80 protein-coding genes and 1 pseudogene are annotated in these 88,690 nt (G+C 45.3%); 50 read left to right on the top strand and 31 right to left on the bottom strand.

The features are described 5' to 3' along the window. Positions 1 to 95: 95 nt before the first annotated feature. Positions 96 to 617, bottom strand: a complete 522-nt coding sequence (locus tag JGK20_RS06915) for a hypothetical protein (RefSeq protein WP_293183760.1) — start codon at positions 615 to 617, stop codon at positions 96 to 98. Positions 618 to 702: 85 nt separating this feature from the next. Here JGK20_RS06915 and tnpA point away from each other — a divergent pair, with 85 nt between their 5' ends. Next, positions 703 to 1,116 carry an IS200/IS605 family transposase gene (gene tnpA, locus JGK20_RS06910; RefSeq protein WP_293183758.1) on the top strand — a complete coding sequence of 138 codons (414 nt, stop codon included), beginning with the start codon at positions 703 to 705 and terminating at the stop codon, positions 1,114 to 1,116. A gap of 194 nt (positions 1,117 to 1,310) precedes the next feature. On the opposite strand, the gene nagA is transcribed toward tnpA, so the two are convergent. Continuing rightward, on the bottom strand, positions 1,311 to 2,540 hold the full coding sequence (gene nagA / locus JGK20_RS06905; protein ID WP_293196306.1) for an N-acetylglucosamine-6-phosphate deacetylase: 1,230 nt from the start codon (positions 2,538 to 2,540) through the stop codon (positions 1,311 to 1,313). Between the two features lie 357 nt (positions 2,541 to 2,897). On the opposite strand from nagA, the gene purE reads away from it, so the two are divergent. The 9 genes from purE to JGK20_RS06860 all read left to right on the top strand — a co-directional run bounded on the left by purE (position 2,898) and on the right by JGK20_RS06860 (position 18,223). Next, entirely contained in the window at positions 2,898 to 3,419 is a 522-nt protein-coding gene (gene purE, locus JGK20_RS06900) for a 5-(carboxyamino)imidazole ribonucleotide mutase (protein ID WP_293144866.1), read from the top strand. A 74-nt stretch (positions 3,420 to 3,493) separates the two neighbouring features. Continuing rightward, positions 3,494 to 5,107: an ammonium transporter gene (locus tag JGK20_RS06895; RefSeq protein ID WP_293183754.1), complete on the top strand. Its 1,614-nt coding sequence runs from the start codon at positions 3,494 to 3,496 to the stop codon at positions 5,105 to 5,107. A gap of 533 nt (positions 5,108 to 5,640) precedes the next feature. Continuing rightward, positions 5,641 to 6,561 carry an SGNH/GDSL hydrolase family protein gene (locus tag JGK20_RS06890; protein WP_293183752.1) on the top strand — a complete coding sequence of 307 codons (921 nt, stop codon included), beginning with the start codon at positions 5,641 to 5,643 and terminating at the stop codon, positions 6,559 to 6,561. A gap of 427 nt (positions 6,562 to 6,988) precedes the next feature. Beyond that, complete coding sequence (locus tag JGK20_RS06885; RefSeq protein ID WP_293206959.1) at positions 6,989 to 8,434, top strand: ammonium transporter; 1,446 nt, start codon at positions 6,989 to 6,991, stop codon at positions 8,432 to 8,434. 415 nt (positions 8,435 to 8,849) lie between these two features. Further along, positions 8,850 to 10,055, top strand: coding sequence for a 4-hydroxy-3-methylbut-2-enyl diphosphate reductase (locus JGK20_RS06880; RefSeq protein ID WP_293229880.1), 1,206 nt, complete (start codon positions 8,850 to 8,852; stop codon positions 10,053 to 10,055). A 791-nt stretch (positions 10,056 to 10,846) separates the two neighbouring features. Beyond that, positions 10,847 to 11,923: an RNA-guided endonuclease TnpB family protein gene (locus JGK20_RS06875; protein WP_293183744.1), complete on the top strand. Its 1,077-nt coding sequence runs from the start codon at positions 10,847 to 10,849 to the stop codon at positions 11,921 to 11,923. A 225-nt stretch (positions 11,924 to 12,148) separates the two neighbouring features. Beyond that, complete coding sequence (locus JGK20_RS06870; RefSeq protein WP_293183742.1) at positions 12,149 to 14,095, top strand: CHASE3 domain-containing protein; 1,947 nt, start codon at positions 12,149 to 12,151, stop codon at positions 14,093 to 14,095. After that, positions 14,092 to 14,553 carry a response regulator gene (locus tag JGK20_RS06865; RefSeq protein ID WP_293183740.1) on the top strand — a complete coding sequence of 154 codons (462 nt, stop codon included), beginning with the start codon at positions 14,092 to 14,094 and terminating at the stop codon, positions 14,551 to 14,553. Before JGK20_RS06870 ends, JGK20_RS06865 begins: the two co-directional genes overlap by 4 nt. 742 nt (positions 14,554 to 15,295) lie before the next feature. After that, complete coding sequence (locus JGK20_RS06860) at positions 15,296 to 18,223, top strand: PAS domain-containing protein (RefSeq protein ID WP_293229878.1); 2,928 nt, start codon at positions 15,296 to 15,298, stop codon at positions 18,221 to 18,223. Between the two features lies 1 nt (position 18,224). On the opposite strand, the gene JGK20_RS34445 is transcribed toward JGK20_RS06860, so the two are convergent. After that, the gene (locus tag JGK20_RS34445; protein WP_366038600.1) at positions 18,225 to 18,347 is read right to left on the bottom strand and encodes a hypothetical protein; all 123 of its coding nucleotides are present in this window, start codon (positions 18,345 to 18,347) and stop codon (positions 18,225 to 18,227) included. 230 nt (positions 18,348 to 18,577) lie between these two features. Between JGK20_RS34445 and JGK20_RS06850 the strand changes: the two genes are divergently transcribed. Continuing rightward, positions 18,578 to 19,075, top strand: a complete 498-nt coding sequence (locus tag JGK20_RS06850; RefSeq protein ID WP_293183733.1) for a hypothetical protein — start codon at positions 18,578 to 18,580, stop codon at positions 19,073 to 19,075. 63 nt (positions 19,076 to 19,138) lie between these two features. Here JGK20_RS06850 and JGK20_RS06845 read toward each other — a convergent pair whose 3' ends face one another. From JGK20_RS06845 to JGK20_RS06835, 3 genes are all read right to left on the bottom strand, one after another. Next, complete coding sequence (locus JGK20_RS06845; RefSeq protein ID WP_039886668.1) at positions 19,139 to 19,504, bottom strand: response regulator; 366 nt, start codon at positions 19,502 to 19,504, stop codon at positions 19,139 to 19,141. Between the two features lie 320 nt (positions 19,505 to 19,824). Then, positions 19,825 to 22,170, bottom strand: coding sequence for a tyrosine-protein kinase family protein (locus JGK20_RS06840; protein ID WP_293183731.1), 2,346 nt, complete (start codon positions 22,168 to 22,170; stop codon positions 19,825 to 19,827). Positions 22,171 to 22,306: 136 nt separating this feature from the next. Next, positions 22,307 to 23,785, bottom strand: a complete 1,479-nt coding sequence (locus tag JGK20_RS06835; protein WP_293191975.1) for a polysaccharide biosynthesis/export family protein — start codon at positions 23,783 to 23,785, stop codon at positions 22,307 to 22,309. 312 nt (positions 23,786 to 24,097) lie between these two features. On the opposite strand from JGK20_RS06835, the gene JGK20_RS06830 reads away from it, so the two are divergent. The 11 genes from JGK20_RS06830 to JGK20_RS06780 all read left to right on the top strand — a co-directional run bounded on the left by JGK20_RS06830 (position 24,098) and on the right by JGK20_RS06780 (position 37,526). After that, positions 24,098 to 25,516, top strand: a complete 1,419-nt coding sequence (locus tag JGK20_RS06830) for an O-antigen ligase family protein (protein WP_293229872.1) — start codon at positions 24,098 to 24,100, stop codon at positions 25,514 to 25,516. A 119-nt stretch (positions 25,517 to 25,635) separates the two neighbouring features. Then, complete coding sequence (locus JGK20_RS06825; protein ID WP_293183723.1) at positions 25,636 to 26,970, top strand: flippase; 1,335 nt, start codon at positions 25,636 to 25,638, stop codon at positions 26,968 to 26,970. Continuing rightward, on the top strand, positions 26,967 to 28,184 hold the full coding sequence (locus JGK20_RS06820) for a hypothetical protein (RefSeq protein WP_293183722.1): 1,218 nt from the start codon (positions 26,967 to 26,969) through the stop codon (positions 28,182 to 28,184). Before JGK20_RS06825 ends, JGK20_RS06820 begins: the two co-directional genes overlap by 4 nt. Before the next feature lie 38 nt (positions 28,185 to 28,222). Continuing rightward, positions 28,223 to 29,284, top strand: coding sequence for a hypothetical protein (locus JGK20_RS06815; protein WP_293183721.1), 1,062 nt, complete (start codon positions 28,223 to 28,225; stop codon positions 29,282 to 29,284). An 18-nt stretch (positions 29,285 to 29,302) separates the two neighbouring features. Then, on the top strand, positions 29,303 to 30,229 hold the full coding sequence (locus JGK20_RS06810; RefSeq protein WP_293229869.1) for a glycosyltransferase family 2 protein: 927 nt from the start codon (positions 29,303 to 29,305) through the stop codon (positions 30,227 to 30,229). Between the two features lie 153 nt (positions 30,230 to 30,382). Further along, on the top strand, positions 30,383 to 31,633 hold the full coding sequence (locus JGK20_RS06805; protein WP_293217080.1) for a glycosyltransferase family 4 protein: 1,251 nt from the start codon (positions 30,383 to 30,385) through the stop codon (positions 31,631 to 31,633). 315 nt (positions 31,634 to 31,948) lie between these two features. Further along, positions 31,949 to 32,830: a glycosyltransferase family 2 protein gene (locus tag JGK20_RS06800; protein WP_325315236.1), complete on the top strand. Its 882-nt coding sequence runs from the start codon at positions 31,949 to 31,951 to the stop codon at positions 32,828 to 32,830. 1 nt (position 32,831) lies between these two features. After that, positions 32,832 to 33,998: a glycosyltransferase family 4 protein gene (locus tag JGK20_RS06795; RefSeq protein ID WP_293183717.1), complete on the top strand. Its 1,167-nt coding sequence runs from the start codon at positions 32,832 to 32,834 to the stop codon at positions 33,996 to 33,998. 228 nt (positions 33,999 to 34,226) lie between these two features. Then, positions 34,227 to 35,468 carry a glycosyltransferase gene (locus JGK20_RS06790; RefSeq protein WP_293211949.1) on the top strand — a complete coding sequence of 414 codons (1,242 nt, stop codon included), beginning with the start codon at positions 34,227 to 34,229 and terminating at the stop codon, positions 35,466 to 35,468. 58 nt (positions 35,469 to 35,526) lie between these two features. Continuing rightward, positions 35,527 to 36,609 carry an NAD-dependent epimerase/dehydratase family protein gene (locus tag JGK20_RS06785; protein WP_293183713.1) on the top strand — a complete coding sequence of 361 codons (1,083 nt, stop codon included), beginning with the start codon at positions 35,527 to 35,529 and terminating at the stop codon, positions 36,607 to 36,609. Between the two features lie 110 nt (positions 36,610 to 36,719). Further along, positions 36,720 to 37,526, top strand: a complete 807-nt coding sequence (locus JGK20_RS06780) for a WecB/TagA/CpsF family glycosyltransferase (RefSeq protein ID WP_293183711.1) — start codon at positions 36,720 to 36,722, stop codon at positions 37,524 to 37,526. A 200-nt stretch (positions 37,527 to 37,726) separates the two neighbouring features. On the opposite strand, the gene JGK20_RS06775 is transcribed toward JGK20_RS06780, so the two are convergent. Further along, a complete protein-coding gene (locus tag JGK20_RS06775) occupies positions 37,727 to 38,002 on the bottom strand; it encodes a hypothetical protein (protein WP_293183709.1) in 276 nt (91 codons plus the stop codon). Between the two features lie 142 nt (positions 38,003 to 38,144). On the opposite strand from JGK20_RS06775, the gene JGK20_RS06770 reads away from it, so the two are divergent. Further along, on the top strand, positions 38,145 to 39,611 hold the full coding sequence (locus JGK20_RS06770; RefSeq protein ID WP_293229866.1) for an Ig-like domain-containing protein: 1,467 nt from the start codon (positions 38,145 to 38,147) through the stop codon (positions 39,609 to 39,611). Positions 39,612 to 40,214: 603 nt separating this feature from the next. Here JGK20_RS06770 and JGK20_RS06765 read toward each other — a convergent pair. Both JGK20_RS06765 and JGK20_RS06760 read right to left on the bottom strand, forming a co-directional pair. Then, positions 40,215 to 41,153 (bottom strand): class I SAM-dependent methyltransferase, encoded by a 939-nt coding sequence (locus JGK20_RS06765; RefSeq protein WP_293191965.1) that lies wholly within the window; start codon positions 41,151 to 41,153, stop codon positions 40,215 to 40,217. Positions 41,154 to 41,547: 394 nt separating this feature from the next. Then, positions 41,548 to 42,516, bottom strand: coding sequence for a DUF362 domain-containing protein (locus JGK20_RS06760; RefSeq protein ID WP_293183705.1), 969 nt, complete (start codon positions 42,514 to 42,516; stop codon positions 41,548 to 41,550). 138 nt (positions 42,517 to 42,654) lie between these two features. Here JGK20_RS06760 and JGK20_RS06755 point away from each other — a divergent pair, with 138 nt between their 5' ends. Beyond that, positions 42,655 to 42,825 (top strand): hypothetical protein, encoded by a 171-nt coding sequence (locus JGK20_RS06755; RefSeq protein ID WP_293206942.1) that lies wholly within the window; start codon positions 42,655 to 42,657, stop codon positions 42,823 to 42,825. Here JGK20_RS06755 and JGK20_RS06750 read toward each other — a convergent pair. After that, positions 42,818 to 43,144, bottom strand: coding sequence for a hypothetical protein (locus JGK20_RS06750; RefSeq protein ID WP_293206940.1), 327 nt, complete (start codon positions 43,142 to 43,144; stop codon positions 42,818 to 42,820). The two genes, JGK20_RS06755 and JGK20_RS06750, sit on opposite strands and share 8 nt — an antisense overlap. Before the next feature lie 176 nt (positions 43,145 to 43,320). After that, the gene (locus JGK20_RS06745; RefSeq protein ID WP_293229863.1) at positions 43,321 to 44,772 is read right to left on the bottom strand and encodes an aspartate ammonia-lyase; all 1,452 of its coding nucleotides are present in this window, start codon (positions 44,770 to 44,772) and stop codon (positions 43,321 to 43,323) included. Positions 44,773 to 44,959: 187 nt separating this feature from the next. Between JGK20_RS06745 and JGK20_RS06740 the strand changes: the two genes are divergently transcribed. The 8 genes from JGK20_RS06740 (at position 44,960) to JGK20_RS06705 (ending at position 51,862) form a co-directional block, all read left to right on the top strand. Beyond that, positions 44,960 to 45,157 carry a hypothetical protein gene (locus JGK20_RS06740; RefSeq protein ID WP_293183700.1) on the top strand — a complete coding sequence of 66 codons (198 nt, stop codon included), beginning with the start codon at positions 44,960 to 44,962 and terminating at the stop codon, positions 45,155 to 45,157. Between the two features lie 6 nt (positions 45,158 to 45,163). Beyond that, the gene (locus JGK20_RS06735) at positions 45,164 to 45,613 is read left to right on the top strand and encodes a hypothetical protein (RefSeq protein WP_293191961.1); all 450 of its coding nucleotides are present in this window, start codon (positions 45,164 to 45,166) and stop codon (positions 45,611 to 45,613) included. 691 nt (positions 45,614 to 46,304) lie between these two features. Next, positions 46,305 to 48,185: a hypothetical protein gene (locus JGK20_RS06730; RefSeq protein WP_293229860.1), complete on the top strand. Its 1,881-nt coding sequence runs from the start codon at positions 46,305 to 46,307 to the stop codon at positions 48,183 to 48,185. A gap of 443 nt (positions 48,186 to 48,628) precedes the next feature. After that, positions 48,629 to 50,317 carry a DNA repair helicase XPB gene (locus JGK20_RS06725; protein ID WP_293217064.1) on the top strand — a complete coding sequence of 563 codons (1,689 nt, stop codon included), beginning with the start codon at positions 48,629 to 48,631 and terminating at the stop codon, positions 50,315 to 50,317. A gap of 133 nt (positions 50,318 to 50,450) precedes the next feature. Continuing rightward, positions 50,451 to 50,675 carry a hypothetical protein gene (locus tag JGK20_RS06720; protein ID WP_293183692.1) on the top strand — a complete coding sequence of 75 codons (225 nt, stop codon included), beginning with the start codon at positions 50,451 to 50,453 and terminating at the stop codon, positions 50,673 to 50,675. After that, entirely contained in the window at positions 50,672 to 50,956 is a 285-nt protein-coding gene (locus JGK20_RS06715; protein ID WP_293183690.1) for a type II toxin-antitoxin system mRNA interferase toxin, RelE/StbE family, read from the top strand. The genes JGK20_RS06720 and JGK20_RS06715 overlap by 4 nt, the downstream gene beginning before the upstream one ends. Before the next feature lie 182 nt (positions 50,957 to 51,138). Further along, positions 51,139 to 51,546 carry a DUF2281 domain-containing protein gene (locus tag JGK20_RS06710; protein ID WP_293183688.1) on the top strand — a complete coding sequence of 136 codons (408 nt, stop codon included), beginning with the start codon at positions 51,139 to 51,141 and terminating at the stop codon, positions 51,544 to 51,546. Next, positions 51,533 to 51,862, top strand: a complete 330-nt coding sequence (locus JGK20_RS06705) for a type II toxin-antitoxin system PemK/MazF family toxin (RefSeq protein WP_293183686.1) — start codon at positions 51,533 to 51,535, stop codon at positions 51,860 to 51,862. Before JGK20_RS06710 ends, JGK20_RS06705 begins: the two co-directional genes overlap by 14 nt. Positions 51,863 to 52,143: 281 nt before the next feature. Here the strand turns inward: JGK20_RS06705 and JGK20_RS06700 are convergent, their stop codons facing one another. The 4 genes from JGK20_RS06700 to JGK20_RS06685 all read right to left on the bottom strand — a co-directional run bounded on the left by JGK20_RS06700 (position 52,144) and on the right by JGK20_RS06685 (position 54,878). Continuing rightward, positions 52,144 to 52,860: a hypothetical protein gene (locus tag JGK20_RS06700; protein ID WP_293183684.1), complete on the bottom strand. Its 717-nt coding sequence runs from the start codon at positions 52,858 to 52,860 to the stop codon at positions 52,144 to 52,146. A gap of 142 nt (positions 52,861 to 53,002) precedes the next feature. Continuing rightward, positions 53,003 to 53,611, bottom strand: coding sequence for a hypothetical protein (locus tag JGK20_RS06695; protein WP_293229857.1), 609 nt, complete (start codon positions 53,609 to 53,611; stop codon positions 53,003 to 53,005). 64 nt (positions 53,612 to 53,675) lie between these two features. Then, on the bottom strand, positions 53,676 to 54,443 hold the full coding sequence (locus JGK20_RS06690) for an SGNH/GDSL hydrolase family protein (protein ID WP_293229854.1): 768 nt from the start codon (positions 54,441 to 54,443) through the stop codon (positions 53,676 to 53,678). Between the two features lie 99 nt (positions 54,444 to 54,542). Continuing rightward, positions 54,543 to 54,878: a DUF4437 domain-containing protein gene (locus JGK20_RS06685; protein WP_293183678.1), complete on the bottom strand. Its 336-nt coding sequence runs from the start codon at positions 54,876 to 54,878 to the stop codon at positions 54,543 to 54,545. A 194-nt stretch (positions 54,879 to 55,072) separates the two neighbouring features. Between JGK20_RS06685 and JGK20_RS06680 the strand changes: the two genes are divergently transcribed. Then, positions 55,073 to 56,218 (top strand): iron-containing alcohol dehydrogenase family protein, encoded by a 1,146-nt coding sequence (locus JGK20_RS06680; protein ID WP_293196278.1) that lies wholly within the window; start codon positions 55,073 to 55,075, stop codon positions 56,216 to 56,218. A 233-nt stretch (positions 56,219 to 56,451) separates the two neighbouring features. Continuing rightward, entirely contained in the window at positions 56,452 to 57,633 is a 1,182-nt protein-coding gene (locus JGK20_RS06675) for an aspartate aminotransferase (protein WP_293183762.1), read from the top strand. 258 nt (positions 57,634 to 57,891) lie between these two features. Here JGK20_RS06675 and JGK20_RS06670 read toward each other — a convergent pair whose 3' ends face one another. Next, entirely contained in the window at positions 57,892 to 59,034 is a 1,143-nt protein-coding gene (locus tag JGK20_RS06670) for a hypothetical protein (protein WP_293196276.1), read from the bottom strand. A 483-nt stretch (positions 59,035 to 59,517) separates the two neighbouring features. Continuing rightward, positions 59,518 to 60,354, bottom strand: coding sequence for a diaminopimelate epimerase (gene dapF / locus JGK20_RS06665; protein ID WP_293183672.1), 837 nt, complete (start codon positions 60,352 to 60,354; stop codon positions 59,518 to 59,520). 57 nt (positions 60,355 to 60,411) lie between these two features. Between dapF and JGK20_RS06660 the strand changes: the two genes are divergently transcribed. Together JGK20_RS06660 and JGK20_RS06655 are read left to right on the top strand one after the other, a co-directional pair. Continuing rightward, the gene (locus tag JGK20_RS06660; protein WP_293183669.1) at positions 60,412 to 60,558 is read left to right on the top strand and encodes a hypothetical protein; all 147 of its coding nucleotides are present in this window, start codon (positions 60,412 to 60,414) and stop codon (positions 60,556 to 60,558) included. Positions 60,559 to 60,617: 59 nt separating this feature from the next. Further along, the gene (locus JGK20_RS06655) at positions 60,618 to 60,830 is read left to right on the top strand and encodes an RNA-binding protein hfq (RefSeq protein ID WP_293183666.1); all 213 of its coding nucleotides are present in this window, start codon (positions 60,618 to 60,620) and stop codon (positions 60,828 to 60,830) included. Between the two features lie 149 nt (positions 60,831 to 60,979). On the opposite strand, the gene JGK20_RS06650 is transcribed toward JGK20_RS06655, so the two are convergent. Both JGK20_RS06650 and JGK20_RS06645 read right to left on the bottom strand, forming a co-directional pair. Then, on the bottom strand, positions 60,980 to 61,138 hold the full coding sequence (locus JGK20_RS06650; protein WP_293183663.1) for a hypothetical protein: 159 nt from the start codon (positions 61,136 to 61,138) through the stop codon (positions 60,980 to 60,982). Between the two features lie 16 nt (positions 61,139 to 61,154). Then, complete coding sequence (locus JGK20_RS06645; RefSeq protein ID WP_293229851.1) at positions 61,155 to 63,470, bottom strand: cation:proton antiporter; 2,316 nt, start codon at positions 63,468 to 63,470, stop codon at positions 61,155 to 61,157. Between the two features lie 119 nt (positions 63,471 to 63,589). Between JGK20_RS06645 and JGK20_RS06640 the strand changes: the two genes are divergently transcribed. After that, positions 63,590 to 64,681: an acyltransferase gene (locus tag JGK20_RS06640; RefSeq protein ID WP_293229848.1), complete on the top strand. Its 1,092-nt coding sequence runs from the start codon at positions 63,590 to 63,592 to the stop codon at positions 64,679 to 64,681. A gap of 256 nt (positions 64,682 to 64,937) precedes the next feature. Here the strand turns inward: JGK20_RS06640 and JGK20_RS06635 are convergent, their stop codons facing one another. Beyond that, positions 64,938 to 66,038, bottom strand: coding sequence for a formylglycine-generating enzyme family protein (locus tag JGK20_RS06635; RefSeq protein WP_366038591.1), 1,101 nt, complete (start codon positions 66,036 to 66,038; stop codon positions 64,938 to 64,940). Positions 66,039 to 66,254: 216 nt separating this feature from the next. On the opposite strand from JGK20_RS06635, the gene JGK20_RS06630 reads away from it, so the two are divergent. Beyond that, the gene (locus JGK20_RS06630) at positions 66,255 to 67,196 is read left to right on the top strand and encodes a M23 family metallopeptidase (protein WP_293229845.1); all 942 of its coding nucleotides are present in this window, start codon (positions 66,255 to 66,257) and stop codon (positions 67,194 to 67,196) included. Between the two features lie 212 nt (positions 67,197 to 67,408). After that, positions 67,409 to 67,951 (top strand): late competence development ComFB family protein, encoded by a 543-nt coding sequence (locus JGK20_RS06625; RefSeq protein WP_293185350.1) that lies wholly within the window; start codon positions 67,409 to 67,411, stop codon positions 67,949 to 67,951. Positions 67,952 to 68,279: 328 nt separating this feature from the next. Here the strand turns inward: JGK20_RS06625 and psb29 are convergent, their stop codons facing one another. Then, a complete protein-coding gene (gene psb29, locus JGK20_RS06620) occupies positions 68,280 to 68,993 on the bottom strand; it encodes a photosystem II biogenesis protein Psp29 (RefSeq protein WP_293185349.1) in 714 nt (237 codons plus the stop codon). A 23-nt stretch (positions 68,994 to 69,016) separates the two neighbouring features. Here psb29 and JGK20_RS06615 point away from each other — a divergent pair, with 23 nt between their 5' ends. Next, on the top strand, positions 69,017 to 69,220 hold the full coding sequence (locus JGK20_RS06615; RefSeq protein ID WP_293211927.1) for a hypothetical protein: 204 nt from the start codon (positions 69,017 to 69,019) through the stop codon (positions 69,218 to 69,220). Positions 69,221 to 69,333: 113 nt separating this feature from the next. Next, entirely contained in the window at positions 69,334 to 69,984 is a 651-nt protein-coding gene (locus JGK20_RS06610) for a chromophore lyase CpcT/CpeT (protein ID WP_293185345.1), read from the top strand. 192 nt (positions 69,985 to 70,176) lie between these two features. Here JGK20_RS06610 and JGK20_RS06605 read toward each other — a convergent pair whose 3' ends face one another. The 3 genes and pseudogenes from JGK20_RS06605 to hemF all read right to left on the bottom strand — a co-directional run bounded on the left by JGK20_RS06605 (position 70,177) and on the right by hemF (position 72,172). Next, positions 70,177 to 70,539 (bottom strand): STAS domain-containing protein, encoded by a 363-nt coding sequence (locus JGK20_RS06605; RefSeq protein WP_106149243.1) that lies wholly within the window; start codon positions 70,537 to 70,539, stop codon positions 70,177 to 70,179. A gap of 111 nt (positions 70,540 to 70,650) precedes the next feature. Continuing rightward, positions 70,651 to 70,782, bottom strand: a pseudogene (locus tag JGK20_RS34440) (zinc ribbon domain-containing protein); the annotation flags it as partial. Positions 70,783 to 71,128: 346 nt separating this feature from the next. Then, the gene (gene hemF / locus JGK20_RS06600; RefSeq protein WP_293185344.1) at positions 71,129 to 72,172 is read right to left on the bottom strand and encodes an oxygen-dependent coproporphyrinogen oxidase; all 1,044 of its coding nucleotides are present in this window, start codon (positions 72,170 to 72,172) and stop codon (positions 71,129 to 71,131) included. A gap of 189 nt (positions 72,173 to 72,361) precedes the next feature. Between hemF and JGK20_RS06595 the strand changes: the two genes are divergently transcribed. The 4 genes from JGK20_RS06595 (at position 72,362) to JGK20_RS06580 (ending at position 76,237) form a co-directional block, all read left to right on the top strand. After that, entirely contained in the window at positions 72,362 to 73,432 is a 1,071-nt protein-coding gene (locus tag JGK20_RS06595) for an Mrp/NBP35 family ATP-binding protein (protein ID WP_293145049.1), read from the top strand. A gap of 198 nt (positions 73,433 to 73,630) precedes the next feature. Next, the gene (locus tag JGK20_RS06590; protein ID WP_293185343.1) at positions 73,631 to 73,822 is read left to right on the top strand and encodes an NAD(P)H dehydrogenase subunit NdhS; all 192 of its coding nucleotides are present in this window, start codon (positions 73,631 to 73,633) and stop codon (positions 73,820 to 73,822) included. Between the two features lie 170 nt (positions 73,823 to 73,992). Continuing rightward, positions 73,993 to 74,661, top strand: a complete 669-nt coding sequence (locus JGK20_RS06585) for an HAS-barrel domain-containing protein (protein ID WP_293185341.1) — start codon at positions 73,993 to 73,995, stop codon at positions 74,659 to 74,661. A gap of 115 nt (positions 74,662 to 74,776) precedes the next feature. Further along, positions 74,777 to 76,237: a serine/threonine-protein kinase gene (locus JGK20_RS06580; RefSeq protein WP_293185339.1), complete on the top strand. Its 1,461-nt coding sequence runs from the start codon at positions 74,777 to 74,779 to the stop codon at positions 76,235 to 76,237. Between the two features lie 319 nt (positions 76,238 to 76,556). Here the strand turns inward: JGK20_RS06580 and JGK20_RS06575 are convergent, their stop codons facing one another. From JGK20_RS06575 to JGK20_RS06555, 5 genes are all read right to left on the bottom strand, one after another. Then, complete coding sequence (locus tag JGK20_RS06575; RefSeq protein ID WP_293185337.1) at positions 76,557 to 76,760, bottom strand: hypothetical protein; 204 nt, start codon at positions 76,758 to 76,760, stop codon at positions 76,557 to 76,559. Next, positions 76,757 to 77,101, bottom strand: a complete 345-nt coding sequence (locus tag JGK20_RS06570) for a hypothetical protein (protein WP_293185335.1) — start codon at positions 77,099 to 77,101, stop codon at positions 76,757 to 76,759. The genes JGK20_RS06575 and JGK20_RS06570 overlap by 4 nt, the downstream gene beginning before the upstream one ends. A gap of 249 nt (positions 77,102 to 77,350) precedes the next feature. Then, a complete protein-coding gene (locus JGK20_RS06565) occupies positions 77,351 to 77,476 on the bottom strand; it encodes a hypothetical protein (RefSeq protein WP_293185334.1) in 126 nt (41 codons plus the stop codon). Between the two features lie 5 nt (positions 77,477 to 77,481). Next, positions 77,482 to 79,221 carry a serine protease gene (locus JGK20_RS06560; RefSeq protein WP_293229842.1) on the bottom strand — a complete coding sequence of 580 codons (1,740 nt, stop codon included), beginning with the start codon at positions 79,219 to 79,221 and terminating at the stop codon, positions 77,482 to 77,484. Between the two features lie 364 nt (positions 79,222 to 79,585). After that, entirely contained in the window at positions 79,586 to 80,119 is a 534-nt protein-coding gene (locus JGK20_RS06555; protein WP_293203347.1) for a COP23 domain-containing protein, read from the bottom strand. 116 nt (positions 80,120 to 80,235) lie between these two features. Between JGK20_RS06555 and JGK20_RS06550 the strand changes: the two genes are divergently transcribed. Together JGK20_RS06550 and JGK20_RS06545 are read left to right on the top strand one after the other, a co-directional pair. Further along, positions 80,236 to 80,544 (top strand): Rieske (2Fe-2S) protein, encoded by a 309-nt coding sequence (locus JGK20_RS06550; protein ID WP_293185331.1) that lies wholly within the window; start codon positions 80,236 to 80,238, stop codon positions 80,542 to 80,544. Positions 80,545 to 81,169: 625 nt separating this feature from the next. Then, positions 81,170 to 81,640 (top strand): cupin domain-containing protein, encoded by a 471-nt coding sequence (locus tag JGK20_RS06545; protein ID WP_293185330.1) that lies wholly within the window; start codon positions 81,170 to 81,172, stop codon positions 81,638 to 81,640. Positions 81,641 to 81,888: 248 nt separating this feature from the next. Here JGK20_RS06545 and JGK20_RS06540 read toward each other — a convergent pair whose 3' ends face one another. Both JGK20_RS06540 and xrtO read right to left on the bottom strand, forming a co-directional pair. Continuing rightward, entirely contained in the window at positions 81,889 to 84,753 is a 2,865-nt protein-coding gene (locus tag JGK20_RS06540; RefSeq protein ID WP_293229839.1) for a TIGR02921 family PEP-CTERM protein, read from the bottom strand. Then, positions 84,731 to 86,281 (bottom strand): exosortase O, encoded by a 1,551-nt coding sequence (xrtO, locus tag JGK20_RS06535; RefSeq protein ID WP_293185328.1) that lies wholly within the window; start codon positions 86,279 to 86,281, stop codon positions 84,731 to 84,733. The genes JGK20_RS06540 and xrtO overlap by 23 nt, the downstream gene beginning before the upstream one ends. 138 nt (positions 86,282 to 86,419) lie before the next feature. Here xrtO and smpB point away from each other — a divergent pair, with 138 nt between their 5' ends. The 3 genes from smpB (at position 86,420) to JGK20_RS06520 (ending at position 88,551) form a co-directional block, all read left to right on the top strand. Continuing rightward, positions 86,420 to 86,887 (top strand): SsrA-binding protein SmpB, encoded by a 468-nt coding sequence (smpB, locus tag JGK20_RS06530; RefSeq protein WP_293185326.1) that lies wholly within the window; start codon positions 86,420 to 86,422, stop codon positions 86,885 to 86,887. 711 nt (positions 86,888 to 87,598) lie between these two features. Then, positions 87,599 to 88,324: a tetratricopeptide repeat protein gene (locus JGK20_RS06525; protein WP_293185324.1), complete on the top strand. Its 726-nt coding sequence runs from the start codon at positions 87,599 to 87,601 to the stop codon at positions 88,322 to 88,324. Then, a complete protein-coding gene (locus JGK20_RS06520; protein ID WP_293185323.1) occupies positions 88,321 to 88,551 on the top strand; it encodes an Osc7112_2153 family protein in 231 nt (76 codons plus the stop codon). Before JGK20_RS06525 ends, JGK20_RS06520 begins: the two co-directional genes overlap by 4 nt. The last annotated feature ends 139 nt before the right edge of the window (positions 88,552 to 88,690 follow it).

The following is an 88,690-nucleotide window of genomic DNA, read 5'->3' as shown; positions in this document are numbered from 1 at the left end:
TCTTGAAGGAGTCAGTAGAGGCGCTTTGATTTCGCCTTTGAAAGTTCGCATTTGGACTCTTCAAGAATCCCCGTCCCGGAGCGGGCTGGGGAGTATCAATTGTAGACGAATTCGGCATAAAAACAACCATTTCTAGGAAGGATTCTCACTTCTCGGATCTCGGCATAATCCAGATTAGAAGGCATTTGAATTTGAAAGTTCTTCAATCCGAACCAAGCCTTAACTTTTTGTCCGAGAGGGATAGAAATTCGACCATCAATCAACTTTTTACCAAGCGCCTGTTTCGGATAGGCAATTAAGTGAAGCCCGCCAGGAGTACGGTAATTTGGAAATTTCGGTCTAGATTCAAGCTTTCCTTCACGAAACAATTTAATCAATCCTTTGAAAGATTTTACCGACTCACCGACAGCACCACAAGTCTGTTGAGCTGCTTGAGCGCATAAAGCTCCGTAATGAGGATTGCGTTTTAACTCGTTGATTACGTCAAACGGGCGGACAAAAATATGACCCTTAAAGTATGCTTGACGAACGTAGTAAACCGCACAGTTATGTAGTTTGTTTGACTCTTGACAAATATATTCTAGAACTGCTTTCAACTTTTGATCGGGCTTAATCAATACCTGCTGACATCCAAACACGCCAGTCACCTTGTTGATGTAATGTGTTGATTATACACTACCTGTCGATGGAGTCAATAGTCTTATGGCGAGTTTGTCAAAAAAAGATTTAGAGTATCGGCACGAGAGCAAGGCCGTCTCGCTGATCAATATGCACTTTGTTTTTATTCCCAAACGCCGTAAAGCCGTTCTGGTCGGCAAAATTGCAGAACGGCTGCAAGAAATTATTTTTGAGGTAGTCACGGAAAACAGGTGGAAAATTATTGCTTTGGAGATTATGCCGGATCACGTCCATTTATTGCTTAATATTAAGCCGACAGACTCCGCCAGTTTCGTCATGCAAAGAGTTAAGGGTAGGGCATCCAGTTACTTGAGGAAAGAGTTTCCCGAATTACTGAAATTACCTACATTGTGGACTCCTAGTTATTTTGTTGGCAGTGTTGGAAACGTTTCTACTGAAACTGTCAGGAAATATATCGAAGAACAAAGAAACAAATAATATAGAATGCTGGCAGCCTTAAGGCTGCAACTGCGTTTCATCCCCGGCTTAAAAGACCGGGGTTCTCACGCGACGCGCTATAGCAGGGGGAGAGTAGGAGAGGGAGAGGGGGAGAGCGGGAGAGTGGGAGAGTGGGAGAATTACCAAATAACGAATAACGAATAACGAATAACCAATAACTAATAACTAATGACTTAAAACAATCGATGCCAAGTCAATTCTTTTGTCGCTGCATTGAAATTCCAGCGCAACAATTGAGTTGCCGGTTTGCCGATAATTCCCGAAAGTCCGATCGCCTTTCTGGGAGATTCAGTTGCCAGGGCGATCGCACTTTCTACCTCGCAAATCCCCCACCTTACCAAATTCTGCACTCCCGCCAACAGCGGCAGAGTTGTACCTGCCAAAGTAGCAGATTCCAGCGGCGAATGGTAATCCAATCTTACCCATGCTGTACCTTTTCTGACTTCCATTTGTCGGGAATCCCAAGGATAAACACCGTCAGGCAAACCCAAAGGAGCCAAAGCATCGCTTACCAAAAAAACGCCTGTGTCGTATCTGCCAGCACGCAGCAAAAAATCAATCATTGTCGGAGAAACGTGCTTGCCGTCAGCAATTAAACCGCATTTTACGCCCGGATAAACGATCGCCGCTCCTAACAAACCCGGTTCTCTGTGATGCAAACTCGGCATCGCATTAAAAGCGTGAGTTACCATTGAAGCTCCTTGGGCAAATGCTTGCTGTGCTTGCTCTGCCGTCGCTTGGGAGTGTCCCAGACTGACGGCAATTCCCAAACTTTGCAAATAGGGAATGACTTCACCAGTGCTGTCTAACTCCGGCGCTAAAGTAATTATTTTGACAATATCCGCACAATCTCCTAAAACTAACTTGACATTTTCTATTGTTAGCGGTAGTAAAAACTCAACTGGGTGAGCTCCTCGCTTCTGAGGGTTGAGAAAAGGGCCTTCGAGGTGAACGCCGATTATTTCGGCACTTTGGGATTTATTGGTGGCAGGAGCAGCGGTTTTTGCAGTCCGCATATAATCAGCTATCGTCGAGAGCGATCGCCTAAACTTATCCAGGGAAGTTGTCACCAAAGTCGGCAAAAAAGCATCAACTCCCTGATACCATAAAAATTGACAAATTTTAGGTAAAACTTTAACATCCTTGCTTTCTAAATCTGGGAAAGCTAAACCGAGTGCTCCGTTAATCTGCAAGTCAACACCGCCCAGAGAAACCCAATCACCCGCAGCGTCGATCACTTGCAAATTGGGAGGAGCAATTCGTTTAAATACTTTGTCCATCGAACAAACTTCTTGAATGATGCCCGTGTTGTCAACAGCAAGCATCTGCAAATCCTTGCAACCGGGCAGGCGAGCATTGAGAATATCTGTAGGGGCGGCAGTTGGGGTTGTGGCTTCAGTCATCCGATTTTAGATTTTAGATTTTAGATTTTAGATTTTAGATTTGCTCGCCTCGATAAATCTGCGGGCTCTTGATGAGGATGTGGAGATTTTTGCTTTCTGCACTCTTGGCTTGTCACCAAATTGCTTTCGAGCATCAGTTTGGCTACAAAATATCTAAATTTTAGAACTCTTGCTCTCGTCAAATTTACCCCCCGCAAGTCCCCCCTTATTAAGGGGGGAAACAAGAATAATCTTACCCCCTCCCCGAACTCGCGGGGAGGGTTGGGGTGGGGTGCGTTGTATTTTTGCAAGAGATCTTTTAGTTAACGCCATAACTTAAAATTACCATTAATCTGAAATCTCACATCTGAAAATTGCATGAGTCAACCGACAGTTGGAATTATCATGGGCAGCGATTCGGATTTGCCTACCATGTCTGAAGCGATCGCAGTTTGCGAAGAATTCCACGTACCTTGCTCCGTAGCAATTGTCTCCGCCCACCGTACCCCGGATCGGATGGTGGAATATGCTCAAACCGCGCACCAACGAGGTTTGAAAGTAATTATCGCAGGTGCTGGGGGAGCGGCGCACCTTCCGGGTATGGTAGCATCTTTAACACCATTGCCGGTAATTGGTGTACCAGTAGCGAGCCGCCACCTCCAAGGCCTAGATTCGCTGTACTCGATCGTCCAAATGCCAGCCGGTATACCCGTAGCAACAGTGGCGATCGGCAATGCTAAAAATGCTGGCTTGCTGGCAATTCAAATATTAGCAGTTTCCCAGCCTCAATTGCTGGAGCGAATCCTGGATTACCGGAAAACTTTGTCCGAATCTGTAATGAAAAAACAAACTCAGCTAGAAGAGCTAGGCTATCAAAAATATCTCACTATGAACAAATAATCTCTAAGTGTTGTAGTACAATTGTGGGAAATTTTCGGGGTCTAGCTGAGCTGATAAGTTGTAAAAGCGTAAAAATGATGAAAATGAGTGTCGGAAAGAAAAAATCGAAACAAGTCAGGCGGGAGTCTTTGAATTTGCCAGCCCCTAACTTTTTGACAAAAGTCAGCAGGTTCAAGAAATTACAAAGGACGATCGCCCGCCTCAGTCCGAGTTGGCAAGCCTGTATACCAATAGCAGCAGTCATCTTCTTGATTTGGGGATATGCCGCAGTAGCCCAAACCCCTCCTGCTGCGCCAACCACCGAAGAGCAATTGGCCAGCCTCAAGGTAGGCATGGATACCATGTGGGTGATGGTGGCTGGGATGCTAGTGTTCTTTATGAACGCGGGTTTTGGGATGTTGGAAACAGGTTTCTGCCGCCAGAAAAATGCAGTTAACGTACTGTCAAAAAACCTGATTGTGTTTGCGCTTGCGACGATCGCATATTGGGCGATCGGCTTTGCGTTAATGTTCAGCAACGGTAACGGTTTTATCGGCAGCAGCGGCGGATATTTCCTGTTGAACGTGGCTGACAACAGCCCCGCTATGGGAGATGCTTATCAAGGCATTTTCAAATCCTTAAACTGGACGGGAGTCCCCCTGAATGCTAAATTCTTTTTCCAATTAGTTTTTGCGGGAACTGCTGCTACGATCGTTTCTGGGGCAGTTGCAGAGCGCATTAAATTCCTTGAATTTTTAATTTTCTGCTTGCTGTTAGTCGGAATTGCTTACCCGATTACCGGACACTGGATTTGGGGCGGCGGCTGGCTGCAAACAGCAGGTTTCTACGATTTTGCAGGTTCGGCAGTGGTTCACTCGGTAGGCGGTTGGGCTGCTTTGATGGGAGCGGCATTTCTCGGGCCGCGGATCGGCAAGTACCGCGACGGCGACACTGTGGCGATGCCGGGACACAATATGAGCATTGCCACCCTCGGCTGTTTGATTCTGTGGTTCGGTTGGTTCGGGTTCAATCCCGGTTCGACAATGGCTGTCGATCCAAATGCGATCGCCCACATTGCGCTCACCACCAACACCGCCGGTGCTTTCGGGGGAGTTGCTGCCACAATTACAGCTTGGCTTTACCTCGGAAAACCAGACTTGTCGATGATTATCAACGGCATCCTCGCCGGCTTAGTCGGGGTGACAGCGAGCTGCGCTTGGGTTAACATACCCAACTCTGCCATTATCGGCACGATCGCCGGCATCATGGTAGTTTTTGCAGTAACATTCTTCGACAACTTAAAAATTGACGACCCTGTAGGAGCAACTTCCGTTCACTTAGTCTGTGGCATCTGGGGAACTCTGGCAGTTGGCTTATTTGCTGACGGGCCCACAACGGGAATTTATACCGCTGGGCCGAAAGCGGGATTGTTTGTAGGCGGAGGTTTCGATCAACTAATACCGCAGTTGATCGGTATTATCTCTGTAGGCGGAATGACCGTGCTGCTGAGTACGATTTTTTGGTTGGCACTCAAAGCTTTGTTGGGTATCCGCGTTTCTGCTGTTGAGGAAGCTGAAGGTTTGGATATCGGCGAACATGGGATGGAAGCTTACACCGGGTTTGTGAAGGAAACTAGCTCTGGCAACAGAACAGAAAGCAGCTACGGCGGTTATTCTGGGGGGGGTGCGGACAGAACTACCAAACTTTAGAGCAAAACTCTCAAGCGTGGGACGATCGACTTTCTTCAGCTTTCTGGCCCTAGATGAGCGATTTGTACGTCCATCTAGGGCTTAATTGTGAAAAACCACAATCTGAAATCCCCCGCCCGCAGATACAGTCGCAGACGCACTCTTGAGTCTTTTAAACCAGGTCGATCGTTCTGGCATTCCTTGCTAAAATCTCGCAATTACGTTAACAAACTGGGTTTTTGCGTGCGGCTCAGCTTTAAAAAAAGCTACTTTAGAAAAGCTCTAAATCCTGATACAGTAAGTCATTCGGAATTCCTAAATCTAAAATCTAAAATCTAAAATCTAAAATCGCCTGATTTCTGCGCCAGAAAGTTTGGCAGGCAGATTTTTTATGGTAGAGTAGTGCCAAAAAGCAAAGTTCTGCATCGCCGTCACGCCCAACACAGCACAGTGCTTGATTCTTACAAGAATTGAGGCGAAAATTGAACGGTAAAATTTGATGCAGCAATCAGTGCCAATTATTTCAGTATGGTGCCTGCAAATCGCTTGAGTTTATGGAGAAGTTTGGAGTAGTTAGCAGAAGTAGAACTCATAAATCCCTCTTGGGGATGGAAGTTAGCCGATCGAAAACTGTTCCGGTTTGGGCTTTGCTATCTCTGCTTACCAACGCGGTACTAATTGTCACAGTCGCTCAACTAATCGGTAGGGGAAACAACTTAACAGAAAGTTCCCCTGCTAGTGCTGCACTAACGCCGGAAAGCACTGAAGAACTAATTCGCTCTTCGACGACGGCGACAAACTCTACAAAAGTAGTGGCAGACTTGCCCCTTGCAGGGCCTCGACACAAATGGTCTTACCAGCAGTGGGTGACGCAGTTGGGCCGGGAAGCTGAGGCTGCCGCGGCAAATCGTCCCCCAAAACTGAGTGTTTTGGCTGGAGATTCTTTGAGTATGTGGTTTCCGACGAAGCTGTTACCGCCCGATCGCATTTGGCTGAATCAAGGGATTTCCGGCGAGACTTCCGTAGGTTTGCTGAAGCGATTGCAGTTGTTTGATCGCACTCTGCCCGATACGGTGTTTGTGATGATCGGGATTAACGATTTATTGCGGGGGGCCAGCGACGAAGGGATTTTGAACAACCAGCGACAGATTATCCGCGATTTGCGGTGGGCGCACCCGAAAGCACAAGTGGTGGTGCAGTCGATTTTGCCCCACAGCGGGGAACAGTCTACCTGGGAAAATCGCGATCGACTATTAGCGATTCCCAACAGTCGGATTCGCGCAATCAATCGGCGACTGAAAGAAATTGCTAGTTCCGAAAATGTTTCCTATCTGGATTTGCAGCCGTTGTTTGCGGATGCTGACGGCAATTTACCAACCCAACTCAGTACAGACGGCTTACACCTTAACGAGCGAGGTTATCTGGTTTGGCGATCGGCCTTGCAAATGTTCAGTCAAATGCAGTTGAAAAATTAATCAGTTGACTGTTGTCAGTTGGCAGTTGTCAGTTGGCAGTTGTCAGTAGTTAGAAGGATGAAGTCATATTCTCCCCCATTCTCCCCCTTCCAACACGGCTTACTCCGAAGTCAGGGGTAATGTCAAGTACCTGCGGATAGATTAAGAAAATATAATAGTTGAACTTTTAGTATACAATGATACAGAATAACAGTTTGTACAAATGGTGCAATCCAAAAGGCAGAGAGTATGGGATTGAGAGTTGACAAATTTAGATGAGTCCGACTATACGAAGTCGGGGCTTGAGGATTGGGGAATTATCTATTAAAGATTCGTTCCGCTAAAACAGGGACTTAAAACCAAATTAACTATTGCATCTAAAATCCTCACATCTAAAATCGGCTCGGTCTTCCCTGCGAATTGCTGAGTATTAAAAGGTAAAAATAACGTGCTCAAAAAAAGTTTCACGATCGGCATCCTCGCACTGTGGCTGTTAAGTTGGCCGCTGATGAACAATGCCTTAGCTCAAGATGCTGCTCCCCCTGCGGCGGCGGCTGCTGCGGTGGCGGCAAATCCGATCGACACCGGCGATACAGCCTGGATGTTAATCTCCTCAGCACTGGTGTTGCTAATGACACCCGGACTAGCGTTTTTCTACGGAGGGCTGGTGCGATCGCGCAACGTCCTCAACACCATGATGATGAGCTTAGTCATGATGGGACTGATCGGCGTCACATGGACGCTGTGGGGTTACAGTTTGGCCTTTGACGTTTCCACTCCAGTTTCCGAAGGCTTTGGGAAAGGATTTGAAACCTTCATCGGCGGCTTCGACTGGATGTTCTTGAACAACGTCGCAGCCGACAAACCAGATCCGATCGGCTACGCACCGACAATACCGCACCAAGTATTCATGGTTTACCAGATGATGTTCGCCATCATCACTCCAGCATTGATTTCCGGGGCGATCGTCGAACGGGTAACATTCAAAACCTACTTCTGGTTCGTGCTGCTGTGGTCAACCTTCATCTACTCTCCTCTAGCCCACTGGGTTTGGGGTAGAGGCTGGCTGGGGGCGATGGGAGCATTAGACTTTGCAGGCGGCACAGTCGTACACATCAGTTCCGGCGTATCTGCGGTTGTCGCAGCTTGGGTAATCGGGCCCCGCAAAGACCACTTAAACAAGCCCCACACCCCCCACAACGTACCCTACGTCTTGCTGGGAATTGGGCTCCTGTGGTTCGGCTGGTTTGGCTTCAACGGCGGTAGCGCTTTAGGATCGGGTTCCTTAGCAACAGTGGCTTTTGTCACCACAATGATTTCAACCGCAGCCGGCGGTTTAACTTGGACAATCATCGAATGGGTGCTCAGAGGCAAACCGACAGCAGTCGGAATTGCCAGTGGTTTCCTAGCAGGATTGGTGGGAATCACACCAGCGGCGGGATACGTACTGCCAGTGGGGGCCCTGTTAATCGGATCGATAACTTCCGTTTGCTGCTTCTTCGCCGTTAGCTTGCGAGCTAAGCTGGGATTTGACGACTCTTTGGACACCTTCCCGGTTCACGGCGTCGGCGGAACTGTAGGCGCGCTTCTGACAGGCGTGTTTGCGACTAAAGCCGTTAACGCAGCCGGAAATGACGGGCTGTTTGCCGGAAATCCGGGGCTAATTGTGACACAGTTTGTAGGCGTTGTAGCTACTTACGTGTTTGCGGCTGCCGGTACTTTTGTCATCCTAAAAATTCTCGCGCAGTTTATGGAACTGCGAGTCGCCTCATCTGCTGAAGACCAAGGTTTGGATATCGGCCAACACGGGGAAGAAGCTTACGGTGAGGATTTTGCCGGCGGTTTCAGTTCCTTTGAATCTGGTTCTCCTTTCGCGCCGAAAAAGGTGGGCTGATTTTCAGGGTAAGTTCGATCATCGCGTAGAGATGCAGTTATGTGCGTCTCTACGCTTTTTTTTGTTTTATTTTGAACGAACCCATGAAAGTCGCGCCTCTGTTCGTTACTGAATTAAATAATACCAGTTTCAAAAGAGAATGTAACTTTATACAAGCCACTAAGGAATGAGAATTAAATAACTTATAATTTGATGGTTTTTGTGGGATGGGCGGGGGAGCCCGTCTCTAAAGGACGGGCTCCCCCGCCCATCCCACTTTCGTTGTGTAAATTATTTAATTTGCGATCCTAACCCTTATGCAGTAGTTCATTCCAATCTAAAATCTAAAATCTAAAATCTAAAATCGTATAATCCCGATCGCACCCAGGCCTTCTAAAATCAAAGGTAATTAACCTAGATTTGAACTCAGTACCGCATGGATACTAAAGCTTTTAAACGATCGCTCCAACAGTCTGAAAACTACCACCGCAAGGGTTTCGGACACGAAGCTGAGGTAGCTGGCGTAATGGAGACAGCTTATCAAAGCAGCCTGATCCAGCAAATTCGCGACAACAATTACAGGCTGCAACGCGGCGCCGTCACCATCCGGCTGGCTGAGGCTTTTGGCTTTTGCTGGGGAGTGGAACGCGCTGTGGCTATTGCTTACGAGACTCGCCAGCACTTCCCCTCGGAACGGATTTGGATTACTAATGAGATTATTCACAATCCTTCTGTGAACCAGCATTTGCGCGATATGGAAGTTGGTTTTATTGCTGTGGAAAAGGGGCAGAAAGATTTTTCTGTGGTGGATAGTGGCGATGTGGTAATCTTACCTGCTTTTGGGGCGAGCGTGCAAGAAATGCAGTTGCTGAACGATAGGGGCTGCAAGATTGTTGATACTACCTGTCCTTGGGTTTCTAAGGTTTGGAATACTGTTGAAAAGCACAAAAAAAGGGATTACACTTCGATTATTCACGGTCAGTACAAGCACGAAGAAACTGTGGCAACGAGTTCTTTTGCTGATAAGTATTTGATTGTGCTGAATTTGCAGGAAGCTGAATATGTCAGCAATTATATCTTGCACGGGGGCGATCGTGCTGAGTTTCTTGCTAAGTTTAGCAAGGCTTATTCTGCTGGTTTTGACCCAGATGTGGATTTGGTAAGTGTCGGGATTGCTAACCAAACTACTATGCTCAAAACTGAGACTGAGAATATTGGCAAGTTGTTTGAAAAGACGATGATGCGGAAGTTTGGGCCGTCCAATCTTAATGAGCATTTTCTGAGTTTTAATACTATCTGCGATGCGACTCAGGAACGGCAAGATGCTATGTTGAGTTTGGTTGAGGAAAAGTTGGATTTGATGTTGGTGATTGGGGGTTTTAATTCTTCTAATACTACTCACTTGCAGGAAATTGCGATCGACAAAACTCTTCCTTCTTATCACATTGATTCTGCGGAGCGCATTTTACCGGGAAATCGCATCGAACACAAGCCTTTGGGCGGGGATTTGGTCGTAACTGAAAATTGGCTGCCTGAAGGTAATATTGTCGTCGGCGTGACTTCGGGTGCTTCGACTCCTGATAAGGTTGTTGAGGATGCGATCGATCGCATTTTGGCGATGAAAGCCGCTGTTATTCCCTAATTCTCTGCTTCGCCACTGCACTCGGAATCATCTTTTCCGGCGTGCAGTGCGATCGTCTCGCTTCCAAACAGACTGTAGACTCCAATTGCTATTGATTCCATCTGGATGCTGAAAATTATCTGTGTTAATCTGCGTTTATCTGCGGTTAGTTTCCCTAGCAATTTCTCCCCTGCGTCCCAAAGTTATTTTTTTCACAAATCATGAAAAAATCGCCTTTTTTTTCGGGTAAAAAGCTTGACGCGGGCTGCTTGACAAGGTATTATTTAATAATGGGAATAGTGAAAATTTTTAAATTGAAGTCACCACTTCCATTATCTAAAATATACCCCATAAATCAACCGAAATCAATAGGTAAAAACTCCTTTTTTTGCGCCGCGATTTGAAATAGTCAAAGCAGCAAAAGTGATGCCACAGAAAATGACTAATTAAGCTTAGCGAGAGAGCGAGAGATTGTATATTTGGCCTCTCTTACTTAAGGAGGATGCGAAGAGGAGCTAGTACCTAGGTAGCAAATAAATAGACAGAGTGGTACACTTGTGGACAAATCTACGGTATACCATTTTGTTTAAACCACATGAATTCGCAAAAAAGCTTGGATTGTCAGTAAAAAGACTCGCCGTCTCCTCAACATGAATTGCTAGAATACTTGAAATAATTCACTGTTTTTCCTGTCGATTATACGGTCTGCAAAATTACTCCAAGGAAATCAAATAAAACTAAAAAATGCTGTTGACAAACCCCTACAAGATGTGGCAAAATTAAACAAATAAATCGAGTGTTGAGGCCAAACAATGCTTCTGTCCATCAAGACAAAGTTAAAGCTAAACAAGAACCAGGCAACGGTTATGAGCAAACACGCTGGCATAGCGAGGTTTACTTATAATTGGGGACTAGCTACTTGGAATAGCCTTTATCAAGATGGATTAAAGCCCAATAAATACCTACTCAAGAAATTCTTCAACAATCATGTAAAACCTGAATTTACATGGATCAAAGAGACGGGAATCTGCCAGAAAATAACTCAATACGCCTTTGACAATCTTGGGGATTCGTTCTCTAAATTTTTCTCAAAAAAAGGTGGATTTCCCAGATTCAAAAAGAAGGGGCATCACGACTCTTTCACTATTGACGCGGGCGGTAAGCCTATCCCTGTGGGTGGTACGTCTATAAAGTTGCCGACAATCGGCTGGGTAAAAACCCACGAAGGACTACCTCACACAACTTGCAAGTCAATCACCATTTCACGCACTGCCGACAGTTGGTTTATCGCATTTGCTTACGAACAGAATCATGAACCCACAGTCAAAACTCATGAAATTGTAGGAGTTGATTTGGGAGTAAAAGAGTTGGCTACACTTTCAACTGGCGTAGTATTCCCGAACCCAAAGCACTACAAAGCGCATTTTATAAAGCTGAAGAGATTATCAAGAGTTCTTGCTAGAAAGGTGAAAGGTTCCAGCAATAGATACAAAGCCAAAATCCAACTGGCAAAACACCATGCAAAAATAGCAAACCTCAGAAAGAATACTCTACATCAAGTCACTACTTACTTATGCAAAAACCACGCAACGATAGTAGTAGAAGACTTGAATATTGGAGGGATGCTAAAGAATCACAAGCTAGCACAGGTAATAGCTGATTGCGGATTTCATGAATTTAAACGCCAGCTAGAATACAAAGCGAAAAAGTTTGGCTGTGAAATTGTCGTTGCTGACCGCTGGTTCCCGTCGAGCAAAACCTGTTCGAGTTGCGGGCATATTCAAGATATGCCACTCAAAGAAAGGGTTTATAACTGTGGAAGTTGCGGTCATTCGATGGACAGGGATTTAAACGCAGCCATCAATTTATCACGGTTGGCTAAACCGTGAAAGCTTACGGAGGGATAACCGCTCCCATGCTCCCGACGAAGTAAGAAGCAAATGTCTAGACTTGTCTAGTATTTGTGTAGCAGCGACACTAAACTAAAAACAAGATCGATCGCAAATTTGAGCCTTAAATTTATCTGCTTTGGCCGCCGTGTCTGCCCGAGCAAAAAATTCATCGCCCGGAGCGAGGTATAACAAAAAAAGCAGCACTCGCGCGCCGACTATTTCATGAACAAATCGCTGACTCGCCAAATCACCGCAGGCATCGGCATCGCCTTGGGACTGCTAATTTTTAATGCGGTAACTTCCTACCGCAATACTCTCAAGTTAGTGGAAAACGAGCGCTCGGTGAGCCACACTCACGGAGTTTTAAGTGAACTCGAAGCCACGCTTTCTACCTTAAAAGATGCTGAAACGGGGCAGCGCGGTTATTTGCTGACGGGAGAAGAACGGTATTTAGAACCTTATTACACTGCGATCGCCAACGTTAACACACAATTAGTCGGATTGCAGGAACTAACAGCCGACAACAATCGGCAGCAAGAGCGCCTTCGCGACTTGAAAAGTGCGATCGACTCTAAATTAGCCGAACTTCAAGAAACCATCAATCTGCGGCGCAAACAAAACTTAGCAGCAGCCCTGCGGGTGGTAAAAACCGATCGCGGACAGCAAATCATGGAGGGGATTCGGCAGCAGGTAGCCACCATGACTGCCGAGGAAAATGTGATATTGCAGCAGCGCGCCCAAGAATCTCAAGCCAGTGCTAATTTGACAATCATCACTTTTACCGTTGCTACTGTGGTAGATTGGCTGTTGCTGGTGTTAATTTTATATTTGGTAAAGCGCGATCGCATTTTGCGCGACAATGCCCAAATCAAACAAAATCAACTGCTAGAAGAGCTAGAACGCGATCGCAATTCCCTGCAATTAACCGAAGAACGTTTCCGCCGCGCCATTGTTAACGCCCCGCTGCCAATTATGCTGCACGCTGAAAACGGAGAAGTTTTGCAAATTAACTCCGCTTGGACAGAATTCTCAGGCTACAAATCCTCAGAAATTCCTACAATTGAAGATTGGACAGAAAAAGCTTACGGCAGCCGCAAATCGGTAGTGCCAGCAAATATCAATTGGCTGCACAAATTAAACTCGCGCCTTTCTGAAGGTGAATATATAATTACCACAGCCAGCGGTGAAAAACGAATTTGGGACTTTTATTCGGCACCTTTAGGCAAGCTTTCCGACGGCAGAAGTTTAGTAATTAGTACCGCCATTGACATCACTGCACGCAAACAAGCAGAAGCGGAAATTCGGATGCTCAACGCTACGTTAGAACAGCGAGTCGAACTCCGCACCAATGAACTGCAAGGAGCTAACGAAGAATTAGAAGCTTTCACCTATACCGTCGCCCACGATTTGCGCGCGCCCTTGCGGGGAATGCAGGGATTGGCTGAAGCTTTGTTAGAAGATTACGGCGAAATCCTTGACGAACTCGGTCAAGAATATGCCCAGCAAATTGTAAATTCTGGGCAACAATTAGAAGATTTGATCCAAGATTTGCTAGCATACAGCCACCTGAGCCGCACTGATTTATCGCTGCAAGTTGTAGAGTTAGAATCTGCTGTCGCTGAGGCAATTGCTATGGTACAAGCCGATGCTAAGTCCAACGGTGCTCGCATCAGCGTGCGATCGCCCTTATTGCCGGTAATTGCCCATCGCGTTACCTTAGTTCAAGTCATCACAAATTTGCTCGCCAATGCTCTAAAATTTGTGGCAGGCGCATCGCCGCAAGTGCAAATATGGGCTGAGGAAATTCAACTGCCTCCAGAGGGAGAGACAGACAGACAGACTGCGGGAGAATGGAAAAGGGGGAAAGTGGGAAAGTGGGAGCATTCGCAGTTATTGATTAGCACTGGCCAATTGCCTGTTAGCGAAGCCAACGAAGGCGATCGCATCATCCGTCTTTGGGTAGCAGACAACGGCATCGGTATTGCTCCAGAACATCAAAAACGGATTTTTCGCGTTTTTGAACGGCTTCACGGTATCGAGTCATACCCCGGAACTGGTATAGGATTAGCTATTGTACAAAAAGCAGTCGATCGCATGGGCGGTCAAGTTGGGGTGGAATCGCAATTAGGACACGGCAGTCGATTTTGGATAGAGCTGAGGAAAGGATGAGGCAAAGGCAGACGATTTTGCTGGTGGAAGATAGCCCCGTTGATATTCTGTTGATGCAGCGGGCGTTTCGCAATCAGATTTTTACTAATACTTCGCTGCAAATTGTCCGAGATGGAGATGCAGCGGTTTTTTATTTAAATGGTGATGGAGAATACAGCGATCGCGAGCGCTATCCTTTACCTGCGATAATTTTACTAGATTTGAAGTTGCCCAGGCGATCGGGTCACGAGGTTCTGAGTTGGCTCAAACAGCAGCCGCAACTCAAACGTTTACCTGTGATTGTTCTTACATCTTCGAGGCAAACATTAGATGTCAATCAAGCTTACGATCTAGGCGTTAATTCTTATTTGGTTAAACCTGTCGGGTTTGCTTCTTTATCGGACATGATGCAGAGTTTTGGCGAGTATTGGCTCAACCAGACCGAACTGCCGGAACCTATAGAATTTTCTGGTTTATAGTAGCGTTATCCCAATTTTTAGGGTTTATTTCCTCGTTGTCAGACTTTTCCTCGTAATGAGAGATTTGAGATACTTCGACTTGGCTGTACAAGTTTGAGATTTACTTGTAGCGCCGTGAATCTGGGAGTTTGAACTTTGGTCTAAGATTTTGTAATCTCCACTTCTGCTGTCGTGGGCTTGTATCCATTTTTGGGTGGTCATCAGTCATTCCCAATTCTTTAATCTCAAATATAATCAAATCAAAACTGGTAGAAGTTGGTCTTGAGGTGGCGAGTCCTGTATCATCTGTTCCTGTGCGATGAATCCAAGATTGACGGGAGGCTAATCAACCTCGAAAATCGTAAGGCTGGGATTTTTACCAGAAAGAATTGGTTGAAAGCCCGCCCGCCTTTGACGGAGAAATTAAAATTAGACTATTCATTACTCCAATCCTCGGACTTAAGGGTAGAGGTTGCCCTCAAAAGTCAACTGTCAAGTGTCAAGTGTCAACTGTTGAAGCAAGGCATTGACTAATATAATACCCACAAGGTTCGAGAGAAGAAATTAGGTTATGTATCTGTTAGCAAATACTGGGAAAAAACTACCGACAGCATAATCTGTGAGATATAATAAAATACAAGCAAATACAATTAAAAAAATCCGAGGATAGTTAATTAGCACTAAATATTGAAACAACGGAACTCCTCAATAACATATTTTTAGATTCAAGAATGTTTGTGCCAATACAAAAAGCCCAAAAACCATGCTGTCTATTCTGTTGATCGACGACAACCCGAACGATCGCCTGATGATCGAGCGAGAACTGAGAAAAACTTTGCCCGATTTAGAAGTTAAGTCGGCGATAGATGCCCCAAGTCTCGAACAAATCCTGGTCGTCGGGGGTTTTGACATGGTGATTACCGATTACCAAGTGCGCTGGAGCGACGGATTAACTATTCTCAAACAAGTTCAAAGCCAGTACCCAAATTGTCCGGTAATTATGTGTACCGACAGCGGCAGCGAACAAGTGGCAGTCGAAGCGATGAAAGCGGGTTTGAGCGATTATGTGTTCAAAGGGCGACACTTCAATCGGCTGGCGTCTGCCGTGCGCGAAAGTTTGGAAAAACAGCAGTTGCGCGAGAATTACGCAAAAACTTCGGCGCAGTTGGCAATTTCTGAGGAAAGGCTGAGGGTAGCTATCTGCGCCTCGCAAATGGGAACTTGGGATTGGAATATATTAACTGGCGAGGTGGTTTGGTCGGAGGGACACGAACTGTTATTCGGGTTGGAAAAAGGCAGTTTTTTGGGAACTTATGAAGCATTTTTTGCCTTTATTCACCCGGACGATCGCGATTCTATTGCTCGCGCGATCGCCTTTTCTTTAGATAACAAGATAGAATACCAGCACGAATTTAGAGTGATTTGGCCCGATGGCAGCTTGCACTGGATCGCGGCTAGGGGCAAGTTTTTTGATGATGGTACTGGTAAATCGGTGCGATCGATCGGCGTGGTTTGGGATATTACCGATCGCAAGTTATCCGAAGCCAGAATACAGGAAAACGAGGAAAATTTGCGCTTTGCCCTAGAAGCAGCTAACACGGTTGCTTTTTCTTGGGATGTTGTTTCCGCTGAAATCCGCCGTTTTTCCAATGCCCAAACAGAGATAGGTTTGCACCCGGACAGCGCAGTTGGTACTTTTGAGGAAAAAAAGAATGCGGTGCATCGAGATGACCGCGACAGCTTTTTGGCAGATTTGGATGCGGCACTCAGCGGCTCGGGATTTTACGACTCGGAACACCGCCAAGAGCGCCCCGACGGTTCGGTGATTTGGCTTCACGACAAAGGGCGGGTGGTTTTTGACGCATCCGGTAAACCAGTGCGACTGTTCGGCGTAGCGATCGACATTACCGCTCGCAAACAGTTAGAATACGATCGCTCCCAGGCTTTGGCGCGCGAGCGATCGTATCTGCACCGCCTGCAAAAGTTAACCTCCGCCTCAGTTGCGCTCCACTCCATGCTTTCGGTAGCAGACATCGTTCAGTTAGCAGCAGATAGCGCCCGCCAAATTCTGGAAGTCCACCAAGCAGCCGTCAACCTCAGCCCTTCCGCCCACTGGGATGCCGGAATTAGCAAGTTTTCCCTATCCGAAAAATACGCCCAGTGGCAAGATTACTGCGAAGAGCCAGACGGTACGGGCATTTATCAGGAAGTTTGCCGGCACCAACAGGCGATGCGGATGACTCAAAGCGAGTTAGAGGCTCACCAGGCGTGGCGGAAGTTCGGCAAGGCTGCCGACAAGCACCCGCCGATGCGGGGCTGGCTGGCGGTACCGCTGACGGCTCGCGATGGCAGAAATATGGGATTGATTCAGTTGTCGGACAAGTATGAGGGGGAGTTTGGGGAAGATGACGAAAGTATTTTAATGCAGTTGGCTCAGGCAGTTTCGGCGAGCATCGAAAACGCGCGGCTTTATGAGGAATCTCAGCAGGCAAATCGCATGAAAGATGAGTTTTTAGCAACTCTTTCTCACGAGTTGCGATCGCCCTTAAACGCGATTTTGGGCTGGGCGCAATTGCTACGAAATCGCAGTTTCAGTCCGGCAGCTACCGCACGGGCGTTGGAAACGATCGAGCGCAATGCTAAATTGCAAACTCAATTGATTGAGGATTTGCTGGATATTTCGAGAATTATTCGCGGCAAATTGACTTTAAATCCTTGTCCAGTAAATTTGATTTCGATGGTGGAAGGAGCCGTAAATACGGTGCGGTTGGCGGCCGATGCTAAGTCGATCGACGTGGAGTTGGCAATTCTAGATTTGGGCTTGGATACTGCTGAATTTTGCCCGCTCAAAGAGGTTTATGGCGATCGCGAATCTCCGTTAAATCCGAGATTTTTGGTATCGGGAGACCCCGGCCGCTTGCAGCAGATAATTTGGAATTTGTTGACGAATGCGATTAAGTTTACGCCGCGTGGCGGGCGAGTGGAAATCCGGTTGCAGCGATTTGATTCGGAGGTTGAGCTAACTGTTACCGACACCGGAATTGGGATTGCTGCGAATTTTTTGCCTTACGTGTTTGAGTCTTTCCGGCAAGCGGATGCTACGATTACTCGCAATTATAGCGGTTTGGGGCTGGGTCTGGCGATCGTCCGGCAGTTGGTGGAACTCCACGGCGGCAGGGTTTGGGCCCAGAGTCCGGGACTGGATATGGGTTCGACTTTTACTTTCCGCCTCCCTTCGATTCCGGTAAATTCGATCGCCCCTGAGGAAGCGTCGGTGTTGGCTGGCGGTGGTAATTTACAGGGAGTCAAGGTTTTGGTGGTTGATGACGAGGTGGATTCGCGGGAATTTATGATGTTTGTCTTGAGCGATTCCGGGGCGGCTGTCAGGGCTGCATCCTGTGCTGCTGAGGCGTTTGAGGTGGCTTCGGAGTTTGTGCCGGATGTTTTGGTCAGCGATATCGGAATGCCTGAGGAAGACGGCTATTCGCTGCTGTTAAGGCTGCGTTCTCTGGCAACCCAAAGCGGCAGGAAGTTTCGGGCGATCGCCCTGACGGCCTATGCTAGAGATGAAGACCGCGATCGGGCTTTGAAAGCTAGTTACGATCGGCATCTGACTAAACCCGTACAGCCCGATGTCTTGGTGGAGGCTGTAGTCAGTTTGAGGCGTGCCGGCGATCGCAATTTAAAATAACTTAATTGGTAATTGGTAATTGGTAATGGTAATTGGTAATTGGTAATTGGTAATTGGTAATTGGTAATTGGTAATTGGTAATTGGTAATTGGTAATTGGTAATTGGTAATTGGTAATTGGTAATTGCGAATTATGCGCCACTTTGAAACAGGTTTCTCCATTATGTGTAATATCAAATCCGCTCTTCATCGGAATTATTCATCTCTCTTATAGCGGTTCTTAAAAAAGTGAGGTATGCCTGCGTGCCCTATGCCCTATGCCCGATACCACCGCACTGTTGCTGAGACTCGGCTATATAAGACCTTTATTAGCTTGTGTTAATATGCTAAGATATCCAAAAACTACGGTAATTTGGTGGACAAACTTCAGACAGACATAGAGGCAATTTGCTCTCAGATTGAGGCTTTGCGCCGCGAACGCCAACAGCTTAGCACTGGCGCGATCGCCCCAGCGGGGGATTCGCCCCAAGCCATCGCTGATGCTTACCGCCGTCACGCGAGGGAAACAGCACAAGTGTCGGCAGAAGTCAAGGGAATAGATGATGCGATCGCAGCTCTGTCTGCTCAACTGAATCAGAAACAGCAGCTATCGGTAAACTTGCAAAGAATCAGTCCGATGGAGCAGCAAGTTGAAGAGGGAAGAGAGCTCGCTCGCGGACACGCGGAACGGATTAACGAACTGGCGGCCCAATTGTCGGGAGAAGTGAAGGAACTTAAAGCCATTGCCGACCAAATTAGTCCCAGCTACTGGCAGGTTTATTACAAGCCTTTTATTACGGGTTTTAAGAGTATTTCTGTACCCTACGTGCGATCGGACGGGGATGTTTGGACTATTGTCAATCGAGTAGTTTAGAGAGGCTGCGGGATCAGAAATTGGAACCACTCAAGACATTTTTTCTGTCCCTCTTCCTCTACTTCAACCGCGCAGCAGTTGCTTAATCGTGCCCACCAATTCCTGAGGGTGAAACGGCTTGGCGATGTAAGCGTCGGCTCCTTGTTTCATTCCCCAATAGCGATCGAACTCTTCGCTTTTGCTCGAACACATTACCACGGGCAAATTCTGAGTTTTGGGGTCGCTCTTGAGCCGGCGACAGACTTCATAGCCATTCATCCGGGGCATCACGATATCCAGAACGACTAAATCCGGGCGGTTGGCTTTGATTTGCTCTAGAGCTTCTACGCCATCACTAGCTACCGTGACATTGAGTCCTCTACCTTTGAGCAAGTCGGCGATCATCTCCCGCAGAGTGACGCTATCATCAACAACCATAACTGTACTCATAGAATAATCCCTACCAAGTTTCTGGGTTGAAACGTTCACATTAACGTTTGCATTAACGTTCACCTTCAAAGGTGTCTTTTCCTGATTGAGATTGCGCTCTGCTAGATGTAGTTTACCCACTTTTGCTGATTTCCCAATCATTTTTTAAAGAATTACTGCGAACCAAATATCCGCGTAATCTCGGTTGACACACGAGGCTATGTCCGTTAGTCTATCATTTTCTTTCTCAAATGGTACGTTTGTCAAAAAATGATTGTGCAGGTTGGTTGTGCATTTCGGGTAGAGGAGGGCGGCACGGCGCCGCTTGGAGCGAAATTTGTCTAATTTTGATTTTTTGTACCTAAAGCCGATAGTTTTTGGTCGTAGAGGGTGTCTAAACCGACCGAGCGCTGCCGGTAGCTGTTAGGATCGTTTTTGCAGCCGTTAGCCACGATTCCCAAAACCGAAGCTCCAGAAATTTTTAATTCTTCTAAAACTTTGCGAACTTGCGCTCGGTCTGTTTTGGCAATTTGCACGACCATAATCGTAGCGTCGGTGTGAGCTGCTATCAAGTGGGCGTCTGCCAAGCCGGCTAGCGGTGGGGTGTCATAAATCACTAAGTCAAAAAATGCTTGAAACTGCTCCATCAAATACTGCATTTTTTTGGAAGAAAGCAGCTTGATCGGATCGGGCGGAATTTGTCCTGCGGTAAGTACGAACAAATTGTCTTGATTCAAAGCTCGCTGAATCGCGTCGTTGAGGCTGAGATCTGTAGAAATGGCATCGGCGAGCCCGCGCACGTTTGGCAGTCCTAGCTTAGTATGCAGTTGCGGGCAGCGCAAATCTGCATCTACTAACAATACTCGCTGTCCGACTGCTGCTGCGATCGCGGCCAGGTGCAAAGCTACTGTAGATTTGCCGTCTCCAGCCACGGCCGAGCTCACTAAAAGCGATCGAATTGCCGTACCTGCACTGAGCAAGTGAATATTGGTGTAGAGCGATCGAAATGCTTCTAAAAATTGATAGTCCAACTCCCTAAAAATACTTTGACCCCCGATGAGCGTCGGAGGAGTAGGTTCAGTGTCGAGGGATTCGAGAACTTGCACTTGCGACTTCGACGACGAGCGAGCCGAAGTTAGTTTCCTCGGCCTCGCTGGCTGTCTGCGCCTGACTTTTTTGCTAAACGGAATCACCCCGATCACCGGCAATTTTGTGGCGATTCTCAGTGCTTCTGGAGTGTGGAAAACAGTATTTAGCACCTCTACGAGCAAGCCGACTGCTATGCCCAGCAGACTGCTTAAAATTAGTGCCAACGCTAACTGTCTTTTGGTTTGTTTGATTGTAGCTGGGATCGGCCTATTGAATTTGTCTAGCGGAATTTCCGGAGGATTGATCAGCACCCAAGGTATTTGCTGTTGAGCTGCATCAATCCGCAAGGCTTCCCGTTTTGCCAAAAAGTCCGACAAACTCTTAGTAACAACTTGTTGTTCCCGCACTAAATTGTCGTATTGTCTCGTTGTTACTGAAAAATTTCTAATTTTTTGGTAGAGAGCCTTTTGCAAAGCAGTCATTTCGCGATCGCGCGCCTCAACTTCTTTGATTTGGCTTGACAAATTTCCCATCACCACTTCTTTTGCTTGTTGAGTCGCCGTTAAAATCAGTTCTTCCCGACTTTTTCGCAGTGCTAAAACAGGCAAACTGTCATCTCTATACTGAGCTAATTTCAGGGACAAGTCTGAGTCTATTTTCTGGATTTGAGATAACAGTCCGCCGTAAGCTTGTCCTTGGGTCATCAATACGCCAATGGGGTTATTTTTATCCAGTAAATTTTGATAGCTTTGGTAGAGATTCCGCATCCCTTTTAACTGTACCTGGAGTCCTACTTGCTGTCCCCGAATGCTTTGAACTTGTTCTGACAGAGATTTTCCCTCTAGCTGCGGCTCAAACAAGTTGCTATTCTGGCGCAGTCTTTGGACTTGCAGTTGCAAAACTTCGACTCTTTCTCGGAGCTTGGGCATCTCCATGTCTATAAATTTAATACCTTGATTGATGCCCGTCAACCGCTGCTGCAAGCTATATTCTAGATAAGCTTTAGAAACCTTATCCAATACGCCGTAAATTTTATTTGGTTCTGAATCTTTGTAGCGAACTTCTAAGATTTTTGTACCTTGCTGTTTGCCATCTCTTCCGTAGCTGACGCGGCTGATCGACAGTTTTGTCATCAGTTCGCTGTAGGTTAGGTTGGGATTCCAAGCTCGCAAATCTTGAAGCACTGGCTGCATCATTTTGGGGCTGCGTAAAATCCTAATTTGGGTTTCGTAATCTACTAAACTAATTCCTTCTATATTAATTTTTGCTAAGTCGGCAGCGACGGTATTGTCTAATTGTTTGGATAGCAAACCTTCAGCGGTTGCTGGTTCTACTAACAGAGAAAATGAGCCTTCATACTCCAGCGTTATCCGTTTAGAAGCGGTGACGATCCCTGTTCCTGCGAGGGCGCTCAAAGCAATTGTGGCTGCTGCCATCACCAGGATACGGCGGCGCAGGACTCCTAACAGCCACGACAAGTCTAGCTTTTCTTCCTCTGTCTCCTCGACGAACCTATCTCTGTAGTTCTGAGCCGAGAAGTCGGGCAGTTTGCCATTAGATTTGGGTGTGAAGGGTTGGTAATCTTGTCTGCTATCCATATTCAGCCTGGGTATTCTTGAGGTTTATATTTTTGATGTTGATATTTTTGAAGCTGCCACGCCGCGACGCCAGAAATTCTATTGTTTAATTTATTCTAGCCTTTCGCAGGAATTATCCACCTCACCAGCAACGTTCTTACCTGAATAAACTTCGGAGAACGTTTATAAAATTTAACACTCCGGTAGCTGGCCCGACAGGCCCGACTACAGCGTTCATGCGGTCTATGAAGTTGACGATACCGCTGCGGGATACGATAATCATGTCGTTGTTCCGAAGTTGAGGATTGACTTCTTCGTTAATGCCTTGAGTTAAATCGACTTCGATCGTCCGTTTAGTAGCAGTACCGTCCTGATTGAGGCGGACTAGCTCAATTTTATTCCTTCTAGCTCTCGTATTCTCGTAGCCAAAAAATCCTCTGGAAACTAAAGCTTGATTGAGGGTGGCATTAGGTGGCAGCCTCAACGGATCGAGAGATGTTCTGACTTCTCCTACTACATAAACGTTAATGCCGGAAGGAGCAAAGTTAGTGCTAGCCAGCACGCCAGCTTCTGCGGGGTTGACGATAGTTGCTTTGGGAACGATGATGGTGTCTCCCTGCTGGAGGATGGTATCTTGGGCGCCGTCGCCGGACTCTAGGAATTGCCACAGGTTGACTGGAATGATTTGTTCGCCTCTTCTGGTGACGCGGCGCACTTGAATTTGGCGGATGTCGGCTTCGGAGGTAATTCCGCCTGCAAGCTGAATGGCGCGGATGACGGTGGGGAATCCTTCTCGGCTGAGGTCGCTATTGGTGTTGCCGCCGATGACTACGTAAGCCCCCGGGCGGGTTACTTGGCCGACGATGGAGATCGATCGAGGTTTTTCCGGCGGCGGCGAGAAGTTGGCGATCGCAAATTGGCGCGCCTCTGCTTGGTTGAAGTTCGCGACGGTAGGGATCACAATCGTGTCTCTGTCTTGCAAAATGATATCTTGAGAGATGTCTCCTTCTTGCAAGAATTTCCATAGGTTAACGTTGAGCACTTGGTCGGGGCCGTCGGGTTGGGGACGGCGGACGCGGATGTTGCGGATGTCAGCGACGCCAGTGACGCCTTCTGCGAGTCTGAGGGCTTGGGTGACGGTTGGGTACTGCACGCTGGGCGCGACCCCCGGGCCTGGAGTGAGGGCGATCGTGAAGTTTCCGGGCCTAGTTACTTCTCCGATGACGCCGACGTTGAGGGGGCGGGCGGCGACGAGGCTGACTGTAACTATCGGATCTTTGAGGATGCGGCGGTAGGCGTTGCGGATGATGGTGGTGGCTTCCGCTAAGGTACGGCCGCGGATCGAGATCAGACCGATCAGCGGGAGGTTGACGGAACCGTCTGAGAGGACTTCGTAGCCACGGGTGAGCTCTGGTACTTCGAGTATTTCTACTTGGATGCGATCGCCACCGCCGAGTTTGTAGCTTTGGGGCGATCTTCTAACGCCGACAGGTGTTGTGACTGCGCCAGGACGCAATGGTAGTTGCGCTGTTGCACCAAGCGGGAACCCGAGGGAAATACTCGCGCAGGCGATCGTCCACAACATCAAACTCAAGACTGGCGGGTTTACTTGTTTGGAAAAATCAGTGTTAGCCACAGACTACTTATTTTATTTGAGGATCATTCACCAGTTTAATCGCCGATCGTTGAAAAGCAATGTCGATCGCAGATACAAAGAAAAAAATCATCAAATTTTCTTCCCCTCCCCCTCCCGGCAATTATCTAGAAGGCAGAATAAAAAAACCTCGGCATTCCCCAACCCCTCTCCTCATACCCAACCAACCAACACTTTAGACCAGCAGCAGCTTATATAGAAAGATCGCCGGCGACAAATACCTCGGTTTATTGTTATTTTGGTGGAATTAGCCCGCTGCTAAATTGGTATTTTTCTCAGAGAGGGTAGATATTTATGGCGAGAATGATTAAAGAACTAATTCTCAGCAATAATTTGTTGCTGATGATATTGGGTGTCAGTGGCTTGGCGATCACTCTGTTGATATTTCAGATTGCCAGCAAAAAACAAATTGGTATTACTTTAGAAAAGTGGTTTGCAGTTCTGTACATTTTCATGTCTCCTCATGTTAATGTACCTCCTTTTAATTATATGCACTTTATCAATATCACTGACCCTGAGGGTGGAGTAATTAAGCAGCTTCCTTATGTATTTTATCCCTGGATAGTTTTTATTTTATGTGGGAAATTTATTAATTTTTGTAAACACAAACTTGTCGAAGGATTGTTATTTGTGGTGCTGAGAAATCCGGCTTTTTCGCTATATTGTTGGCTACCAATAACATCGACACTGTGGTCGCTAGTTCCTGATATTACGCTGAAAGCGGGGATAGCATTTACAGGTTTTACGGTTGTGGGTTTTTATATAGGTGCGCGATATGAGTGGCACGAACTATCAGCCTTAGTGCGATGGGGCTATACCTCGGTGGGTATAGTTAGTTTTTTGCGCTACCCGAATGTGACACGGGAATTGTCAGGAATTACCAGTCACAAAAATTCTCTGGGCAGCATCATGGTAGTAAGTACAGCACTTTGGTACCTGCACTATTCCCAAGGTGCTAAAACTCAGAAAGAACGCTGGATAGCTCTGGCATTCATGTTTTTTTCCTTTTATTTGGTTAGAACTACTAGCTCTGGGGGTTCTCTAGTTAATAGTTTGATGCTCATAGTTGTAGTATCATCCTTAAGCTTTTTGAGCAAGTTAAAGTTTCAATGGGCCTTTACTTGTATTGTCGGCTTTACGATCTTCGGTATCATAGGTAGCATTTATATAATCGACAATTTGGAATCCATTGTTGTCGGAGGTTTAGGAAAAGATTTGACTTTGACAGGACGCACGGAGTTCTGGCCGCAATTAATCGCGGCAGCCAACCAGCGTCCTTGGTTTGGCTATGGATTTGAGGGATTTTTTCAACAAGCATTAATAGGCAAGGAGACCCCAGCTTATTATATATATACTACGAGTGGATTTCAACCTAAAACTGCTCATAATGGTTCCATAGCAGTCTTACTCTCTTTCGGCTATCCAGGACTGGTTCTAATCATAATTTCTGTGTTTACAAATCTGATTTTTGCCGTCCGCCAACTGAGCCGCAGCCCGCTATCTCAAGCGGGAATACCGATTATTTACTTAGTTTTTATTGTTTTGAACAACCTAACTGAAGGTTCTCTATGTGATATTGGGGATGTCTGGCTTGCCTACGTGTTAATAACAGTTAGACTCAGTATCGATAGTGGCAAATCTCCATCCAGCAACCGGCGTATTTCCGGAGGCGATTTGGTGGCGCCATCTTCATCCAGATTGAATCATGATTAACTTGCAGAAGTTAAAAATTGCTCGAACTATGATATACTATATTAATGAGCCTGGTTTTTGATTAATCCCCCAAGGCTCGAAAAGTATATTTATTTCTGACAAGGACTGAAAACTTTCTGATGTTAGATAAGCTAAATGCGGTCAGTCAAAAGCTCGGCCCCGGCCTCCGCCAGGTACTCGGCAACCTGGCTTGGCTGTTGACTGACCAAATTTTGCAGATGAGTCTGGGTCTGCTGGTGGGAGTGTGGGTAGCACGATATCTGGGCCCGGAACAATTTGGCTTAATCAATTATGCGATCGCCTTTGTTTCGCTGTTTTCCTCGGTGGCAACAATGGGATTGGGTACTCTGGTAGTGCGAGACATTGCTCGCAATCCCGACTGCAAAGAAGAGACTCTAGGGACTGCTTTTGCCATACAATTAGCAGGCGGAATCATCACTTTACTGCTCACTGTCACAGTGATTTCAATACAGAATCCCAATGACAGCTTAACTCGTTGGCTGGTAGGGATTATCGCCGCCGGCACGATTTTTCAGTCCTTTGAAACAATAAATTTTTGGTTTCAATCTCAAGTTCAATCTAAGTATACAGTTGTCGCTAAAAATTGCGTATCATTACTGGTTGCAGGACTCAGAATCGGATTAATTCAACTCAAAGCACCACTGATTGCTTTTGCTTGGATCAGGTTGGGAGAGGTAGCATTAGCCGGATTGGCGATCGCAATTGTCTATCAAAACAAGGGAAATGATTTAAAGCTGTGGCGAGTCAGTTGGCAGCGAGGTAAAGAACTGCTTCACGAAAGTTGGCCGCTGGTGCTTTCAGGCTTGGCGGTTTTTATTTATTCCAAAATCGATCAAATCATGCTCGGCTCTATAAATAAAACTGAGTTAGGATATTATGCAGTTGCAGTCAAACTATCAGAAATATGTGATTTTTTGCCTGTGATCATCGCTTCTTCTATTTTCCCGAAACTCGCACAGTTAAGAGAAAAAAATTATGGCGAATACTTAAAAAACTTTCAGATTTACTCAGATGCCATGTTATTTTTGTGGTTGGGAGTGGCATTACCAATCTCTCTGCTAGCTCCTTTCATAGTCCAAACTCTCTACGGCGCTCAATATACAGAGTCAGCCAGGGTATTGTCAATCTACGTTTGGGCTCAATTTGGCAGTAACTTCGGCATCGCTAGAAATACCTATTTTGCCTTAGAAGGTCAACTGCGATACGGTCTTTACTTGACATTTATTGGCTCATTTTTTAATATAGTATTGAACTCTCTACTAATTCCTAAATATGGAGCTTTTGGAGCAACTGCGGCAACTTTAATTACTTATTTCTATGTAATTATTTTAGTCAACTTTTTGATTAAAGAACTGAGACCTTTTGGTAATTTAATTCTGAATTCGCTGAATTTATACAAGGCTGCATCCAGGCTGATAGGATTGATCAAATGATTGAAATTAAACCCAAGCTCGAACACCGATCGCACTGTCCCTCTTCTGGGCAAATACTCAAACCTGTCAAAGTATTGTGGCAAGGTTCCCGCATCTGTGTTGTGTCTGAGTCTCCAGGAGGTGGCGAAATCATTGACGAGTTGAGAATTGGCCACGCGGCTAAAACTGCTTACAGCATTAACTTAGCTGAAGGAACAACTTTTAGTGATGACAAATATGCGGAAGAATTTTTAGCAAAACCCTTGCTCAAATCTCTGCAAAATCCTCAAAACGAACACCTAGAAATTACTCAAGAAATCTTTAAATCTTGCGATCGGGTAATCATATTAAACTGCATTGATTATCTTTACGGACACAGCCTTTTAAAGTTGCTCAACGCACAGAGGCATTTAGAATCTCACCCAGAATTTGGTTTGATTGTCATTGTCCAAAAATTTATGAGGTGGATGGTTCCCGAAGGAGTTGCTGAAGTCTGGACAGTACCTATATCGCTGAAAAATGGTCAGTCTCACTATCCCAGTTTTGACGCTTTTGTCAGCAAACAGTTAGAACGTTTCCAGGAAGTTTACATCAGTGAAGCCTATTCTCACCCCAGTCAATTTGATATTAGTAAATTTACGGGGGTTGCCAAACACGATTTTGATAAGGAAGAATACAAAATTACTTTTGTTTGGCGGGAAGATCGGCTGTGGTGCCGGCATTTGCTTGTCAAAATTTTCCGAAAAATTAACTTGCTACAAATTCCTTTAAGTATTCAAAATTGGAAAGTGCAGAGGTTGTTTGCGAAAATGCGAAAGTTGCTGCCACAAGCTAAGTTTGCAGTTGTAGGTTTAGGCAAAAACACTAGCTTTCCAGAGTGGGTAGAAGATTTCAGAGTGGATAAGTTCGATGAAAAAACTGAGAGGCAAATGTGTCAGGTTTATTCAGAGAGTCGCTTGGTAATTGGGATTCACGGTTCCAATATGTTGCTGCCTTCGGGACACGCTGGTATGACGATCGATATGATCGATGAAAGGTGGGGCAACTTTGCTCAAGATATTTTATATCAAGAAACAGATCCCAGACTGTCTTCGTTTCGCTATCGATATCTGCCGCTGGCGACTAGCTTAAAAAACTTAGCGCATATTGGTTCTGAAATGATTATCAAGCGCTTGGATTTCTATTTTCACATGACGGGCGATTCCCTTAGGGATAGCTTCGCTTCACGGCTTTAATTTACTCCACACTTTAAATATAACAGGAGATAGACACGATGAATGACAGCGGTTCTGTTTACATAGTTACTGGAATGTGCTGCGATGAAGAAGGCCAGGAAAGTAAATATCCCCAAGGATCGGATGCTAAATCTTCTTCGGAAAAATTTCAATCAGTTTACTGGCGATGTGCGGTGGTATATTTTGCTTCCAGCGTTAGAAATAACCCGGAAGCTCAGCATATCTTATTTACGAATGCCGATCGCATTCCAAATATTGAAAGCTTTAACACCGTTGAGTTTTTCGACAAAATTGGAGTTAAAGTTGTCCAGATTCCATTTACCTATCAGCCACCAATGGAATACTACCCCGCCTTCAGAAGTACCTTTTTTAAGTTTGACATTATTCAATATTTGAAAAATCATTCAGCGTTAAACGATCGCTGTATAGCTTTAGACTCTGACTGCGTGTGGGTAAACTCCGCCGATCGCATAATTGCCGATATTGAAAAACAAGGTTTGGCTACCTACGATTTGTACGAGCCTGAAGACAAAAAAATCAGCGGTTTAACCAGGCGAGAAATGCAGAAAATTTATGAGGAATTAGGCTATAAAGTAGATGAGCCTCCCAAGTATTTTGGTGCAGAATTTATCGTAGGAAGTGGCAAACACATTAAAATATTGTCCGACGAAGTAGACTCGATCTGGGAGACTTGCTTGCAAAGATTTGCCGAAGGAAAGACAAAATTAAATACAGAAGAGCAGATGCTCACCTACATTTACAACAAGCTGGGATATGCTCGCAGCAGCGGCAATGCTTATTTTAATCGAGTGTGGACATCGCCGATCATTCATACGGCAACTGAGGCTGATTTAAAAATGGATATATGGCATTTGCCAGCCGAAAAAGGATACGGAATTAAGCGAATTTTTGCACAAGTTTCTAATCCCCAATCAGATTTTTGGAATTTGCCTTTAGGAGAGCAGTTTACTAAATATGTTGCGGGTTATGTTGGCATACCACAACGGAATATTTCTAAGACTGTCTTGGATGTTTTTGACAATAGAATTTCTGGTATCAAAAGGAGATTGTCGAAAGTCAAAAGTGTTGTCAGCAATTAGCATAGTGGAGTTGTGTAAATGTTCGATCGACCGTTAAAAACCCCCGTCGCTTTTATTATTTTCAAACGTCCCGAAGAAACTCAGAGAGTATTCGCAGAAATTCGCAAAGTCAAGCCGTCAAAATTGTTAGTAGTTGCTGACGGGCCGCGGCCGGACAAGCCGGGAGAAGACGCGCAATGCGCTGCGGCTCGCGCGATTATTGAACAGGTGGATTGGGAATGCGAAGTTTTGCGGAACTATGCTGAGACTAATTTGGGCTGTCGCCAGCGAGTTTCTAGCGGGTTAGATTGGGTGTTTGATACGGTGGAAGAGGCGATAATTATTGAGGATGATTGTTTGCCTGATAGTAGCTTTTTCTACTTTGCTGAAGAGTTGCTGGAACGCTACCGATACGACGAACGAATTATGTCAATATCTGGTCAAAACGTGCAGTTTGGCAAGCAGCGAACTGATTGTAGCTACTACTTTTCTCGCTACACTCATTGCTGGAGTTGGGCGAGTTGGAGGCGAGCTTGGCGACACTACGATCTAGATATGAAGCTGTGGCCGTCGGTTCGAGATGGCAATTTTTTGATGGATGTATTGGGAGATGCTCATGCTGCCAAAATCTGGACTAAAACTTGTCAGTTGTGTTACGACAAAGCTATTGATACATGGGATTTTCAGTGGACATTTGCGAGTTTTATTCAAAATGGTTTGAATATTTTGTCTAATGTCAATTTAGCTGCAAATATCGGACACGGAACGGGGGGGACTCACACGGATGATATCAATAGTCCCTACAACAATATGTCTGTTGAACCGATCGCCTTTCCTCTAAAACATCCTCCGTTTGTGATTCGGGACGCCCAAGCGGATCGCTTTACTCAAGAGAGTTTATATGATTACGATCCGAAATTGGTCAAGAAAGTCCAGCGCAAAATTAAAGGATTATTGAAAATGTAAGTAAAAATGCTGTTTTTTAGATATCCTACTTTTTGAATGAGTCTGGGATTTGGGTATTTGGTTTGGGATTTTTATGAAGGATTTAACCACAGAGGGCGCAGAGGGCGCAGAGAAAGAGAAGAGGAGAAGGGATTTGATAATGAGGATGTTTGGATGAAAGTTTTGCTGGTGAGTAATTACGATACTAAAGGTGGTGCTGCGAGGGCGACTTATCGGCTGCACAAGGGCTTGCAAAGTATCGGGGTGAATTCCGAAATTTTGGCTGGTTATAAGTTTAGTGATGATGAAACTGTGCGGTTGATGCCGACAAGGTTAGGAGAAAAGTTTAAGAGTCTCCGAGGAAAATTAAATAGATTGCCGTTAAAAGTTTATCCCAAACTAGGTCAGGTAATTTTTTCGCCGCAATGGGTTCCTGATTCTCTGGCATCGGAAGTTGCCAAAATTAACCCTGATGCGATCAATTTGCACTGGGTTTGTGAAGGTTATATGCAGATTGAAACTCTGGCTAAGTTTAATAAACCGGTGGTTTGGACGCTGCACGATATGTGGGCGTTTACGGGTGGATGTCACTACAGTGAAAATTGCGATCGCTATCTTGATGCTTGCGGTGCTTGTCCGCAACTGCACAGCACTAAGGATGCTGATATTTCTCGTTGGATTTGGCAGCGGAAAGCTGAGGCTTGGCAAAATTTGAATCTGACTTTGGTAACTCCGAGTCATTGGTTGGCTGAATGCGCGAAATCTAGTTCTTTGTTGAAAAATTATCCAGTTAAAGTCATTGCGAATGGCCTTGATGCTGAACTCTACAAGCCGCTGAACCGCCCGCAGGTGAGGGATAGTTTGAATTTGCCTCAAGATAAACAGTTGGTCTTGTTTGGGGCGATGCAGGGTACGGGCGATCGCTGGAAGGGGTTTCCGTTGCTGGTTCCGGCTTTGCAAAGCCTCAGTCAGTCGGGTTGGCAAGATAAGATTGAACTGTTGGTTTTTGGGTGTTCTGAGCCTGAAAGCCCGATCGATGTTGGTTTCAAAACTCATTATTTAGGCAGGTTGGATGATACTACTTTGTCACAGGTTTATGCAGCGGCGGATGTGATGGTTGTACCTTCGCGGTACGAAGCTTTTGGGCAGACGGCATCGGAAGCCATGGCTTGCGGTACGCCTGTGGTGGCTTTTGATGTGACGGGACTAAAAGATATTGTCGATCGCCAGTACAATGGCTATTTAGCCCAACCCTATGATACCGAGGATTTAGCGCGAGGGATTGCTTGGGTGCTAGAAGATGGTGAGCGGCATCAAAAGCTTTGTCGCCTAGCACGAGAGAAAGTTGAAGCCAAGTTTACCTTAGAAGTGCAAGCTCGCGAGTATCAAAATCTTTATCAAGAAGTTTGCCAAACTCCTAAGTAAGTAAAACTGATTAAATGTAAAACTTGTAGGGTATTTATAATGCCGATTTTTGGGTGTTTATTAGTATATTTTCGGACAGCCGACGTGTTGATTGTTACAATTACACCGTCAGGCAATTAGAGGCTGGGCAAAGCTGGCCAATCAAAAAATAAACGATCGACTAAATATCTTGATACTTGTGACAGATTAAGTTATTAATTGAATAGGACTCGCCTGCGATCGGCATTGTCGATCGCCCGAGGACAGTTTTATACCAATTTTGCACAAACAGCCCAATATTTGATATAGATGGAGCAGATAAGTATAGCAGTCCTGATGACTTGCCATAACCGCAAGTTAAAGACTTTGGCCACTCTAGAGTCGCTGTTTAAGCAAAAATTAACAAAGGAAATTGCACTCAATGCTTATCTGGTAGATGATGGTAGCACTGATGGCACAGCAGAAGTAATACAGCAAACATACCCTCACGTCAAGATTTTTTCGGGAGATGGTAACTTATTTTGGAATGGAGGAATGCGGGTTGCTTTCAGCGAAGCTATGAAAGACGATCCAGACTACTATGTCTGGCTCAACGACGACACCGTACTCGAACCAGAAGCTTTCAACGACTTGCTCGCCACCAGTAGCGAGCTAATCAAAAAAGGAGAAAAAAAGGCGATCGTTGCCGGCTCTACTCGCGATCCAGAAACCGGTGATTTTACATACGGCGGTATAGTCAAGATTACCCCATTACTTCCCTTTAAATTTCGCTTCCTTCAGCCAACAAAAGCACCTCAGCCTTGTGACAGCATGAATGGTAACTGCGTGTTAATTCCCCGCAGCGTGGTTGAACTGGTTGGCAATCTCGATCCAGCCTTTATTCATTATCTATCAGATTGGGAATACGGTCTGCGTGCCCGACAAAAAGGCTGTACAGTTTGGATAGCTCCAGGCTATCAAGGAACCTGTTCTCCCAATCCGCAATCAACAACAATAGCGGCTGCCAATATGAGTGAAGGCTTGGAAAAAATGAACCAACCCAAGGGTTTAGCTTTTAAAGATGCTACCCTTCAACCCTGGGAAGAGTGGAAAGTTTTTGCTCGCCGTCACGGTGGTTTATTCTGGCCAGTATATTGGTTGCTACCTTACAGAAGGTTAGTTTGGTTTTCAGTTTTAAGCAAGCTGGGATTCAATAAAAACAAAACTGAAGGTGAATAGCATGGTCGATAGAGATGATTTGCGCGTCGCTTGGCTGGTTCCAGAAGTAGAATTGGGCGCATATTGGCAGCCTGTATTAAGAGAATTTACAAAAGTATATAAAAATACTGTGTTTTATACTGGTCGCGTTTGGTCTGGGTTCGATCCGACGCTACCGGGAGCATCAGCAATTAAATTGGTAGGGGAAACTAAATTTGTCGAGACAGAAAAGATCGAAACAGGATACGATCGCGGTTTCATCGCAGTCTCGCCTAGCATCATCGGTCATTTGCTTAAATTTAGGCCACAAGTAGTTTTTCCTCAAGCTTTTTCTTTGTGGACTGTCTTGGTAATTCTCCTCAAACCGCTTTGTCAATGGCGAGTTGCAATTATTTATGACGGGAGTTCGCCAAACACAGATTTTCGAGATTCGAGTTTTCGGACATTCGCCAGACGCATTTTAGCTAAGTTTGCCGATGCTTTTGTTTCTAACAGCCAAGCTGGAAAAAGATATTTGGTGGAAGTTCTCCATGCACCCCAAGAGCAAGTTTTTACGAGAACTTATTTAGTTCCAGATGCGGAAACGCTGCTGAAACCTTTGGTCACAACCAAGCCACTAAATTTAGATCTCAAACACCCAGTTTTTTTATATGTGGGACGGATCACAGCTAGAAAAGGAATTAAGACGCTGTTAGAAGCTTGTGCCCTTCTCAAAAAGCAAGGATATTCTGATTATACTTTACTAATTGTTGGCAAGGGCGACCAGCGAGAGGAGTTGGAAGCTTTTATTAAAGAGCAAGATTTCCCCGAGCAAGTAAACTGGGTGGGATGGGTTGACTACGGAAGTTTGGGAGCTTATTTTCAGCTTGCTGATATTTTTGTTTTTCCTACTTTTGAGGATGTCTGGGGTATGGTTGTACCGGAAGCAATGGTGTTTGGGAAACCGGTATTGTGTTCTAACGGTGCAGCTTCCTGTGAGTTAATTGCGTCTGGGGAAAACGGTTATATTTTTGACCCTAACAATGCCAAGGAGTTGGCAGAAAAAATGCAGATTCTCATAGACAATCCTAATTTGATTGAATCGATGGGAGAGTGTTCGCGACAGCTAATTTCTCAAAAATCTCCTGAAACAGCAGCTAAAGCTTATGTCGAAGTTACATCTTTTTTGATGAAGTCAGTTGACGGTTGACGGTTGACAGTTGACAGTTGACAGTTGACAGTTGTTAGTTGTTAGTTGTTAGTTGTTAGTTATTGGTTATTGGTTATTTATTACCAATAACTTCCTGATTCTATCTACAATGCCCGATGCCCAATTCCCAATTCCCAATTCCCAATTCCCAATTCCCAATTCCCAATTCCCAATTCCCAATTCCCAATTCCCAATTCCCAATTCCCAATTCCCAATTCCCAATTACCTATGAAAGTTTTATTATCTGCCTTTGCTTGCGAACCAAATCTAGGATCTGAAGAGGGAGTGGGATGGAATACTGTTATCCAATCTGCTAAACATCACGAAAGTTGGGTATTTACTCGGACGTTTTGTCGATCGTACATTGAAGCAGAACTAGAACGCAATCCAGTGCCCAACCTGCACTTTGTTTATTTCGATCCGTTTGGGTGGAGCGAAGATTGGAAAGGAAAACAAGGATTGCTGCAACTTCACTACTATCTGTGGCAAATCTGGGCTTATTTTATCGCTCGAAAGCTCGATCGCGAAATCGGTTTTGACATAGTACACCACGTAACTTATGTCAAACATTGGTCACCAAGTTTCCTGGCGCTGTTGCCGCATCCTTTTATTTGGGGGCCTGTCGGGGGTGCAGAAGCAGCACCAAAGCCTTTTTGGCAAGATTTTAGCCGCCGGGGCAGAATTTATGAAACACTGCGAGCATTGGCTCAAAGCGTAGGAGAACGCGATCCGTTTGTGGGGCTGACGGCGCGTCGCAGTGCGATCGCGCTAGCAACTACCGAAGAAACAGCAGCCCGACTGCGATTTCTCAAAGCAAAAAATGTGAAAATTTTCTCGCAAGTCGGTTTGTCCCAGCAGGAAATTGAGGAACTAGAAAAATTTCCAACCCCGCCCGATCGACCAATTAGATTTATTAGTGTGGGTCGTCTATTACACTGGAAAGGAGTGCACTTGGGACTCCGTGCATTTGCGGAGGCAAACGTGGAAGAATCGGAATACTGGATTGTGGGAGACGGCCCGGAAAGGAAGCGTTTAGAAGCTTTGGTAACAGAATTGGGACTGGCAAATAAAGTATATTTTTGGGGAGCTTTATCGCGTACTGAAACTCTTTCAAAAATGGGCGAGTCTCATGTTCTCCTCCATCCGAGTTTGCACGACTCGGGAGGTTTTGTATGTACTGAAATCATGGGGATTGGGCGTCCTACGATTTGTTTGGATTTAGGTGGGCCTGCGACTCAAGTAACGGCCCAAACTGGCATTAAAGTCAAGGCTACCGAGCCCGAAAATTCGACGAAAGGTCTAGCAGAAGCTATAGTGTGTTTAGCGCACGATCGTGAATTGCGAGATCGCTTGGGTCGAGCCGGTCAAAAGCGCGTCCGGGAAATATATGACTGGAACATAAAAGGTAAATTTTTTGCCGAATTGTGCGCCGAATTGTGCGAAGATGTATTCCAAGGCAAATCAGGATAACTTCTGATTTGTGCGATCGCACAAAACAAAGAAAACTATATTTTTTAGGCGGTGAAACGTGAGCGTTGCAATTATTACTGGAGCGGCGGGTTTAATTGGATCCGAGGCTTGTAAATTCTTTGCCAAACAAGGTTTCGACATCGTTGGCATCGACAACAATATGCGTCAGTTCTTTTTTGGTGCTGATGGTTCTACTAATTGGAACCGCCAACAACTCGAAAAATCACTGGGAACAAAGTATTACCATTTAGATGTGGACATTCGCGACTATGAAGCGATTACCAATATCTTTCAGCGGTATGGCGAGTCGATCGAGTTAGTAATTCACACAGCAGCCCAACCCAGCCACGATTGGGCTGCCCGCGCTCCTAAAATAGATTTTACCGTCAACGCTAACGGTACTCTCAATCTTTTAGAAGTAACTCGCTTGTACTGTCCCAAAGCCGTTTTCATTTTTACTTCTACCAACAAAGTATACGGCGATACGCCCAACAAATTACCTTTAATTGAATTAGAACACAGGTGGGAAATTGAACCAGGTCACACTTACGAAGGTGGGATTCGGGAAGATATGTCAATCGATCAGTGCCTGCACAGTTTGTTTGGTGCGTCTAAGGTGTCCGCTGATATTTTAGTTCAAGAATACGGTCGTTATTTTAATATGAATACGGCTTGTTTTAGGGGTGGCTGTCTGACTGGGCCCAATCATTCGGGAGCTCAATTACACGGATTTCTCGCCTACTTGATGAAGTGCGCCGTGACAGGAACTCCCTACACCGTGTTTGGGTACAAAGGCAAGCAAGTCCGCGACAACATTCACAGTGCTGATTTAATTTCTGCTTTTTATGAATTTTATAAAGCTCCCAGAAGCGCCCAGGTTTATAATACAGGAGGAGGCAGATATAGCAATTGTTCGATGTTAGAAGCCATCCAGATGTGTGAGGCAATTGCTGAACGCAAATTTAATTGGACATATGCAGAAGGGAATCGCATTGGCGATCACATTTGGTGGATTAGCGACAACTCAAAATTTTCCAGCCACTATCCTGACTGGAAAATGAAATATAACGTCAAACAAATCCTACAGGAGATTTATGACTGTAACCGCGAGCGCTGGCTGAAAGAAGGGGCGCAGAATTGAGCGGGACAAAAATAATGGGCTGGCATTTTTGGTAAAGATTGAATACAACGTTAAACAAATCCTACAGGAGATTTATGACTGTAACGGCTGTTGGCTTACAGAGGTGTTCTATGATCGATCTCGGGAAAAAGAATGTACTAGGCATATTAGTAAATGCCCTGAATTATGAAGCGGCTGTCAGCAAAATTATTGCGGCAGCCAAGGCCGGAAAACCACTTTCAGTTTCGGCTCTAGCGGTGCACGGGGTAATGACAGGGGTTCTTGACAGCACTCACCGCTATCGGCTCAATCACATTGACTTAGTATTGCCGGATGGACAACCGGTAAGGTGGGCGTTAAATTTGCTCTACAATACGGGATTGCCCGATCGAGTTTGCGGGCCGAATGCGATGTTAGAAATCTGCGAACGTGCGGCCGAAGAAGGATTATCTATCTATTTGTACGGCTCTAAAGCTTCTGTACTGGAGGCTTTGTCTCGCAATCTCTGCCAACTTTATCCCAAGTTAATTATTGCTGGAACTCAGCCTTCTAAATTTAGGCACGTTTCGCCGGAAGAGAAAAAGGAAATTGCGCTGCAAATTCGCAACAGCGGTGCAGCCATTACTTTTGTAGGTTTGGGCTGTCCGCGACAAGAAGTCTGGGCTTACGAATACCGGGATGACATATCAATGCCACTGATTGCTGTAGGTGCAGCCTACGATTTTCATGCGGGAAATTTGGCTAAATCTCCTGAGATTTTAGGTAAGATGGGTTTGGAATGGCTGTTTAGGTTCATGAAGGAACCCCGACGCCTCTGGAAGCGGTATGTTTTGTTAAATCCGCTTTATATCTGGCTGTTTTTGCTGCAAGCTTTCAAATTAAAAGAGTTCGACCCCAAAGACGCCACGCCGCCTGTGGAAGAAGTATTGTATGGTTGAATTTTATCTATTGTGTTGTAAATAGTCAGTTTTGACTAATAAAAAGCCACAAGCCGAAAGTAGAAATAATAAATAATTATTTTAACTGGCAACTTTAAACTTGTGACTATTTAAATCGAGAATTAATGGGTTGTTTTCTGTGATTTTTGTTTTGCTTGCTTTGTAACTTGCTATTTAGATTGCTGAGGAACTAGCAGCCGTCATTGTTCGATCGTTTGGGGGACTTGAACTCGACAGCCAGCACAGTTGCAGCCTGAAGTTATGAGGGCGAGGTCTCCTATTTTGTCAGAGTTGATTTCTGGCAGCGAGGATTGGGTTTCGTCTTGATTTATGTCTGGATTGGCTGATATTTCGCCATTGCGCTCAATGCTGGGATTTGGGGAAATTCGGGTGCTAGCATTAGCGGGATTTACCGCTAAGATCGTTAAGGCTACAGAACCGGAGCAGCCGAGCAAAGTTAGTAGGTTTTTGTTCACGATAACTTTCCTGTAGAGGGGAAAGACATTAGTTTAACAGACTGATTTGAGCCATCGCATAAAATTTAACTTTTTATTTGAGATTGCTTGTTTGTATTGAAACAAGTTTGGCAATTAGTCTAGTCTAAATTCAGGCTATTGTATGTTTGTGGGAAAATTAAAAAAATTAGAGCCGATCGACCGCACGGCTGTATCATTGATGGTATTGCTGAGTTTCGCGATCGGGTTTTTGCTTGCTCAAGGCGATCGATCTTTACCGAAAGTGCGCGATTTTAGCTGGGAAAACAAACAAGTAGGGGCGAGAGATACGGCTTTTGTCCTGACTTTCAGCCGCCAGATGGATCGTGCAAGCGTTGAAGCAAACCTGCACGTCGAGCCACCTTTGCCGGGAAAAATTAGTTGGTCGGGGCGACGGTTGGTATATACTTTAATCGCGCCTCCCCAGTACGATCGCACTTATACAATTTCATTGCAACAAGCGCGGGAAAAACTAGGTTCTGACAAACAAGGAAATGCGATCGCACCGTTTGTCAGTCAATTTAGCACGCCCGATCGCGCTTTTGTTTACACTGGCACAGAAGCCTCAGAAAAAGGGCGGTTAATTCTTTACAATCTCACCCGCAAACAAAAAATCATCCTCACCCCTGAAAATTTAGTAATTAAAGATTATAAAATTTACCCAGTGGGCGATCGCATTTTATTTTCTGCTAGCGAATGGTCAAAATATCAGCCTGGTTTGTACGAACAATCTTTGTATGCCGTCACTACAGGCAGAAGTTCCGATCCGGCTCAAAAACCTGGTAGCATTCAGCAGATTTTAGGCAATCAAGACTATGAAAATCTCAAATTCGATCTGTCTGCTGACGGCAAGACGATCGCGATTCAGCGGGCAAAGAGGGGCAATGCAGAGGACATTGGTTTGTGGGTAGTGCGATCGTCCACTTCGGCGGTGCCGCAGCGGTTGTTAAGTCATCCCGCTGGAGAATTTGCGATCGCCCCAGACAGCGCAACTTTAGCCAATCCCCAAGCAGACGGGATCGCCATTTTATCCCTCACACCAAACGTCAAACCTTTAGAGTTCATACCATCTTTTCGGAGAGTGTTCAGCTTCACTCCCGACGGCAGAGAATCGGCAATGCTCAAGTACAATAGCGATTTTACGCAGTCAATCTTTTTAGTAACCAACCAGGGATTGCAAAAAGAATTGATCCGCACCGCCGGAGAATTCCTCAACTGTCAGTTTGATCCCAGAAATCCTCAGCTTTACTGCTTGTTAACCAGGCGCCAGCCCGGAAAAGATTTTTCCGAGCAACTCACCCTAGAAGCAATTAATTTGCAGACATTTGCAGTAAAACCGCTGTTAGTTTTGCCCGACCAAGTGGAGACAAAAATGAGCTTGTCGCCCGATGGGTTAGAATTGCTGTTAGATCGGCTAGTTGTCAAGAAATCGGAACCAGTCGCAGGAGATTTGAGAACAGATGGCGGAAATGCGATCGCCTCTTCAACTCTCATACTTTTAAACTTAAAAAACGCACCGGCATCTACTAATAATTCTCCATCACCCGAAGACTTGCCTTTAAAAGGATTCCGCCCCCGCTGGCTGCCCTAAACAAAATCTTTTACCAAAAAGAATGGGTTTAAAGCCGGAAGCGCGATCGGGATAAATTAAAAGAAAACAATTCATTAATCGAATCCTCTTCCTTCTAGGTAGAGGTAGCTGTCAACTATCAACCAATACTGTTTACTTAAGACCGATCCCCCCTAACCCCCCTTAAAAAGGGGGGAAAGAAAGCTCTTAAAGTCCCCCTTCTTAAGGGGGGATTTAGGGGGATCTCCGAGTATAAGAATTCTTAAGTGAACCGTATTGAACTATCAACTATCAACTGTCAACTGTCAAAGGACTTACGCAAGAGGCCTAGAGATAGGGGCGATTCCTGCTCGGGATTGTTCCTACTTTCACACCGTATGCAGAGCTGGTGAGTCAGGGTAGCATCTCAGTTTGCTTGAATAGTGCCACATCGCTTGCGATAGCTTTATAGAAGCTTTGCTATGTGGGGAAAGTAGCACTAAGGCAAAAAAGACGTAATTGCCCAAGTTAGATGCACCCGTCCGTCATGCGTAAGTTCTGTCTTAGGTAATGGGAAGCCTCGCTTCTGAAATTCTCAAGGTAATAAGAAATTCTCAAAGCCTTATTTCCCTTCCTTCGCTCTTACTATGACTTTTGTACAACAATTCTGACTGAATCGTATTTTTTCTCGTCGGGAGCCAGAAATGTTTTCAGTAGTAACTTCCAAGCTTGGAGTTTACTGTTTGCTTTGGGCTTTACCATCCCAGGAGATTGCCTTGAATCGAGCGCATTCAAAATTTTTCTTTCATCATCGATCCAACCGTTAGTAAATAGGCGATAGTAGCCATTAAACTCGGTAGAAATCACCTCAAATCCCACCTGTTGGCAGATAGCGCGCAAACTGTCCGGTGTGAAGAAATAAAAATGCCTTGGCACATCTAGATGGAGCCATGCAATCCCTGATTCTTTTAGCGCCCTACACGAGTTATTTGGTACTTCCATCACCAATTTGCCGCCGTCCACGAGCAACTCCATGGTATTGCGGAGTGCCAGTACAGGATTTATGGTATGTTCCAGTACGTGGTTCATAATAATCATGTCGTATTTTCTCGACGTGATTTCCGGGGGCAAAGATTCAGCAGTGCCATAATATACATCAAGATTTCGTTCCTCGGCGAAACGCAAAGCTTGTCTATCTGGTTCTACTCCCCAGACTTTGTGACCATCCAATTTGAAGTCTTCCAGCAGTTTGCCATTGGCGCAACCGATTTCTAGTATCGAGTAAGAAGAAGTCCCGAACTGCTGTTTCCACCATTGAGTGGTGACATCTACTCCCTTATCGAAACGCCAAGCTAGATGGGTTCGCAATTTATCGAAGAAGGAAATAGAAGAGGGTGCTTCTGAGTCGGTAAATTCTGCATGGTGAGTATAGTAATCGTCGATGTCGTAGAAGCTCTCAATTTGGTCTAGTTCTGGTAGAGGATGGAGGCATCCAAGTTGTGATTTTTGACACCAGTACAATTGAAATGACTCTTTATTTGCAGGTCTTCGCCAATCACCCGGGATGAATAACCAGGGTTTCATACTCTGTCCCGATATAAGGGAAACTACAGTAGGACTTAAGGGCTTCTGAGTTTGCATTGGAGTTCTCCTTATTTTACAGACTTGATGTACTGATAACCACCGGAGTCGCAGTTTACATCATGAAATCAGTTATCGCAGTTGAAAATTGTGTGTTCTGATACACAGTAGATGATTACCCTAAAATTATGAGGATTCAGAAACAGATTTCTCCGGCATGGTTGTTAGCTTAGCATCTTATTGAAGATAACTCATTGAATTTCAATACTCAGGACAGGTTTTAGTCAGAAATCAGGCTGGGATAGGGTTTGGGCTTTCTCGACAGCTCAAATTTAAACGGTAGAATGAGGGTTTGGGCCACTGCCCAAAAATGTCGAAATTATTGTAACTTGCTTTGTCACTTGTTCGATAAAAACACACTTGTTCCCTTATTTTCTTTGATAAAGCGGATATAAAGGTGCTTGAACACTGACTTAATCACCCGAGGCATCCCAAAGTCGATCGGCATCATATTTTCCGGCAATTTCCAATCGAAAACCTTGAGAGTTTCCGGGCGCAACAGTGGAAAATCGAGTTCCTCCAAATTCGAGCACAGTCCCAATCTCATCGCCGCAGCTACAGTCGGAACCATTGCTGGATCGACATTAATAATTTCCACTAAAGTTCGATCCAAAGCAAACACATCACTGGAGGCGCCCAAAATTCCTAAAAACTTAGGTTCGCCGCCGCTGGGCCCGTTACCTTCGTGACCGATAATGCCATCCAAAATCGTCAAATTTGGGTTAATTGTCCGGGCAGTTTCTACCAGCATTTGACCGAATCTGGCGCTATCTTTGCCGGCTTCCATGTGCCACCAAGCCTTCATTTTCCCGGGCACGCAGCCGAACAAGTTTTTGACGCCCATTGTGACGGTTAATTGAACGTGAGATTTGAGTTTGGGCAGATTAATCACCACATCCGCTTCCATTGCTTCTTTGCAAAGTCGGAGATGATTGAAATCTTGGCTGACTGTTTTGTAACGTTTTCCTTGAAACTCTACTACGGGCAAATTTAGTTCTGCCAACAGTGGCAAATAACCGTTGGCTTTGGCGACACCCATGGCGCTACCAAAAGCCGGACTGTCTCCTAAAAACGGTTTACCACCTGCTTCGATGACCATTTTCGCCACGCAGTAAACTAATTCTGGGCGGGTGACGCATTCTTTGGTAGGGCGAGCACCTGTGAGGAGGTTGGGTTTGAGTAAAACACGATCGCCCGATTTGACAAAAGCTGAGATTCCGCCCAAGGGTGCGAGCAGGTTTTCTAAAGATTTTTGTAGCTTTTGGCGATCGTATGAATTGGCCCGAATTAAACTAACAGAAGACATAATCATTCAGTTGACAGTTGACAGTTGACAGTTGACAGTTGATAAAAGAAGGAAGAGGATTGGAGTAATGAATCGTGTTATTTTAATTTCTCCCGATCGGGGAGAGGCTTTAAACTAATTGTTTCTGGGAATCGGGAATTGGGAATTGGGATTTGGGATTTGGCGATCGGGAATTGGCAGGAGAAATGGATTATTAGTATTTTTACACTTCGTGATTACCAATTACCAATTACCAATTACCAATTACCAATTACCAATTACCAATTACCCATTACCAATTACCCATTACCATCAACCAAGTTTAAGTAGACATCGGTAATCTGCCAGAAGCAGCCCGCTGCATGGTACTAACTCGCAGGGAGTTAGGGAAAATTCCTTGACCTTGAAGTTCCGGGATAGCAGGTTTAACTTCCACTTTCACCAATCGGGCCGTGCAGATAAAAACCGTTTGATCGACTAGATGAAAAGTCAACCAAGGTTGATTTAACAAATTCAGCACTTCCTCTTGAAATTCTAGTGCGGGCATCGGAATAGTAAAGGTTTCCGTGTGACCTTCCACATAATGAAATGTCACTTGAGTGGTGTTCTCTTTATCTTGAGTTACTTTGCCAAAGGAACCTGCGCGCATAAATATTGCTCCCAAACTTTAGAGTTGAAAAGATTAAGATGGCGGTTGAAACCGCGTCTAAAGAAACCTAGGCGTTAGATAGGACGTACGGTTGAAACCGCGTCTACACAAACGAAGTCCACCTGCGTGGTGTAAAGAAAATAATTTAATTTTAACCGCCCGGCCTTCAACCCGCACTAGAAGGGTTTTGTTTTTATAGACGCGGTTTCAACCGCCCGGTTTTCTGGCATCGCACTCATTTTCTCCAAATCGAGAACTGTTGCCAAGTCTTCTGCATTCATTAAACCGCGTTCCAGCACAATTTGCCGCAAAGATTTGCCGGTTTCGAGAGATTCTTTGGCGACGGCGGCGGCGTTGAGATAGCCGATGTGAGTATTGAGGGCGGTAACGAGGGCGAGACTGCCTTCTGCGTAGGCGAGACATCGATCGCCATTGGCTTCAATTTTGTCGAGGCATTTGGTTGTTAGGGCGCTGATGGTGTTGCCCAAAATTTCGATGCTGTGAATTAGATTGTAGGCGATTAGGGGCATCATTACGTTCAATTCTAATTGTCCTGCTTGGGCTGCTAGGGCGATCGCGCTATCGTAACCCATGACTTGAAAACACACCATCGATGTCATTTCTGCCATCACCGGATTGTATTTCCCAGGCATAATTGAGGAACCAGGTTGCACGGGAGGCAGTTGAATTTCCTTGAAACCTGTTTTTGGCCCGGAATCCATCAAACGCAAGTCGTGGGACATTTTAACGCAATCCTGAGCGAGATTTCGGATGGCGCCGGAGACATTGACAAACGGCGCCATACTCTGCATTGCTGCCATTAAATGTGGTGCTGGTTTCAGAGGTTTTTGGATTAACTCCGAAAGAATTTGAGCGACTTTTTCGCAGTATTCTGGGTGAGTATTTAAGCCAGTTCCCGCGGCGCTTCCGCCCAATCCCAAGGATGTTAAATCTCCGGAAGCAGTGGCAATTCTGGCGCTGTGCTCTCTAAGAATCTGTGCCCAAGCGCGGAAGGTTTCGCCGAGTCGCACCGGGACGGCATCTTGCAGGTGAGTGCGGCCGGATTTGACGATATTGTGGAATTCTACGGCTTTTTTGTCCAGGGATGCGATCGCCTGCGACAAAGCCGGGAACAAAGTTTTTTCCAAAGCCAACAATCCGCCAATCCGAATTGCAGTTGGAATCACATCATTGGTTGATTGACCGTAGTTTACGTGATCGTTGGGACTAACGCGCTTGTAGTTACCTTTTTCATCGCCCATAATTTCCAAAGCGCGATTGGAAAGAACTTCATTGACGTTCATGTGGTGAGAAGTTCCGGCACCTGCTTGGTAGACATCAACGACAAATTGATCGCGCAAATTTCCTGCTAAAACTTCATCAGCAGCTTTAATCAGTGCTGTGCTGATATCTTCAGGAATGCAGCCGAGTTTACCGTTAGCTATGGCGGCAGCTTTTTTAATTAAAACGCAAGCATCGACGTAAGTTGATAAAGGCTTGATACCGCTAATTGGAAAATTTTCAACGGCGCGCAGAGTTTGGATGCCGTAGTAAACAGTAGATGGGATTTGTTTGTCTCCCATCGAGTCGCTTTCGGTGCGGTAGGTGATGGTTGGCTGTTGAGTCATATCGTCTGGTTTGTGATAATTAGGAAGTGTACAATTTTTTGGGTAACACCACGCTGCGGGTGTTTTTACTGTACCGCACCCGCTGGCGACTGTGCAGTAATGCTTCAACAGTTGACAGTTGACAGTTGACAGTTGACAGTTGACAGTTTGAGAGCGACCTCTACCTAGAAGGAAGAGGATTGGAGTAATGAATAGTCTGATTTTTATTTCTCCCGATCGGGGTTACGACTTTCAACCAATTCTTTCTGGTAAGTTGCGATCGCCTAGAATTATCTCACATCTCGGGGTTCCCTCTCCAATCAAGTTGGCGGTAAGGGCGATCGCGCGCACACAGCCCCAGTCAGCTATAATCCTACAAGTAAACAAATTTCACTCTTACTGTTAAACTCCCATGAGAACACCAGCAAAAAGTTTCAAATTCCCGCTCAATATTTTGACGATCGGCTTAAGTGCATCCCTGATTTTTCCAGCTTCAGTAAAAGCCATATCCAGCATGGTTTCCTCCCCAGCAACTTCCGAAAAACCTGCCGTTTTAATGGCTAAGGTTCAGCAGCGAATCCAGTTCAAAAAAGGTACTAATTCAGCGGAAATCAAAGGAGGAGTAGCGCGCGGCACTGTTAATACTTATTTGATTAAAGCTAAAAAAGGGCAAAAGATGAAGATCGAGATCCAATCCCTTGAAAAAAATGCTGTTTTTAACATCATAGACCCAAATACAAAGACGATAGTTAAAGAATCAAAAAACTGGTCTGGAGAATTGAGCCAAACAGGAGACTATGAAATAGCTGTCGGTACAGAAAGAGGAGGTGCAAGTTACAATATGTCAGTGTCGATCGAGTAAGTAACCACACAAAATTAATTACATAAAAACTCCTTTGTCGGCAATGGTTTCAGTTAGTCGTAGGGTGTGTCGCACGAGAACAATCCCTAAATTTCACGCCATATCTCATGGCGACGCACGTTACACATTGGGTGGACCAAACAAACCATACAATATAATTGTTCGTTTTGCTGATAAGAGGCTCAGTTTATAAGGTGCGTCCCTTTGAGATTGTCCATTTTTTTGAGGGATTGTTAATGGCGACGCACCCTACAGCTAATGTTGAATCAATCCCAAATCGAAAATCTAAAATCCTCTCTTCCCCCAAATTTATCCGTGGGGTCAATCTAAAATCTAAAATCTAAAATCTAAAATCGATTGACTTGTGGGATGGTGCCCAGAGTCCGTCCGAAAATTTGATTAAAAGGACTTTTGCAAGAAGTCTAAGGTGCGTCGCTTTGAGATTGTCCATTTTTTTTGAGGGATTGTTAATGGCGACGCACCCGACTACTGTTGAACCGGGTAATTTTAGGGTGGTAAATATTCCATTAAAATTTAAAACAAATAATCTATACACCGTTCCGATTCATCGTACCGTAACTGTTTAACCAAATTTCTGGATTTTGTAACAAAAGTTCAAGCTTTGCATCCCGTAAAGTTGTTATATTTGGGTTGCAAAAACAATTTTGAAGCGGGCGCATTGTCAAATATTATGTCGCGTTACCAAACCATAAATAACCTTGTTAGCCTCCAACAGGCACTCGAAGGAATAATTGTTGACGATTTAAAAAAGCTCAAAGCATTATTACCAGATCCTCGTAAATTAACCCGTAAAGCAGATCTGGTTGATGGCATTAGATCGCAATTGCTGGGAGAGAACCTTCGGAAGGTGTGGGCGAAATTAGACAACCTTCAAAAAGCGGCTGTATCTGAAGTTATACATGGGGAGGATGGTATTTATTTTCCTGAGATATTTAGCGCAAAATACGGAGAACCAGCAAATTTTGGAACAAGCGATCGCTATGGAACTAACAGAGAACCATCTCTGCTATGCTTGTTTATTTATGGCAGGCAGATACCCTACGATTTAGAAGAAGAATTGCTCAAATTCGTTCCAGAACCAAAAGAAGCCACGTTAGATGATGCTGGTGAAACAGTAGGAAATCATGTGAAACTCCGCGTTCAAAGATATAACTATAGTACAGAAAAAAAGGAGACAGAAGAATACGATATTCCCTTGGCTTCTTGTGAAACACAGTTGGCAGCTACAAAGGATTTTGCAGCCGTTTTGCGTCTGATTCAGTCGGGTAAAGTTGCGGTTAGCGATAAAACTGCTTTACCTACTGCTGGAAGTGTAAAGGCGATCGCCTCTATATTGCAAGGCGGTGATTTTTATAATGAGGAACAGCGTCAAATTAGCCTAGCCAAGGATAGCGACTACGATGATGAAGTATTCGCTGAAATCGGTAGCATCAAGCCCTTTGCTTGGATAATGATAGCGCAAGGGAGCAAGTTCGCGGAACGATCGGGCAAAAAGCTAGTTTTGACGAAAGCGGGACTGAAAGCTTTACAAGAATCACCCGCCAAAGGTTTACAGACAGCATGGAAGCGCTGGTTAAAGACAAAAGTCTTTGATGAATTTCGCCGCATTGATGCGATCAAAGGACAAACTGGGAGGGGTGCAGGTGGCATTACGGATGTGACGTGGCGGAGAGATGCGATCGCCTCTGTGCTCGTAGAATGTCCTGTGGGTAAGTGGGTTATGTTTCATGACTTTAGCCAATATCTAGTCGCAACGGGCCATAGGTTTGAGGTGACGGAGGAACCTTACTATCTGTATATTGGTGAACCTGGGTATGGAAACTTATCAGAATTGAGTGGCGACAGTTGGCGGATTCTGGAAGAACGATATATGCGGTGTTTTTTGTTTGAGTATGCTGCTACTTTGGGAATCATTGATGTTGCATATGTCGATCCGTTACTCATACCATCCGATTATGACTATCTTTGGGGAACGGACAATCTGGAATTTCTCAGTCGTTATGATGGCTTAGTATATTTTCGCTTGACGGCTTTGGGGGCTTATTGTTTGGATTTGACGGATAAGTATATTCCGCCAGCAATTGAGGTTCGTCAAACGCTGCGGGTATTGCCGAATCTAGAAATTATTGCGGCGGGAGATGGTGTCGAGACATCGGATGCGATCGTCCTGGATATCTATACTAAGAAAGTTTCGGATGTTGTGTGGCGTCTCGATCGCCCAAAAATCTTTGTAGCCATTGAAAACGGATATCCATTAGCCGAGTTTACAGAGTTTTTGGACGCCCGGAGTATTGAACCGCTGCCGCAAACTGTGCAACAATTTCTGACGGATGTTACAGAGCGATCGAATAGCGTGCAAGATATAGGTAGTGTCAGGTTGATCGAATGTACTACCGCCCATATAGCATTGCTGATTGCCAATGATTCCCGTACTAAAAAGTTCTGTCAGTTGGCGGGCGATCGCACTGTAGCGGTTCCATTGGGCCAGGAAACGAAATTTCGCACCGCCCTGCGACAAATGGGTTATGTCTTACCCCAGTCGGATAAATAATACACCTGATATTATGAGTATCAACAATCGCGCGAAAACCTTTGTATCTTTCGTTTATAGCCGAGGCAAGATCCCCCTAAATCCCCCTTAAAAAGGGGGACTTTGAGCAGCATCCTGCCCCCCCACAAGAGTATTTGTAGGGTGCGTCGCTGGCGATAAATCCCTAAATGCGATCTACAATCTCGATCGCGACGCACCTTTCACATAGACTGGAATAAATAAACCAAACATTTCTCTTCCTTCTTCCTTCTCCCCTCTTTTTACCCTGATCGAACTCGAAGGGATTTTTTCCTTCTATCAACTATCAACTATCAACTGTCAACTGTCAACTGCCAACTGTCAACTATCAACTATCAACTGTCAACTGTCAACTGCCAACTGCCAACTGTCAACTGCCAACTGCCAACTGTCAACTGTCAACTATCAACTGTCAACTGTGAATTATGAGTTATGTTGCTGAAAATGCTTTAATCGTGCAGAGCGATCGCTCAATTTTACTAGAAGTTCACGCCCCTACAGCGAAATTAGCACGAGAAGCGATCGCACCTTTTGCCGAATTAATCAAAAGTCCCGAACACATCCACACCTATCGGATCACGCCCTTGAGTGTGTGGAATGCCAGGGCGGCGGGAATGTTAGTTGAATTGATGATCGCAGCGCTGCGAAAGTATGCTAAATATGATATTCCCGAATCGGTAGCGCAGGAAATTGAACTACTCGGTACGCGCTACGGATTGACGGTAATTGAAAGGATTGATGCGGAAAATCCCAATTTACAACTGCGGATTGTCGATCGCCCGCTGACGGAGTTGTTAGTGCGGGACGATCGCGTAAAACCGCTGTTAGGTAAGCGGATTTCGGATCTTTGCTTTCAAGTCGATGCGGGGAATCGCGGTGTACTCAAACAAGCTTTGCTAGCAGTAGGTTATCCGGCGGAAGATTTGGCTGGATATATCGAGGGTGCGGAGTTGGCGATTGCGTTGCGCGATCGCACTTTAGGAAGCGACTTACCCTTTAATTTGCGCGCCTATCAAAAGGAAGCCGTAGAGGCATTCTATCAAGGCGGAGAGGTTAGAGGCGGCAGCGGTACGATCGTCCTACCGTGCGGGGCTGGTAAGACGATTGTGGGGATGATTGCGATGAGTTTGGTGCAGCAAAAGACACTGATTCTCACCAGCAGTTTGACTTCGGTGCACCAGTGGCGCAGGGAAATATTGGACAAGACGAGTTTAACTGAAGATGCGATCGCCGAGTACAGCAGCAACAGCAAAAAAACGGCTTCTGTAACTCTCTCGACTTACCAAATGCTCAGTTATCGATCGACTAAAGATGATGAATTCCCCCACTTCGAGTTATTTAACGCGCAATCCTGGGGACTGATTATCTATGATGAAGTTCATCTATTACCCGCACCGATATTTCGGATTACCGCCGACTTACAAGCGCGACGGCGGTTAGGTTTAACTGCGACATTGATTCGCGAAGACGGGAAAGAAGGCGATGTTTTCACGCTAATTGGCCCGAAGCGCTATGACGTACCTTGGCGGGAATTGGAAGGACAGGGATTTATTGCTACAGCTAATTGTACCGAAATCCGCGTCGCCCAAAATGAGGCAGAAAAAATGGAATATGCCCTAGCGCCGCGCCGCAGTCAGTTTCGGATTGCTGCGGAAAATCCGGGTAAGTTGGATGTGGTGCAAGGTTTGTTGCAAAAGGAGGCGGGACACCGTATTTTAATTATTGGTGAGTATCTCGAACAGTTAGATGCGATCGCCCTAGTTACCCAATTACCTCTGATTACGGGGAAGACAAAACAGGTTGAGCGCGATCGGTTATACGAAGCATTCCGTCACAAAGAGATTCCCGGATTAATTCTATCTCGCGTGGGCAATTTTGCCGTCGATTTACCCGATGCCGATGTGTTAATTCAAGTATCAGGTAAATATGGTTCTCGCCAAGAAGAAGCGCAGCGCCTCGGACGGATTCTCCGGCCTAAATCTGACGGACATACTGCGAGTTTTTATACATTAGTGTCGCTACAAACTTGCGAGGAAGATTTTGCGCGACACCGCCAACTGTTTCTGACTGAACAGGGCTACAGTTATACTATTGAGGTTCAAGGCGATGGTTAGTTGGCTTGGCAGGATAGACCGGGTGCATCTCATTTTTGCAAATATACTCGTAGGGGCGAAGCCCTTCCCAAATTGAGATGCACCCATCGATTAAGTTAAGCTATAATAGACTGATTGCAACCTTAACCTAAACATGACTCAAGCTGAAAAGACTTCTATTTTTCAAAAAGCAATAGATACCGTAGAAGCTCTCTCGCCTGAAGAGCAGAATATGCTGATCGATATCATTCAAAACCGTCTTAAGCAACAGCATCGCGATGAACTATTGAAAGCAGTTGCCGAGTCAGAAAAAGATTATGAAATAGGCAATGTGCGTCGAGGTACAGTTGCCGACTTGATGGCGGAGTTAGATGAGTGAAAACTTTAATTTGGAGTTCAGCCTTTACTCGTGCGCTCAAGCGTTTAGTTCGCCAAAATCCGCAATTGCGCTCTTTAGTTGAGCAAACATTACAACAACTTGCTGAAGAGCCATTTGCTCCTACTTTACGGACTCATAAACTCAAAGGAGATTTATCGGATAGATGGTCTTGTTCCATTGACTATAGCAATCGAATTGTGTTTAAATTTGTTCATAATTCAGATACAGATGAAGCAGAGATTTTACTGCTGACTCTTGGCTCTCATGATGATGTTTACTAAGTTTTATGAATACAGCCTCTAATTGCTTGGATGATTATGAAATGCTGGATGACTGTATATAACTGCTGATGGGATAGGATTTTAGCGATCGAAATTGTGATCGGCGTGATTTGCAAACATGGAACTACAAAACTTGGCTGCGTGATAAATAAACCGATCAACGCTTAAGGAAGGTAATTGAAATGTCAGAAACAATCAATTTTGAGCAAGCCGTGTTAGAGAATCTGCGACAGTTGCCAACTGAGAAACAAGAAGAAGTCCTCGACTTTGTACAATTCCTCGTGCAAAAAGCGTCACAGAAAAAGCAGTTATCCAGCGAAAGTTCTGAGTCTAACAATTCGCCAACAACCGCACCTACTCTCAAGCTCTCACTTACAGAAATTGCTAGGTTGCCGATCGCAGAACGCCATAAAATACTAGCACCATATATAGCAGCTACAGCCGAAGATTTTTTGACTTATCCTGAATTAACGGAGTTTTCGGTACTTGATGGCGAAGAATCTTTAATTGACTCAGCTATTACTCGCAGCCACGAGGCTTTTTTGAACAGCTACGCACCCGAAGACGAAGGACTTTATGATGACTATTGAATCGGGTGATTTTTGGGTAGCAAATATTCCCTTTACAGGTGGCGCAGGCTCTAAAAAACGTCCCATACTTTTATTGTGGTTGGATGGCGAGGATGTGGTAGCAGCAGCCGTCACCTCTGCAAAACCCCGCAGCCAAACTGATGTATTTCTTAATGATTGGCAAGCCAGCGGTTTGCGTATTGCTTCAACAGTGCGTTTATCTAGATTAGATTGTTTGGAAAAGTCTTTGTTGCTGGCGAAAATCGGACAAATTTCTCAAGCAGATGCAGAAGTAGTGAAACGAGTTTGGGATTTGTATGTTAAGCCTCAATTTTAATGATAAAGCGATCGCCCTTACAACTCCCTCAACCCAGGCCCAACCACAATACTTAATAAAAACTTTACAAAAGTTACCATGTTGCCCAACACGAGTTAGAGTTATCCTCTAAAATCCAGCAATCCTGCAAAGCGTCAACCTTCCAGTCACTTACGATGTCACATTAGCCAGATGTCCCGATTTATTGATACTCGACTACGGCTTAATTAAAACAGCGCCGCAAAAGACATCAAATAAATGTTAAGCAGCGCAACATATCTAAATCTAGTAAAATTTGACATCTACCGATATCTGAGTGAAAATCGTCTTATTTCATTAGCAGCTTCTTGCCGTAGATTTATTGATTCAAGCCTACCTAGCTCTTGCCACACCACATTAATAGGCATAAGTACGCCATTATTCACTTGAATAGTAGGGTATTCACAACCTGGATAATCTTCTCTAATAACCCAATCACCTTTTACTCTGCGTCGTATAACCTCTCCTACATAGGCAACTAGATTATCGTATAAATCAGCTTGAAGTTTTTCAAATCCATAACTTTCAGCCTTGCTAGATACAATGTCTAAACTTTTGTATGAATAATCCAACTCCTCATCCAAAATATCTAAATAAATTGTTAACTCATTAATCAATTCATCAACCTTGTTAACAAGCTGTAATTTGTTTTTTGAAAAATATATCCAATGACTTACAGAATTACCCCGGTTATTAGCATAGTCATCCCTCACCTTCTGTGTCCATCGAATTTTCCTCACAAAATATTCTTTAGAGTAAATATCTCCTCTACCAGGAATTGAAAATCCTTTGGGATCGAAAACAAATAGAAATCTATCATTTGATAACTCATAAATTTGAGGCTGATTCTTGTATCCAGTGCTATATGTCTCCTCAAAGAACTTTGTAAACTCCTCATGCAGTCTTCCCTCAGATTCTATTAATTCCTGAACCTGATTTCTTTTGAGCCGTTTCGCATTAAGAGATTTCTTCTTTCCCATTTTGATAATAAGTTTAAATGCAACTAATAGCCTAAGTCAAAATAATTGAGCAATTCGTAAACAGTATTTACTGTTTTTTGGCAGGATTCGCAAAAAGTTCTGCACAAGTTGAAAACTCTATTTGATTTATCCGTCAAAAATCTCAATTCTCAAACCTTACCATCCAAACTAAAAAACCCAAAATTTGCTCTACTGGCGGTAAGGAGTAAATATTCAGGTCGATGGTTACTTCGTTTCCAATAAGCTGAAGAAATTGCCATTGGAGACCATTAGTAACACAACCATAGAGGGTAGGTAAAGGTTTTTGTTTAGCTTCATTAAATTTCTGTGCCGCCACCATTTCTGCAACACACTGACCAATTCCTGTTTTTAAATCTGCCTGTTTTGCCTCTACAATAATAATGGCGGGTGCTTCAATTGCTAATTGTTCTGTGGAACAACTGATCAAAAAGTCGCAGCGTCCATTCAATCCCAGAGATTCGTCTACGTTGAAATCTTCCCCAGAGAACAGACTAATTTGACGGTTGACAATGCGGCGAACCTCTACAAGCACAGGGCTAATAATTAGCTCCGATCTGGCTTTTTCGCTGCCTGTAGCTACAGCAAGCGGTAAAGTTTCTTCCAGAGTTGCCGCCAGACTAATACTGGGTTGGATGGGGGCAATTTTAGGGAAAAATCTGATTCCTTCTACTGTGGTTAAATTGAAGGCTTCTTTAACCTTGCTAATGGTTGTGAATTGACTGTATGGCATATTTTTGTGGCTCTCATTAACTAATATATTGTTTGTGTGTCAAAAATGAAATTTTATACATTTTCTATTTCTGTACTTTCTTCTGTTCCATTGTATTGAGCAGTTGCGACAAATTCTGATTGAGAATTTCATACCCTTGTCCGTTCAAGTGCAGTTCATCGCTTCTATATTTCGGCAATATCATGCCCTGACTATCGCCAATAATAGGGAATGTATCAAACACTATAATTTTATCTCCAGCTAAGGTGGCGATGTAGGTATTGACTTCTTTAATTGCCAGACTTATGTCATCAGACCAAAAAGGCTTGCGTTCTAGTGGCACTTCTCCGACTGGGAAAATAGTAGTCACGATTACTACTGCACCTAGATTCTTCGATTCTTCGACAATTCGCTTAATATTTGCTTGACAATTGGCAACGATCGCATTTCTGCTTTCAGGAAACAAGGGAATGGTTTTCAGATCGTTGACACCAACTTGGATAATTACGATTTTGGGTTTTAAGGAACTCACATGATAGGCAAATCTCTCGATCGCCTGAACAGAGGTTTGAGAAGCAATTCCCCGGTTAATAAACTCATATTCACCGAGATTGGGCGATGTCCAACTGGCGGCCCTGGAGTCACCAAAGAAAACCACACGGGTTTGCTTGGTATTAGTAACTGGCTGGGCATTGATAGGATGGTTGGTCAATCCCAGAGGATCTAAGCGAGTTTGATTGAGTTCGCGATAATACTGTTTGGCTCGACCCAAAAGCAGAATATTTAGGAAAATTGAACTTCCTAGCACTAATAAAAGAGCGATCGACAGAATAGTAGGTTTGCTCACTGCCATGTTTTTGGAATTGCGCTGCAATTTAATGTCATATCTTAGGAGAACTCAATATCGATATACTAGCGATATTTAGCTGCATAGCTATCCATTCATCCTAAGTTATGTTCCTTCAAATTCTCCCATTGCTCCCAGCCGAATAGTGATTAACTCTACATCGGTTAACGCTTCATGCGCTCCTTGTCTTGTTCCTTTTGGGGTTGTCCAAAAGCATCCCGCTTCACACACCCGATCGCCCGTTTTAAGACTACCCGAAACGACGAATACATACTCATCAGCCGGATGAGTATGAACTGGAATAATTGTACCTTGCTTCATCTTCAAGCGATGAATCGATCCTTGCGGCACAGGCTCAGCTAATACCACCCAACTTGTCCCAGGAAACACCGATAAATCAGCGAATTGTTGTGTGGATAAGTCTTGAAAACTTTGAGTCATAGGTTTTATTCTCGCCGTGCTGTACATTCATTATACCGATCGCCCTTACAACCCCCCCCAGCCCATGCCCAACCACAATACTTAATAAAAACTTTACAAAAGTTACCATGTTGCCCAACACGAGTTAGAGTTATCCTATAAAATCCAGCAATCCTGCAAAGCGTCTACCTTCCCGTCACTCATCCACTGGTTCGATGACTCAAACCCAAAGCACCAAAACCGCCACCCCTACTGCAATTTATTCCTTGACAATTGCTCCCGCCTGTGTATTGCGCGGTCAAAACGCTCTATCACAAGCCGGAAATGCGATCGCCCGTTTCGGAAAGCGGCCCCTAATAGTCGGCGGTAGCAACTCCCTCGCCGCCGCCCAACCCTACCTGCAACCAATCCTCGAACAACAACAGCTACAATCCGCGCAAACAGCCTACGGCAAGGATTGCAGCGAAACCAGCCTCGAAACCCTCCGCGCAGCCGTCCAAACCCACAAAGCCGACTTCATCATCGGCGTCGGCGGCGGCAAAGCCTTGGATGCAGCCAAACTTCTCGCCCATCAGTGCCAAATGGCGATCGTCACCATCCCCACATCAGCAGCCACCTGCGCCGCTTGGACAGCACTTTCTAACATTTATTCCGAACAAGGTGCGTTCCAATACGATGTCACATTAGCCAGATGTCCCGATTTGCTAGTCCTCGACTACGGCTTAATTCAAACTGCACCGCAGCGGACATTAGTAGCAGGAATTGGAGATGCGATCGCCAAATGGTACGAAGCATCAGTCAGCAGCGGACACTCAGAACAAACTCTGATAATTTCTGCCGTCCAACAAGCTAGAATCCTGCGCGATATCCTGTTCCAAAAAGCAGCCGCCGCCCTCAAAGAACCAGGTAGCGAAACCTGGCAAGAAGTCACAGACGCCACCGTATTGCTAGCAGGAGTAATCGGCGGAATTGGCGGGGCCGGGTGTCGCACCGTCGCCGCCCACGCCGTCCACAACGGCCTAACTCATCTATTAGCAAGTCACGGCACATTGCACGGCGAAAAAGTTGCCTACGGCATATTAGTGCAACTGCGGCTAGAAGAAATTCTGCAAAACAATCAACTAGCAGCAACCGCCAGACAGCAACTGCTAAAATTCTACGCCGAGATTGGATTGCCTCAAACTTTAGACAACTTAGGACTCGGAGACGTTAGCCTCACACAATTGCAGCGCGCCGCCGAAATAGCCTGCCATCCCAATTCGGACATCCACAGACTGCCATTTAAAGTTGTTCCCGAACAATTAATGGCAGCGATGGTTTCTACCACCGCACCTGTGGGAGAATTGAAAATCAAGAATTAAAAAAGTTTGTAGTAAGGACTTTAGTCCTTGAAAGGTTGCCCTAGAAAGCACTGAAATCCTTACTACTAACCAGGCAAAATCCGATGTTTTCTACCGCACAACTTGTGAGACAATTAAAAATTAATAATTAAAACAGTTTGGAGTAAGGACTTTAGTCCTTAAAAAACTGTGTGAGAAAGGACTTCAGTCCTTACTACGAACCCGAAAAACAACTAATAACTGATACACAAAAAATGACTTTGGATTGGATTAGCCCTGCTGACAGGTTGCAAAAACTACCGCCCTACGTATTTGCCCGTCTCGACGAACTCAAAGCCCGCGCCCGCGAACAAGGACTAGATTTAATAGACTTAGGAATGGGAAACCCCGACGGTGCGACTCCGCAACCGGTAGTAGAAGCCGCCATCGCAGCTATCCAAAATCCTGCAAATCACGGCTATCCGCCCTTTGAAGGAACTGCCAGTTTTCGCCGTACAATTACCAAATGGTACAGCCGCCGCTACAATGTTGAACTCGATCCAGAAGGGGAAGCATTACCTTTATTGGGTTCTAAAGAAGGTTTAGCGCATTTTGCGATCGCCTATATCAATCCCGGCGACTTAGTATTAGTACCGAGTCCCGCTTATCCCGTATTATTTCGCGGCCCAATCATCGCCGGTGCCAAAGTTCACAACATCATCCTCAAACCAGAGAATGACTGGGTAATTGACTTAGGTTCCATTCCCGACAGCGTAGCCGAACAAGCCAAAATTCTCTACTTTAATTATCCCAGCAATCCGACCGGAGCAACGGCCCCCCGCGAATTTTACAAAGATATTGTTGCTTTCGCACACAAACATCAAATTTTGTTGGTTCACGATTTGTGTTATGCGGAATTAGCCTTTGACGGCTATCAACCGACAAGTTTATTAGAAATTCCCGGCGGCAAAGAAATCGGAGTTGAATTTCACACCATGTCAAAAACCTACAATATGGCCGGCTGGCGAGTCGGTTTTGTAGTTGGAAACAGCCGGATCATTCAAGGTTTGCGAACTTTAAAAACTAACTTAGATTACGGCATATTTTCTGCCTTGCAAGCAGCAGCAGAAACAGCGTTGCAATTACCCGACAGTTACTTGCACGAAGTGCAGGAACGCTACCGCACTCGTCGCGATTTTATGGTTGCAGGATTGGCAGAATTGGGGTGGAATATTCCTAAACCTCTGGCTGCAATGTATCTTTGGGTTCCTTGCACTCAGGGCATGAGTTCGACAGATTTTGCCCTGAATGTTTTGCAGCAAACGGGTGTTGTTGTGACTCCTGGTAATGCTTTTGGGCCTGGTGGTGAAGGATATGTGAGGGTTAGTTTGATTGCAGATTGCGATCGGCTGGGAGAAGCCCTGCGCCGTTTGAAACAAGCAAACATTCGCTATTAATTACTGGTTACTGGTTATTGGTTATTGGTTAGTTGTTGGTGATAAGCTGCTCTGCATTTAAATTGTATATCAAAAAAGACTCAAAATCTTGTGGGGTGTCCCGCCTGCCCTGAATATGCAATAGACATCTCCAGAAAAGCCAGTTTTGAACAGGCAGGATGCTTGTTCCACAAGAATTATTGGAGATGTCTAATTTAAATGCCCAATTCCCAATTCCCAATTCCCAATTCCCAATTCCCAATTCCCAATTCCCAATGACTATAACGTTTTAATTTGCTCGATCGCCCAGTTGAACGTTTCCATAACTTGCTGGAGGGCAAATTCGTCTTCCAAAGTAGATAAAGCCAGACTCGGCGACCTTCTCTCGCCCGGTTCTGTAGGTAGCGAAAGACCGATCGAACTTAGCTTATTTCTCAATTCCAGCCAATTTTTTTCTGCATTAAATGGCGGTTGGGAACCGTAATTGTCAGCAGAAATCTCCATTCTGCCAGCAATATCTACAGTGAATAACTGATATGGTTTTCTGCCTCTGTGATGCAACCCGGCGGCGAAACCGCCGTAGGTGTCCCCCGTTCCCCAATGGATTTGAATTTCGGGTTCTTGACTTTTTGCCCAAAGGTAGATAGCTCTTGCCATTTGCGCCTCGTCCGCGCCTTGTCTAGCTTTGATTTCCGCAAAAAATGACGATTCATCCCAGCGCCTTCTTTCGCGCATTGCGTTGGATTTTTTATGCTGTGCTTCGGCTGTCTGACCGATAACTCTGGGAACCAAGGTTTTCAAACCATCTTCACTTACATATTGCTTAATTTCCAGGGCCAAAACTTCAAGCGGGTCCATTTGTTCGTTGAGAAATTCCACAACTCGGCGCATTTCAGCGGAAATCTCGTCTGCTACAAATACTAAGCGAATTTTACCGGCTTGCAAATTAGTTTTAACTTTCTGCCAAAATAGGTCTTCATTAGCATCCGCACCGAGAAACTCTTCAAAAATCTGTTCGGGATCGCGACCCCGATCGCGACAATTGGCTTCAAACAGAGCAATAATTGAATCTATTGGCCAGTAAACCAACGCATTAGCAGCATAGTCGATCGACTGACCCAAAACTTTTTGCCGGAGTGCAGCATTAGGAGTGCGCCTGACATCCACCAAAGTAGGAACTGCATTTTGGTCGAGAAACAAATGATCCAGCGACCATTGGACGGCAGTTTCCTCATCGGTGGGCACTGATTCCCGTGAAATTAACAGCCACTTCCGCGCCGTCGCGCGATCGATTTGATCTCCGGCAATCAGATTAGGATAAGTTACAAGCAAGTCTTGTAACTGGTCTTCCGAGTCGTAGGGCTGTTCCATCATTTCTACCAGCCTGTCGTCGTCCTGAATCAGATAAATACCTCCAGCCATGCACATCCACCTACTTAATTTTAGATTTTAGATTTGAGAATTCAGGCTTAGTCAGTTGATAGTTGACAGTTGACAGTTGACAGTTGACAGTTGTCATTAGTCATTAGTCTTCAGCCTATGATATCGTTTTCGGTTGCATCGGAATTATGTAGTGCAAGCGTCCATAGCGAACGATTGGTTCCCGAGTGAGACGCTCGCACGCTCCATCATTCAAATATATTATTCCGATGCTACCGGATTTGATATGACTTCACAAGGCGCAAGGCATTAGTCATTGAGCATTCTTGATAATTAAAGAATTAAAGAAAAATTTGGAATTTAAGAATTTTTCTTGTTTGTTAATTCCACAAAAAACTCCTTTTGAGCAATGACCAATGACAACTGTCAACTGTCAACTGTCAACTGTCAACTGTCAACTGTCAACTGTCAACTGTCAACTGTCAACTGTCAACTGACAACTGTCAACTGACAACTGTCAACTGACTACTGACAACCAGTAAATACTCGCTGTGCTGGCCCAGTCATGTAAATCCGCCCAGAAACTTCTGCCCATTCGATTTCCAAAACGCCACCGGGGAGTTCAACAGCAGTTGTCCGATCGCACTTTCCGACCAACACCCCAGCCACCACAGCAGCACAAGCACCAGTCCCACAAGCTAGAGTAACACCTGCGCCCCTTTCCCACACCCGCATTTTTACGTAGTCCCGTCGTATCACTTGAATAAATTCGGTATTTATACGCTGCGGGAAGGCTGGGTGGTGTTCAAATTGAGGGCCGAGAGTTTCCAAAGCCACAGCCGAAACATCTTCTACAAACGTAATGCAGTGAGGATTTCCCATGCTGACACAGGTAACAGACCAAGATTTATCAGCAACTTCGATCGGCACATCTATCACTTTGGCATCTGGCGCCGCCAAAGTTGTCGGAATTTCCGCAGCCAGCAACCGGGGAAGTCCCATATCCACCTTAACCTGACCGTCCGATCGCAATTCGGGGCTAATCACACCCGCCAGAGTGTGGATGCGATACTCAGTTTTTGCCTTCTCACCTTCCAAATCGGCGATAAACTTAGCCAAACAGCGAATCCCGTTGCCGCACATTTCCGGTTCCGAACCGTCGGAGTTAAAAATCCGCATCGTATAGTCAGTGCCGTTTTGACCCGGAAGAGCAAAAATCACGCCGTCTGCGCCGATCCCAAAATGTCGATCGCACATGGACACAGCTTGTTCTGGTGTTAAAACTGGTTCTGAGGAGTGGCGGTTGTCAATCAGAATAAAATCATTGCCCAGTCCGTGATACTTCGCAAACTCGATCGACATAAAAACAAACCTCTGTTGACAGTTGACAGTTGACAGTTGACAGTTGACAGTTAATAGTTGACCCAACGACTGCGTTTATCCGCTCGCGTAGCCGAAGGGCGATCGGGTAAAGCAGTTGACCCTTCGTCTACGCGAACCCGCAAGCAGTTGACAGTTGATAGCAAAAAAATGACTAATGCTGTTCGCGATCGGGGACAGCACTAATGACCGATGACTAATGACTAATGATTAATGACTAATAACCAATTTACCCATTTCCCAGTATGTCTGAATTTGAGACCGGATTGCCCAGCGTTCGCTTAATACAAAGCTACATCAAAGACAAAGAACAGTTAGAGATCAAACTGATGACTGGCGACTTGTTAGCCGGCAGAATTTTTTGGCAGGATCATAGCTGCATTTGCCTCCTCGATGCCTCAGAAACACAAATTCTGATCTCGCGATCGGCAATTGCTTATCTCAAACCCAACGCGTGAAGAAGAGGGGGAGAGGGGGAAAATCTTTCCTGTTCGCTCTTCCTTCCATCCGTTATATCGTTTCCGGGTGCATCGGAGTTATATAGTGCGAGCGTCTCGCTCGCGAACCAATCGCGAGCGAGACGCTCGCACTACATAATTGAAATATATTATTCCGATGCTACCGGATTTGATATTACATCCGTTACATCCCCTACAGGGCTTCCCTCTTCCGTCTTTCCTCTTCCGTCTTCCGTCTGACTAATAACGTTCGATCGCGCGGACAGCACCAATGCCCCATGCCCCATGCCCCATGCCCCATGCCCCATGCCCCATGCCCCATGACTAATCGCTAAATAGCTTTTCGCTAACTTGGGCGGTGACAAAAGGCAGCTTTAAGGCTGGTTGCGGCAGCGGAGGCGAGGCCGTCCGCTGCATCAAGCCGAGCTCGTAGAAGCCGCCGCACAGCAGCAAACGATCGCCCTCTTGCAAATCAGTAGTTCCATCCGGCCAGCGAGTAAACTTCCCTTCCCGGCGGATCGCCCGCACCTGCACCCCATACTGAGTGAGCAAATCTACCTCTGACAGTTTTTGGCCAACCCAAGGACTGTTGGCTGGTAACCTCAACCACTGACAAGAACTGTCGCCCTCGGGGACAGCAACTTCGCCCTTCGCCAGCAACTCAAAACTAATCAGTTCTTCCGGTTCACCCACTACCAAAAGTCGATCGCCCGACAGCAAAGCAGCCTTCCCGTTAGGATAATCAATTTCCTCGCCATCTTCGCGGACGATCGCCATCACACTGACCCCTGTCAACTGCCGCAAGTTAGTTTCTTCCAGAGTCATCCCACCAATGGGAGAGCCCTCCGGTAAGTTGTACCAATCGCCGTTGAGATCTCGAACCGCCACTTTCAAATCCCGCGAAACCGCCAAAGGTTCCCGCGCCGGCCGCAATTCCAGATAGCGGCTGCTGCGAATTTGCTGCACATCTCGCCCAATAGCCATTGCTGACAAACCCATACCAGCTAGCAAGTGGGCAGACAGTTCTAAACTAGCCTCAAACTCCGGCTGCACAACTTCCCAAGCCCCCAGTTGGTAAAGCAGTTCAATATCTTTATCTTTGTTGGCGCGCACCACAATATCCAAATCCGGGACTAATTCTAAAGCCCGCTTCAGACACAAGCGAGTGCTCATCGGATCGGGAAGAGTAATCGCCATTGCTTTGGCGCGTTCTACCCCGGCGGCTTCCAATACGTGCAAGCTGGCAGCATTCCCGTAAATGTAAGGAATTCCTGACACTCTGCACTCTTGAATTCTGCTTTCCGACTCGTCGATTACCACAATTGAACAGTTGCGGCTTTGCAGCACTTTGACTAAATTTCTGCCAACTCGCCCGTAGCCACAAACCACAACATGATTTTGTTCCGGCAAAGTTTCAGCTATTTCGACAGGTTGAGATGTTTGGTCAAAATAGTGCTGCAAAGGCCCGAAATTTTCCGCCCACTTGAATAACTGTGGCACGCTTCTCAATACAAACGGCGTCAGCACCAAGGTGACTGCTGTCGTTCCTAAAATTAATAGGTAAACGTTTCGCGAAACCAGTCCCATAGCTTGGCCAGAACTAGCGAGTACAAAGGAAAATTCTCCGATTTGAGCTAAGCCCAAACCTGCGATTAATGCTGTTTTTAGGGGATAGCCAAATAATCGGACGATCGGCGTTACAATCAAGAATTTGCCGACAAATACTAGAAATACCAGTCCCAAAATTAACTCTAGATGGTTCCAGAGAAACACCGGGTCGATTAACATTCCGATGGTAACAAAAAATAAGGATGCAAAAATATCTCGCAAAGGCTCGACATAAGTTAGAGTTTGGTCGGCATATTCCACCTCCGAAATCATTAAACCCGCCACAAATGCGCCCATCTCGATCGAGAAACCCAGATATTCTGTCAGCAGCGCAATCCCTAAAGCCAAAACCACAACTCCCAGCAAAAACAGTTCCCGGCTTTCTGTTCTCGCGAGGTAGCGCAGCAACTGCGGTACGATCCAAATGCCCGCTACTACTGCACCCGCAGCAAATAATCCGATCCGCACCAGGGCCCAGACTACCGTCATGCCGATCGCCTCTGCGGGCTGATTGAGGGCCGGCAAAACTGCCAGCATTAGCCCCAAAGCCAAATCTTGAACTACCAAGATTCCCAGCATGACTTGTCCGTGGGAAGTACCGCCTTCATTGCGTTCCATCAAGCATTTGAGTACAACCGCCGTCGAGGAAAGCGACAGGATTGCCCCTAAAAACACCCCTTGGGCAGGGGATTCTACCCAGCCTACACCCAAGGAAATTGCAGTAGTAATGGCGATCGTCAGCACAATTTGCAAGCCCCCCCCGCCCAGACTAATTGCTTTAACTCGATTTAGTTCGGCGAATGAAAACTCTACTCCCAAAGCAAACAACAGAAAAGCCACACCAAATTCTGCCAGGGTGTCTACCTGAACTAATTCTTTAATCAGCCCCAAACCGGCCGGCCCAACTACGATCCCTCCCAGGAGGTATCCGAGAATTACCGGCTGTCGCAACAACGATGCAAAGAGTCCTCCTGCTGCGGCAGCAGCGAGAACTAGAACTAAGTCAACAATCAGTCGGAAGTCTTCTTGCACAACTTTATGAAAAAAGTGTAAAGTTATATTATAGTGTTTAATGTGTTGACTATGTTGGGGGGCGTTGACTATAGTTGAGTAGCAAGCCCAACTGCCACTCTTGAACAAGGTATTTTCTAATGACAAAGAGTTCAAATCCTCACAAAAAGCTTAATCTCTTGCAAGTTTATCGAGGGATTGGGGCTTTATTGGTGGTAATGTTTCACGTCAACCAGATGAGCACGGAAAGATTAAATCAAGTTACTTTTTTTAATTTATTTCAGGCTGGGTGGAGTGGTGTTGATTACTTTTTTGTATTGAGCGGTTTTATCATGGTCTACGTTCACCGATCGGCGATCGGTAAAAAAGACCAGTTAAAATCATTTTTAGTCAAGCGCTGCGTGCGAATTTACCCAATCTACTGGATAATTACTCTGACAGTTGTGTTTTTCTTTCTACTGATTCCAGGTTTTGCTAATGCTCAAGACTTAAGTTTGGACAAGATAATTCTGTCGCTGCTATTGATTCCTCAATATGGCAAGCCAATTCTCGATGTAGGTTGGACTTTAGTTTACGAAATTTATTTTTATGTATTGTTCAGCATAGCTATCTGGCTAAAACCTAAACAGTCTGTGCCTCTGCTGTCGGCTTGGCTATTTGTCACACTTCTACATTTTTCTAAAGTAATACAATTTCCCGATGCTTTTTTCTTGCTGAATACTGTATTTGGAAATATGAATCTAGAATTTGTTTTGGGTGGCTTGGCTGCGTATATCGTGCTTAAATATAACAATAAGATTACTAATTACAGATGGATATTATTTGGGATAGCAAATTTAGGATATGTTATTTTAGGACTGTTTGTGGCTTGGGGCAACATTGAGTTCGATCGGATCAAGACTTTTGCAGTGCTGGCAGCTATATTAATCGTTGCTGCAACTTCGATCGACCTTAAGGATTCTCCGAGACTTCCTTATCTTTTAATTTTCCTGGGCGATGCCTCATATTCAATATTTCTGCTCCACAGCCCGGTGATATCAGCAACTACAAAAATTGTGCAAAAGGCAAATTTAGGAAAATATTTCGACGGTTTCTTTGCTCCGGCTATGGTGGCATTGTTTGCTGTAGTTGTCGGCTGCATATTCTACTCTTTCATCGAAAAACCATTGACAGTTTATCTGCGGAAAAATATTGTTGAAAAAATGTTTCTTCCGAAGGCGCAAGCCAGCTAATTGTAGGGTGCGGATCTGTGAGATGTGCGGTGCGATCGAGCTTAACTTGCGATCGATTTACCGCAATACGTCAGCAGGGGGGGGATTTTGAGGTGTAGGGTGCGTCGCAATCCAGAATCTCGGTAAAAAATCGAAAAATCTAAAAGCGACGCACCACAGGGTTTAATTAGTTCGATCGCACTTTATTTTCCATGGTGCGTCGCTGTGAGATTGTCGATCGCATTTGCAGATTGTAGAAGAATCCGCACCCTACAAACTAGACAAAAACAAGAGCTACACGAAAACCGCAGCCCACGACGCAACTACCCACGGAATTCCAGCTACGATAGGCACTGCGGGAATGAACCGCAAAAGAATCCCAGTAGCCACCACGTACCACTCTACCCCTACCTGCGTGACTTTCCCAGCAACTTCCGTCAGTTGGTGCGCCTTCATAATTTTGGTGCCATTTATCGCCACACCATTCGCTAACATTGCCGTGCATATCGTACAGTCCAAAGGCATTAGGGGGAAAACTCCCGACATCTGTTGTTTCTCCTCGGTAGAGTCCTTTGGAAGCGTTTGCGGAGGCTTTGCGTCCGCTATAGTTAACTAAATAAGTGGTAATTATTTCCCCAAAGTGAAATGGGGTTGTTGTACCCGCACGACAGGCATATTCCCATTCTGCTTCACTCAGGAGGCGATACTTTTTCCCGGTTTGTAGCGAAATTTTGTCACAGAATTCGACAGCATCATTCCACGATACTTGCTCTACAGGATGTTTTTCGCCTTTGTAATACGATAGGTTGTTTCCCATTACTGCTTCCCACTGTGCTTGGGTGATGGGGTATTTGCCTGCATAAAAACTGGCTACTGTAACTTGATGCTGCGGATTTTCACAATTCTCTCGTCCTGCTTCTCTGTAAGGAGAACCCATCATAAATTTGCCACCGGGAATGTAAACCATTTCCAGTAAAGTTGAGTTACCTAAGTCTTCAGGGAAGAAGCGAGCAAATGACTTAGTGCGGCTGTTTTCTTTGCCAGAGGAATCGACTGTGATGACATCAAATTTAAATGTGGGTAAATACTTGGAAAACTGTAGTTTTATCTTTAAGTCATTTTTATCCTTCAGCAGTGAGTAGGCCGCTAATTTTATCTGCATTGACTCATCCTGCAATGCCCCAATTATCAAATCTAATCCTGCATCTCCATATTTGGGCGCATCGGAGAGTGCAGCGATTCTCACTGCAACATCGGGCGATGCCAAGCGGCTTTTAACGCCTGCAATTCCTCCCAGTACCGCCGCATTCATAGGAATTAAATTTTGACCGCCAAGGACGGCATCGTATTCTTTGGGTCTATTTTGCTCGCTTGGCATAGCATTTTAACCTCTATAATATCTACAAATGTGGCATTTGTCTAATAAATATGTCAAATATTCAAAACTTATAATATGTTTGAACAAGGTTTTTTGATCTCATCTTTTATGCAGCGCAGCATAACTCATAATAGTCCTTTACCTTTTTGAGTCAAAGCGTGCTAAATTTAGCTACTTTGTATAACATTAGCTAGACAAAGGTTAAGGATATCGGTAATGACAGCAACTGCGAATCGAGCTAACTGCGGACAAAGTGCCAAAATAGTTGCGAGTGCTATTTTGGAGTGTAGGCTATTGAAAGCAAACATGAACAGGGCGATTTTGACTGGCCCAATTGTTGCCAGCATTCTCAGTCTGGTATCGCCGGTGCAAGCTTTGCAGGTGCAGGTGACGCCGCCAAATCCCGAACTGGGTGATACGCTGTCGGTAATTATTCAGGTTGACGGTAACGGCGGGGAAACTCCAAAAGTGTCTTTACAGCAGAAAAATTACCCTGCTTTTCCGATCGGCAATAATCGCTTTCGGGCCCTGCTACCGACGACACCACTGGAGAAACCCGGTGCGCGCGTTGTTCAAGTCTCCGGTGACGGACAAGTGCAGAAGTTGAATGTGCAAGTGCGCGATCGAGATTTTCCCACTCAATCCATCTGGCTGCCACCTGGGAAAGACTCCGAAGGTACCGATGCCGAATTCGATCGCGTGGACGCGTTTAAAGCACTGGTGACACCCCAAAAATTTTGGGATGGCAAATTGTTGCGCCCCAACTCCGGCGAAATTACCACTATTTACGGCGTGCGTCGGTACTATAATGGGGTATTTGCTAAGGACTACTACCACCGCGGCGTCGATTACGCGGGCGCTTACGGTTCCCCTGTAGTTGCACCGGCTGCCGGTCGCGTGTCTCTCGTGGGACGCGAATCCCAAGGGTTCAAAATCCACGGTAATGTAGTTGGTATCGACCACGGTCAAGGGGTAGCAAGTATTTTGATGCACCTCAGCCGGATTGATGTCAAGGAAGGCGATTTCGTGAAAGCGGGTCAAGTAATTGGTGCTTTGGGGTCAACGGGGGCTTCGACAGGCCCTCACCTGCACTGGGGACTTTACGTGCACGGGCAGTCTGTCGATCCGGTACCTTGGCGGCTTCAGGGAGTTGAGTAGGACTTTTTACCGATTTTGACGAATTTAAAAGTCAATTATGGGGTAAGTTTGTGGCTGGGGTGTGTAGATAACTGTTCTGGGTTATCACTATTGGGTTATGATTTGTACAAAAATTCTCAACTCAAGCCTCAAAACTCGAATCTCAAGACGCCAGCAATTGCGTCTTTACAAAACAAAACTGTATTAATGATGCCGTTGAGCGGGAAGCATATATGAGTATTGAAAAAATTGTTGAACAGGCTTTGCAAGACGGCTATTTAACGCCGTCTATGGAAGCTGAGGTGGGACGAATCTGCAATACGGCTTCTGAATTGTCGATCGAAGAGTACATGGCTCTCGATCGCCTGATGGGAGCTTTGTTGACCGGAGAAGTGGTGGTTCTGCCGCGCAAACAGTTCATCAATGTGATGGAAGAGTTGGTGCTTAGCGAGGCGATCGCCAGGGTGGCAGAAATTGAGGCGGCGAGCAGCGAGCAGAGTCTGGATGTGGGAGATATTGCGGCTTATGCTTTAAATAGGCTGCCCCCTCTGTACGCTACGACGGAAGAGGGAGCTCACTTTCAAAGGGCTAGGGCTAAAGAGCAGCTTCACGATTTGATTTCCAAAGAAGTCAACGCAGCGATCGACCGCAACTTGGTCAGACCTGAACCCGTAAACCCCACAGCTTTGGGTAAGCCGTCTTCTGGAACCGAAGTTCTGTCAAATCTCAGCAATTGGCTGCAAGCTAACGCCGTTAATTTTGAGCCGCAGCCGTAGTACCACGTCCAACAGCTCTATTTTGGTTAAGTCGATCCCGCTCAATTCAAAAAGCGGGATTTTTAGTTTTTGAGCCAGAAACAGTTGACAGTTGACAGTTGACAGTTGACAGTTGACAGTTGACAGCAGAAGGAAGGGGGATGTGGGATTGGAGTAATGAATCGTCTGATTTTAATTTCTCCCGATCGGGATTCCGGCTTTAAACCAATTCTTTTTGGTCACAAGACATCCGTCACAATTGAAAAAAAAATTAAAGGAATTGTTTGTTTGCCACCTAAAACAAACAATTCCCTTTTCCTTCTGACTAATGACTAATGACTTCAAACAATTAATTATTGCTCTCAGAAGAGTCTGCGGAGGGGCCGGCAGTAACTTTTGTTTCTCGTTTTTCACGTTTTTTCCGTTCAGCTTGGATGACATCTTGAAGCACTATTCGCGCTTGGGCCATTTTTTCCAAATTGCTGCGGTACAAATCTAAATCTTTGCTAACTTTGTCTTCAGGTAAATGCAAAGCTGCACTGATTTTGCCGATCGCCTCGTTGCGAGTTTCTTGGTTTTTTACCATTTCGGGGTCAGCTTTTTCTAACAGTGAGAACAAACCGATCGCAAATAAGCGACTGTACTTAAATTGAGCGTTGCTGGCGATCGCCCCTAGGGATGCTTGCAAATCTCCTGTATCTTCAAAGCTGGTAGAGCGATCGAGCCACGAGAGCAACTCAGACCCTCCAAGGCGATCGGCCAAGCTTTCCAATCTGTGAGCGTCTTGCTTGTAGCGATCGGGATCGTCTTCTAGGGCTTTGCACAAAGCGTTAAAAATCGAAAGTCTGTCTGCTTCTGGGGCGTACCCGAGCATGAATCGATCGAAAGCTGTCACCACGCCCAAAGCATAAATCGGGTCGTATTGAAAATCGACATTCGCCGAAAGCAAGTGCATTTCTACCATCAACTCTTCCACCACTCGACGGTAAATTGAGTTAATCGGTCGAGTGTGAATCGTATAGAAACTTCGCTTAGTATCTGAAACAGTACGGTTCTTGTTCACCTGAGTTTTATAGATAAATAATTGTGCCGCCACAAGTGGACCAGCGCGGCATGAGTAAAGTCGGGGGAGTAAATTGGCGATCGGGCTGGCAAAATTTGCCAGTTTTTTTAACTGTGCAGCCGAGACTGCGAGGCAAAATTTTATCAAGAAGATTTTGCGGGCGATCGGCAGCAACAATTAATCTGTCGCAATACGATGGCAAAAGCCAAGTATCTTTACAATCATAGCTCTTCTGGGATCGCTGATAAATCCCATCTTCTGACTTGCCCGGCCCTCTTCGGGCAACCCTTACCACAATCAAATTTTATTGTCAAGCCCAATCCTCAAAAATCGAACGAACATGACAATTTCTCCTGAATTAAGAGCTTTAGCCCAATACATGGCGGGCGAATTTGACAACCGAGAACAAGCGCTAGCAGATCCGGCGTGGTACGTCCACCTGCGTTTTTGGCAAAGACCCCTGCCCGTGCCTCTCTTGGACGAACCGAGTATTGCCCTGTTTGCCGAACAAGCCAATATTCTAGAATTAGACAAGCCCTACCGTCCCCGCATCGTGCAACTGAGGCACGTGAAGACAGCGCCGGAACTTATAGAAGCTCAGTATTATATGTTCAAGGATATCGCAGCCGTCAAAGGAGCCGGTCGCAACCCCGACTTACTGGCAAAACTCAAGGGCGAGCAAGTCGAACTTCTTCCCGGCTGCACCCTCTCGGTTGCGGTGCAAAATTTAGGCTCAAACCGCTATCGATTTCGGGCATCTCTGCCGGAGGGAACTCGTTGCTGCTTTACCTACGATGGGCAAACTTACCAAGTAGACTTGGGATTTGAAGCCGCAGACGAGGAATTTCTCAGCTACGACAAAGGAATAAACCCCACGACAGGTAAGGCTATCTGGGGAGCTTTAATGGGCCCTTTTAGATTTGTCAAGCGTCAGGATTTTGCTTCTGAAATATTTGCCAATACGCTTGGAATCGGATCGGACGGCGGTTGAAACCGCGTCTACAGAAACAAAGTCCGCCTCCGCGGACTAAAGAAGAAGATCGCGTAATTTTCACCGCCCGGTCTTTAACCTGCACCAGACACGTGCAAGTTTGTGTAGACGCGATTTCAATCGCCCGGTCTTCTTCAACCTGCGGAGGCACGTGCAAGTTTGTGTAGAAGCGGTTTCAACCGCCCGGTTTTCTTAACTTGCGCGCGGCACCCCCTCTAGAGCTTCTTCTTCTGTTTCAAATATTTCAAAGACAGAATCCATCATGGTCACTTCAAACACCAGTTTGGCTTCTGGATGAACATTGCAAATGCGGAAACTGCCCTTAACTTTATCCGCATCGCGCATACCGGCTACCAACGAGGTCAGGCCAGAACTATCGATAAAGTTTACCTGACCAAGATTCACGACGACATGACGGCTGAGTTTGGAAATACACTCTTGCAACTTGAGGCGGAATTGCCAAGCTGTCGTGATGTCCAACCGTCCTGTCGGTGCTAAGACGATAACTGTTGTACCGTCAGATAGCGTGTGGGTTTTTTGATCAATATGAATCACTGACCCTTCCCTCAAATTTATTACTATTTATCGCGGTGGTTACTTTCTGCTATACAAATACTAGACAAGTCTAGACATTTGCTTCTTACTTCACAGGGAGCATGGGAGCGGTTATCCCTCAGTAAGCTTTCGCGCTTTAGCCAAGCGTGATAAATTAATCGCTGCCTTCAAGTCTCTGTCCATCGAATTACCACAACTTTCGCAGTTGAAGGTTCTTTCTTTCAGTGGCATATCTTGGATATGCCCACAGCTTGACTATTGTTTTGCAAGGGCGGAAACCAGCGGTCAGCAATGATTATTTCACAACCAAACTTTTTCGCCTTATATTCTAGGTGACGCTTGAATTCAGAGAATCCACAGTCAGCTATTGCCTGCGCTAGTTTGTGATTTTTTGGCATCCGATCAACATTTAAATCTTCTACTTATAGTTGCGTGGTTTTTGCATAAGTAAGTAGTGACTTGATACTGAAAGTCCAAGCTTTTTCGCAAATCGCGCAGGGTTTGAACATGGCACACTATGAGTGTTTGTGTAAAAGTTTACCATTCTGTCTACTTAATTGCTAGCTAAGGACTTTCTCAGTAGTTTAACTCACGTCGGTGACTGCTGAGGCATCCAATTCGCCCAATCTTGCGGTTTTAAGAACTTTGAGTAGAGTTCGGCTTCTGGAGAGTTGGGTTCTGGCTCGAAACAATACTCCCAGCGTACCAGAGGTGGCAGGGACATCAGAATCGATTCGGTGCGTCCGTTGGTCTGTAAGCCAAAGGTCGTGCCCCGATCGTACACTAAGTTAAATTCAACGTAACGGCCGCGGCGGTAAAGTTGGAAATCGCGCTCGCGCTCGCCGTATGCTTTCGATCGATGTTTTTCAACAATTGGGGTGTAAGCCGGCAAAAATGCGCGGCCGCAGTCCTGTATGAAGGCGAACAGCGACTCCCAGCTTCTAGGCTCCGGGTTTCCGACATTTTTGCTGTACTCAGCAGCTTTCCCTTTGACATTTTGGTCGCGGTAAAGCGGGCCTTGAGCGTTTTGGTAGTCAAAAAACAGGCCGCCGATACCGCGAGTTTCTTGGCGGTGGGGCAGGTAAAAATATTCGTCGCACCAGAGTTTAAATGTCTGGTAATAGTCCGAGTGGTGTTTGTCGCAAGCTGATTTCAGAGTTTTGTGAAAATGAGCTGCATCCTCATCCAACAGGTAATAAGGAGTCAAATCGACACCACCACCAAACCACCAAATCGGGCCCGCTTCAAAATAACGGTAATTCAGGTGAACCGTAGGCAAGTAGGGATTGCGGGGGTGCAGCACCATCGAAGTACCAGTGGCGTAGAAATCGTGACCGGCAGCTTCTGGGTGCTTGGTCAGAATCAAAGCAGGCAAACTTTCGCCCCAAACTTGGGAAAAATTAACTCCGCCTTGTTCAAACACATTGCCTTCGCGCATAACGCGAGAACGTCCGCCCCCGCCTTCGGAGCGTTCCCAAGAGTCCTCTTTAAATTTGCCGCCGCCATCGACCTGTTCGAGGGCTTGACAAATTTCGTCTTGTAGGCTTTTCATAAATTGGCTGACTCTAGCTCTAGAGTCAGCGGGCGGCAAAAACGGAGAAGTCGTGGTTTTAAGTGTTGTAGAAACTGTCATAAAATTTTCTGTTGTCAGATTTGAATCTTAGATGGTGATGATTGCCAAATCCAGTCGCCATGTAATTATGCCACCGCAGGTCTGCAAATGATCGCTATGAAGTTACATTAAAAAATAGCAATAAAAATATACTTAAACTTGCGATCGAACATTCACTGACACAATTGCAGAGCTATGGTGGAGAACACAATGCCCAGTACACTCGATATTAGTTCAGTCTTAGAAATCCTGCGACCTGTGCAAGACCCCGAACTGCAAAAAAGTTTGGTGGAATTGAACATGATTCGTAACATCAAAATTGACGGCGGAGTCGTCAGTTTTACTTTAGTGCTGACAACGCCTGCTTGCCCGCTGCGAGAGTTTATTGTCGAAGATTGCCAAAAAGCGGTCAAACAGTTGCCAGGAGTCGAAAAGGTGGCTGTGGAGGTGACAGCCGAGACGCCGCAGCAGAAAGGAGTGGTCGATCGCCAAGGCATAGAAGGCGTTAAAAATATTATCGCAATTTCCAGCGGCAAAGGTGGCGTCGGCAAAAGCACGGTGGCGGTGAATGTGGCAGTAGCCCTGGCGCAAACCGGCGCAAAGGTGGGTTTGCTGGATGCCGATATCTATGGGCCCAACGACCCAAATATGTTGGGTTTGGGGGACGCGAAAGTAATGGTTAGGGATGGAAAAAGCGGAGAAAGCCTCGAACCCGCATTCAACTACGGCGTCAAATTAGTGTCGATGGCGTTTTTAATTGAGAAAGACCAGCCTGTAATTTGGCGCGGCCCGATGTTGAACGGAATCATCCGACAGTTCCTCTACCAGGTGAATTGGGGCGATTTAGATTATCTGATTGTCGATATGCCTCCGGGTACTGGAGACGCGCAGTTGACAATGGCCCAAGCGGTGCCGATGGCTGGTGTGGTGATTGTGACGACGCCGCAGACGGTGGCTTTGTTGGACTCCCGCAAGGGGTTGAAGATGTTCCAACAGTTGGGAGTGTCGGTGTTGGGAATTGTGGAAAATATGAGTTATTTTGTGCCGCCGGATATGCCTGACAAGCAATACGATATTTTCGGTTCCGGCGGCGGCGAAAGGACGGCGGCAGAGTTGGGAGTGCCGCTGTTAGGCCGCATTCCGCTGGAAATTCCGCTGCGGGAAGGTGGCGATTCCGGTGTGCCAATTGTCGTGGGACAACCGGGTTCTGCTTCGGCGAGGGAGTTGCGGGCGATCGCGGGTCGCATTGCTGGTAAAGTTTCTGTAGCAGCCCTAGCCTAATAGACATCTCATCCAAAAGTTCGTCAAGGGCAGGCTCTCCGGCCTGCCCCACAACAGTTTTTGGGAGAAGTCTCACAAACTTTCGTTTCCCAGCTTTGTCTCCTGTTGGCGAAGGTTTGCCTAATTCCCGAGCTCTGCTTGGGAACTAGAAACGAGAAACGGTAAGCTATAAAGAGCAAACTTAACATTCAAAGAATTATGATTTTTCCAGGTTCGGCAGTTCGAGTTAAAGATAAGGGCGAGATTTACTACGGCTTTCAAGGACTTGTGCAGCGAGTTACCGACGGGAAAGTCGCGGTATTGTTTGAAGGTGGCAATTGGGACAAGCTGATCACGTTCCGCTTATCGCAATTGGATATTGTGGATGCTACGGCTGGTCGCGCGAAATAGTCATTAGTCAGCGGTCATTAGTCAGTTGTTATTTGTTATTAGTTATTGGTTATTGGTTATTAGTACCCACTCACAAATAACAAATAATAAATAACCAACTGCTAACCGCCAACTGCCAACTGCCAACTGCCAACTGCCAACTGTCAACTGTCAACTGTCAACTGACTAATATGCGTTTACCTTTACCCCAATTTGGAACAAAAGAGCGGCATCCCGATCGCATTGCTGAAGTCATCGAGACGGCAACTACAGAGTTTTTGGCTCAATGCTTGGAACCGGATGACTTGAGTTTTCCGGTGATGCCACCTTTTGGGAGTTGGGTGAAGGCGGAAGATGAAGAGTCCAAAAATCAAATCTACGGCGTAGTTTACCATGCTACCACTAGCCCGATCGACTCGGTGCACAGAGCTAGGGCTTTGGGTTTATCGCTGGAAGAGTTGCGGGAAGAACAACCGCAGATTTTTGCGATGCTGAAAACCGAGTTTCGAGTGGCGCTTGTGGGGTTTGAGAAGCCACCGGAAAGGTTGAACGGCCACGGCCCATCGAGGGGTACAATTTATCAGTATTTGCCGCCGCGCCCGCCGCAAATTCACCAGGCGGTTTATCGCTGCGAACCGGATGAGGTGATTGATTTTACGGTGCAGTTGGATTTTTTGAGGACGCTGCTGGGAGTGACGAATGCGCCTGTGGATGCGCTGACGGCGGCGACGATTCGGGAGATTTATCAGTTGCGAATGCGCGATCGATCTTGGTTGGTGGAAGCGGGCAGGAATTTAAGTGTTTTGTTGAAGGATGATTATGACAGGTTGCGGGTGATTTTGAGTCAGATTCATCCCTAATACCTGACAAAATTGAGATCGTCTGAAGCTAGCCGTTAAACATGACAGGTTTCCCAAATTAAACTAAACTATCAATAGTTCAGCCCGCACACTACTGCTACCCAACATAACTCTCATGCAAGGACAAACACTCGCAGGACGCTATCACATCATCAACCACTTGGGAGGCGGTGGCTTTGGTCAAACTTACTTGGCTGAAGATAAAAGGCGATCGGGAAATCCTCGGTGTGTCGTCAAGCAACTCAAGCCGCAGTTTACAGATCCGCAAACTCTAGAGATAGCTAGACGTTTATTTACAACAGAAACAGACACCCTCCACAATCTAGGAACTCATCCTCAGATTCCCGAACTTTTGGATCATTTTGAGGAAAATCAGGAATTTTATTTAGTTCAAGAGTTGATTGAGGGGAGAGATTTAAGCAAAGAAATTACTCCCGGCCAGCGGCTTAGTGAGTTGCAAGTTATGGCTATTTTGCAGGAAATCGTAGAAATATTGGTGTTTGTTCAGCAGCACAAAGTCATCCACCGGGATATTAAACCTCCTAATTTAATGAGGCGCAATTCTGACGGCAAAATATTCTTAATTGACTTTGGGGCTGTCAAACGAATTAGCACTCAAATAGTTAACACTACAGGGCAAATTCCGCCGACTATTGGCATCGGCACAAATGGTTATACGCCAGCGGAACAAAATAACGGACATCCTAACTTTGGCAGCGATATTTATGCTGTGGGAATGACTGGGATTGAATGGCTGACGGGCATACTTCCTCACGAGTTGCCAAAGGATGCTAACGGTGAAATTGTTTGGCGCGATCGCACTCAAGTTAGCGACGGCTTTGCTAATATTTTAAACAAAATGGTGCGATATCATTTTCGCGATCGCTACCAGTCAGCCGCAGAGGTGTTGCAAGCTTTCAACAATTTGAGGAGAATTCCACCATCTTCTACTGTAGTATCATCTCCTAACTTATTGACATTAATGAGTAACTGGACGCGAGATCATATAATTGGTTTGCTTGGGGTTGGTTTGGCTGCTATATTTGGTGTAGCAGCATTGTTTACACCAGAAATTAGAAAAATGCTGGGATTGGAGGCTGCGGACAATTTGGCAAGTTATGACAATACAGCCCAAGGTATTAAAATCAAATATCCCGATAATTGGACTAAACAAGAAGAGTCTAACGCCGTTACCAAAGATGTGGTTCAATTTATTTCACCTAAAGAAAACGATGCTGATAACTTTCAGGAACGGCTGATTGTGACAGTTGAACCTACGACGAATAATAAAACCCTTGATGAATATACGAAGTTATCTAAACAAGAAATCTTGAATTTAGATAAAAATGCTAAGATAGCTCAAGAGGGTGAATCTACTCTAGCTGGTAAAAACGGGTATAGAGTTGTTTATACAACAAAAGAAGGGAATGAAGAGTTTAAAAAATTGAATGTTTGGACAATGAAAAATGACAAGGCTTATTTGATAACCTACGAGGCAAAAGCGGGGAAGTACGAGCAGTTTTTGCCTGTTGTTGAGAAAATGATTAAGTCGCTCGAAGTTCAAAGCACGAAATAAATTTATTGAGGCAGTTGTCAGATTATGGTGACAGTATCAATCAAATAAGATCCCCCTAAATCCCCCTTAAAAAGGGGGACTTTGAACCGTCTTGTCCCCCCCTTTTTAAGGGGGGTTAGGGGGGATCTCCGGGTTTAATTGCTAAAGCGATAGAAAAACACCGCAAGTTAGGGGAATCAATTAGCATTTGGCAAGATGGCAAAGTAATTACTTTAACTGCCGATCAAATTCCTCCCTTGAAATTAGATAATGATAATTAATCCTTATTTTGCCATCAAATGAGGAACAAATATTTTAGTCAAAAATTTTGGGCAATTATTTAGGATTCGGCTACTTTTTCTTGCACTCGGCGATATTTGCCATCTAAACGTTCCTGTCGCTGACGGCGATTATCAGCTTCTAACATTGCGAGGACTTCATCTAACTTTAGCGTCCAAGCATCAAGCAGGCGACAAGATTCTCGCATTCTAGCAACATTTTGCTGTCTAGTTTCTAAATCGGGTATTCTTGGTTGTTGAGTCATGGCAGATTCCAACTCCTTTTAATTTCTTGAATACTGGCTTCTGAGGCATCGGCGATCGCCTCTCCTTGGTCTATCGTCCTATACAGAAAGTCTAGCACATCGGTTGTTGCTGCTGGTTGAGATTCTGCCACCTGTTGCAAGATTCTGTGCAAACGGTTGTAGGGAATTCTCAAGCGTTCCTTGACATTATCAATTGCTTCTAACTCAGGCATTGTTTCCTGGGTTTCGCCAAATTGCTGTAAGAGGGAATATTCTGCTGCTGTTGCTGTGTCGAGAAGTGCGACTAACCGTTGTTGCAATCTGAAAATAGTGGTGATAGTTTGGTCTGGTAATTTTGCCATGAATTTGAATTTGGAGGATGACAAATTATCAGTATAATAGCACTTGCTGGAGTTCAGAAACCGGGTTTTTTACGAAAAACATTCGTGACCGCCGACAGATTAAATAAAAACCCGGTTTCTTTGGTTAGGACTGACGCATGGGGGTTGAGAAACCGGGTTTTTACGCAAATACTTTCGTTGCAGCCCATATATTCGGTAAAAACCCGGTTTCTTTCTCCCCACGCCGGACACGGCAATGCCGTTTCCCTACTAGCGAACTGTTAAATTGTACCGACCTCTTTCGCCTTTTTTATTAGCATTAACAACTACGGTATAGCGGCCGCTGGCGGGTAAGGTGAAGGTGAGAGAAGAATTGGAATTTGAGATGTTTGCCAAGTCGATTACCTCCCTTGAAGTTCTCTAATTCTATTTAGTGCATTTTGGTAATTATCTCTATCTCCTTTTTGCTGAAATAAGTCTGCGGCTTTTTTGAAATCTTTTATTGCACCCTGCTTGTCTCCTAATTGATAGCGGGTAAAACCTCGGTTGTAGTAGGGAGTGGCATAGTTGGGGTTAATTTTCAGGGCCTGGTTGTAATCTTGTATCGCTCCCTGCTTTTCTCCCAATTCTGAGCGGAGAGCACCCCGGTTGTTGTATGCTTGGGCTAAGTTGGGGTTAATTTTCAGAGCCTGGTTGTAATCTTGTATCGCTCCCTGCTTTTCTCCTAAATCTGAGCGGGCTTGGCCCCTGTTGTAGTAGAAATAGGAATCGTTGGAGTCAATTTTCAGGGCCTGGTTGTAGTCTTGTATCGCTCCCTTCTTGTCTCCTAATTTATAGCGCGCAAAACCCCGATTGTTGTAAGCTTTGGCATGGTTAGGATTAATTCGCAAAGCTTGGTTGTAATCTTGTATCGCTCCCTGCTTGTCTCCTAAGTCATGGCGGACAAGACCCCGGTTGTTGTAGGCTGTGGCATAGTTGGGGTTAATTTTCAGGGCTTGGTTTAAATCAGCGAGCGCTCCCTGATTGTCTCCTAAGTCGTTGCGGGCAAGACCCCGGTTGCTGTAGAGTTCAGCATTGTTAGGGTTAATTTTTAGAGCCTGGTTGTAATCTTGTATCGCACCCTGCTTGTCTCCTAAGTCTGAACGGGCAACACCCCGGTTGTTGTAGGCATAGGCATCATTGGGGTTGATTTTCAGGGCCTGGTTGTAATCTTGTATCCCGCCCTGCTTGTCTCCTAACCTTGAACGAGCAACGCCGCGCTCGTTGTAGGCATCGCCATAACTAGGATTAAGCTGAATTGCTTGGTTGAAATCTTGTATAGCCCTCTGATAATCTCCTTTATTTAATTTTTCCCTACCCTGAATATAGAAATCATCAGCTTTCGGTCCAGTCGCCACAGGCGCACTCGGAACCTTCACCCCCACATCCACTTGAGAGGAAGCCAACAATCTCAGACTCGTATTAATCGGAATCCCCAGATTAAAACCAGTCTTAGCAATTTGAATATTCTGATTAATACTGCTAGATTCTGCCGCCCTCGTATCCGCCCTCCCGTGAATTCCCACCACCTCTCCACTCTCATTCAACACCGGCCCCCCGCTCATTCCCGGCAGCGTATTGTTACTATAAACCAACGCATAACCATCTTCTAAAGGTCTAGAAGCATTAGCAGTAATTCGCCCATCGGTGAATTGGTAAATCGAACGATTAAGAGCCGCTGAAGTCTTCGGAAATCCTGCCACATAAGCCGCTTTCCCTTCTGTCGCCAAATCCGAGTTGCCAATCTTAGCTACGCTGTAAGTTTGACTGCTGGTAAACTCGACAACTGCTAAGTCAATATTTGGCAGTTTTTTCACACTGCTGTAATTGAGCAAATAGCGCTTGTCATCAGGGGTGACAATCTCATATTTAGCTTGAGCATCTTTGAAAACGTGACGGGCTGTGAGCACCGTGTAAGTGTTGCCATTCCGTTTGATAATGATTCCAGAACCAGGATTTTTACTGTCAATCAGGACTGTGATTGATTTAGCGATTTTGCCAACTTCATCGGCAGATATTGCGAAAACTGCGGTTGGTTGGGCGATGACAATAGTTGCAATTGTACCGATTAAGGCGATGGGAATTTTGTTAGAGAAGTTCATTGATTTTAGCTGTTAATGGAAGAGATGATTTCAGCTTAATTTAATTTGTACCTTCGGAAATCTCGTTTTTATCGAAGGTTTGATCCCCCTAAATCCCCCTTAAGAAGGGGGACTTTGAGTTTTCTTGGGTTTCTATGGTTTGTATCGAAGGCTCGATCCCCCTAAATCCCCCTTAAGAAGGGGGACTTTGAGTTTTCTTGGGTTTTTCTCGTTTGTATCCAAGCTTCGATCCCCCTAAATCCCCCTTAAGAAGGGGGACTTTGAATGCTCTCTTGTCCCCCCCTTGTTAAGGGGGGCTAGGGGGGATCTCCGGGTTTGAAAACACGCGCTAGGGGAATCGATCGCCCATAATGAAACGAATCGACTATGGAGAAATAGGAGAAACATTTTCCTCAACAGGTGTCTCTTCCAAATATCTCTCCATATCAACAGAACCAGGCCCAGTTTCAGATAGTACATATCCAGAAGCCAACCCGCGACGATCCATCAATTTTTTCAAAGTAGCGTCAGCATCACTCCCCCGCTTGAGAGTGAATAGCAAAGTCCTATTCGTACAACTATCGTCTTTGTTAACAGCAGCACACACCACCGGTTCTCCGTTCAGAGTCCCAGTGTTAATATATTTGAGAGTACCGTTATCGTAGTTTCGCTGAAATCTTCGACCTACCTCTTCGCAGCGTTTTTGAGCAGTCCACGGCGGCGGAAAATAGTTGTTAGAAGTCCAGCGGACAAGGGGTACACTGCCCCGTGGGGTGCGAACCAAGGTGACAGGCTGTCTATTGAGAGTGCCGCAGAAAAAGCTATTATTGCCCGCACGGCTGGGTTGACAAAACAGCGCACTCGTGCTATAAGAAACAACTAGCCCTGTCAGGAGTCCGGTCAAGATTTTGGATTTCATAAATATAAATTTTTGATATATTATCTCATAGCTGAGCTACATTTGCAACCTGGAACTTATCCTGATGCTAAATCCGCAAATCAGTCTGTCATAATTTATTTAAACCAAAAAATCATATGTGGGTAGACGTAACAGCGCTAAATCAGATTCCCGAACGGGATATTTTGAAGGTAAAAGTTGAAGGAATTTCACTAATTTTGAATCGCCAAGGTGCGAATGTCACTTGTTACCGCAATGCTTGCACTCATTTAGAATATCCGATCGATATGGGGAAAGTAAGTAATGGCATTATTACCTGTCCCTTTCATAAATTTCAATTCAAGTTAGATACTGGTAAATGTTTGAATGCACCGAGTGATTCCCTAGAGTCTTATCCCGTAAAGATTGAGGGCGAAATCGTTTTTGTTGACATCAATGAATCATGATTCATCAGTCATTTATTCATACCAATTTGAAACAAAATCTCATAATAATAAAAAAATAATAACAATAAATTAGAGGTTTTTACCTGTAGGGACACGGCACGGCACCGTGTCTGGCAATCTATGCCTTAAGATAGATATTTTTTATACAGTTAATAACCGTTAATAACCGTAACAACAATTTGTCAAAATCTTATTATGTGCTGTTTCCAACACAAACCTGCTAGCGCCGGGAGGCTTTGCCGACATGGGAGCCAAACAAGGCAGAGCATAAGAATCTGAGTTGCCTGGTAAATTACAAAGTCCCACGCATTTAATAGAAGGGTTCCGAGCGTGATACCAGTAATTTTATAACCCAATACGGTTCACTTAAGACAGATCCCCCCTAACCCCCCGGGAGATGCGGGGGGGACAAGAAGCTCTTAAAGTCCCCGCAACGATGCGGGGGATTTAGGGTGATCTCCGGGCATAAATAGTGTTAAGTAAACCGTATTGTTTTATAACCCAACAAACATTCTCAATAGTGTTCATACTCCTCGTACCTTCACGCGGCAAGGAGCGTCAAAGATAAAATCTCAACTAGGGACGGAAAACCAGATATTCCAACAAATAAAATCATGAAAAAACTATGCCTGTTTTTTTTTTGATGGTGATGATTAGCTTGGGAACAGTTGCAATTGTCAGAAGTCAGCAAACACCACCACCTATCAATACCTATAGTCAAACCGTGAAACGGGAAGTCTTCGCGAGTGGTTATCCTAGTGAGGCAGAAGGTAGAATTTTAGAATTAGTACGTTATACCATTCCTGGTATGGCAAAACTGCTGCCTCACGTTCATCCAGGGATGCAAATTTTCAAAGTTGAATTGGGGACACTCACCTATACTGTTGTCCAGGGAATCGCGAAAATTAAACGCGCCAATGGTAAAGAAGAAACCCTAGACGCGGGCCAAACTACTCGTCTGACGGTGGGAGATTCTTTAGTTGAGGCAGGGGGTATGGTGCATCACGGTCAAAATGAAACAGGAGATCTGGTAATTCTGCTTTCCACTTCTCTCCTGGATTCTCAGAAACCGAAAGCAATTTTGATCGAGCGTTAATCGACTTTACTGGTGCTTGGTGGTGGCGGATTAAAGTTTTGAACTGGCATCTGGGGTTCATATGGTGTCCGAGTAATTAAGCACAATCAGATTGGTTCGTAGTGCGGACTTCAGTCAGCTTTCATGCGGAGGACACTCCCGACGCACTACAAACTGTTTTTGTTATGGTAATAGAGCGGACATGATATGACTCTTTCCCAAGCACATCGCTTGGGAAGGAGTTAATTAACTTTAAACCACCGCACTTTTCAACCTATCACTTTGGCGCGCCGCTGACGGAGGAAAACCCCCAAAAGCCCGATCGCCCCAACGATCAAAAGCAGCCATTCTTCCGGTTCCGGAACCCCAGAAACATTCAAAGGATTGTTCGGTTTCGTCAACTCCTCCTTACCCGATTCTATCTTTCTTTCAAATCGATCGCTCTTAGCTTCCGCCGCCTTTAGCTGCGCCCTTTGCGCGTCATTAACTAGCACAATCATCGAAGAATAAGGCGTGACGACTTTAAAAGTTTTAGCTAGCGAGTGCATTGCATCCAACTGAGTCAACTGATTGGAAGTTTTCTCTTTGCTAAGGGCGGTTATCAACTGCCGCGCAGCTATCGGTTTAAAACCTTCATTTTCATCATCAGTTATTTTCGCAACCGCCGCCGACTTGGGAGTTTTGGCATAACTCCAAACATAGCCATCAACAACACTAATTGCAGATTTCCCTGATGATGCTGTCGTCGCCACTCGCTGCATCGCCTCTTTGATATCGGTAGAAACTCCGCCACCGCTATCTTGAATCAGCTTTAAAGTTCCATCATCGTAAGCCGGTGGTAAGCCTCCCAAATGCACAGTCCATAGGGGTGAGGGCATGGAAACGCTGGTTTTGCGATCGTCGGATAACTCATAGCTGTGGCGATCGCTCACCAAGAATACAGTATCATAAGTGCGATCGGCGCGTAACTGTGCAAACTGTTGCAGAATATCCTTAAGTTGGAGCGTACCATAAAACGTCAACTTTCCAACATCAAAACTCCCCAAATCTTCCACCAACTTCGGCGGCATCCCCGCAGCACTCCCCACATACAAATCAACCGTATTTGCTTTTAAACTATTCGCTTTCAACCATTCAAAATTCTCCTTAACTTCCTTTGTTTCCCCCGCCATACTGCGAGAAGTATCCAGAATCACTGCCAACTTTTTGCCCTGCGGCAGCGAATAATTTGCATCAACTAACGGCTTAGCCGAAATCGTATGTTCTCCCGGCAAATTTGCCAGACGCGGTATTGCTTGCTGCCGGGAAACTGCTAGCACAAAAGTCGGCAGCCAAGTTTCTTTTGCCTCTTTTCCCTTGTAATTTACCTGTTTTCCGGCAATTGTGCGGCGAGTATTTCCATCCCAATAAATGTTACGTTTTTCTGCTAAAACAGGCATCGCCCAACCCTGTGGTTGTCGCATCACTTTGTAAGTCAGCCACAAGTGCATTTCCGTTGGCCCATCAGTTTGCGTGCGCGAAAACTCTCGTTTAGCCGGAATTGGAAAAGCTCGCAAGCGGTATTGTTTCGGGCCAACTTGTTCGAGCAAAGCCGGGTCTACATTTTCTCTCACCTGCTGGTTGTAAACTTGCTGTGCAGCACCTCTGGGCGACACACTAAATGCAAAACGCCTTTTCAAATCCCCAGTATCGCCCAGCCAAACTCCTGTAACTGCGGCGCTTTCCGGCAGTGAAAAGTAATAGAATACTTCTTGCAAGTTCGGCGTTTGATTTTTGTAAACTTCGTAGAGTTGAATGTCAGCCCAATCGCCCTTTTCTGTGATTGTAACTTCTTGGGACTGCAACCATACTTTTTCCTCATTAACATTCAGCAAACCTGCCTTAGCTTCTTGGCGGTTAGATGTTGACTGCACTGCGTGCTTTACTGCTTCCGTGTCACCTTTTTGAATTTCGGTATCGAAGAATCCAGCGTAGAGTTTTTCGGCTTTTTTAACATCGGAATCAGAGCCTTGATACAAAAACGGCGACATTAAAAAATTGTAGCTGTTCTGCACGTTGCGAGCCGCTGTGTTAGGCAAACTGAACGTATTTTTGTACATCTCATAAATGTGGTTGTTTTCTCCCACAGTGCTGAGATAGCGGTACGGAGATAAATAAGCATTAACTAAGCCCGATCGAATCATATCAGACTTGGCTAATAAAGTTTGACGCGCAGTATCATTTGCTGCGGGAGTTGCCAGAATTTTCATGGCTTGAATTTGCGGCTGCTGTAGCAAAGCTGCGAAAATTGCCAGCCAAGCAGCCATGACTCCCAAGCTGCCCATGATTGCTTGATTCTTTCCGTATTGGGAAGCAAAACTGCGAAATACTTTGCGTCCAGATTGGATGTATAGAAAGCCGTAAAGCGAAGGCATTACTACGAACAAGCTGGAGGTAAGACCAAACAGAATCAAGGATAATGGTAGCCACCAAATTATGGATAATGAAGTGTACTTTAGAGAATCTATCAGTGGTGCTACCCAAACAAAACTTAAAAATCCAACTACCAGCGTAAATGCGACAGGTAGAGCGTAAAACATCAGCAAGGTTGCCGCCCAAGTTCCAACTAGCAGCATTAAGCTGTGAAATCCTAACTGGATCCATGCACTTCGCTTGTTTCCCATGAATCCAATAGAACTGGACTTTCTGTTGCGAGCATCTTGAGATATTGAAATATCTTCAATATTTTCTTGTTTCCCAAAATATCCGTACAGCATTTCTACTAAAAATGCTGCAATGCACAAAACGATTGTAGCGATAATTAGCGAGCTGGCTGGATTCAGTTCTCGAAGCATAAACAGCCTGATTAAGCAGAGCAAAAACAACGGCGCTTCTACTCCGTAAAACAAGCGCATTAGCTGCAATGGTTGCTTGTGAAAGCGCCTTGCTCCTACTATGGTAAACACTGTCGGTACTGCTATCAGTGCTGTTAGGGTTAAGGAAAATTCAAGGGGAATAATTCCGTCTATTGTTGCTTGGATTAACGGAATTGCTAGGTATGGCAAAATTCCTAGATAAACAGTTGACAAAAATGTCAGGTTCCACACCCAAAAAACAATTCTAAAAATTGCATCAAATACCTGCTTTGCTTTCATTTTTTGCTCCTTTTAAGCTTTGTTTGACAGCATTATGTACGTTAGCAGTAAACTCTTGTACCTCGGAATTTTCAGGATTTACGAAACTGTCAAAAAGAATGGAAACTAGCACCCAAGTCTGATTGCGATGGGTGATGTCGCTGCCGATGCGCGACAAGAAGTTATCTGTGGTTTGCGCTTGAGATTGCAGCCAGTATGCAGCGGATAGTTGGTTGTCTTTGAGATACAGCCAGCGAGCGGTTACGGTAGGAGTTAGCTGTTTTTGTTCTATTCGATTAACGGAGATGCCACTGGTTACAAAGCACAACTCTGGTGCGTGATAAGTCTGCCAAGATGTGCTGGCTACTGCGAGGAGGGAACCGTGCAAGTTACCTGAGACAAATCTCTTTTTTTCGGCTTTTGTATCTGGGTAATTGCCGAAGAATCTTTGTTCGCTGGGATTCAGCGGGATTGCTTCGGATATAATTTGTTGGGGTAGTTGTAAAGGGGCGATCGCTACTTTTGTACTTTCGACATGATACAATTGAGAAATTCCTGCTAAAACAGTCACCGTCACAATTAGTCCGGCTTTTGCCAGAGGCTGATTTTTCAGTATTTCCGAATCTCGTTGCGAGTTGAAATCAATTTGTTTTGTTGGCTGAAATTTGGGAACTTGTTGCAGCATCAACCAACTTACAAAACAACCGCAGACTAAACCTACAATTCCCAGCGGTACGTGGAGGATTTCTGCATAGGTTGGCTGTTGCCAAACTTGGGCAACCAGCACTAGCGCGACAACCCGCAAAGCGTTAGCAGACAGCAACATTAACAAGTTAGCAGCGCATACTGCCAGCCATTGAAAACTTAATTTTCGGCTTTCTAACCAGGTAGCCACTAGCAAAAATAGCGTCCCGACTAATAGGGTTTTAATGCCGCTGCAAGGTATATCAACGTGAGCGATGCCGTTTTCCAAAATCAGGATATCGTAGGAAGAAATAGCTCCCACGTGCAGGAATGAGAGCAACTGTTCTACTACGTGAGCAGTCATCACTCGCGCGGGCAAGCCGAGGCCGCTATTAAACTGATTGCTGAAGGGTAAAATACAAGCCAGCAAGCCGGCAATTGGCAAGTTTTTTTGCCAAAAATTCGGTTCCGCAAAGAAGCCGCACAGCCCGTAAGTTCCGAGGATAAATAGCAGTACGCTAACTTGTGGGATATTAATTATGCACCCTGTGGCGATCGCCAAAACACCTGCACCCAACATCAACAGCAGCGGATTGCGCCTCAAAATGAAGTTGCGGGAAAATGCGCGCGGGCGATCGCTCGGTTGGGGCGATCGCACTACTAATGCTACAATCAGAAAACCAATTGCTATCTTGTACAGTGCCGGTATCTCAACAAACGACGATAACAGCCACTTAACAGCCGAGATATTGGCCCAAAACCAAGCAAGCGCCAGCAAAAAAGGAGCCAGCCAAACCAAATTAACCGCCTGAGGGGGACTAACAGAATCTGAAATTCCCGAATCTGGAATATTGGTGCGCTGCATGATACCGCTTGAAATTCACATTGATGAAATCTTAGCTCAGCAAAATTGGTAATGCCTAGACCCGTAAATTAAGTTTTGTCAAGCTTCTATTTTCTATACATAAATGTTAGCCTTATAATAATTTAATCGGAGGTAAAAATGAGCGAAAAAAGTACAGGATACAAAATTCTTAGCGACAACCGACAAGCGCGCCATTTGTATGAAATTATAGATACATATCAAGTGGGCATCGAGTTAAAGGGAACCGAAGTCAAATCGATTCGGGAAGGAAAAGCGAATTTGCGGGACGGATATGCTTTGGTTAAAAATGGCGAAATATGGCTGATTAACGTTCATATTTCACCGTGGAGAAGTGCTAGCAACTATTTTAATCACGAGCCTCGCCGCACTCGCAAATTGCTGATGCACAAGCAGGAAATTCGCAAATTAATCGGCAAAGTGGAAGAAAAAGGTTTGACTTTAGTGCCGTTAAAAATGTATTTGAAAGGTGGCTGGGTAAAACTTGATATCGGTTTGGGAAAAGGGAAAAAACTGCACGACAAGCGCGAAGATTTGAAGAAACGCGAAGACAAGCGGGATATGGAACGAGCGATGAAGCAATTTTAGTCATCAGTCATCAGTCATTAGTCATTAGTCGGTAAACAGTCAACTGTCACCTATCAATCCAACGACTGTGCTCTTCGGGCAGGGGGGCAAGCTGTCAACAGTCATCAGTTATATTATGTGGGAGCATCTCATTTTTGTAAAAAGCATTTTTTTTTGAGTGCGAGCGTCCCCGCTCGCGTATTGTATAGTACGCGAGCGGGGACAGCACTATAAATACAAAACTCAGATGCTGCCTATCATGTCCGATCCATAACCATAATAAAAATGGTTCGTAGTGCGTCCTGGTGTCCGCAGCTTCAGAGCGGACACCAGGACGCACTACAAACTGTTCGCGCGTGCCCTTAATCGAGCGAACACCATATCATCAGTCATTCAGTCATCAGTCCTCTCAACCGCTTCTGTCAACCTCTTCGGGCTCTTCTGTCAACTGCCAACTGTCAACTGTCAACTGTCAACTGTCAACTGTCCTTCTTCCCGCTTCAATCTTCAATCTTCCTGAAAATATCCGGATTGCTTGTGGAGTCCCGCGAAGGGTTAACCTATGCTCGAATACATCTAGGTAATCGCAGCATGAGGCAAGCATTCGGCTGTGGAGTTGCAAACCATAAATGAGAAATGAGTTCAAGCCTTCCTTCATTTCCTAAGATTATGATGCCATGAGGGTGGCAATTAAATCTAGACAACAAAATATCACAACTCTCAAGTTAAAAGATGCTAAAAACGACACCGTTAGCTAACATTTTTAATGTCATGAAAGAGCCAACAAAAAAGCATCATCACTCCAAGTGGGCGGCATTCCTACTGATGCTAGCAGTAGGCTTTGGCGGCTGGCAATTTGGGTTGCCGGAACTCGCCTCACTGTTTAATAATAAGGGCTTTGAAAACTACAAAGCCAATAGATTGGCTGATACTCAAAAAGCCTATGAATTAGCCCTCTCCGTAGATCCCAAGAGCCGAACAGCTCTTTACAATTTGGGATGGCTGTGCGAAGAGGTGCAAGATTTAGAGTGCGCCCGAGGAAAATACCTGCAAGCTGCCAAACTGGGTCTCCCTGCTGCTTACAGCAATTTAGCTCGATTATATATAGTAGACAAGAAAAACTATGCTGCTGCCGTTCACTTGCTGTGGCAAGGTTTAAAATTAGCTGAGGACGATCGAGTAAAATATTCCTTACTCAAAAATTTGGGATGGGCTCGGCTGAAACAGGGTAGATATTCAGAGGCATTGCAGCATCTGGATGCAGCAATTAAGCTTGATAGTGAAAGACCAGCAACTTACTGCTTAAAAGCGCAAGTCCTAGAAGGGATGAAAAAGACGAAGGAAGCGCTACCGCAGTGGAAAACTTGTCTAAAGTATGCGGATTCCCAAGAATTCGATGAGGATATATGGATAGGAATGGCACGTCAACGATTAAAAGAGGAAAAAACAAATAAATGAAACGCACAGTTTTGCTTTCATCAGCCATGCTGGCAATTATAACGGTAATGGAGCTAAGTCAAGCCTCAAGAGCAATGCCAACTCCTGCAACTGTTACACCCACAGTGAATGAATCAGTCGCAACGCTGTTCCAATTGAATCAGTCTACGACGTGGCGGCGGTGCAAAGATAGAGATGGATATTATGCGTGTCCGAGATTTGCAATGCCTTCGGATAGCGAAGAATAAGAGTTATTTTCGATAATTTTTGTAGAGTTCGCCACTAGCACTTTACAACTAACAGGTATGTAGTATGTAGTAGTAGTTATGTAGGTGCACGCTGTGCACCTTATACCATTTGAGATTTGAGATTTGAGATTTGAGATTT

Origin of the sequence: Microcoleus sp. PH2017_05_CCC_O_A (assembly GCF_020738785.1) — a bacterium.
Lineage (GTDB): Bacteria > Cyanobacteriota > Cyanobacteriia > Cyanobacteriales > Microcoleaceae > Microcoleus.
Note: the sequence above shows the minus strand (reverse complement) of the source record. Positions and strands in the feature narration are given on the sequence as shown.

What these genes read in the sequence shown, in the direction of transcription:
- JGK20_RS06590 (WP_293185343.1), top strand. Translation starts at nt 73,631, where the DNA reads ATGATTTTTCCAGGTTCGGCAGTTCGAGTTAAAGATAAGGGCGAGATT.
- JGK20_RS06730 (WP_293229860.1), top strand. Translation starts at nt 46,305, where the DNA reads ATGTCGCGTTACCAAACCATAAATAACCTTGTTAGCCTCCAACAGGCA.
- JGK20_RS06595 (WP_293145049.1), top strand. Translation starts at nt 72,362, where the DNA reads ATGCCCAGTACACTCGATATTAGTTCAGTCTTAGAAATCCTGCGACCT.
- JGK20_RS06765 (WP_293191965.1), bottom strand. Translation starts at nt 41,153, where the DNA reads ATGAAACCCTGGTTATTCATCCCGGGTGATTGGCGAAGACCTGCAAAT.
- JGK20_RS06705 (WP_293183686.1), top strand. Translation starts at nt 51,533, where the DNA reads ATGATGACTATTGAATCGGGTGATTTTTGGGTAGCAAATATTCCCTTT.
- smpB (WP_293185326.1), top strand. Translation starts at nt 86,420, where the DNA reads ATGAGCGAAAAAAGTACAGGATACAAAATTCTTAGCGACAACCGACAA.
- JGK20_RS06525 (WP_293185324.1), top strand. Translation starts at nt 87,599, where the DNA reads ATGCTAAAAACGACACCGTTAGCTAACATTTTTAATGTCATGAAAGAG.
- JGK20_RS06575 (WP_293185337.1), bottom strand. Translation starts at nt 76,760, where the DNA reads ATGACTCAACAACCAAGAATACCCGATTTAGAAACTAGACAGCAAAAT.
- JGK20_RS06735 (WP_293191961.1), top strand. Translation starts at nt 45,164, where the DNA reads ATGAGAACACCAGCAAAAAGTTTCAAATTCCCGCTCAATATTTTGACG.
- JGK20_RS06815 (WP_293183721.1), top strand. Translation starts at nt 28,223, where the DNA reads ATGAATGACAGCGGTTCTGTTTACATAGTTACTGGAATGTGCTGCGAT.
- JGK20_RS06710 (WP_293183688.1), top strand. Translation starts at nt 51,139, where the DNA reads ATGTCAGAAACAATCAATTTTGAGCAAGCCGTGTTAGAGAATCTGCGA.
- purE (WP_293144866.1), top strand. Translation starts at nt 2,898, where the DNA reads ATGAGTCAACCGACAGTTGGAATTATCATGGGCAGCGATTCGGATTTG.
- xrtO (WP_293185328.1), bottom strand. Translation starts at nt 86,281, where the DNA reads ATGCAGCGCACCAATATTCCAGATTCGGGAATTTCAGATTCTGTTAGT.
- JGK20_RS06685 (WP_293183678.1), bottom strand. Translation starts at nt 54,878, where the DNA reads ATGACTCAAAGTTTTCAAGACTTATCCACACAACAATTCGCTGATTTA.
- JGK20_RS06520 (WP_293185323.1), top strand. Translation starts at nt 88,321, where the DNA reads ATGAAACGCACAGTTTTGCTTTCATCAGCCATGCTGGCAATTATAACG.
- JGK20_RS06580 (WP_293185339.1), top strand. Translation starts at nt 74,777, where the DNA reads ATGCAAGGACAAACACTCGCAGGACGCTATCACATCATCAACCACTTG.
- JGK20_RS06695 (WP_293229857.1), bottom strand. Translation starts at nt 53,611, where the DNA reads ATGCCATACAGTCAATTCACAACCATTAGCAAGGTTAAAGAAGCCTTC.
- JGK20_RS06760 (WP_293183705.1), bottom strand. Translation starts at nt 42,516, where the DNA reads ATGTCTTCTGTTAGTTTAATTCGGGCCAATTCATACGATCGCCAAAAG.
- JGK20_RS06780 (WP_293183711.1), top strand. Translation starts at nt 36,720, where the DNA reads ATGATCGATCTCGGGAAAAAGAATGTACTAGGCATATTAGTAAATGCC.
- JGK20_RS06585 (WP_293185341.1), top strand. Translation starts at nt 73,993, where the DNA reads ATGCGTTTACCTTTACCCCAATTTGGAACAAAAGAGCGGCATCCCGAT.
- JGK20_RS06770 (WP_293229866.1), top strand. Translation starts at nt 38,145, where the DNA reads ATGTTTGTGGGAAAATTAAAAAAATTAGAGCCGATCGACCGCACGGCT.
- JGK20_RS06795 (WP_293183717.1), top strand. Translation starts at nt 32,832, where the DNA reads ATGGTCGATAGAGATGATTTGCGCGTCGCTTGGCTGGTTCCAGAAGTA.
- JGK20_RS06560 (WP_293229842.1), bottom strand. Translation starts at nt 79,221, where the DNA reads ATGAACTTCTCTAACAAAATTCCCATCGCCTTAATCGGTACAATTGCA.
- JGK20_RS06570 (WP_293185335.1), bottom strand. Translation starts at nt 77,101, where the DNA reads ATGGCAAAATTACCAGACCAAACTATCACCACTATTTTCAGATTGCAA.
- JGK20_RS06635 (WP_366038591.1), bottom strand. Translation starts at nt 66,038, where the DNA reads ATGCCAAGCGAGCAAAATAGACCCAAAGAATACGATGCCGTCCTTGGC.
- JGK20_RS06555 (WP_293203347.1), bottom strand. Translation starts at nt 80,119, where the DNA reads ATGAAATCCAAAATCTTGACCGGACTCCTGACAGGGCTAGTTGTTTCT.
- JGK20_RS06845 (WP_039886668.1), bottom strand. Translation starts at nt 19,504, where the DNA reads ATGAGTACAGTTATGGTTGTTGATGATAGCGTCACTCTGCGGGAGATG.
- JGK20_RS06810 (WP_293229869.1), top strand. Translation starts at nt 29,303, where the DNA reads ATGTTCGATCGACCGTTAAAAACCCCCGTCGCTTTTATTATTTTCAAA.
- JGK20_RS06875 (WP_293183744.1), top strand. Translation starts at nt 10,847, where the DNA reads ATGCTTCTGTCCATCAAGACAAAGTTAAAGCTAAACAAGAACCAGGCA.
- JGK20_RS06860 (WP_293229878.1), top strand. Translation starts at nt 15,296, where the DNA reads ATGCTGTCTATTCTGTTGATCGACGACAACCCGAACGATCGCCTGATG.
- JGK20_RS06870 (WP_293183742.1), top strand. Translation starts at nt 12,149, where the DNA reads ATGAACAAATCGCTGACTCGCCAAATCACCGCAGGCATCGGCATCGCC.
- JGK20_RS06805 (WP_293217080.1), top strand. Translation starts at nt 30,383, where the DNA reads ATGAAAGTTTTGCTGGTGAGTAATTACGATACTAAAGGTGGTGCTGCG.
- JGK20_RS06890 (WP_293183752.1), top strand. Translation starts at nt 5,641, where the DNA reads ATGGAGAAGTTTGGAGTAGTTAGCAGAAGTAGAACTCATAAATCCCTC.
- JGK20_RS06675 (WP_293183762.1), top strand. Translation starts at nt 56,452, where the DNA reads ATGACTTTGGATTGGATTAGCCCTGCTGACAGGTTGCAAAAACTACCG.
- JGK20_RS06640 (WP_293229848.1), top strand. Translation starts at nt 63,590, where the DNA reads ATGACAAAGAGTTCAAATCCTCACAAAAAGCTTAATCTCTTGCAAGTT.
- tnpA (WP_293183758.1), top strand. Translation starts at nt 703, where the DNA reads ATGGCGAGTTTGTCAAAAAAAGATTTAGAGTATCGGCACGAGAGCAAG.
- JGK20_RS06825 (WP_293183723.1), top strand. Translation starts at nt 25,636, where the DNA reads ATGTTAGATAAGCTAAATGCGGTCAGTCAAAAGCTCGGCCCCGGCCTC.
- JGK20_RS06740 (WP_293183700.1), top strand. Translation starts at nt 44,960, where the DNA reads ATGAATAGTCTGATTTTTATTTCTCCCGATCGGGGTTACGACTTTCAA.
- JGK20_RS06540 (WP_293229839.1), bottom strand. Translation starts at nt 84,753, where the DNA reads ATGAAAGCAAAGCAGGTATTTGATGCAATTTTTAGAATTGTTTTTTGG.
- JGK20_RS06895 (WP_293183754.1), top strand. Translation starts at nt 3,494, where the DNA reads ATGATGAAAATGAGTGTCGGAAAGAAAAAATCGAAACAAGTCAGGCGG.
- JGK20_RS06865 (WP_293183740.1), top strand. Translation starts at nt 14,092, where the DNA reads ATGAGGCAAAGGCAGACGATTTTGCTGGTGGAAGATAGCCCCGTTGAT.
- hemF (WP_293185344.1), bottom strand. Translation starts at nt 72,172, where the DNA reads ATGACAGTTTCTACAACACTTAAAACCACGACTTCTCCGTTTTTGCCG.
- dapF (WP_293183672.1), bottom strand. Translation starts at nt 60,354, where the DNA reads ATGTCGATCGAGTTTGCGAAGTATCACGGACTGGGCAATGATTTTATT.
- JGK20_RS06745 (WP_293229863.1), bottom strand. Translation starts at nt 44,772, where the DNA reads ATGACTCAACAGCCAACCATCACCTACCGCACCGAAAGCGACTCGATG.
- JGK20_RS06750 (WP_293206940.1), bottom strand. Translation starts at nt 43,144, where the DNA reads ATGCGCGCAGGTTCCTTTGGCAAAGTAACTCAAGATAAAGAGAACACC.
- JGK20_RS06720 (WP_293183692.1), top strand. Translation starts at nt 50,451, where the DNA reads ATGACTCAAGCTGAAAAGACTTCTATTTTTCAAAAAGCAATAGATACC.
- JGK20_RS06670 (WP_293196276.1), bottom strand. Translation starts at nt 59,034, where the DNA reads ATGGCTGGAGGTATTTATCTGATTCAGGACGACGACAGGCTGGTAGAA.
- JGK20_RS06725 (WP_293217064.1), top strand. Translation starts at nt 48,629, where the DNA reads ATGAGTTATGTTGCTGAAAATGCTTTAATCGTGCAGAGCGATCGCTCA.
- JGK20_RS06690 (WP_293229854.1), bottom strand. Translation starts at nt 54,443, where the DNA reads ATGGCAGTGAGCAAACCTACTATTCTGTCGATCGCTCTTTTATTAGTG.
- JGK20_RS06610 (WP_293185345.1), top strand. Translation starts at nt 69,334, where the DNA reads ATGACAATTTCTCCTGAATTAAGAGCTTTAGCCCAATACATGGCGGGC.
- nagA (WP_293196306.1), bottom strand. Translation starts at nt 2,540, where the DNA reads ATGACTGAAGCCACAACCCCAACTGCCGCCCCTACAGATATTCTCAAT.
- JGK20_RS06650 (WP_293183663.1), bottom strand. Translation starts at nt 61,138, where the DNA reads ATGGGGCATGGGGCATGGGGCATGGGGCATGGGGCATTGGTGCTGTCC.
- JGK20_RS06700 (WP_293183684.1), bottom strand. Translation starts at nt 52,860, where the DNA reads ATGGGAAAGAAGAAATCTCTTAATGCGAAACGGCTCAAAAGAAATCAG.
- JGK20_RS06655 (WP_293183666.1), top strand. Translation starts at nt 60,618, where the DNA reads ATGTCTGAATTTGAGACCGGATTGCCCAGCGTTCGCTTAATACAAAGC.
- JGK20_RS06790 (WP_293211949.1), top strand. Translation starts at nt 34,227, where the DNA reads ATGAAAGTTTTATTATCTGCCTTTGCTTGCGAACCAAATCTAGGATCT.
- JGK20_RS06830 (WP_293229872.1), top strand. Translation starts at nt 24,098, where the DNA reads ATGGCGAGAATGATTAAAGAACTAATTCTCAGCAATAATTTGTTGCTG.
- JGK20_RS06820 (WP_293183722.1), top strand. Translation starts at nt 26,967, where the DNA reads ATGATTGAAATTAAACCCAAGCTCGAACACCGATCGCACTGTCCCTCT.
- JGK20_RS06800 (WP_325315236.1), top strand. Translation starts at nt 31,949, where the DNA reads ATGACTTGCCATAACCGCAAGTTAAAGACTTTGGCCACTCTAGAGTCG.
- JGK20_RS06625 (WP_293185350.1), top strand. Translation starts at nt 67,409, where the DNA reads ATGAGTATTGAAAAAATTGTTGAACAGGCTTTGCAAGACGGCTATTTA.
- JGK20_RS06880 (WP_293229880.1), top strand. Translation starts at nt 8,850, where the DNA reads ATGGATACTAAAGCTTTTAAACGATCGCTCCAACAGTCTGAAAACTAC.
- JGK20_RS06840 (WP_293183731.1), bottom strand. Translation starts at nt 22,170, where the DNA reads ATGGATAGCAGACAAGATTACCAACCCTTCACACCCAAATCTAATGGC.
- JGK20_RS06680 (WP_293196278.1), top strand. Translation starts at nt 55,073, where the DNA reads ATGACTCAAACCCAAAGCACCAAAACCGCCACCCCTACTGCAATTTAT.
- JGK20_RS06550 (WP_293185331.1), top strand. Translation starts at nt 80,236, where the DNA reads ATGTGGGTAGACGTAACAGCGCTAAATCAGATTCCCGAACGGGATATT.
- JGK20_RS06630 (WP_293229845.1), top strand. Translation starts at nt 66,255, where the DNA reads ATGACAGCAACTGCGAATCGAGCTAACTGCGGACAAAGTGCCAAAATA.
- JGK20_RS06545 (WP_293185330.1), top strand. Translation starts at nt 81,170, where the DNA reads ATGCCTGTTTTTTTTTTGATGGTGATGATTAGCTTGGGAACAGTTGCA.